This is a genomic window from Stomatobaculum longum (assembly GCA_000242235.1).
GTDB classification, from domain to species: domain Bacteria; phylum Bacillota; class Clostridia; order Lachnospirales; family Lachnospiraceae; genus Moryella; species Moryella longum.
This window is the reverse complement of record JH590861.1, coordinates 142,692-258,034: the sequence shown is the minus strand read 5'-3', so window position 1 is coordinate 258,034 and position 115,343 is coordinate 142,692. Positions and strand designations below refer to the sequence as shown.

Annotated in this window: 98 protein-coding genes, 1 tRNA gene, 1 other RNA gene and 3 pseudogenes (1 of these 103 only partly in view); 11 read left to right on the top strand and 92 right to left on the bottom strand. The window is 54.8% G+C overall.

Annotated elements, in window-relative coordinates; genetic code table 11:
* From ilvC to ruvA, 14 genes are all read right to left on the bottom strand, one after another.
* Nucleotides 1–420, bottom strand: the start of a protein-coding gene (gene ilvC / locus HMPREF9623_RS01135) for a ketol-acid reductoisomerase (RefSeq protein WP_009532052.1). 603 nt of this gene lie to the left of the window's left edge; only the first 420 of its 1,023 coding nucleotides appear in the window; its start codon is at nucleotides 418–420; its stop codon lies off the left edge, out of view.
* Nucleotides 421–522: 102 nt separating this feature from the next.
* Nucleotides 523–1,026 (bottom strand): acetolactate synthase small subunit, encoded by a 504-nt coding sequence (ilvN, locus tag HMPREF9623_RS01130; RefSeq protein ID WP_040799150.1) that lies wholly within the window; start codon nucleotides 1,024–1,026, stop codon nucleotides 523–525.
* Between the two features lie 184 nt (nucleotides 1,027–1,210).
* Nucleotides 1,211–6,196 (bottom strand): InlB B-repeat-containing protein, encoded by a 4,986-nt coding sequence (locus tag HMPREF9623_RS01125; RefSeq protein WP_009532050.1) that lies wholly within the window; start codon nucleotides 6,194–6,196, stop codon nucleotides 1,211–1,213.
* Nucleotides 6,197–6,355: 159 nt separating this feature from the next.
* Nucleotides 6,356–12,541, bottom strand: a complete 6,186-nt coding sequence (locus HMPREF9623_RS01120; RefSeq protein ID WP_009532049.1) for an InlB B-repeat-containing protein — start codon at nucleotides 12,539–12,541, stop codon at nucleotides 6,356–6,358.
* A 325-nt stretch (nucleotides 12,542–12,866) separates the two neighbouring features.
* On the bottom strand, nucleotides 12,867–14,477 hold the full coding sequence (gene pckA, locus HMPREF9623_RS01115; protein ID WP_009532048.1) for a phosphoenolpyruvate carboxykinase (ATP): 1,611 nt from the start codon (nucleotides 14,475–14,477) through the stop codon (nucleotides 12,867–12,869).
* A 96-nt stretch (nucleotides 14,478–14,573) separates the two neighbouring features.
* Complete coding sequence (gene gltA, locus HMPREF9623_RS01110; RefSeq protein WP_009532047.1) at nucleotides 14,574–15,965, bottom strand: NADPH-dependent glutamate synthase; 1,392 nt, start codon at nucleotides 15,963–15,965, stop codon at nucleotides 14,574–14,576.
* A complete protein-coding gene (locus tag HMPREF9623_RS01105) occupies nucleotides 15,965–16,858 on the bottom strand; it encodes a sulfide/dihydroorotate dehydrogenase-like FAD/NAD-binding protein (RefSeq protein ID WP_009532046.1) in 894 nt (297 codons plus the stop codon). The genes gltA and HMPREF9623_RS01105 overlap by 1 nt, the downstream gene beginning before the upstream one ends.
* 57 nt (nucleotides 16,859–16,915) lie before the next feature.
* Complete coding sequence (locus tag HMPREF9623_RS01100; RefSeq protein WP_009532045.1) at nucleotides 16,916–17,425, bottom strand: dihydrofolate reductase; 510 nt, start codon at nucleotides 17,423–17,425, stop codon at nucleotides 16,916–16,918.
* Complete coding sequence (locus HMPREF9623_RS01095; RefSeq protein ID WP_009532044.1) at nucleotides 17,422–18,045, bottom strand: hypothetical protein; 624 nt, start codon at nucleotides 18,043–18,045, stop codon at nucleotides 17,422–17,424. The genes HMPREF9623_RS01100 and HMPREF9623_RS01095 overlap by 4 nt, the downstream gene beginning before the upstream one ends.
* Nucleotides 18,046–18,084: 39 nt before the next feature.
* Entirely contained in the window at nucleotides 18,085–18,528 is a 444-nt protein-coding gene (locus HMPREF9623_RS01090; RefSeq protein ID WP_009532043.1) for an NUDIX hydrolase, read from the bottom strand.
* Nucleotides 18,529–18,623: 95 nt separating this feature from the next.
* Nucleotides 18,624–20,861, bottom strand: coding sequence for a U32 family peptidase (locus HMPREF9623_RS01085; RefSeq protein WP_009532042.1), 2,238 nt, complete (start codon nucleotides 20,859–20,861; stop codon nucleotides 18,624–18,626).
* A 19-nt stretch (nucleotides 20,862–20,880) separates the two neighbouring features.
* Nucleotides 20,881–21,423, bottom strand: coding sequence for a cell division protein ZapA (locus HMPREF9623_RS01080; protein WP_009532041.1), 543 nt, complete (start codon nucleotides 21,421–21,423; stop codon nucleotides 20,881–20,883).
* Nucleotides 21,416–22,432: a Holliday junction branch migration DNA helicase RuvB gene (gene ruvB / locus HMPREF9623_RS01075; protein ID WP_009532040.1), complete on the bottom strand. Its 1,017-nt coding sequence runs from the start codon at nucleotides 22,430–22,432 to the stop codon at nucleotides 21,416–21,418. Before ruvB ends, HMPREF9623_RS01080 begins: the two co-directional genes overlap by 8 nt.
* 15 nt (nucleotides 22,433–22,447) lie before the next feature.
* On the bottom strand, nucleotides 22,448–23,035 hold the full coding sequence (gene ruvA / locus HMPREF9623_RS01070; RefSeq protein WP_009532039.1) for a Holliday junction branch migration protein RuvA: 588 nt from the start codon (nucleotides 23,033–23,035) through the stop codon (nucleotides 22,448–22,450).
* 110 nt (nucleotides 23,036–23,145) lie between these two features.
* Between ruvA and HMPREF9623_RS10730 the strand changes: the two genes are divergently transcribed.
* Nucleotides 23,146–24,237, top strand: coding sequence for a ribonuclease H-like domain-containing protein (locus tag HMPREF9623_RS10730; protein WP_009532038.1), 1,092 nt, complete (start codon nucleotides 23,146–23,148; stop codon nucleotides 24,235–24,237).
* Between the two features lie 81 nt (nucleotides 24,238–24,318).
* Here the strand turns inward: HMPREF9623_RS10730 and HMPREF9623_RS01060 are convergent, their stop codons facing one another.
* Nucleotides 24,319–24,522 carry a cold-shock protein gene (locus tag HMPREF9623_RS01060; protein WP_009532037.1) on the bottom strand — a complete coding sequence of 68 codons (204 nt, stop codon included), beginning with the start codon at nucleotides 24,520–24,522 and terminating at the stop codon, nucleotides 24,319–24,321.
* Between the two features lie 117 nt (nucleotides 24,523–24,639).
* Here HMPREF9623_RS01060 and HMPREF9623_RS01055 point away from each other — a divergent pair, with 117 nt between their 5' ends.
* Nucleotides 24,640–25,221: a DUF5662 family protein gene (locus HMPREF9623_RS01055; RefSeq protein WP_009532036.1), complete on the top strand. Its 582-nt coding sequence runs from the start codon at nucleotides 24,640–24,642 to the stop codon at nucleotides 25,219–25,221.
* On the opposite strand, the gene hslO is transcribed toward HMPREF9623_RS01055, so the two are convergent.
* The 9 genes from hslO to HMPREF9623_RS01015 all read right to left on the bottom strand — a co-directional run bounded on the left by hslO (nucleotide 25,215) and on the right by HMPREF9623_RS01015 (nucleotide 32,848).
* The gene (hslO, locus tag HMPREF9623_RS01050) at nucleotides 25,215–26,093 is read right to left on the bottom strand and encodes an Hsp33 family molecular chaperone HslO (RefSeq protein ID WP_009532035.1); all 879 of its coding nucleotides are present in this window, start codon (nucleotides 26,091–26,093) and stop codon (nucleotides 25,215–25,217) included. The genes HMPREF9623_RS01055 and hslO overlap by 7 nt on opposite strands.
* Nucleotides 26,086–26,853, bottom strand: a complete 768-nt coding sequence (locus tag HMPREF9623_RS01045) for a class I SAM-dependent DNA methyltransferase (RefSeq protein ID WP_009532034.1) — start codon at nucleotides 26,851–26,853, stop codon at nucleotides 26,086–26,088. The genes hslO and HMPREF9623_RS01045 overlap by 8 nt, the downstream gene beginning before the upstream one ends.
* Nucleotides 26,854–26,925: 72 nt before the next feature.
* On the bottom strand, nucleotides 26,926–27,432 hold the full coding sequence (locus HMPREF9623_RS01040) for an SEC-C metal-binding domain-containing protein (RefSeq protein WP_009532033.1): 507 nt from the start codon (nucleotides 27,430–27,432) through the stop codon (nucleotides 26,926–26,928).
* A gap of 67 nt (nucleotides 27,433–27,499) precedes the next feature.
* Nucleotides 27,500–28,852, bottom strand: coding sequence for an AI-2E family transporter (locus HMPREF9623_RS01035; protein WP_009532032.1), 1,353 nt, complete (start codon nucleotides 28,850–28,852; stop codon nucleotides 27,500–27,502).
* Nucleotides 28,853–28,904: 52 nt separating this feature from the next.
* Nucleotides 28,905–29,092, bottom strand: a non-coding RNA gene (gene ssrS, locus HMPREF9623_RS11075) — 6S RNA.
* Nucleotides 29,093–29,141: 49 nt separating this feature from the next.
* Nucleotides 29,142–29,912 (bottom strand): GNAT family N-acetyltransferase, encoded by a 771-nt coding sequence (locus HMPREF9623_RS01030; RefSeq protein WP_009532031.1) that lies wholly within the window; start codon nucleotides 29,910–29,912, stop codon nucleotides 29,142–29,144.
* Nucleotides 29,913–29,944: 32 nt separating this feature from the next.
* Nucleotides 29,945–30,598 (bottom strand): HAD hydrolase-like protein, encoded by a 654-nt coding sequence (locus HMPREF9623_RS01025; protein WP_009532030.1) that lies wholly within the window; start codon nucleotides 30,596–30,598, stop codon nucleotides 29,945–29,947.
* On the bottom strand, nucleotides 30,598–32,262 hold the full coding sequence (locus HMPREF9623_RS01020) for a helicase HerA-like domain-containing protein (RefSeq protein ID WP_009532029.1): 1,665 nt from the start codon (nucleotides 32,260–32,262) through the stop codon (nucleotides 30,598–30,600). Before HMPREF9623_RS01020 ends, HMPREF9623_RS01025 begins: the two co-directional genes overlap by 1 nt.
* A gap of 121 nt (nucleotides 32,263–32,383) precedes the next feature.
* Nucleotides 32,384–32,848, bottom strand: coding sequence for a DUF6465 family protein (locus HMPREF9623_RS01015; protein WP_009532028.1), 465 nt, complete (start codon nucleotides 32,846–32,848; stop codon nucleotides 32,384–32,386).
* Nucleotides 32,849–33,041: 193 nt separating this feature from the next.
* Here HMPREF9623_RS01015 and HMPREF9623_RS01010 point away from each other — a divergent pair, with 193 nt between their 5' ends.
* Entirely contained in the window at nucleotides 33,042–33,626 is a 585-nt protein-coding gene (locus HMPREF9623_RS01010) for a xanthine phosphoribosyltransferase (RefSeq protein ID WP_040799288.1), read from the top strand.
* Here the strand turns inward: HMPREF9623_RS01010 and HMPREF9623_RS01005 are convergent.
* From HMPREF9623_RS01005 to HMPREF9623_RS00995, 3 genes are all read right to left on the bottom strand, one after another.
* Entirely contained in the window at nucleotides 33,623–33,946 is a 324-nt protein-coding gene (locus HMPREF9623_RS01005; protein ID WP_009532026.1) for a DUF4298 domain-containing protein, read from the bottom strand. The genes HMPREF9623_RS01010 and HMPREF9623_RS01005 overlap by 4 nt on opposite strands.
* 27 nt (nucleotides 33,947–33,973) lie before the next feature.
* Nucleotides 33,974–35,347, bottom strand: a complete 1,374-nt coding sequence (rlmD, locus tag HMPREF9623_RS01000) for a 23S rRNA (uracil(1939)-C(5))-methyltransferase RlmD (RefSeq protein WP_009532025.1) — start codon at nucleotides 35,345–35,347, stop codon at nucleotides 33,974–33,976.
* Between the two features lie 81 nt (nucleotides 35,348–35,428).
* Entirely contained in the window at nucleotides 35,429–35,713 is a 285-nt protein-coding gene (locus tag HMPREF9623_RS00995) for a hypothetical protein (RefSeq protein WP_009532024.1), read from the bottom strand.
* Nucleotides 35,714–35,866: 153 nt separating this feature from the next.
* Between HMPREF9623_RS00995 and HMPREF9623_RS00990 the strand changes: the two genes are divergently transcribed.
* On the top strand, nucleotides 35,867–37,237 hold the full coding sequence (locus tag HMPREF9623_RS00990) for a sodium-dependent transporter (RefSeq protein WP_009532023.1): 1,371 nt from the start codon (nucleotides 35,867–35,869) through the stop codon (nucleotides 37,235–37,237).
* On the opposite strand, the gene HMPREF9623_RS00985 is transcribed toward HMPREF9623_RS00990, so the two are convergent.
* Both HMPREF9623_RS00985 and HMPREF9623_RS00980 read right to left on the bottom strand, forming a co-directional pair.
* Nucleotides 37,227–39,464: a UvrD-helicase domain-containing protein gene (locus HMPREF9623_RS00985; protein ID WP_040799147.1), complete on the bottom strand. Its 2,238-nt coding sequence runs from the start codon at nucleotides 39,462–39,464 to the stop codon at nucleotides 37,227–37,229. The two genes, HMPREF9623_RS00990 and HMPREF9623_RS00985, sit on opposite strands and share 11 nt — an antisense overlap.
* Nucleotides 39,439–39,768, bottom strand: coding sequence for a YerC/YecD family TrpR-related protein (locus tag HMPREF9623_RS00980; protein WP_009532021.1), 330 nt, complete (start codon nucleotides 39,766–39,768; stop codon nucleotides 39,439–39,441). The genes HMPREF9623_RS00985 and HMPREF9623_RS00980 overlap by 26 nt, the downstream gene beginning before the upstream one ends.
* A 152-nt stretch (nucleotides 39,769–39,920) precedes the next feature.
* Between HMPREF9623_RS00980 and HMPREF9623_RS00975 the strand changes: the two genes are divergently transcribed.
* Nucleotides 39,921–41,315: a polysaccharide deacetylase family protein gene (locus HMPREF9623_RS00975; protein ID WP_009532020.1), complete on the top strand. Its 1,395-nt coding sequence runs from the start codon at nucleotides 39,921–39,923 to the stop codon at nucleotides 41,313–41,315.
* A gap of 78 nt (nucleotides 41,316–41,393) precedes the next feature.
* On the opposite strand, the gene HMPREF9623_RS00970 is transcribed toward HMPREF9623_RS00975, so the two are convergent.
* The 9 genes from HMPREF9623_RS00970 to HMPREF9623_RS00930 all read right to left on the bottom strand — a co-directional run bounded on the left by HMPREF9623_RS00970 (nucleotide 41,394) and on the right by HMPREF9623_RS00930 (nucleotide 48,152).
* Complete coding sequence (locus HMPREF9623_RS00970; protein WP_009532019.1) at nucleotides 41,394–42,134, bottom strand: HAD family hydrolase; 741 nt, start codon at nucleotides 42,132–42,134, stop codon at nucleotides 41,394–41,396.
* A gap of 15 nt (nucleotides 42,135–42,149) precedes the next feature.
* Nucleotides 42,150–43,112: a TIGR03943 family putative permease subunit gene (locus HMPREF9623_RS00965; RefSeq protein ID WP_009532018.1), complete on the bottom strand. Its 963-nt coding sequence runs from the start codon at nucleotides 43,110–43,112 to the stop codon at nucleotides 42,150–42,152.
* Between the two features lie 3 nt (nucleotides 43,113–43,115).
* Nucleotides 43,116–44,306, bottom strand: coding sequence for a CobW family GTP-binding protein (locus HMPREF9623_RS00960; protein WP_009532017.1), 1,191 nt, complete (start codon nucleotides 44,304–44,306; stop codon nucleotides 43,116–43,118).
* 70 nt (nucleotides 44,307–44,376) lie between these two features.
* Entirely contained in the window at nucleotides 44,377–44,895 is a 519-nt protein-coding gene (locus HMPREF9623_RS00955) for a Gx transporter family protein (RefSeq protein WP_009532016.1), read from the bottom strand.
* A gap of 19 nt (nucleotides 44,896–44,914) precedes the next feature.
* Nucleotides 44,915–45,268 (bottom strand): Asp23/Gls24 family envelope stress response protein, encoded by a 354-nt coding sequence (locus tag HMPREF9623_RS00950; RefSeq protein ID WP_009532015.1) that lies wholly within the window; start codon nucleotides 45,266–45,268, stop codon nucleotides 44,915–44,917.
* A gap of 75 nt (nucleotides 45,269–45,343) precedes the next feature.
* Nucleotides 45,344–45,823, bottom strand: coding sequence for a 23S rRNA (pseudouridine(1915)-N(3))-methyltransferase RlmH (gene rlmH / locus HMPREF9623_RS00945; RefSeq protein WP_009532014.1), 480 nt, complete (start codon nucleotides 45,821–45,823; stop codon nucleotides 45,344–45,346).
* Complete coding sequence (locus tag HMPREF9623_RS00940) at nucleotides 45,820–46,518, bottom strand: response regulator transcription factor (RefSeq protein WP_009532013.1); 699 nt, start codon at nucleotides 46,516–46,518, stop codon at nucleotides 45,820–45,822. Before HMPREF9623_RS00940 ends, rlmH begins: the two co-directional genes overlap by 4 nt.
* A gap of 11 nt (nucleotides 46,519–46,529) precedes the next feature.
* Nucleotides 46,530–47,228, bottom strand: a complete 699-nt coding sequence (locus HMPREF9623_RS10725) for a ComEA family DNA-binding protein (protein WP_009532012.1) — start codon at nucleotides 47,226–47,228, stop codon at nucleotides 46,530–46,532.
* An 81-nt stretch (nucleotides 47,229–47,309) separates the two neighbouring features.
* On the bottom strand, nucleotides 47,310–48,152 hold the full coding sequence (locus HMPREF9623_RS00930; RefSeq protein ID WP_009532011.1) for a bifunctional 5,10-methylenetetrahydrofolate dehydrogenase/5,10-methenyltetrahydrofolate cyclohydrolase: 843 nt from the start codon (nucleotides 48,150–48,152) through the stop codon (nucleotides 47,310–47,312).
* Between the two features lie 310 nt (nucleotides 48,153–48,462).
* Here HMPREF9623_RS00930 and HMPREF9623_RS00925 point away from each other — a divergent pair.
* Nucleotides 48,463–49,671, top strand: a pseudogene (locus tag HMPREF9623_RS00925) (argininosuccinate synthase); the annotation flags it as partial.
* A 403-nt stretch (nucleotides 49,672–50,074) separates the two neighbouring features.
* Here HMPREF9623_RS00925 and HMPREF9623_RS00920 read toward each other — a convergent pair.
* A complete protein-coding gene (locus HMPREF9623_RS00920; RefSeq protein WP_009532009.1) occupies nucleotides 50,075–50,488 on the bottom strand; it encodes an EamA family transporter in 414 nt (137 codons plus the stop codon).
* A gap of 121 nt (nucleotides 50,489–50,609) precedes the next feature.
* Here HMPREF9623_RS00920 and fumC point away from each other — a divergent pair, with 121 nt between their 5' ends.
* On the top strand, nucleotides 50,610–51,986 hold the full coding sequence (fumC, locus tag HMPREF9623_RS00915; RefSeq protein ID WP_009532008.1) for a class II fumarate hydratase: 1,377 nt from the start codon (nucleotides 50,610–50,612) through the stop codon (nucleotides 51,984–51,986).
* Nucleotides 51,987–52,370: 384 nt separating this feature from the next.
* On the opposite strand, the gene HMPREF9623_RS10720 is transcribed toward fumC, so the two are convergent.
* The 10 genes from HMPREF9623_RS10720 to HMPREF9623_RS00865 form a co-directional block, all read right to left on the bottom strand.
* On the bottom strand, nucleotides 52,371–53,042 hold the full coding sequence (locus HMPREF9623_RS10720; RefSeq protein WP_009532007.1) for a hypothetical protein: 672 nt from the start codon (nucleotides 53,040–53,042) through the stop codon (nucleotides 52,371–52,373).
* A 262-nt stretch (nucleotides 53,043–53,304) separates the two neighbouring features.
* Nucleotides 53,305–54,147: a nucleotidyl transferase AbiEii/AbiGii toxin family protein gene (locus HMPREF9623_RS00905; protein WP_009532006.1), complete on the bottom strand. Its 843-nt coding sequence runs from the start codon at nucleotides 54,145–54,147 to the stop codon at nucleotides 53,305–53,307.
* Nucleotides 54,144–54,737 (bottom strand): type IV toxin-antitoxin system AbiEi family antitoxin domain-containing protein, encoded by a 594-nt coding sequence (locus HMPREF9623_RS00900; protein WP_009532005.1) that lies wholly within the window; start codon nucleotides 54,735–54,737, stop codon nucleotides 54,144–54,146. Before HMPREF9623_RS00900 ends, HMPREF9623_RS00905 begins: the two co-directional genes overlap by 4 nt.
* Nucleotides 54,738–54,925: 188 nt before the next feature.
* Nucleotides 54,926–55,273 (bottom strand): VOC family protein, encoded by a 348-nt coding sequence (locus tag HMPREF9623_RS00895; protein WP_009532004.1) that lies wholly within the window; start codon nucleotides 55,271–55,273, stop codon nucleotides 54,926–54,928.
* 8 nt (nucleotides 55,274–55,281) lie between these two features.
* Nucleotides 55,282–56,559, bottom strand: coding sequence for an SLC13 family permease (locus HMPREF9623_RS00890; protein ID WP_009532003.1), 1,278 nt, complete (start codon nucleotides 56,557–56,559; stop codon nucleotides 55,282–55,284).
* Between the two features lie 225 nt (nucleotides 56,560–56,784).
* Nucleotides 56,785–57,873, bottom strand: a complete 1,089-nt coding sequence (gene pdxA / locus HMPREF9623_RS00885; protein WP_009532002.1) for a 4-hydroxythreonine-4-phosphate dehydrogenase PdxA — start codon at nucleotides 57,871–57,873, stop codon at nucleotides 56,785–56,787.
* 9 nt (nucleotides 57,874–57,882) lie between these two features.
* On the bottom strand, nucleotides 57,883–58,797 hold the full coding sequence (gene dapA, locus HMPREF9623_RS00880) for a 4-hydroxy-tetrahydrodipicolinate synthase (protein ID WP_009532001.1): 915 nt from the start codon (nucleotides 58,795–58,797) through the stop codon (nucleotides 57,883–57,885).
* A 32-nt stretch (nucleotides 58,798–58,829) separates the two neighbouring features.
* Nucleotides 58,830–59,996, bottom strand: a complete 1,167-nt coding sequence (locus HMPREF9623_RS00875; RefSeq protein ID WP_009532000.1) for an iron-containing alcohol dehydrogenase — start codon at nucleotides 59,994–59,996, stop codon at nucleotides 58,830–58,832.
* Between the two features lie 41 nt (nucleotides 59,997–60,037).
* Nucleotides 60,038–61,201, bottom strand: coding sequence for a sialidase family protein (locus tag HMPREF9623_RS00870; protein WP_009531999.1), 1,164 nt, complete (start codon nucleotides 61,199–61,201; stop codon nucleotides 60,038–60,040).
* Nucleotides 61,198–62,469 carry a four-carbon acid sugar kinase family protein gene (locus HMPREF9623_RS00865; RefSeq protein WP_009531998.1) on the bottom strand — a complete coding sequence of 424 codons (1,272 nt, stop codon included), beginning with the start codon at nucleotides 62,467–62,469 and terminating at the stop codon, nucleotides 61,198–61,200. The genes HMPREF9623_RS00870 and HMPREF9623_RS00865 overlap by 4 nt, the downstream gene beginning before the upstream one ends.
* 213 nt (nucleotides 62,470–62,682) lie before the next feature.
* Here HMPREF9623_RS00865 and HMPREF9623_RS00860 point away from each other — a divergent pair, with 213 nt between their 5' ends.
* Nucleotides 62,683–64,491, top strand: coding sequence for a sigma-54-dependent transcriptional regulator (locus HMPREF9623_RS00860; RefSeq protein ID WP_009531997.1), 1,809 nt, complete (start codon nucleotides 62,683–62,685; stop codon nucleotides 64,489–64,491).
* A 78-nt stretch (nucleotides 64,492–64,569) separates the two neighbouring features.
* Here HMPREF9623_RS00860 and HMPREF9623_RS00855 read toward each other — a convergent pair whose 3' ends face one another.
* The 29 genes from HMPREF9623_RS00855 to HMPREF9623_RS00715 all read right to left on the bottom strand — a co-directional run bounded on the left by HMPREF9623_RS00855 (nucleotide 64,570) and on the right by HMPREF9623_RS00715 (nucleotide 96,595).
* Nucleotides 64,570–67,242 (bottom strand): YfhO family protein, encoded by a 2,673-nt coding sequence (locus HMPREF9623_RS00855; RefSeq protein WP_009531996.1) that lies wholly within the window; start codon nucleotides 67,240–67,242, stop codon nucleotides 64,570–64,572.
* Nucleotides 67,243–67,269: 27 nt separating this feature from the next.
* The gene (locus HMPREF9623_RS00850) at nucleotides 67,270–68,280 is read right to left on the bottom strand and encodes an FAD:protein FMN transferase (RefSeq protein WP_009531995.1); all 1,011 of its coding nucleotides are present in this window, start codon (nucleotides 68,278–68,280) and stop codon (nucleotides 67,270–67,272) included.
* 11 nt (nucleotides 68,281–68,291) lie between these two features.
* Nucleotides 68,292–69,797 carry an IMP dehydrogenase gene (locus HMPREF9623_RS00845; RefSeq protein WP_009531994.1) on the bottom strand — a complete coding sequence of 502 codons (1,506 nt, stop codon included), beginning with the start codon at nucleotides 69,795–69,797 and terminating at the stop codon, nucleotides 68,292–68,294.
* A gap of 13 nt (nucleotides 69,798–69,810) precedes the next feature.
* Complete coding sequence (gene serS / locus HMPREF9623_RS00840) at nucleotides 69,811–71,094, bottom strand: serine--tRNA ligase (RefSeq protein ID WP_009531993.1); 1,284 nt, start codon at nucleotides 71,092–71,094, stop codon at nucleotides 69,811–69,813.
* A gap of 108 nt (nucleotides 71,095–71,202) precedes the next feature.
* On the bottom strand, nucleotides 71,203–71,703 hold the full coding sequence (locus HMPREF9623_RS00835) for a COG2426 family protein (protein WP_009531992.1): 501 nt from the start codon (nucleotides 71,701–71,703) through the stop codon (nucleotides 71,203–71,205).
* On the bottom strand, nucleotides 71,688–72,401 hold the full coding sequence (locus HMPREF9623_RS00830; protein WP_009531991.1) for a thiamine diphosphokinase: 714 nt from the start codon (nucleotides 72,399–72,401) through the stop codon (nucleotides 71,688–71,690). Before HMPREF9623_RS00830 ends, HMPREF9623_RS00835 begins: the two co-directional genes overlap by 16 nt.
* The gene (gene rpe, locus HMPREF9623_RS00825; RefSeq protein WP_009531990.1) at nucleotides 72,398–73,078 is read right to left on the bottom strand and encodes a ribulose-phosphate 3-epimerase; all 681 of its coding nucleotides are present in this window, start codon (nucleotides 73,076–73,078) and stop codon (nucleotides 72,398–72,400) included. Before rpe ends, HMPREF9623_RS00830 begins: the two co-directional genes overlap by 4 nt.
* Nucleotides 73,075–73,944 (bottom strand): ribosome small subunit-dependent GTPase A, encoded by an 870-nt coding sequence (gene rsgA, locus HMPREF9623_RS00820; RefSeq protein WP_009531989.1) that lies wholly within the window; start codon nucleotides 73,942–73,944, stop codon nucleotides 73,075–73,077. Before rsgA ends, rpe begins: the two co-directional genes overlap by 4 nt.
* Before the next feature lie 3 nt (nucleotides 73,945–73,947).
* Nucleotides 73,948–76,047, bottom strand: coding sequence for a Stk1 family PASTA domain-containing Ser/Thr kinase (gene pknB, locus HMPREF9623_RS00815; RefSeq protein ID WP_009531988.1), 2,100 nt, complete (start codon nucleotides 76,045–76,047; stop codon nucleotides 73,948–73,950).
* Nucleotides 76,044–76,790, bottom strand: coding sequence for a Stp1/IreP family PP2C-type Ser/Thr phosphatase (locus HMPREF9623_RS00810; RefSeq protein ID WP_009531987.1), 747 nt, complete (start codon nucleotides 76,788–76,790; stop codon nucleotides 76,044–76,046). The genes pknB and HMPREF9623_RS00810 overlap by 4 nt, the downstream gene beginning before the upstream one ends.
* A gap of 3 nt (nucleotides 76,791–76,793) precedes the next feature.
* Complete coding sequence (rlmN, locus tag HMPREF9623_RS00805; protein ID WP_009531986.1) at nucleotides 76,794–77,858, bottom strand: 23S rRNA (adenine(2503)-C(2))-methyltransferase RlmN; 1,065 nt, start codon at nucleotides 77,856–77,858, stop codon at nucleotides 76,794–76,796.
* Between the two features lies 1 nt (nucleotide 77,859).
* Nucleotides 77,860–79,203, bottom strand: coding sequence for a 16S rRNA (cytosine(967)-C(5))-methyltransferase RsmB (rsmB, locus tag HMPREF9623_RS00800; RefSeq protein WP_009531985.1), 1,344 nt, complete (start codon nucleotides 79,201–79,203; stop codon nucleotides 77,860–77,862).
* Complete coding sequence (locus tag HMPREF9623_RS00795) at nucleotides 79,200–79,913, bottom strand: zinc metallopeptidase (RefSeq protein ID WP_009531984.1); 714 nt, start codon at nucleotides 79,911–79,913, stop codon at nucleotides 79,200–79,202. The genes rsmB and HMPREF9623_RS00795 overlap by 4 nt, the downstream gene beginning before the upstream one ends.
* A gap of 18 nt (nucleotides 79,914–79,931) precedes the next feature.
* Entirely contained in the window at nucleotides 79,932–80,888 is a 957-nt protein-coding gene (gene fmt, locus HMPREF9623_RS00790) for a methionyl-tRNA formyltransferase (RefSeq protein WP_009531983.1), read from the bottom strand.
* Nucleotides 80,885–81,388 (bottom strand): peptide deformylase, encoded by a 504-nt coding sequence (gene def, locus HMPREF9623_RS00785; protein ID WP_040799145.1) that lies wholly within the window; start codon nucleotides 81,386–81,388, stop codon nucleotides 80,885–80,887. Before def ends, fmt begins: the two co-directional genes overlap by 4 nt.
* A gap of 15 nt (nucleotides 81,389–81,403) precedes the next feature.
* A complete protein-coding gene (gene priA / locus HMPREF9623_RS00780; RefSeq protein ID WP_009531981.1) occupies nucleotides 81,404–83,419 on the bottom strand; it encodes a replication restart helicase PriA in 2,016 nt (671 codons plus the stop codon).
* On the bottom strand, nucleotides 83,416–84,858 hold the full coding sequence (locus HMPREF9623_RS00775; protein WP_242822146.1) for a UDP-N-acetylmuramoyl-tripeptide--D-alanyl-D-alanine ligase: 1,443 nt from the start codon (nucleotides 84,856–84,858) through the stop codon (nucleotides 83,416–83,418). The genes priA and HMPREF9623_RS00775 overlap by 4 nt, the downstream gene beginning before the upstream one ends.
* Nucleotides 84,833–86,308 (bottom strand): UDP-N-acetylmuramoyl-L-alanyl-D-glutamate--2,6-diaminopimelate ligase, encoded by a 1,476-nt coding sequence (locus tag HMPREF9623_RS00770; RefSeq protein ID WP_009531979.1) that lies wholly within the window; start codon nucleotides 86,306–86,308, stop codon nucleotides 84,833–84,835. The genes HMPREF9623_RS00775 and HMPREF9623_RS00770 overlap by 26 nt, the downstream gene beginning before the upstream one ends.
* A gap of 13 nt (nucleotides 86,309–86,321) precedes the next feature.
* Complete coding sequence (locus tag HMPREF9623_RS00765) at nucleotides 86,322–89,246, bottom strand: DNA translocase FtsK (RefSeq protein ID WP_009531978.1); 2,925 nt, start codon at nucleotides 89,244–89,246, stop codon at nucleotides 86,322–86,324.
* Between the two features lie 160 nt (nucleotides 89,247–89,406).
* Complete coding sequence (gene atpC / locus HMPREF9623_RS00760) at nucleotides 89,407–89,823, bottom strand: ATP synthase F1 subunit epsilon (RefSeq protein WP_009531977.1); 417 nt, start codon at nucleotides 89,821–89,823, stop codon at nucleotides 89,407–89,409.
* A gap of 12 nt (nucleotides 89,824–89,835) precedes the next feature.
* Entirely contained in the window at nucleotides 89,836–91,245 is a 1,410-nt protein-coding gene (atpD, locus tag HMPREF9623_RS00755) for a F0F1 ATP synthase subunit beta (RefSeq protein WP_009531976.1), read from the bottom strand.
* 23 nt (nucleotides 91,246–91,268) lie between these two features.
* Complete coding sequence (gene atpG, locus HMPREF9623_RS00750; protein ID WP_009531975.1) at nucleotides 91,269–92,159, bottom strand: ATP synthase F1 subunit gamma; 891 nt, start codon at nucleotides 92,157–92,159, stop codon at nucleotides 91,269–91,271.
* 12 nt (nucleotides 92,160–92,171) lie between these two features.
* Nucleotides 92,172–93,713: a F0F1 ATP synthase subunit alpha gene (gene atpA / locus HMPREF9623_RS00745; protein WP_009531974.1), complete on the bottom strand. Its 1,542-nt coding sequence runs from the start codon at nucleotides 93,711–93,713 to the stop codon at nucleotides 92,172–92,174.
* Nucleotides 93,714–93,728: 15 nt separating this feature from the next.
* Nucleotides 93,729–94,268, bottom strand: a complete 540-nt coding sequence (gene atpH / locus HMPREF9623_RS00740) for an ATP synthase F1 subunit delta (RefSeq protein ID WP_009531973.1) — start codon at nucleotides 94,266–94,268, stop codon at nucleotides 93,729–93,731.
* Nucleotides 94,265–94,768 carry a F0F1 ATP synthase subunit B gene (gene atpF / locus HMPREF9623_RS00735; protein WP_009531972.1) on the bottom strand — a complete coding sequence of 168 codons (504 nt, stop codon included), beginning with the start codon at nucleotides 94,766–94,768 and terminating at the stop codon, nucleotides 94,265–94,267. Before atpF ends, atpH begins: the two co-directional genes overlap by 4 nt.
* A 15-nt stretch (nucleotides 94,769–94,783) precedes the next feature.
* A complete protein-coding gene (gene atpE / locus HMPREF9623_RS00730) occupies nucleotides 94,784–95,065 on the bottom strand; it encodes an ATP synthase F0 subunit C (protein ID WP_009531971.1) in 282 nt (93 codons plus the stop codon).
* Nucleotides 95,066–95,105: 40 nt separating this feature from the next.
* Nucleotides 95,106–95,867: a F0F1 ATP synthase subunit A gene (locus HMPREF9623_RS00725; protein WP_009531970.1), complete on the bottom strand. Its 762-nt coding sequence runs from the start codon at nucleotides 95,865–95,867 to the stop codon at nucleotides 95,106–95,108.
* A gap of 3 nt (nucleotides 95,868–95,870) precedes the next feature.
* Nucleotides 95,871–96,305, bottom strand: a complete 435-nt coding sequence (locus HMPREF9623_RS00720) for an ATP synthase subunit I (RefSeq protein ID WP_009531969.1) — start codon at nucleotides 96,303–96,305, stop codon at nucleotides 95,871–95,873.
* Between the two features lie 20 nt (nucleotides 96,306–96,325).
* Nucleotides 96,326–96,595, bottom strand: coding sequence for an AtpZ/AtpI family protein (locus HMPREF9623_RS00715; RefSeq protein WP_009531968.1), 270 nt, complete (start codon nucleotides 96,593–96,595; stop codon nucleotides 96,326–96,328).
* A 225-nt stretch (nucleotides 96,596–96,820) separates the two neighbouring features.
* On the opposite strand from HMPREF9623_RS00715, the gene HMPREF9623_RS00710 reads away from it, so the two are divergent.
* Nucleotides 96,821–97,324, top strand: coding sequence for an HD domain-containing protein (locus HMPREF9623_RS00710; RefSeq protein ID WP_009531967.1), 504 nt, complete (start codon nucleotides 96,821–96,823; stop codon nucleotides 97,322–97,324).
* Here HMPREF9623_RS00710 and HMPREF9623_RS00705 read toward each other — a convergent pair.
* The 7 genes and pseudogenes from HMPREF9623_RS00705 to HMPREF9623_RS00680 all read right to left on the bottom strand — a co-directional run bounded on the left by HMPREF9623_RS00705 (nucleotide 97,321) and on the right by HMPREF9623_RS00680 (nucleotide 105,085).
* Nucleotides 97,321–97,923 (bottom strand): class I SAM-dependent methyltransferase, encoded by a 603-nt coding sequence (locus HMPREF9623_RS00705; RefSeq protein ID WP_009531966.1) that lies wholly within the window; start codon nucleotides 97,921–97,923, stop codon nucleotides 97,321–97,323. The two genes, HMPREF9623_RS00710 and HMPREF9623_RS00705, sit on opposite strands and share 4 nt — an antisense overlap.
* A gap of 169 nt (nucleotides 97,924–98,092) precedes the next feature.
* The gene (locus tag HMPREF9623_RS00700; RefSeq protein WP_009531965.1) at nucleotides 98,093–99,250 is read right to left on the bottom strand and encodes an Mbeg1-like protein; all 1,158 of its coding nucleotides are present in this window, start codon (nucleotides 99,248–99,250) and stop codon (nucleotides 98,093–98,095) included.
* A gap of 385 nt (nucleotides 99,251–99,635) precedes the next feature.
* Nucleotides 99,636–100,025, bottom strand: a complete 390-nt coding sequence (locus HMPREF9623_RS11405; RefSeq protein WP_154646078.1) for a hypothetical protein — start codon at nucleotides 100,023–100,025, stop codon at nucleotides 99,636–99,638.
* A 69-nt stretch (nucleotides 100,026–100,094) separates the two neighbouring features.
* On the bottom strand, nucleotides 100,095–100,622 hold the full coding sequence (locus HMPREF9623_RS12055) for a Fic family protein (protein ID WP_009531964.1): 528 nt from the start codon (nucleotides 100,620–100,622) through the stop codon (nucleotides 100,095–100,097).
* Nucleotides 100,623–101,332: 710 nt separating this feature from the next.
* Complete coding sequence (locus tag HMPREF9623_RS00690) at nucleotides 101,333–102,391, bottom strand: hypothetical protein (RefSeq protein WP_009531963.1); 1,059 nt, start codon at nucleotides 102,389–102,391, stop codon at nucleotides 101,333–101,335.
* 68 nt (nucleotides 102,392–102,459) lie between these two features.
* A pseudogene (locus tag HMPREF9623_RS11750) lies at nucleotides 102,460–102,693 on the bottom strand (VirD4-like conjugal transfer protein, CD1115 family); the annotation flags it as partial.
* Nucleotides 102,694–102,784: 91 nt separating this feature from the next.
* Entirely contained in the window at nucleotides 102,785–105,085 is a 2,301-nt protein-coding gene (locus HMPREF9623_RS00680) for an SIR2 family protein (protein WP_009531962.1), read from the bottom strand.
* A 168-nt stretch (nucleotides 105,086–105,253) separates the two neighbouring features.
* Between HMPREF9623_RS00680 and HMPREF9623_RS00675 the strand changes: the two are divergent.
* A pseudogene (locus HMPREF9623_RS00675) lies at nucleotides 105,254–106,238 on the top strand (IS30 family transposase).
* Nucleotides 106,239–106,648: 410 nt separating this feature from the next.
* Here the strand turns inward: HMPREF9623_RS00675 and rlmD (HMPREF9623_RS00670) are convergent.
* The 6 genes from rlmD (HMPREF9623_RS00670) to mgtE form a co-directional block, all read right to left on the bottom strand.
* Nucleotides 106,649–107,842, bottom strand: a complete 1,194-nt coding sequence (gene rlmD / locus HMPREF9623_RS00670; RefSeq protein WP_009531960.1) for a 23S rRNA (uracil(1939)-C(5))-methyltransferase RlmD — start codon at nucleotides 107,840–107,842, stop codon at nucleotides 106,649–106,651.
* 31 nt (nucleotides 107,843–107,873) lie between these two features.
* Nucleotides 107,874–109,679, bottom strand: coding sequence for an aminopeptidase P family protein (locus tag HMPREF9623_RS00665; protein WP_009531959.1), 1,806 nt, complete (start codon nucleotides 109,677–109,679; stop codon nucleotides 107,874–107,876).
* 29 nt (nucleotides 109,680–109,708) lie between these two features.
* On the bottom strand, nucleotides 109,709–110,491 hold the full coding sequence (locus HMPREF9623_RS00660; protein WP_009531958.1) for a Cof-type HAD-IIB family hydrolase: 783 nt from the start codon (nucleotides 110,489–110,491) through the stop codon (nucleotides 109,709–109,711).
* Nucleotides 110,492–110,660: 169 nt separating this feature from the next.
* A tRNA-Pro gene (locus tag HMPREF9623_RS00655) sits at nucleotides 110,661–110,735 on the bottom strand.
* A 51-nt stretch (nucleotides 110,736–110,786) separates the two neighbouring features.
* Nucleotides 110,787–111,929 (bottom strand): CAP domain-containing protein, encoded by a 1,143-nt coding sequence (locus tag HMPREF9623_RS00650; protein WP_009531957.1) that lies wholly within the window; start codon nucleotides 111,927–111,929, stop codon nucleotides 110,787–110,789.
* Between the two features lie 263 nt (nucleotides 111,930–112,192).
* Nucleotides 112,193–113,587, bottom strand: a complete 1,395-nt coding sequence (gene mgtE, locus HMPREF9623_RS00645; protein ID WP_009531956.1) for a magnesium transporter — start codon at nucleotides 113,585–113,587, stop codon at nucleotides 112,193–112,195.
* Nucleotides 113,588–114,036: 449 nt separating this feature from the next.
* Here mgtE and HMPREF9623_RS00640 point away from each other — a divergent pair, with 449 nt between their 5' ends.
* A complete protein-coding gene (locus tag HMPREF9623_RS00640; RefSeq protein WP_009531955.1) occupies nucleotides 114,037–114,924 on the top strand; it encodes a YitT family protein in 888 nt (295 codons plus the stop codon).
* Nucleotides 114,925–115,084: 160 nt separating this feature from the next.
* Here HMPREF9623_RS00640 and HMPREF9623_RS00635 read toward each other — a convergent pair.
* Nucleotides 115,085–115,343: LPXTG cell wall anchor domain-containing protein (locus tag HMPREF9623_RS00635; protein ID WP_009531954.1), on the bottom strand; the 259-nt coding region annotated here is incomplete at its 5' end.

Sequence of the window (115,343 nt, the reverse complement as noted above, 5' to 3'; positions counted from 1 at the left end):
ACTGCGAACCGTGTGACCCGGTGCCTTCGGGGCGATCATCGTGACATCGACGAACTTCGGCGGTGTGATGAGACCAAAGTGAATGTTAAAGCCATGTGCGAACATGAGCATGTCGCCCTCGTTGAGGTTCGGCTCGATGTCCTTCTTGTACATATCCGCCTGCAGCTCATCGTTGATCAGAATCATGATGATATCTGCCCACTTTGCAGCCTCGGCATTGGTCTTCACCGTGAGACCCTGCTTCTCTGCCTTCTCTCTCGACTTGGAGCCCTCGTAAAGACCCACGCAAACATCAACGCCGGAATCCTTCAGGTTCAGCGCATGTGCATGACCCTGACTACCGTAACCGATAATCGCAACCTTATGTCCCTTTAAAACGGAAACATCGCAATCTTCCTGATAATAAATCTTCAGTGCCATACTATTTTCCTCCATCTTTTTCGTGTCAACAAAAGCATTATCAAAAAAGACCGAATTCTGCGACTCTCAGTCCGCGAAAGAACCCAGTTCTGATAACCGAATTTACGGCAGATATCTCACATCTTCCGCACCGCGCGAAAGTCCTGTGATACCTGTTCTCGCAAGCTCCAGAATCTCATACTCTTCCAGTAGCTTGAGCAGTGCGTCCAGCTTGCTCTGATCTCCGGTCAACAGTATCGTGAGAGAGCTCTTGCCTACATCCACAATACTCGCGCGAAAAATCTGCACAACCGCATGAACAGATTCCCGCTGTCCTGCATTCGCACGTATTTTGACCATCATGAGCTCACGGTAAACACTTCTATCTTCCGGCAACCGCTTGATATCCTTGACATCCTCGAGCTTTCGAATCTGCTTCTCAATCTGCTCCAGTACATCATCGTCGCCGTTCGAGACTACCGTCATTCTTGTGTAGCGCGGATCTGCCGTGACGCCCGCCGTAATGCTCTCGATATTATAACCCCGCCGCGTAAACAGACCCGCAATGCGGCTCAGAACGCCGGGCGTATTGTCCATCAAAAGCGAAAAAACGACTCTCATCTGCATTTCCTCCGTGTATACGCGAAATATGATAGCAACGGGGCAAAAAAAAGTCAACTTGCCCCCCTGTTATCCCGTTTACCATTCTGCCGCGTTTTGCTGTCTTTCCCGACACTTTCTCTCTCGGCTTTGTGAGGAATTCACAGCTCTTTCCCAAGCCCTGCCGAAATATGTCGATTTGTCCAAACAATCAGAACCATTCCGCCTTCTTTTTTCCAAAAACACGAATCGCGTGCAAGACATAACTCAGATTGCTTGCAAGCAAAAAAACAAACAAAGGGAAGGCCATGGGAATTCGGAACGGCATCTCTCCGGTTTTCGGCAGTCGGGCGTGCCTATGCTGCTCGAAAGATTCTGTTGCAGCCACGAGTTTTGTGCTTCTCTCCCCATGTTCCGGAGAGACACTTTCATGCAGTACCTCTGCCCGCGCATCCGCCCTCTTCTGCGGCACCGGCTCTATCCTCTCGCCGTCCTCGCTCCCTGCACTCCCTGTTTTCTGCTCCCGCGTTTCTTCGTTCACAGCTCCGTTCGGCAAAGCCTGCCTCTGCCTTCCGCCGTTGCCGCTACTGTTCCCGCCACCGATATTGTCGCTCTCCTGTTCCTTCTGATAGCGCGCCACCAGAGCGATATCGTGTGTCGTTCCCGCCGGTATTGTGTGAATAAATTTTCCGCCGACAAGCTGCCAAGTCCAAAAGCGCATGCCCTGCTTCACCGAACCATAAGGAGAAATTTCATCTTCGATGGTAAACTCGGTCGGATTTTGCGTGTTGTTCACGCCGCCCGCCGTATCGTAACGGATGCGATAGCGTATTGGTTCCCAAATCGCACGGAAGGTCAGCTCTCCAGCGCTGCTCGCTTGAATCCGATTGTCCGCGACTCCGGGGGCGCCGCTCTTCTCCCAGCGTAAGAATGTGTACCCGATGCGATACGGCGTAGGCAAGGTGATGTCGGCATCTTCCGCAGTATAGGACTGCGGCAACGCAGGAAGTCCCTCCACACGACTGTTTACCGTCTCGCCGAGCTCATAGTGAAGCGGATACCGATTCAGTGTCCAGACGGCAGTCAGCGTTCTGTCTCCCGTGCTCCCCGCCGGAATATTTGTGACGGTCTGTCCGTTCTCAACCCAAATGCCGGTATACCCCTGTCGCTGCGGCGGCACAAGAGGCACCTCCCCCTCAATCGTATACCTGTCGGGATTGACTGCCGGATTGATTGGCATATGACTGCCGCTACCGCCGTTCAGATGATACTGCAACCGATATGATTTGATCTGCCACTTCGCATAGTAAGTCTTCGGCGTTGCGTCCGTTGCCGGGAAATCTGTGACCGACCCGCCCGCAAAAGCGGCATTATCGTACCAGCCAAGGAAATCATAGCCCCTACGGAAAGCCGGACTCAGTTGAATTGCGCCTCCCTCATTGGTCTCTATGCTATAGCGCAGCAGATTACTCGCCGGGACGATTGCCGGATTCGTTGCGGAATCATTCAGCTCATACCGCACCGGATATTGCAGCGGTGCGCTCCACTTCGCGTAATAATGCTTGTTCTCTGCGTCCATGGTGCGGAGCGTTGTGACCGGCGCACCGAGCAGTGCGGCATTGTCGTACCAGCCCTCAAAAGCATAACCCGGTCTGCTTGCCGACTGCATCACAAAATCCGCATCTTCCACCGTATATCCTGTGATCCCTTCATTCGGATTCACCGCCGGAGGTCCGGACAGTGTCCCGTCATTCAAATCCCACTGTACCGTATAGCGTATCGGATTGCTCCATTTTGCATAAACCGTATGGTCCTGCGCGCTGACAGGGTGAATGGTCCGGATTGAAGTCGTAAAACCAGGGTCTCTGTACCAGCCTTCAAAGACATAACCTGTCCGAACCGGTGCCTGCAGAGAGATGTCCGGATCCGTGACCCGGAAGCCGTTCGGATTCGACGCGGAATTGCGCGCAGCATGCCCTGCCGGTGCATCATCGTTCAGACGATAGTCAATCGCATACGGGAGCGCAGCGCCCCACTTCGCATAATAGTCGGTCGGATTCGTGTCGCCCTGCGTTGTATCAATCACTGTAGGCGCCGGAACAGTCAGGGCGGCGTCGGTAAACCAGCCCTCAAAGGGATACCCCGCCCGGGTCGGCGCTGCGAGTGCGTAATTCGGCGTCTCAACCGTATACCCCGTAACCCCTGCATTCGGATTGCTCGCCGAGTGTCCGGCCGGTGTCGCATCATTTAAGTGATAGGTGAGCGCATAGCGCTTCTGTGTCCACTTGGCATAATAGTGACGATTTCCCGCCGGTGCGTGGTTCGTGATAAGCCTTGTGACCGGCGCAACGGTGAACGCCGGATCTTCATACCACCCGTCAAACGTATACCCTTGCCAGACCATGGGGGCAAGATTGATATCGGTATCCGTGACTTCATAGCTGCTCACGGTGTTTGGGTTTGTGCCGGGTGCCGTCCGGGAGACTGGATGCACATTATCTGTATACCGTATTGTATAGGTGTTTTTCGTCCAATTTGCCGTCATTGTGACAACGGCGCCGTTTTCCCGCGAGAGCAATGACGGTGTCGCCCCATCCGCATAAGTCTGACCGTCCGAACCTGTCCATCCGCTAAAGGTATACCCATTGACGGCAAAGCGGTTTTGTAAATCGGCCGATGCGTTACCGACCATATGCTGATCCGGCATAATTCCTGTGACTGTCTGACCGGCAGGCGTGTTGGCAAGAAACTTCACTGTATATTGATGCGGATTTCGTGTGACCGTACCCGGCAAGTAGGTGACGGTATATGTCCCGATTGCAGTGCTGCCTGCGCTCCCGTTGTCAAAGTCGGTCGAATTTTCCGCACTGACCGGCAAGGTCGGATGCACATCTGCGGTCGAACTGTTGTCAAAGTTCACCGTAAGCGCACGCACGCGGTCGTTGCCCAAGAGGCCGGTGACGGTAGCATCTGCCGTGCTCCAGGTAAGCGGTTCGGTCGCTGTCACGGTTCGGTCGTTCATTCGAACTGTGAGCTGTCTTGTCACGCTTCCGCTTCCCATATTGCGGAAGCCTCCGTAACTTCCCTGAATATACAGCTGACTTGCCGGATTGCTTGCATCTATGCTGCCATGATTTACCACACTGCTACCGGCGGGAACGGTCAGTGTGTGTCCGTTTAAATCCAGGCTCACATTGGCCGGGATATCGCCTGTCAGCGTTGTGTCACCAATCAGAGTAAGCGGCGCATTGCCGTTTTGTCCCGCCCAGGTCACGGCCTCATCCGCAGTCTGAAAATAATATCGCTGTCCGTTTCGCTCGGCATACACCGTCGATGCTGTATGCAACGGAACTACCTGCTCACTTGTGGAGCCCGTCCTCTTGTAACCGCTGAACTCGATATAAAAGCCTTTGACATCCAGGCCGCCTCCCGTGTATTCACTCACATTGTGGAGGTCATTCCAGTGTCCCGCATTGTGTACCTGCATGACGGACTCATAGCCCGAGACATACGGGCCGCCATGCATGCCGCCCGATGAATTCGGCTCATAGGTCATACCGCCTGTCGGCTCAAAATGAGAATAAATGCCGTAGGGCGTGTTCAGCGCATGACCGTTGCCGGTAGGCGTGGAGCCACCGTTTCCTTGCTCGTAATACTCAATGCCCGTCTCCGGTCCGTTCTGCCAGCGAAAACGCCGATGCGCCCCGCTGCCCGTAGAGCCGCTGAGACTTTGGTTGGCAAAAACAGAACCGGCTGTTCTGCCGGGAGCCAGGTTATCGGTCCAGTTCGGCACCGAATCACTGTCGTTAATGCCCTCAAAACGTGCGCCGCCGGACCAGGCCCCGATATTGGTCGCCGTGACCTGATTCAGAATATTGTCCTCTGCCGCCGAAGTGACTGTGACCAGGTAGCCCTGCATCCCGTCAAGGTAGGTCTGCTTTGCCAGATTATAGCTCTCCGCCCAACTGATTAAACGCTTCGGCTGCGGCTCTACATACATATAGTAGTGTTCCGCACTGTCGCCCGGCATGGGATTCGGAATCGTGGCTTTCGTGAGCTTGATTGTCGCATTCTGCGGAAAACGGCTCGGACCGTTCCCGAGACTGATTGTGAGCTGTTGATTGGCTCCCTGACTCGCAAGGTGAAAGTGAAGCTTGTTCTCGAGAAAGGTCTTCGCCTCTGCCGGGGTGAGAGGCGTCGGAAAGATGATCTGATAAAACAAGTGGTTCGCATTGATGTCCGTAAACAGCTTGTAGTCATGCGAGTCTGCCCCCGGCGCATAGTCCGGAATGGAATCAATATAACCGGAGTCCACTTGTATGCTCATAGAGCTGATGCCGTTACCGGCCGTATCCAAAACAGTCACATCCTTCAGACGGTAATCCAGGCGATTATCATTGTCATAATCCAGCATCTTAAATTCTACGCCGAGCGTCGGGGTAGTCGCAGGCCTGTAATTGACAACCGCAAATGGCGAGAAATGCTCCGCAGCTACCTGCAAAACGGGAAGGTTAGCATCCAGTCCCTCGCGAAGCGTGTCAACCTTGTTGTTCGTTTCATCGATATGGAGCACCGAGACCGCCGCATCCGTGTTTTGCGCTTGGTCTGCCCCCATTTCGGTCAAGTCGGCAGCGACAATGCCGACATTACGAAAGGAAACTACCAACTTTCCCCTGCTGCTATCCGGCTGCACGACTTTGCCTGCCGCATTGAATACCGTCAAATCGCAGAGAAACTGTGTCGTCACAGCCTTGCCTTCCGTATCCGCATGTACACTTATTCGGGTAAGTACTTCTCTCTCTTCCTCTTCGGTCAGCCGCCTTGCTCTAAGCATTGCCCCTTCCGGCAATACACCGGCCGGAGCACTGGCCTCAATGGCAACACCATCGAGCTCTGTGCGCAATATCTTTGTCGCACTCGACGGTGTCCCCCAACCAGCGGCACCGGCAAAAAGGGCTTGCTGCTCTTTGACAGCTGTCGCTTCGGAGGGGCTCGCATTTCTGTTCCGTGATTTCTTCTGCACTGCTGCCGGCAACACCAGATCATTGATTAGTTCCGCATTTTCCCGAAAGTCCTCAATCGCCGGAGCGGCATAGACAGGTAGTGCCGCAGAAACATTCCATACAACCATAGCCGCACTGAGCAGTGCAGTCAGTATACACAGTATACATTTGGAGCGGTGGATTCTTGTCTTCATCGCTCGTCTCCTCTCCGATCTGTTCTAAAATCAACCTTCTAAGTATACTTTGTACCTCTCTGTCTGACAAGCTACAGATATAAAAGAGGCGCTGTGCTTCCGCACAGCGCCTCCCCCTGTTCTCGCGGATACCGCTTTTCCGCGATCCGCTGTCTCGCTTTACTGCTCTTCTTTCTTTCTGACCACTGCGAAGCCTGCGAGCAGTATGCCAAGTGCCAGGCCTGCATAGTTCAGCGCGAGCGGTGCTTCACCGGTCTTCGGAAGACGACGCTTGCCGCTCTTCCGAACCGTGCCCTGATTCACCGTTCTCTTTGCGCCGTCGTTGTCCGACACATACTTGTTACCCTCTCTCTGATCCGCTCTCTTCTGCGGTGTGGGCTCTGTGCGGTCGTCGCTCGTATTGACCGTTGTGTTGTCAGCCGGATTCGTATTTGCCGTATCCTGCTTTGCATCACCGTGATTCGAAATCGGAGCGACATTATTCGGGCTGATGGTCGCGCGGTGTCCGCCGTTTTTGGTTCCGCCGCCGCCACCGGCACCGCCGCCTCCGCCGCCACCGCCGACGTTATCGGTATCCTGATCTTTCTGGTATACCGCAACGAGGGCCACATCGTGCGTGGTTCCGGCCGGAATCGTGTTCAGGAACTTGCCGCCGACCACCTGCCAGGTCCAGAAGCGGACGCCCTGCTTCACGGCACCGTAGGGATTAATCTCATCCTCAATCGTGAATGTGGTCGGATTCTGCGAGTTGTTGATGCCGCCTGCCGTATCGTAGGTGATGTGGTAGCGGATCGGCTCCCAGACTGCCTTGAAGCTCACCTCGCCGTCGCTCTCCGCCGTAATCTGGTCGTCTGCGACACCCGGTGCGGAGCTCTTCTCCCAGCGGACAAAGGTGTAACCGATGCGGCTCGGCGTCGGCAATGTGATGGTCTGATCCTCAATCGTATACGAGGTCGGGAGATTTCCGAGCCCCTGAATCGGGCTGTTTCTCGTCTCGCCGAGGTCATAGTTGATCGCATAGTGGTTCGGCGTCCAGCTTGCCGTAATCGTCTGGTTGCCCGTCGTACCGGCCGGAATGCTCGTGACGGTCTGACCGTTCGAGGTCCAGCTGCCGGTGTAACCGCGGCGCACCGGCGGAGCCAGCGGGACATCATCCTCAACCGTGAAGGTCGGAACATTGTTCGTCGGGTTGGTCGGCGTGCCGATGCCGCCGCCCGGGTTCAAGTTGTAGTTCACATTGTAGTTCGTGAGCTGCCACTTTGCGTAGTAGGTCTTCGGCGCTGCGTCCATCGTGTGCAGGGTCGTAACCGGCGAACCGCTGAACGCGGCATTGTCGTACCATCCCTGGAAGGTCGCGCCGTTACGGGTCGGAATACCGAGCGCAAAGTCTGCATCCTCGACCGTATAGGAGGTCGGCGTGACTGCGCTTGCCGGGCTCGTCGGCTTGTCATTCATCACATAGGTGATCGGATAGACAATCGCCGGGCTCCACTTCATATAGAAGTTCTTGTCCTCAAGGTCCTGGACGCGAAGTCCCGTGACCGGCTGCGTGAGCGCTGCATCGCTAAACCAGCCTTCGAAGGTGTAACCGGTTCTCGTCGCCGGGGCGAGTGTAAAGTCGGAGCTCAGGACATTATAACTCGTCACTGTGTTCGGGTTCGTTGCCGGGTGTGCAACCGTATCGTTTGCATGGTAGTAAATCTGATAGTCGTTCGGATTACTCCAGCGCGCGTAGTAATGCTTGTCGGCCGCATCCATCGTGTGGAGGTTTGTGACCGGGCTTCCCATGAAGGTCGGGTTCTCAAACCAGCCTTGGAAGGTAAATCCTGCCCGGAACGGATCGTTAATGGTAATATCCGGATCCTCAACCGTGTAGCTCGTCACCGTATTCGGATTTGTGCCGCTCGTGCCTGCCGGTGCGCCGTCGTTCATATCCCACTGCACCGTATAGCTCTTTGCCGCGCTCCACTTTGCATAATAATGCTTATCGGTCGCATCCATCGTGTGAAGGTTCGTAACCGGTGTACCCGTGAAACCGGGGTTATCGTACCAGCCGAGGAAGTCATAACCGGTTCTCGTCGCCGGGGCAATCGCTGTGTCGGGGTCCAGAACCGTGTAGCTCGCCACCGTGTTCGGGTTCGTTGCCGCATGCCCTGCCGGGGTGCCGTCATTCAGATCCCACTGCACGGTATAGGTCTTCGGCGCACTCCACTGCGCAAAGTACTGCTTCGGCGCAGCGTCGGCCGTGTGAAGCATCGTAACCGGACTACCCGCAAAGCCGCTGTTATCAAACCAGCCGAGGAAGTCATAACCGGTTCTCGTCGCCGGGGCAATCGAGACATCCGGCGTCAGAACCGTATAGCTCGAAACTGTATTCGGATTCGTCGCCGGATTTGCCGTCGTGTCATTCAGAACAAAATTGACCGGATAACTGACGGCATTACTCCACTTCGCATAATACGTCTTCGGTGCTGCATCCATCACAGAGAACTGTGTAATCGGTGCGCCGGTGAACGACGTATTGTCATACCAGCCTTCAAAGGTAAAACCGTTCCGGAGCGGGGGGACAACCTGCAGTGTAGACGGCGTTGTCTCAACCGTATAGTGCGTCGGATTGACCGCCGGATTGGTCGCCGGCGTCGACGGCATGTCATTTAACACATAATTGACCGGATAAATCTCCGCTGCGCTCCACTTCGCATAGTAATGCTTGTTCTCGGCGTCCATCGTGTGGAGCGTAGCCGGTGCCGGGGTTGTGAGCGCGGCATCCGTAAACCAGCCGAGAAAGTTGTAACCGGTGCGGGTTGCGGGCGCAATTGCGACATCCGCGTTCTCGACCGTGTAACTCGAAATCGTATTCGGGTTCACAGCCGGGTGACCTGCCGGGGTGCCGTCATTCAGCGTCCACTGCACGGTATAGGTCTTTGCGGCGCTCCACTTTGCGTAAACGGTGTGGTTCGTTGCGCTCGCCGGGTTAATGGTTCCGACCGGCGTCGTGAGTGCTGCGTCCGAATACCAGCCCTGGAAATCGTAACCCGGGCGGGATGGCTGCCGGAGCGTGATGACCGGATCCGTGACCTGGAAGCCGCCCGGATTTGCCGCGTCATTGGTCGCGGGATGGCCTGCCGGTGCCGCGTCGTTCATCACATAGGTGATTGTGTACGGCAGCGGCGCACTCCACTTTGCGTGCAGCTGCGTCGGGTTCGTATCGCCCTGCGTCGTGTCGAGGGTTGCCGGAGCCGGTGTCGTATAGCCTGCATCCGTATACCAGCCGAGGAAGGTGTAACCCGGGCGGGTCGGGGTGCCGAAGGTGTGATTCGGGGTCTCGACGGTATAGGTCGTGAAGCCGGAATTCGGGTTCGTCGCCGGATGGCCTACCGGGGTTCCGTCGTGCAGATCATAGCTAATCGAATAGGTCTTCGGCGTCCACTTCGCATAGTAGTGTCTCGGACCCGCCGGATTCGTATTGGTTACAATCTGCGTGATCTGGGAACCGCTAAAGCTGCTGTTGTCATACCAGCCGCCAAAGGTATAACCTCTCCAGGTCATCGGCTGCAGCGGAATGTTGGCATCCGTCACCTTATAGCTCGTGACTGTGTTCGGATTTGTGACCGGCGCCGTGCGGGAACTCGTATTCACATTGTCCGTGTACTGAATCGGATAACTGTTCTCCGTCCAGTTTGCGGTCATCGTAACCACACCGTTATTCTGCGTCGAGAGCAGATTCGGTGTCGCGCCGTTCGCATAAGTCTGGCCGTTCGAACCGGTCCAGCCGTTAAAGCTGTAGCCGTTCACCGCAAAGCCGTTCGTGAGGTTTGCTGCAGCATTGCCGGTGATGGTCTGATCCGGCGTCGTGCCCGTTGCGGTCTGACCCGCCGGTGCGTTTGCGACAAACTTTACCGTATAGTGGTGCGGATTTCTGGTCACAGTGCCCGGCAGATAGGTAATCGTATAGGTGCCGAGTGCCGCGCTGCCCGCAGTGCCGTTGTCCAGAGTCGTCGGATTTTCAGCCGTAACCGGCAGAGTCGGATGCACATCTGCGGTCGAGCTGTTGTCGAAATTCACGGTGAGCGCACTCACGCGGTCGTTTCCGATCAAACCACCCGTGACAGTCGCATCCGAAGGACTCCAGGTGAGCGGCTCCGTTGCGGTCACGGTGCGGTCATTCATGCGGATGGTAATGTTCCGCGTAATCTGTCCGCTGCCGCCGTTGCTGAGATTTCCGTTTGAACCCTGTACTGCCAGATTACTTGCCGGGTTCGTCGCATTGATGGTGCCGTTATTTACCACCGTGCTACCCGCCGGAACGGTGAGTGTGTGACCGTTCAAATCAATGCTCACGCCTGCCGGTACATTGGTCGTAAGCGTCGTATTGCCGGTCAGCGTAATCGGCGCATTGTTGTTCTGCTGCGACCATGCAACCGCATCGTCCGCATTGTTAAAGTAGTAAGTCTGTCCGTTCAGGGTTGCGGTTACGGTATATGTCGTATTCAGCGGAACCGGATCATCACCGGTATCACCGGTCTTATTGTAACCGCTGAACTCAATGTAGAAGCCCTTGACATCGAGACCGCCGCCGGTATAGTCACTCAGGTTATGAAGATCGTTCCAGTAGCCCGAGTTGTGCACCTGCATGACGCCCTCGTAACCGCTGACCGCGACGCCGTGTCCTACCGCAGAGTTCGGCTCACCGGTCGGACGGAAGTGCGAGTATGCCGGAGTGCCGCCGGAGTAAGGCGTCACGAGCGGCGTTCCGTTCCCTAAGGGGTTCGCACCGCCGGTGCCCTGCTCGTAATACTCAATGCCGCTCTCCGGACCGTCCTGCCAGCGGAAACGTCTTGCCGCAGTCGCCGTCGAGGTAGAAGATGCATTCACGTTCTGATTTGCAAAAACGGTGCCGGTGCGTCCCGCGACCGAGTTATCATGCCAAACCGGAACACTCGCCGCGTCGTTGATGCCCTCGAAACGCGCACCGCCGGACCACGCGCCTGTCGAAGGCGTTGTAATCTGGTCGAGAATCTTATCCTCCTGCTGGGAGGTGACGGTGACGAGGTAACCCTGCATACCGTCGAGATAGCTCTGCTTTGCCGTATTATAGCTGTCCGCCCAGCTAACCAGTCCTGCCGGCTGCGGCTCGACATACATATAGTAGTGCTCGGCGCTATCACCCGGCATCGGGTTCGGAATCGTCATCTTGGAAATCTTGATTGTCGCATTGGTCGGGAAGTTGTTCTGACCGTTGCCGAGCGTAATCTTTAACTGCTGGTTTGCACCTGCGCTCGGCAGATAGAACTTCATCTGCTGTTCGATGAAATCCTTGGCTTCCGCCGCAGTCAGTGCCGTCGGGAAGATAAACTGATAAAAGCGATGACTTCCTGTCGGGTTGACATCCGTGAAGCTCTTATAGGACTTGCTTGCGGTCACACTGCCGTTGTCCGGCATGTCGTTGATGTGACCCACATCGACCTGGAAATTCATCGAAGTGATGCCGTTCCCCACTGCGTCGAGAACCGTCACATCCTTCAGCTTATAGCTCTGGCGACTTGTATCTCCGTCGTAGTCAAGAAGCTTGAACGACGCGCCAAGCTGTGTGTTGCCGGTCTGATAGTTGACGACAGCAAACGGCGAGAAGTGCTCCGCCGCCGCCTGTAAGACCGGCAGGTTCTCGTCGAGCCCCTCGCGGAGCGTGTCGACCTTCTCGGCTGCTTCATCAATATGAAGCACGGAAACACCTGCCGACTCCGTCTGCTTCTCTTCTTCCGGCGCCGTCTTCGAGCTCTCTGCGGAGACAATACCTATATTATGGAAGGAAACCGCCAGCGTACCCTTCGCGGTATCCGGCTGAATCGGCTCTCCCGCTGCGTTTAACACTGTCAGATCGCAGAGGAACTGCGTGGTGGCCGTCTTGCCGCTCGCCGCTGCGTGCTCATTGATTTTCGCGAGCACCTCCTGCTCTTCTGCTTCGGTCAGCTTCCGCGCGCGGAGCGTCGCGCCTTCCGGCAACACGCCGGCCGGTGCACTGACTTCAATCTCAACGCCGTCGAGCTGGGTGTGTAACACACGCGCCGCATTGGAAGGTGTCCCCCAGCGCGCTGTGCCTGCGAGGATATCCTCCTCTGCCTTGTTCTGCCCGGTAGCGTCAGAAGGGCTCGCTCCCTTTGTCTGCAACTGCTGCTGCAAAGACTTCGGGAGAGCCAAGTCATTGATCAGCTCTGCGTCTTCCCGATATTCCTCTGCGGATGGCGCTGCATAAGCGGGCACTGCCGTCGAGATGTTCAGCACTGTCATGGCAGCACTCAATATCACCGCAAGCAGGCGCTTTGACCTGTTTCCTTGTTTGCTCATTCATTGTCCTCCGTTTGTATAGTTCAATCTTAAACTTCTCTTAAAATATATAGATGCGCACGCACTTTGCAATGTTTCGTATCTATGTTTTCCGTTTCTTATTTTTTTGTTAAAAGATGTAGCGCTTCGGCATCCGAATTCGTACAACGCGAAATTTTCACATTCTTACATAATAATATTATGTAAATCTTATATCGGTGCAATGACTCGGAATCGGCGTCTTGTTCCGATTGGCAGCGGCTGAACATCGGCGCCGGAGGTTCTGCCGATATCCGCAAAAAAAAGGAAACCATGCCAATACATGGTTTCCTTTTCGTCTATATCATTATGCCTCGGTCTTCGGGCCTGCCGCAACCAAAGCCTTGCCGGCTGCATTGCCCTCATACTTCGCAAAGTTCTTGATGAAACGCTCTGCGAGATCCTTTGCCTTCTTGTTCCACTCCTCGCTGTCCGCATAGGTATCACGCGGATCAAGGATGGCCAGATTCACACCCGGAAGCTCGGTCGGCACTTCAAAATCAAAGAACGGAATCTTCTTGGTCGGTGCCTTCAGCACGTCGCCGTTCAGGATGGCATCGATAATACCTCTCGTGTCCTTAATCGAAATTCTCTTGCCGCTGCCGTTCCAGCCGGTATTCACGAGGTATGCCTTTGCACCGCTCTGCTCCATACGCTTCACAAGCTCTTCCGCATACTTGGTCGGATGCAACTCGAGGAAAGCCTGACCGAAGCAAGCCGAGAAAGTCGGGGTCGGCTCGGTGATGCCGCGCTCGGTTCCCGCGAGCTTTGCCGTAAAGCCGGACAGGAAGTAATACTTGGTCTGCTCCGGCGTCAGAATGGAGACCGGCGGCAATACGCCAAACGCATCCGCCGAGAGGAAAATCACATTTTCCGCTGCCGGGCCGTGGGAAACCGGCTTCACAATCTTCTCGATGTGATCGATCGGATAGGAAACTCGGGTATTCTCCGTGACACTCTTGTCCGTAAAATCAATCTTTCCGTCGACATCGACCGTGACATTCTCGAGAAGTGCGTCGCGGCGGATTGCATTGTAAATGTCCGGCTCGGACTCCTTATCGAGGTTGATGACCTTGGCATAGCAACCGCCCTCAAAGTTGAAGACGCCGGAATCATCCCAGCCGTGCTCGTCATCGCCGATCAGAAGACGCTTCGGATCGGTCGAGAGCGTGGTCTTGCCGGTGCCCGAAAGGCCGAAGAATACCGCCGTGTTCTCCCCGTTCATATCGGTATTTGCCGAGCAGTGCATCGATGCAATGCCGCGGAGCGGAAGGTAATAGTTCATCATCGAGAACATGCCCTTCTTCATCTCACCGCCGTACCAGGTATTCAGAATGACCTGCTCCTTGGTTGTGATGTTGAAGACAACCGCGGTCTCGGAGTTGAGGCCGAGTTCCTTGTAGTTCTCAACTTTTGCCTTCGACGCATTGTAGACAATGAAGTCCGGCTCAAAGTTCTCAAGCTCTTCCGCCGTCGGACGAATGAACATATTGGTCACAAAATGTGCCTGCCATGCGACTTCGACGATGAAGCGCACTGCCATGCGGGTATCCGGGTTCGCACCGCAGAATGCGTCGACCACAAACAGGCGCTTATCGGAGAGCTCCTTTTTTGCGAGCTCTTTGACCGCGTGCCAAGCCTCTTCGGTAGCCGGATGGTTATCATTCTTGTATTCATCGGAGGTCCACCAGACCGTATCCTTGGAGTTCTCGTCCATGACGATAAACTTGTCTTTCGGAGAGCGACCCGTGTAAATGCCGGTCATCACGTTGACGGCGCCAAGCTCGGTCACCTGCCCCTTTTCGAAGCCTTCCAGACCCGCCTTGGTCTCCTCTTCAAATAACAATTCATAAGACGGATTGTGTACGATCTCTGTTGTTCCGGTAATGCCATACTTGCTCAAATCAAGCTTACTCATGTACCTTTCCTCCTCTGTCCTCCGCTCGTGCAAATGCACAAAATAATCGGGCTTATATCCCTCGATTATTATATACTATATCCGAACAGATTACAATCACGCCCGTTTCGAACGGAGATATTCGTCAATGCCGCGCGCTGCCTGCTTGCCGGCTCCCATCGCCAGAATCACGGTGGCCGCACCGATTACGGCATCTCCCCCCGCAAAGACACCTTCGCGCGTGGTCTGACCGTTTTTCTCATCGGCAATCAGACAACCTTTGCGATTTGTCTCAAGTCCCTCCGTCGTCGAGGAAAGCAAGGGATTCGGCGAAGTGCCGAGTGCCATGATAACCGTATCCGCCGGAATTTCCTCCTCGGAACCCGGAATCTCGACCGGTCTTCTTCTGCCCGACTGATCCGGCTCACCGAGCTCCATATGAATCACACGAACGCCGCGAACCCAGCCGTTTTCATCCTGCAAAATCTCGACCGGATTGGTGAGCAGATCAAAAATGACGCCCTCTTCTTTTGCGTGGTGCACTTCCTCCGCGCGCGCCGGAAGCTCCGCTTCCGAACGGCGGTATACAATATGCGTCTCCGCGCCGAGACGAAGCGCCGTCCGCGCCGCATCCATTGCGACATTTCCGCCGCCCACGACAATCGCACGCTTGCCCGCAAAAATCGGCGTGTCATAGTCTTCTCGGAAGGCCTTCATGAGGTTATTGCGCGTCAAAAACTCATTTGCCGAGAAGACGCCGCTCGCCGTCTCGCCCGGAATATGCATGAACATCGGTAGGCCTGCGCCTGAACCGATAAATACCGCATCATATCCCTCTTTGTCGAGAAGATCGTCTACCGAGACCGACTTTCCGACAATCGTGTTGGTCTCAATCTCCACGCCGAGTTTTTTGACATTTTCGACTTCATGCGCAACCACCGTGTCCTTCGGCAGTCGAAATTCCGGAATGCCGTAGACCAGCACACCGCCCGGCTCGTGAAGCGCCTCAAAAATCTTGACCTCATAGCCGAGCTTTGCGAGATCGCCCGCACAGGTGAGTCCCGCCGGCCCTGCGCCGATCACAGCGACGCGCTGTCCGTTTTTCTCGGAATGGTTCTCCGGCTCCAGTTTATGCTCACGCGCCCAGTCTGCCACATAGCGCTCCAACTTGCCGATTGCAACCGGCTCACCCTTGATGCCGCGGATGCAGACACCTTCGCACTGCGTTTCCTGCGGACACACGCGGCCGCAAACCGCAGGAAGTGCCGAACTCTCGGCGATGATACCCGCAGCCTTTGCCTCCTGTCCGGCAATGACCTGCTGTAAAAATGCCGGAATATTAATCGAAACCGGACATCCCGCAACACAGCGCGGATTCTTACAATTTAAACAGCGGGATGCCTCCGCTCTCGCCTCTTCCTCCGTATAACCGAGGCATACTTCTTTGAAATTTTTGGCGCGCTCTTCCGGTGCCTGCTCCGCAATCGGAACTCTCTTCATCATGTCCATTATTGCTGCCCTCCGCAATTTCCGCAGCCGCCGTGGTGCGTCTTGCCTTCTTTTTCTCTCAGATACTCTCTGCCCTCTTCGCTCGCGTACATTCTGGCACGCTTCATCGCCTGATCAAAGTCAATCTTGTGTGCGTCAAACTCCGGACCGTCCACACAGGCAAACTTGACTTCGTCACCGACAATCAGACGGCAGGCACCGCACATCCCCGTGCCGTCCACCATAATGGGATTCATGCTGGCAACTGTCGGGATGCCGAGCTTCTTGGTGAGCAAGGCGACAAACTTCATCATGATCATGGGACCGATTGCGACGCAGAGATCGTAGTGCTTGCCTTCCTTCTCCACCAGCTCCTCGACTTTTGCGGTCACAAGGCCGTGGAACCCGTAAGACCCGTCATCGGTGGTGATATAGAGGTGGTCTCCGCAGACCGCACGCATCTCATCCTCGAGTATCACCAAATCCTTATTCTTTGCGCCCTGCACGACATCCGCCGTGACACCCTGCTCCTTCAGCCATTTGACCTGCGGATAGACAGGCGCTGTGCCGACGCCGCCGGCCACAAAGAGAATGTTCATTTTCCGGAGTTCTTCCGGCGTCTTTTTGGTAAGCTCCGAGGGACATCCGAGCGGCCCCACGACATCCTCAAAGAAATCGCCCTCGTTCAGCTCCGCCATCCGGTAGCTACTCGCGCCGACCACCTGGAAGACGATCAGCACGGTGCCCTTCTCGCGGTCATAGTCGCAAATGGTCAGCGGAATGCGCTCACCGTAGCGATCGATTTTTACAATCAGGAACTCTCCTGGCAGACACTTCGCGGCGACGCGCGGTGCTTCGACATCCATGAGCCAAATTTGCTCTGCAAGTTTCTTTTTCTTCAGGATTTTATACATAAGGATTCTCCATTGCTGTAATACCGTGTTACCGAATCAAGTCTTGTTTTCGCGCACTTATTCTATCCGCATGCCGCCGCTCTTTCGCTCGTAGCGACAGAAAGAAAACGGCAAATCAAAATAGGTCTCCTCTTCGCTCTCCCGGGTCAGTTCCCATTCCGAATCCCGATCCAGATTCGGGAAAAAGCGATCACCGTCATAGAGGTAGTCAATCTTTGTGATTTCCGCGCTGTCCGCATACGGCAGAAAATCTCGGTAGATGCTCTCACCTCCGCACACAAAGACCTCATCCCTGGGAAGTTCCCGGACTTCCCGCAAGACCTCCCCGATGCTGTGGCAGACAGTCACACCTTTCGGTGCAAACTCCGGACTCCGGCTCAGCACAATGTTGCGCCTGCCGTAAAGCGGCTGCTGTCCCGGCAAATCTAAAAAAGTTTTCCGCCCCATGATGACAGTCTTGCCAAGTGTCTCCTCCAAAAACAGTTTCTGGTCGCGGGGAATTTTGACCAGAAGCCTACCGCCTTTTCCGATGGCCCAGGCGCTGTCCACCGCCGCGATCAAAATCATGCTTCTTCTCCGAGTATCAGTTCCTTCGCATAGGGGAGCGAAGTAATCCAATCGCAAAACGTGTGCCACTCGGCCAGCTTGTGATCGCGTCTTGAAAAATAAATATGCACCAGTGTCTCATAGTTAAAGCTGCAAGTTCGAAGCTGCTGATAGCTTTCGGGAAGCAGTTGTATCATCGAATACCAGGCGTCTTTTTCTTTGGTCTCGACAAAGCGAAGACGCAACTGCTCCAAAACTTCAATCATCCGATCCAAAGCAGCGAGCGCTTCTTCTGTCATATGGTCGTGAGAGAAATCCTCCCGTGAAAAGGGTTTGCTGTGAATCTTGTGCATGGTCGAAGTGGAGTTTGCCACCGTCGCCACTTTATAGGTGTCATATTCCTTCCACCAGTAGAGCGGCGCTGTGATATCGACCGAGACAAAAATCTGACGCATATACTTCCGATGATCGCTCCCGGCCTTTCTGAGTCGCATGGCCAGACCGAGATCGTTCTCTCCCAGAATATAATTTCCGGCTTCGTCGTAGTAGCTGTCACTTCTTGCCCAGGAATTCAGCGGATTTCTCGCGCCGCGCATCGCATTTTCCAGATTCATAACAGAGCTGCGTTCCAATTGAATCATGGCGTTACCCCTCTTTCTTCCTATTATAATAGCTGCACATCAGTCAGACTCGCTGATGCGATTTCGCTTTCGTTCCTGATAGCGCGCATAGGCCTTTTCGAGCATTGCCTTTTCATTTGCAAATTTTAGAAGATGCCATGCCTCGTGATACTTGTAATAGCCGGAATCCATAAAGAACTCTTCCCGCTGCGGTTTGGAATAATAGCTCTCCGCGCTCATCAGATACCAGTGGACACTCTTGTCGACCTGCTCTGCCTGGGCGTTAAACGTATATTCGCTCTTGCCGATGTACTCGACAATGTGAGCACTGACTCCTGTCTCCTCTTTTACCTCGCGAAGCGCAGTTGTCTCAAAGCTCTCGCCCGCCTCTACGGTGCCCTTCGGGAGTACCCAACCCTCATAGCGGTTTCTGTAATTCTTATAGAGCAGCAGGATCTTTCCGTGAAAGATCACGATGCCGCCACAGCTCGTTGCTTCGACCATTTGCAATCCCTCCTGCGCGACGCATATCCCCAAACAAATGTAAGTGTACTACTGACAGCTTTTCAGCACAAGCCCTTTCTCCCTGTCCCGTTGTCTCATTCGACCGCGCGCTTAAAGTGCCCGCGCGTAAAGTTTTCGTATGCCTCCGGGACGCTCTGCTCCCCCAGAACAAAGCTCCGGTAAATCGAGCGCACCGCCTTCTTTGTCTCTGCAGCGGTCTCATTGCTGAGTAAGAGACGCACCGCGCCTAACTTGAGCCCAGTAAGCTCCGCAGCCACACCGCTTAGACTGAGCGGCGCCGCATTGTAAATTGTATTATAGCAGAAGGTACAATGCGTCTTGACAGGCATTTCCATCATGCGGCGGTCCCTGAGTTTCATATACTCGGGTTTATGATCACAGCGCGCTGCTGTCTTTTTGAGACAGTTCGCCGACACCATCATCGGCAGCCGCCCCGTGACAACCATCTCCTGTCCCGCCGTGTCGAGAGATTTGAGCTCTCGCGCTGTTTCCTCAATCGGCAATGTGAGACGCGCGGCCCCGAACTCTCTGAGACAGAGCTGCGCTGTCCTGTTCATGCCGTAGACTTGAAAATCAAAATAGAAGGCCGGACAGCGCCTGTTCCGTTCTCCGTAGAGTGTCTCAAAAAAGCCCGGCTCTTCCAGATTCCGGATAATCAAAGCATCCAGCGGCAAATCGAGCAACCGTTCCGCCTGCTCCCGGAAAAAGCGCTCTGCTTCTGTCCGAAAAATCTGCGGCAAGAGCAGATACACGCGCTTGCCTGCATTCTGTATGCAACGGACCGCCGCCTGCCACCTCTCCGCCGGAATACTGTCTGCGCCGAAGGAAATTGCGGCGACCTCTTCCATCGCGGAAACCGTCTGTATCTGCTCCCAGCTGTCACAGCTCACATGGAGTTCCGGCGCTGTTCGTTCTGTATCTACAGAGCGGACAGTCCTGTCTTCGCTGTCTGTCTTTGCCGCGCGAACAGTCTCTGTGCCAAGCACAGAATCCCGTCGAAAGGCCGCGTCAATCTTTGCGGAAATTGCTTCGATTCCCTTTCGGCGCAACTCATTCAGTTGTTTCACCGGAAAGAAAAAGCCCTCTTCGATTGAGACATCCAGCTTTGCAAAACGAAAGCCCGTGCCCCCGGTTTTCTGAAGCCGCTCCCGCACTGCCTCCGCCGTGCTTCCTGCCGTTCTCGCCCGCTCGGCAATTTCGCCCGCGACTTCGGCACTGAGTTGCCCCGCTCCGGGAATGGAGACGCTGAGTTCCAAATACATCGGCTCGCCGTCCCGCTGCACAAACTTTCCGTAGAGCGGCAACTCCCGCTCCGTTTTTAGATACTTCTCTTCGATTTCCTCTTCATACGGAATATTCTGCTTCCGCTTCTCTTTCTTCTCCTGCAGGACTATCATTTCGCGCCCGTTGTGTTGGCGATAATACCCCTCTGTCTGACCGCCCCGGTCAAAAAGGTCCAAGAGATGCGCTCTGTCCGCCGCTTCCACTTGAAATCCCTCTGCCCCTTCACTCGCATAGAGGTCCAGGTACTTCCGCCAGATGGATACGACACCGGCCGTATAGCGCGGGCTCTTCATACGCCCCTCGATTTTTAGACTGTCTATGCCGCTCTCTGCGAGCATCGGAATCAAATCCAGGCTGCAGAGATCTTTACAGCTGAGGAGCAGTCCCTGTCCGGACGATTTCTGATTTTCGCGCTGCAGACTATAGGGCAGGCGGCAGGTCTGGGCGCAACGCCCCCGATTGCCCGAGCGCTCACCGAGAAGGCTCGACATGAAACACTGTCCGGAGTAGGCATAACAGAGTGCGCCGTGCACAAAACTCTCTACCTCCAATCCGGTCTCCCGTTTGATGCGCACCAGTTCTTCGAGACTCAATTCACGCGCCGGAATCACACGGCTCACGCCGAGACGCCGATATAGCTCTGCGGCATGCGGCCCCGTAATGGTCGTCTGGGTACTCGCGTGCAGGGAAAGAAGCGGGAAATGCTCGTGCAGCAGAGCCAGCGCTCCCAGGTCTTGCACAATTGCAGCATCCAATCCCGCTTCGTAATAGGGTGCGATATAATCCGGCAAAGTCTGAAGTTCCGCCTCTTTTAAGAGGGTGTTGACCGTCATATGGATACGAACACCAAAGCGGTGCGCATAGCGCAGCCCCCCGATGAGATCCGCTTCCTCCGGATTCTCCGCATAAGCTCTCGCGCCATACTTCGCACCGCCGACATAAATGGCATCTGCTCCTGCATTGACCGCCGCCCGCAGGCTTTCAATCGAGCCTGCGGGTGCCAAAAGTTCTGGTATCTTATTCCTCATTCTGTCCTAATCTATCCGTTTACTTGGAAAGCAGCTCATCCAGCTCTGTTTCCAGTTCCTTGCTGCGTTTCTTCTCTGCCTCCAGTTCCTCTTCGAGACGGTGTATGTTGGCAGTGAGGCGTTCCTTTTCCGCCTGCAGCGACTCCTTCTCTTTTTCAGCGGCGGCAAGCTGCTCTTCGAGCTTCTGCTTCTCTGCCGCAAGAGAGGCCTCTGCCGCCTCATCCTTGGCATCTTTCTGCAAGGTCTCCATGCGAAGACGCTGCTCGACAAGTTCTCGCTTCAGCGCATAGACTTCGGAGGCGTGCGCTGCCGCCTCTTCCTTGAGTTCCGCACTCTCCGCTCTCGCCTGCAGACAGTCATCCGCAAGATTCAGCCAGAGAATCTGTGCCCTCCGCTCACTGTTCTGGCGCGCATAGGCGCGGTTCTGCCTGAGCTCCGCAATTTTATTGTCGATATAAGCCGCAACCTGGCGAAGATACGCACTGTCGCCCCCGGCGAGCGGAATTACCTTGCCGTCAATGATGACTTCCGTACTACGCTGTCTACTCTGTTCGTCACGCATCTGCTTGCTCCTCATCTTCCTTTTTTCGATTCAAATGGCTGTATGCGTATTCTGTCGCGACTCTGCCGCGCGGTGTCCGAATCAAAAAGCCCTGCATCAGGAGATAGGGCTCATAGACTTCCTCCAGCGTGCCGGCATCTTCCCCGAGCGCCGCAGCCAGCGTATCCAGTCCCACCGGGCCGCCGTGAAACATATCAATGATGAGATTCAACATGGTTCTGTCCCCTGCGTCGAGGCCGCAGGTATCGACATCCAAAAGATTCAGCGCATCGCGCGCCACTGCTTCCGTAACGGCACCGCTGTATTTAACTTCCGCAAAATCCCGGACGCGCCGCAGTAGGCGGTTAGCCAGCCGCGGAGTTCCGCGGGAGCGCCGCGCAATTTCTGCCGAGCCCGCCGCATCAATCTCGACACCGAGTACTTTTGCCGAGCGGAGGACAATCTCCTGCAGTTCGTCCTGCTCATAAAATTCAAGGCGCTGTACCACGCCGAAGCGATCCCGGAGCGGTGCGGAGAGCAAACCCGCTCTTGTTGTCGCCCCGACTAAGGTAAAGTGCGGCAGCGCGAGGCGTATGCTCTTGGCATTGCTCTCCTTGCCGAGCACAATGTCGATTGCAAAATCTTCCATCGCGGGATAGAGCACTTCCTCCACCTGACGGTTCAAGCGGTGTATCTCATCGACAAAGAGCACATCGCCCTCCTGCAGATGATTTAAGATTGCCGCCATATCACCCGGCTTCTCGATGGCAGGCCCCGAAGTAATTTTCATGTGCACGCCCATCTCATTCGCAATGATACCGGAGAGCGTGGTCTTGCCGAGTCCCGGCGGCCCGTAAAAGAGCACGTGATCCAGAGACTCTCGCCGCTGTCTCGCCGCGTCGATATAGACCTGCAACATGGACTTTAATTTCTTCTGTCCGATATATTCCTGTAAGCGCTGCGGCCGAAGCGACTGCTCGAATCGTGTCTCCTCGGTTGCAAGTTCTGTTGTTATGATTCTACGCTCCATATTCTCCTCTCAGGCTCAGAACTGCCGGAGCGCCTCCCGTAAGAGTGTCTCGCTGTCCTTCTTTTCTGCTTCCGGAACGGCCCGTACCGCGCGCGTCGCCTCGCCTATGCCATAGCCGAGCTGTACCAGCGCATCGATTGCTTCCGCCGCAGCAGCGCCGGAAACACTTCCGCCGGACACTGTGTCCGCCGAAAGCGTCTGCACAACCTCCTGGTTTTTGAGTTCCAGAATAATCCGCTCCGCTGTCCGGACGCCGATGCCCGGGGCCTTTGCGATTGCCTTTGCGTCGCCTGTCAGCACGGCAAGCTTCAGCGCCTCAGGCTCCAGCGCCGACAACACGGCGAGCGCCCCCTTGGGCCCTATGCCGCTCACACCGAGTAGCGCACGAAAGAGGCGGAGATCCGCCTCTCTGTCAAAACCATAGAGCGAAACCGCATCCTCGCTCATCTTTAAATAGGTATGGAGTAGGAGCTCCGCGCCTTTCGTCGGCAGTCTCTCGATGACTGCGCGGGAGGTCTTTACGGCAATGCCGAAAGCGCCCGCCTCTACAATCACTTCGCTCTCACCGACCGCAGCAAGCGTTCCCTTGATATAAGAAATCATAAACCCTCCTGCTCTGTCGAAACTTTCCCTGTTGTCTAGTTTAGCACAGCCTTTTCAATCTAACAAGGAAGGCGTATACTAGAGTACCAAAATGAGAGAGGAGAAGTTGTATGGTTTCCTTTGAAACAAAGATATCGCGCGACAACTATGCGCAGATTCTTTCCACGCTGCCCGCCGGGACGGCTCCTTCCTCCCTGCTTTTCTTTGACATTGAGACCACCGGCCTATCACCGGCCTCTGCGCAGATTTATCTGATCGGAGCACTCTCTTTTTCGGACGCGGGCGATGCGGTCCTGCACCAATGGTTCGCTGATTCGCTCAGCGAAGAGTATACCTTGCTGCGCAGTTTCTTCGCCTTTGCCGCCTCCTTTGCGACACTGGTTCATTTTAACGGCACCCGCTTTGATTTGCCTTTTCTCACACAGTGCAGTGCGCAGTATCATCTGCCCTGCCCTCTCACCGAAAAACAGAGCCTGGATTTTTATGCGGCTGTCTCCCCGTACCGCGCACTCTTTGCCGGAGAGCGCCTCACCCAGCGTGCGCTTGAAGCTCGACTCGGCCTCACCCGGGAAGATCCCTTCACTGGTGCCGAGCTGATTGAAACCTATTCCCTCTGGCAACGAACGCATGATGAGACTCTGCTTCAGGCTCTGCTCGCGCATAATGCGGCCGATGTCGTCGCACTGCCTTCTCTGCTATCCCTCCTTGCGATTCCCGCTTTTTTTTGCGGAGCATTTCAAGACTTGACTCTCACGCGTGAGAAAACAGTCGCCAGACTGTCCGCGCGCAGTGAAACGGCACTTCCCTTTCCGCTCTCGCTGGAAAAGGAGACCGTCTCTCTGAACGCCGCAGGGAACGCTCTGTCCGCCACACTGCCGCTTCTCACCGACACACTCTTTCACTATTGGAAGGATTATCGGAATTATTATATTCTGAAAGAAGACGGCAGCCTGCTCCACAAAAGTCTGGCTGCTTTTGTGGACGCCGCCGCAAAGGAAAAAGCTACCCGCGATACCGCACGCCAGCCGAAATACGATGCCTTTCTGGCGCTTCCCGCGCGCATGAAACCGAAGCAGCCCTGTTTTCAGCGAACCGCCCGCAGCACACCGCTCTACCTGCCCTTCTCCGATTTTGCCGCTACCCCGGCACTCTACGGCGAATATCTGAACACCCTGCTCTCTTCTCTTTCTCTGCGGAAATAAAAAAGACCGAAGCCGCAAAATGCGAACTTCGGTTCTTTTTGTTTGATCTCATGAATAGTCGTTTCCCACGGGGGAACCGGTTTACTCAATCACCAAGACGTTGGTAGCCTGCGGTCCCTTAGCGCCATCGACAATGTCGTACTCGACCTTTGCGCCTTCCTCGAGGGTCTTGAACCCATCCATCTTCAGACCGGAGTAGTGCACGAAAACATCGTTTCCGCCCTCATCCGAAATGAATCCGTAACCCTTCTGGTTGTTAAACCACTTGACTGTGCCCTTGCTCATAACCGGTGTTCCTCCGAAAAAATAATCTGTGGCTTGCAGACTTCTGCAACCATCGCTACAATAGCATACGTTAAGGCTACTGTCAAATTATTTCGACAATTTATAGGAGTTTTTACGATGAGACCTCTTTTTTACGCCAAAAATGCGATACAGCACTTTTGCACCATCACAAAACACAAATTGACTGTCATGGATCTCTGCTTCAAAGTCGGCCTGATACGCCAGGGACTGGCACACGATCTCTCCAAATATTCCCCGACCGAATTCATGACCGGCGTCCGTTACTTCCAGGGCGTCCGCTCCCCAAACGCCGCCGAGCGCCAGGAACTCGGCTATTCCCGCTCCTGGCTGCACCACAAAGGACGCAACCGTCACCATTACGAGTACTGGGTGGATGTCGACAAAAAGCGCGGCTGGGTTAGCCTGAAAATGCCGCTCCGCTTTGTGCTCGAGATGGTCTGCGACCGCATTGCCGCCTCCAAAGTGTACAGTGGGCAGGACTACACCGATGCCGTGCCGCTCGGCTACTATCTCTCCAAACAAGAGGGGCGCCTCTTACATCCGGAGACCCGGGCACTTCTCAAAAAGCTCCTCTATATGCTCCGCGACAAGGGGGAACACTATACGCTCGGCTATATGCGTTGGCTGCGCCGTCACCCCGCACTCTATGAGCGCAGAGAACAACCCGTGTGTCAGTGAGCTTCCCGCTCCAACGCCGTGAGTTCTTCCGGCGAAAACAAATACGACTTCCCGCAGAACTGGCAATGAAGTTCTGCGGGCTTTTTTTCTTCCACCATACTCTTTAATTCCTTGCTGCCGAGACTGATCAGCGCTCTCTCGACCCGTTCTCTCGAACAGTCGCAGTGGAAGCGACACGGAAGCTTATCCGTGAGCTTGAGCTCTCTGCCCTCAAAAATCCAGGCGAGAATATCCTCCGGTGTCTTTCCCTCTTTTAAGAAGCTCGTCACCGATCCTACCGTTTTGAGGCGGTCTTCGAGCGCCGTAATCACTTCCTCGGGGCAACCCGGCATGAGCTGCACAATAAAGCCGCCGGCACAGCGGACCGTGTTATCCTGATTCATCAGCACGCCGAGCCCCACGCCGGACGGCACCTGCTCACTCGACGCATAGTAATAGGCAATGTCCTCCGCGATTTCGCCGGAGACCAATTCGACCTGCCCCACATAGGGCTCCTTTAAGCCGAGATCCGAGATGACGGTCATGGTACCTTTGCCGACCGCACCCGCGACATCCAGTTTCCCGAGCTGATTGGCCGGCAGAATTACCGCAGGCTCATAGGGATATCCCTTGACCTCGCCCGCATTGTTCGCCGTGACCAGCATTCCCCGCATGGGACCGTCGCCGTCAATCTTGATGGTCAGAAGATCCTGCTTGTCCTTCATCATTGCCCCCATCATGAGTCCGGCCGTCATGAGACGCCCAAGCGCAGCCGTGACAATGGGGCTCGTGCTGTGAATGCGTCTCGCCTCTTCCACCAGATCTCCGGTTGTCGCCGCGAAGGCGCGCACCATGCCGCCTTCCGCAAATGCTCTCACGATATAATCACTCATTATTTACTTCCTTTCCCTGTTCTCGCAACAGAATTAACATCCGCTCGCTCTCATCCGTTAGCGTCCCCTCGGTCTCCGCGTCCATTGCGGCGACAAAGACCATACCCGCCCGCTCTGCCGCTTCTCTGACTTCTGCCAGTGTATAGGCGCGCTGAACATGGGTTTCCTCCGCCCGGCGGTAATAGCCCCCTTCCTCCCGAAGATAAAAGGTCATGTCGTAGATATTCTCCGCAGTCTCACTGTCATAGTGGTTTTCCCAGATGAAACTGCCCTCTTCCCGATTTTCCGCAAATGTATTGTCCGCAAGCAGCTGCTTGTATTTGTAAACGGTATTCATATCAAAGAGGAAGATGCCGCCCGGATCCAGATAGTTGTTGACCAGCCGAAACACCTCAGAGAGTTCTTCCGTGCCGCAGAGATAATTCATCGCATCGCAGCGGCTTATGATGGCGCGGCAAGTGCCGTAGAGCTCAAATTCCCGCATATCCTGACAGAGGTAAAGCGCGTTGCTGCCGTTCGCTATCTTTTTTTGAAGCGCCTCTTCCAGCATTTCCTCGGCATTGTCAATCCCTATCATATCAAAGCCCCGCGCCGCGAGCCGCTCCGTGCAGTTTCCTGTGCCGCAACCGAGTTCCGCGACAATCCCGTCGGTAATACCGAAGGACGCGAGGAGTCGCACAGTCTGCTCGCACCAGGCGTCATAGGGAACGCCGTCCATAAAAAGATCGTAGAGTTTTGCAAAACTCTGGTAAGCCGCCATTCCGCGCGCCTCCTATCCCTTCCGAATATGAAAAATGCTCCGCTCTCCTCTGTCCGAAGAGCGGAGCCAAACTTATGCGTTTCTGCCGCAGCAGTATTTGTACTTCTTGCCGGAACCGCAGGGACAGGGATCGTTTCTGCCAACTTTGACTTCCTTGCGAATCGTACCGCTCTGCTTCTGCTCGCGGTACAGCTCTTTTCTTCTCTCCGCGCTCAGAATGTGATCCCAGGCCTCCAGACCGTAAAGCCACTCGGCCTTTGCCTCCACCATGTTGTAATAGAGCTTCTCCGGATCGATTTCCAACACAATCTCGGTATTCTCATCCATGGTCTCGGTCGGAATGTCCTGCTTCAGGCTCTCGCTGATGCCGTCGAGGAAGCCCGTCATGGTCTGAATATCCGTGCCGTACTTCTCGGCGAGTTCCTTCACCGTGCCGCGCTCCACCTTGCTCACATCGGCGAGCAGCTTCTCGTAGATGCCCTTCTCAACCAGAAAATAATCCTTCCAGAGCTTTTCCTGCTCCTCTTTGCTGAGCTGGTCACCGTATGCTTTGGTTCTCCAAACTTCTAATAATGTCATAAGTTCACCTTCACTCCCGTAATTTTAGTCGCATTATAGCCTACTTCGGTCCGAATTGCAAATAAGCTCATTTCTTTTTATCCCGCCGCCCGTAGTGCAAACTGCCGTCTTCCGTATCGATATAATCCAGCGCGTCGTAGCAGCCTTCCTCGACCGGAAGCTTCTTTTTCTTTAAGACATTCGCGAGCGCCCGCTCCGTAAATCTGGTGAGCACCGCAAAGGTCGGAATGCCGACCACCATGCCGACAATGCCCCAGATTCCGCCAAAAAACAGAATGGCGAAGAGAACCCAGAAACTCGACATGCCTGTCGTAGACCCGAGGATGCGCGGTCCCAGGATATTGCCGTCGAACTGCTGCAGCACCAGAATAAAAATCAGGAATTGCAACGTCGTAATCGGCGAAACCATGAGCAGAATAAACGCACTCGGAATCGCGCCGACAAAGGGTCCGAAAAACGGAATCACATTTGTCACGCCGACAAAGACGCTAATCAAAAGCGCATAGGGCATTTTCATGAAGCTCATGCAGATATAGCAGATGATGCCGATGATCACGGAGTCAATAATCTTGCCGACAATAAAGCTCGAGAACACCCACTTTACATAACGAAGTTCTGTAATCGTGTCATTTGCGACGCGTCGCGGCAGAAGCGCGAAGAGAAAGCGCTTACTCTGTGCCGCGAGCGCTTCCTTCATATTGAGGCCGTAGGCCATCACAATGAGTCCGATGAAAAAGTTTTTCAGAAACACAAAAAGCCGCATCACCCCGCTGGTCATCTGGGTCAGATACTTATTCAGATTCGGCATGAAGTCTGCGGAAATCCACTGCATGAGGCTGTCGGAAATCTGGCGGTAGCCCTCCAGAACCATCTGTTCCATGTCGGGATTTCTGCCGTGAAACAGCACCTGAATCCAGCCGCTGACCGAATTGGTACCCTTCGGCAAGTTGCTCGTAAGGTCCGAGACGCCGCTGATGAGCTGCGGAATCAGCATCGCAATCAGCGCGGTCAGCACCGCGAGAATAACGATGATACAGGCAAAGGTGGCCACTATCTTCCCGATGCGCTCCGCATTTTTTTCTTTCCGGAGCCGCTCCGCCTCGGTGAAGAGTTTGGCGCTGCTGCTCCCGCGGAATTTGACCAGGACGCGCTTGCCCATCTTGACCTCCGTGGGTCCCTGTAGGCCTCCGGGTCGCAGGCATTTCGTGACAAAGACAGAGAGAGCCTGATAGGTAGGCGCCATCAGAAATGCCATCACCGCGCCGTAGATGAATGGCATCAGAATTTCAACGATTTTCCCCAGAAAAAGTGCCAGAGGTCCCAGATGCTCCAATACAAACGAGAAAAAAAGGGCCGCAGCGACCACTGCAAACGCGGTGAGTCCCCAGGCGATATACTTTTGATTCCGATCGTTAATCATAACCCTTCCTTGTTCACAAAAAAAGCAGCTCACGCTGCCTCTTTCAAAAAAAACAGCCCCAAAATGCCGGTCTTACTTATTGACGCCTGGCAATGCCAGGTGGGTGACCGAACAAGGCCATTTGTCTTCCGCTATTTTCTCAACGAGTTGCGGCCTGACATCCGGCTTTGTATCTTATGTCTCCCTGTCAGAAGTTTGCAGGTTCAAAATTGGTAAGATTGTCGCACATCTCAGGAGCTGTTTGCTATAGCTGTATTATACGACGCTTTTGCCTGTGCGTAAAGTTCTTTTATTCTACCGCAATCTGATAGACCTTATACTCACGCTCCGCATGGTAACCGAGGCGCTCACCGAGGCTTGCGGAAAACAGGCTGTCCGTGTCCCAATCCGGAAGTCTCTCGCTCTCCCGGAAAGACAACAACAGAGAGGCGCCGACCGCCGAAGCGAGTCCTCTGCGGCGGAAAGCCTTCTCGGTTGCCGCCTTGACATCCATAATCTCCTCGCTGTGAACATAGGCCAGGCAGGCACTGACCGGCTCATTGTCTTTCAACACGACATAGCCGCGCCCGTAGGTTTCAAACGCCTCCTGTGAAGCAAAGCTGCTCATCAGGTTCTCGCTGAAGGAAAACTCTCTGAGACGCTCTAAGAGTCGTATCGTGAGGGGGCGCAGCTGGTAGGTTTCGTCGAGTTTCGTTCGCTGTTGCAGCGTCTCTGCCTTCATCCCTTCCGGCGCGCGGAGCAGGTAGCGGGACACCGTCCGGAAGGCGCCGGCAAAGCGCTTCTCCACCCAATTATCCCACAACTCGTCCTCGGCAAGAATACTGGTCTCGCCGCACTCCCGCGCAAGCAGATGATAGAGATCAATCGAAGCCTCGCCGCGCGGCGGCATTCCGACCAGATAAGAAAAGCCACCCGTCAGAACCAGACAAAACGAAGGACTGTCGAGCGTCGGAACAAACGCCCGCCCTCTGCCCTCTGCAGCTGCACGCACCAGTGAAATGCGGCTGTCCTTGCAAAGATCTGCAATACTCTCCCGTTTCATAGCGCCAAGCTCTATCATCTGTAGCCTCCCTTTCTGTTCGCTTTTTATTCTCACAGGCCCCTAAAGAGCAGGTCTGTCAGAGCATCGATGGAAGAAACAATATGGGTTGCTCCCGCTTTTTCCAATTCTTCCCGGCTGCCGTAGCCGTAAGTCACGCCGACACCCGCAATGCCGAGTGCGTTAGCGGCACAAATATCGTAGGCGCGGTCGCCGACCATAACCGCCGCAGCTGCCGGTATTGCCTGTGTCTGTACCAGCCGTGAGAGAATCTTTTCTTTGTTGCCGCCGTCCCTGGTATCATCGCCCCCCGCAATTCCCTTGAAATATGCCGTGAGCGAAAAAGCCGCGAGGACACGCCGCGCCTGCAGTTCCGGTTTGGAGGTCGCAAGGTAAAGTGCTGTTCCCCGCTCCCGCAATGTCCGGAGCAGATTCAGTGCGCCGGGATAGAGTTCATTTTCAAAGATTCCCTTGGTCTCATAATAGGCCCGAAAGGCGCGCACCGCCTCTTTGCACTCGTCCTCTGTGAGACCGTAGACCTCGGAAAACCCCTCTGTGAGCGGCGGTCCGATTAACTTTTGCAACTTCTCTGTTCCGCCGCTCTCTCGTCCGACTGCCGCAAGTCCGGCAATCGCGGCTTTCATAATACCTTCCCCGGACTCCGTCAAGGTGCCGTCAAGATCAAAGATAACCGCCTTCGGTTCCATCAGAACTTTAAGAGCGTCTTCAGAATGCCGCGCCCGAGGCTTGCCCCCACATTGCCGCCGAGCTGCTTGCCGAAACTGCCGCCCGCGCTCTTTCCGAGTTGCTTGCCGACTTCTCTTCCTATGGTTCCCGTGACCGAGCCGCCGATAGAGGCGAAGATGCGTTTCTGCTGCGCCGCTTTTTTCTTCTCCTCCCGCGCAGCGGCAGCGGCTTCCTTCTCCGCCTGTTTTGCCGCTGCGGCTGCTTCTTTGGCTGCCTGCTTTTCGGCTGCCGCCGCTTCCTTTGCCGCCTGCTTTTCCGCCGCGGCCGCTTCCTTGGCTGCCTGCTTCTCGGCTTCCGCTTCTTCCTTCGCCTTTGCCGCCGCGGCAGCCTGTTCATCGACCCGCTGCAACAGGAGCTCGTACGCCGACTCCCGGTCGACCTCCTCCGCGTATTTATCGCGAAGACTGCTCGCCAGAATTGCCGCCTGTCTGGTAATGGCATCCAGCGCGCCGAACTTGGACTGCGGCGGCAGAATGGACGCAATCCGCACTTCTTCCGGTGCGCCACCCTCGTCGAGGAAGGAAACCAGAGCCTCCGCTGTCTTTAATTCCTGGAGCGCCGTCGCCGTATCAAAAGCCGGATTCTTTCGGAATGACTCGGCCGCTGCCTTGACCCCCTTCTGCTCTGCCGGTGTATAAGCGCGGAGCGCATGCTGAACTTTGTTGCCGAGCTGCGCCAAAACGCCGCCCGGAATATCCGACGGATTCTGCGTGATGAAATAAACGCCGACGCCCTTCGAGCGAATCAGCTTCACGACCTGCTCGATTTTATCCAGCAGAGTCTTCGGTGCATTGTCAAACAAAAGGTGCGCCTCATCAAAGAAAAATACCATCTTCGGCTTTTCGAGATCGCCCGCCTCGGGGAGCTCGGTGAACAATTCGTTCAACATCCAGAGCATGAAGGTCGAATAAATGGTAGGATCCTGAATCAGAGAAGTCGAGTCCAGAATGTTGACATAGCCCCTGCCGTCGGCATCAACGCGCATCCAGTCCGAAATCTGCAGCGCCGGCTCGCCGAAAAACTGCGCGCCGCCCTTTCCCTCGAGGGCAACGAGAGCGCGAAGTATGGCACCGGTGCTGCTCTTGCCGATGTTGCCGTACTGCTCCCGGTAGGCATCGGCATTCTCCTCCACATAGCGCACCATGGACTTCAGATCCTTCATGTCGAGGAGCAAAAGCCCCTCTTCGTCCGCGATGCGGAAAATAATCTCAAGCAAGTCACTCTGAATCTTATTGAGATCCAGAAGACGCGCAAACAGGAGAGGTCCGAACTCCGAGACCGTCGTGCGGAGCGGGAAACCCTGCTTGCCGAAAATATCCCAGAATTCCGTTGGATAAGCACGGTAGCGGAAGCCGGCTTCCTGCAAACCGAAGCGCGCAATGCGCGCCTGCATATCCGCACTGTCCTCACCGGGCCGACACATGCCCGCGAGATCTCCCTTCACATCTGCGAGAAACACCGGCACGCCGGCATCGCTGAAGGATTCCGCCATCACTTTGAGTGTGACCGTCTTACCGGTTCCCGTGGCACCCGCAATCAGGCCGTGGCGATTTGCCTGCTTCAAGCGCAGGGTGCAATGCTCGTCACCGCTGCTGCCCACCCATACTGCCTGCTGATCGTACATAAAATACCTCTCTGAATCCAAACGCTTTTCAGCCGATTGATTGTCTAATTCCTATAGTACACAAAAAAATACCCCCGTGCAAGAAGTGAATCCTGCCGGGGGTATAGCGCTGTTTCTTCTATTACAATGCGAGCCTATAGGACGGGGATGCGTCGCCGTTTACCACATAGTACGCCGCATTCTCCTCCGGCTTTACATAGAGCTCAAGGCTCTCGATTTCCGCCGCCGGATTCTCCGCGAGATAAGCTTCCTTAGCGCGCGCCGTGAGTTCTTCGACCGCGAGCTGTCTGCCCTCAAACTCCACAAACACCTTCACGACTGTCTCTTTGCCGCTCAGTGTCGCACCGACCTTCTTGGCGCGGGACTTGACCGTCTTACTTGCCTTCTCGACGCCTTCCTTGACCTTGCTGCCCTGCTTCTTTGCCTCCTTGCCAAGTTCCTTCGCATCCTCCGCAAAGGACTTTGCCTCGCTGCCGACCGCGGACTTGACGCGCTCCGCAAATGCCTTCACAGGTTCCTTCAGATCTTCCACGGATTTCTTGAGTTCTTCCACTTTCTCTTCACGCTGTCCCTTTTTGCTTGCCATTTTCATTCCCTCCGTTTTCTGTGCCAAAGCGAACCGGTTACAAATCTATACATCTCATAGATCTTAGTCTGGATTATAAGATTCAAATCTCGCTTTGTCAAACGAATTACGCTTTCTCTTTGCCTATCCGGCAGAGCTGTGCTAAACTGATTCCAATTTATTGAACCCTGAAAGCGAGGATGGCTTCATGCAGATGAAATTATTACAGAAGCGCATTGTAAAAGACGGTCAGATTGAGGCGGGTAATATTTTAAAGGTGGATTCTTTTTTGAACCATCAGATTGATGTTTCCCTGCTGGAAGAGATTGGCAAGGAGTTTCACCGCCAGTTTGCCGGACAGACGGTCAACAAAATTCTGACCATCGAGGCCTCCGGCATTGCCATCGCCTGTATTGCGGCCCGCTATTTTCAGGTTCCCGTCGTCTTTGCGAAAAAGACACGCTCACTGAATATCGCGGGAGATGTGTATACGGCAAAGGTGGAATCTTTCACACACAAGAATACCAACGACATCATCGTCTCCAAAAAGTTTTTGTCCCCCGGAGACCGCATTCTGATTGTCGATGATTTCCTCGCGAACGGCAAAGCCATCCTGGGACTCGCAAAGCTCGTTGAACAGGCGGGTGCTACACTCGTCGGCGCCGGTGTCGTGATTGAAAAAGGCTTTCAGGACGGCGGTAAGCGCATCCGTGAGGCAGGAATCGACCTCCATTCTCTCGCGATTGTCGAAGAGATGGACACAGAACACGGCATTCGCTTTCGCGAAGAGACGCTTTAACGCTCGCGAATCAGTTTTGTCGCGAGCTCCAGCATATCGAGTGCCAGCTCGTAGCGCTCTCCCATCATGTCATAGACAGCATCTTCGGTCAGCACTTCGGCGCTCGAAAGCGCCGACAGCTCGCCCCGGTCGAAGCGCTTGTTGTCTGCCGTGAAATTGCGGCTATAGTAATATTTGACCAGTTTCCGATAGGCGCGCTGTGAATCCGCAAAGATTCGCAGCGCGTTTTGCATTGCGGCAAGTTCCTCGCGCTGAGACTGTAAAATCTCTTCCATCTCTCTGACGCGCTCTAAGGCGAGTTCCTGACTGCTCTTCTCCATTTCCCTTCCCTCCATATAAATGGCAACTCACTTCTTTTCCAGCAGCAACACCGCCTCTACCCCCGGCGTCCGCGGGAACATATCGACGCCCGCTGCCCGGGTCGTGTGATAGCCTCCCTCTCGCAGAATCTCGAGATCGGTGAGCAGGCTCGAGGGCTTACAAGAGACATAGATGATGCGCGGTACATCGTAGCGGATTAGCTTGCGCAGCGCCTTCGGATTCACGCCCTCACGCGGCGGATCTAGAATGATGATATCCGGCTTCTCTTCGATTTCATCCAGCACTTTTAATACATCGCCCGCGATAAAACGGCAATTCCGCACGCCGTTTCGCGCTGCATTTTCCCTCGCGGCAATCACGGCCTCCTCAACCAGTTCTACGCCGACGGTCCGCTCCGCGTGTTTTGCGACAAGCTGGGCAATGGTGCCTGTGCCGGAATAGAGATCAAATACCACCTTACCGCCGGTCTCGCCGACATACTGTCCCACCTTTGCGTAGAGCAATTCCGCGCCGTCCGCATTGTTCTGGAAAAATGAAAAGGGCGTAATCACGAAGCGAAGTCCCGAGAGTTCCTCCTCAAACTGCGCTGCACCGAACAGCACTTCCGTCCGCTCGTCCTTAATCGCATCAGCGACCGAATCGGTCACGGTGTGGAGCACGCCCTTCAGGGTTGCCGCAAAGGGAAGACCGACCATCCGTTGCCGCCAGGCCGTGAGCAATTCCTCTTCCTCCTCTTTCGGCAACTGGGAACTCGTGACCAGATCAAGCAGCAATTCTTTTCGATGCGTGCCGCGCCGCACAAGCAGATAGCGAAGATACCCCTCGTGGCGCATCTTATGATAGTAGGGAGTATTGTGCTCCCGGAAAAACCGTAGTGTCTCCCGAAGCGCTAGATTAAAGTCCTCGTGCACCAGCTCGCAGTGATCTGTCTCCACAATGTCGTAGTGGCTGCCCCGCTTATGCATGCCGAGACAGAGTGGGCCGTCCCGATAGGCATCTCCGAACGAATACTCCATCTTCATGCGGTAGCCCTCCGCGAGCGGGCTCGGCGTGAGTCCCTCCCAGAGAAAATCCTCCCACACTGCCTCCCCGAGAAGGCGCTCTAACAGCTCACTCTTTAGCGCCAGTTCCTCTTCATAGGGCAGCGTCTGGTAGAGGCAGCCTCCGCAACTGCCGACCGCCGGACAGCGGCTCTCCCGCGTCTCACAGACGCCCGGCTGCAGAGTCTCAAGCACTCTGCCCTCCGCACTCCCCTTTCGCGCCTTGGTCACGCGATATGCTACTTCCCGTCCCGGCACGGCGTGCTTCACCAATACCTTCCCGTCTTCCCTCACAATGTAGCCGCGATCCGGAAATCGGTACTCCGAAATGATGCCGCGCGCTTCCTCTCCCTTTTTCATGCCTTCTGTCCTCTCTCTTTCAAAAAGAGGGCGCGTCTTTTCGGCGCGCCCTCTCTAAACCATATTTTCCGCTTGTATTGCTTATTCCTTATCTTCCGCCTTGGCGTCCTTCTCGTCTTCTTCGTCCTCGTCACCGAAGGCAATCAACTCGTCGTCGTTAAAATCGTCGTCGAAATCGTCATCGAACTCATCTTCCGCCGGCGTGACAAAGCGATAAACAGCATAGGCGATACCTGCGACCGCCGCGACAACACCGAGAATTGCGAGCGCAATCACAATCGCATCACGCGTCTTGCTCTTCTCCTCTTTCTTCTTCATGGAACTCACAAGCTCATCCAGTTTCATCAATGCGCTGAAATTGTCCATACTCTCCTCCCAAGTTCTCTATGTCATTTGACACAATGCATGATTAACAGCTTCACTATAGCATAAAGCCTTTTGGTTGACAAGCAGAGCGGGCCTCTCTAAAATAAGCTTGTTGTGCATTTTTTACAGATTTCAACATCGGAGGTTTTTTGAATGTCGTCAAAAGTTGAGAGAAGCAGTTTCTCCTCCCGCCTCGGCTTCGTGCTGTCTGCGGCAGGCTCTGCCGTCGGACTGGGGAATATCTGGCGCTTCCCGTATCTCGCCGCAAAATACGGCGGCGGCATCTTTTTACTGGTTTACCTGCTCCTGGTTCTGAGCTTCGGCTATACCATGATTGTCGCCGAGAGCGCTCTCGGTCGGCGCACCAAAAAGAGCCCGGTCGGCGCTTTTACACACTACGGCAAAGACTGGATGTTCCGCTTCGGCGGCTGGATCAACGCTGTCATACCGATTCTGATTGTCCCGTATTATTCGGTCATCGGCGGCTGGGTCTCCAAGTATCTCTATGCCTACTGCCGAGGAGAGGTCACGGCACTCGCAGGCGACGATTACTTCAGCAGCTTCATCACAAGCGGCGGAAAAACCGAATTCTGGTTTCTCCTCTTCAGCGCGGCCACGATGTTCATCATCTATATGGGGGTGCAGAACGGCATTGAGCGCGTCTCGACCATTATGATGCCGATTCTGATTGTGCTCGCCGTCGCCATTGCCGTCTACGCGGTCACGCGTCCCGGCGCCCTGCAGGGCGTCTCCTATTTTCTGGTACCGAATTTCCGGAACTTCTCCTGGATGACCGTCGTCGCCGCAATGGGGCAAATGTTCTACTCGCTCTCGATTGCGATGGGCATTCTGATGACCTTCGGCTCCTATATGAAGGACGATGTCTCAATCGAAGAGGCGACGCGCCATGTGGAGCTCTTTGACACCGCGATTGCAATTCTCGCAGGCCTCATGATTATTCCGGCTGTCTTCGCCTTTTCCGGCGGCAATCCGGATGTCTTAAAGGCGGGTCCCTCACTCATGTTCATCACAATGCCGAAAATTTTCGCGAGCATGGGCTTCGGCCAGCCGGCAGGCATCATGTTCTTTCTGCTGGTGCTCTTTGCGGCTCTGACCTCGGCAATTGCGCTTGCGGAGAGCGCTGTCTCCACTTTTGAGGATGAATTGCACTGGAGTCGGAAGCGTTCCAGCCTGGTTGTCTTTGCCCTGATGCTCGTGCTCGGCAGTCTCAGCGCCCTCGGCTACGGCCCGCTCGCCATGGTGCGCATCATCGGCATGCAGTTGCTCGACTTCTTTGACTTCCTGACCAATTCCGTGATGATGCCGATTGCCGCGATGACCACCTGCCTCCTGATAGTCCGCGTGGTCGGCGTCAACACCGTCGCGGCGGAAGTGACAAAAGACGGCGCTCCGTTTAAGCGCCGCCTGATCTTCAACTTTATGATTAAGTATCTCTGCCCGTTCTTTGTCGCAATCATCCTGTTCAGCTCGATTGCAAGTCTGCTCGGCTGGATTAAGATGTAAGTTTTTCGAGCTTCGCAAAGCACGCGAGCATCTTCCGCACGCCGAGCTCATCGAAGTCGACCGTCACTTCATAATCCTTTTTGCCATCCTTGATTTCCGTAACGCTCCCCTCTCCGAATCGCGCATGCCGGACACGGTCGCCGACTTCATAGGGGAGCGTTTTCATATGCTCCACCTGAAACACCTTGCCAAAGGCCGCGGGTTTCATCTGCGTGAACAGTGTCTCCGTGCGGCGCGGCTCCTTCGCGGCACGCAGATCGTCTCGACTTTGCGCGCTCCCCTCCTCTGCGAGCACCTCCCGCGGAATTTCCGCAAGGAAGGAGGACTCCGGGTGAAAGTGAAGTTCGCCGTTCACAACGCGCGACTTTGCCGAGCTCAGGGTGAGGCGTTTCTTCGCGCGGGTAATGCCGACATAGCAGAGGCGCCGCTCCTCTTCCATTTCCTCCTCATCGCCGATACTCCGGTTGCCGGGAAACAGTCCTTCCTCCATGCCGCTGATATAGACTTCGTCAAATTCGAGTCCCTTCGCCGCATGTAGGGTCATCAGCGTCACGCGCTCGCCCTCTTCCGTGCGGTCAATGTCGGCGACCAGTGCGACTTCCTCGAGGAAACGATCAAGCGGCGGCATATCCGGCGGGAGCTCCCCGTCCGCGCGGTCGGACAGGTCGCTCGTATCGCGCGCAAAGTCCACCGCTTTGGAAATCAGCTCGTCGATATTCTCAAGGCGCGACTGCGCCTCCACTTCTCCCTCCTCTTTGAGCGCCTCCAGGTAACCTGACTTGTCCAGCACGAGGCGAATCAAATCGGCAATCGAGCAGCTTTCCGCAGCCTTCCGGAACTCCCCGATCAGATTGACGAAGCGCTGTATTTTCTCTCCGGCACGCCCCGCCACGCCGGCGGCCGGCGCCTCGCGGAGCGCCTCGAAAAAGCGCAGATCCCGCTCCGCCGCAAACGCGGAGACCGCCGCGACCGTCGCCGCGCCAATGCCGCGTTTCGGCACATTCAGGATGCGCTGCACCGCGAGATCATCGGCCGCATTGGCAACGGTCTTTAAATAGGCGAGAATGTCTTTGATCTCGCGCCGCTGATAGAAGTTGACGCCGCCGACCAGACGATACGGAATGCCCGCCGCCACAAAGCGCTCCTCCAGCACGCGGGACTGCGCATTGGTGCGGTACAGAACGGCAAAGCGCCCGTAATCGCCCCCGACAGCCCGCGCCTTGATTTCGGCCGCGATTTCCTCTGCCTCTTCCGCTGCGCTCGCATAGCGCCTGCACTGCACTTTCTCGCCACTCTCCGCCGCCGTCCAGAGCCGCTTTTCTTTCCGCCCCGCATTGTTCTGAATCACGCCGTTGGCCGCCTCCAGAATATTTCCGCTCGAGCGGTAATTCTGCTCGAGTTTCACGACCTTGGCCCCCGGGAAAGCCTTCTCAAAATTCAGTATATTGTGAATGTTCGCGCCGCGGAATTTGTAAATCGACTGGTCATCGTCGCCGACTACGCAGAGATTCCGGTATTTTTTTGCGAGCAGCTCGATGAAACGGAACTGCACGCTGTTTGTATCCTGGTACTCATCCACCATGATATAGCGAAAGCGCTCCTGATAGTAGGCGAGCACATCGGCATCCGCCTCGAAGAGCTGCACCGTTTTGAACAGGAGGTCGTCAAAATCCAGCGCGTTGTTCTTCCGAAGTAAATCCTGGTAGGCACGATAGCAGCGCGCAATGCGGGCCGTCTGGAAGTCCTTCGCCTCGCTCTCGTACCGCACGCTGTCAACCATCTCGTTTTTGGCCGCGCTGATCGCGGAGAGCACGACCCTCTCCCGCAGCTGTTTCGGATCAATCTGCAGTTGTTTTAACACTTCCCGCATTGCGGCCTTCTGGTCATCGGCGTCGTAAATCGTAAAGTGATTGTCGTAACCGATGCGATCAATGAAGCGCCGCAAAATGCACACGCAACTCGAATGGAAGGTCGCAACCCAGATTGCCTCCGCGCCGCTCTCGACCAGCGCGTCCACGCGGCTTCGCATCTCGGCAGCCGCTTTGTTCGTAAAGGTGATGGCGAGGATATTCCACGGCGATACCTTTTTCTCCCGAATCAGGTAGGCAATGCGATGGGTCAGCACGCGCGTCTTGCCTGATCCCGCTCCCGCGAGAATCAGCTCCGGGCCCTCTGTCCACTCCATCGCCTCGCGCTGTCGTTCATTCATCTGACTTGTCACTGTCACACTTCTCCTTTCCGGGCATGAGTCCCAGGCGCTGCAGACTCAAATCGCAAAAACCGGTTCCTGCATTCAACGCGCGGTTCACACGGCTTATGGTCGCCGTGGAAGCGCCCGTCTCTTCCGCAATTTCAAGATAAGTTCTGCCGCGGCGCAGCATAAAGGCCACTTCATAGCGCTGCGACAGCGAGAGCAGTTCATTCACTGTGCAGATATCCTCAAAAAACTGATAACACTCTTCGCGGTTTTGCAAAGTCAAAATGGCATCAAACAGGCGGTCCGCCGCCGACGAATGCAGCTTGTGATTCATGTTCCGTCCTCTCGTCCTGCGTTTTTTTTTCGAGTGTAGCACGACAGCGCATTGAAGTAAACCGGACGAAGCAGGCATTGCAAGCGCGTGCACTTTGTACTATAGTAGAAATGTTAATCGTTAAAAGAAGAAATGAGGAGGAAGTCTTAGCTATGCCCAATTATTCTTACGGCGGCGGCGGACGTCGGTTTCATTCGAGACGCCGCAGAAACAGAGCGCTGCCGCTTCCGCTCTTGCTCGGTGTGCTCGTACTGGCACTCCTGGCAGTTGCGCTTGCATTCTTCCTGCGTCGCCCGAAGGGAGATAAACCCTCCGCGGCACATGCGAACGCCAAGCAGTCCACCGAGGAGAGCACGACCGCGGAGGTGAAATCCGAGGACATCCTCGCGGATGCCGAAAAGAAGGCTGCCCAGTATGATTACGACGCTGCGATTGCCGCAATTCAGGCAGACGAAAAGACGGCGCAGTCCGAGGCCGGACAGGCTGCGATTGCGAAGTACAATGAAGTCAAGGGAACCCTGGTACGCCAGGATCCGCAGAAAATCACCCATGTCTTCTTCCATACGCTCATCATGGACAACAAAAAGGCCTTTGACGGCGATGACCGTCAGAACGGCTATAACGATGTCATGACGACGAAGTCCGAGTTCGAGAAGATGATGCAGGCGATGTACGACAAGGGCTATGTCTTAGTCCGGATTCACGATGTCGCACACGAGGAGGACGATCCGGCGACCGGCGGCAAGAAGATGGTCTGGGGCGACATCATGCTTCCGCCCGGCAAGACCGCCTTTGTCCTCTCTCAGGATGATGTCAACTATTACGAGTACATGAACGGAGATGGCTTTGCGAAGGATATCATAGTCGGGCCGAACGGAAAGCCCATGAACGAGATGGTCATGGACGACGGTTCCGTTTCGGTCGGCGCCTACGACCTGGTTCCGATTCTCGACGAGTTTATTGAGAAGCACCCGGACTTCTCCTACCGCGGCGCAAAGGGCATCATTGCCGTGACCGGTTACAACGGCGTCTTCGGCTACCGCACCGATCCCTCCTACGAGGGCAAGAATCCGAACATTGAAGCGGATCGACAGAAGGTGCGCGAAGTTGCCCAGTGCCTCCGGGATGACGGCTGGGAGCTCGCCTCCCACAGCTGGGGACACCGGAACTACGGAAAGATTCCGTTTGCCGAGCTCGAGACCGATAACCAGAAGTGGCAGGACTATGTGGGTAAGCTGATCGGCGGCACCGACATTCTCATCTTCCCCTTCGGCGCGGATATCGGCGACTGGCATCCCTACAAGGATGACAACGAGCGCTTCCAGTATCTCTATAAGAGCGGCTTCCGCTACTTCTGCAACGTGGACTCGAATCAGTACTATGTGCAGAAGGGCCAGGATTACCTGCGCCAGGGCAGACGAAATCTGGACGGCTATCGACTCTGGCAGGATATGACCGTCAAGAATCACACCAGTGATTTGTTCAATGCCTCGGATATCTTTGATAAGGACAGACCGACACCGGTTCCGGACTACAAGGGAGGCTGATTGATTCAAAAGAGTCGCAAAAGAGCCCGGTTTTCACTTGATAAATCAAGTGAAAACCGGGCTCTTTGTTTTTATTTGTTATGCGTCTTCGTTTCCGACAATCAGATCAAAGACTTCTTCCGCGCGATCCGCAATCCGCTTGGCGCCGAGTGCTTCCAGCGCCTCACGGCTCCGGAATCCCCAGTCCACGGAAATGCAGTCCATGCCGCTGTTCTTCGCGGTCAGCATGTCCACCTCGGTGTCACCGATATAGACAGCCTCTTCCGGTCTGACCTGCAGAGACTCGAGAACGGCAAACACCATGTCCGGCGCCGGTTTCCGGCGAATGTCCGGGCGCTCGCCCTTCGCCTCTTCAAACAACCCCTCAAAGTGCACGCGATTTAAGACCTGCACCGCCTCGTCCAGCTTATTGGAAACCACGGCAATGCGGACACCTGCCGCCTTCAGCTTTTTCAAAAGGGCAAGTATCCCGGGGTAAGGCCCCGTCGCGTCGTCGCAGTGCTCGCCGTAATAGGCGGCAAAGGCCGCGATCACAGCATTTGCCGCTTCGTCCGTGATGCCGAACGCCGCTGCGCTCTTTGTCACGCCGAGCGCGCCGACCTCCCGGAGAGAATATCCCTTCTCGACCGCGAGCGCGCGCTGCGCAGCGACTTCCGCGCCGCTTCCGAAGAAGTGACGCACATCGTCCTTTGTAAAATCCGCGCGATGTCCGGTCAGGCGGCAGGCCTCATTCAAAGAAACCGTCAGATCTGTGATGGTATCCAGAATTGTGCCGTCCATGTCGAAGACAGCCGCGCGATAGTGTTTTGTCTCACTCATCTCTCTACCTCCGCGTCAGCCGAAGGTCGCGACTTCGGCAATCGGGCCTGTCCGCGTGAGTTCCTCCGCGTACAGGACAGGACCCTCGGCGCCGTACTCGCGCGCATTCTCCTTCCGGATTTTGGCGCGGACCTTTACCCAGTCTCCTGTCTTGAAATTCTGTGCGCCCGCATAGTGGCAGAGCAGACCGCAGAAGCGGATATCCGCCTCGCAGCAGGTCATCACCCTTCTGCCCGGAATCACCACATCGGCCGGTGCCCCCTTCGGACGCATCAGTTCCGCAGTGAAGCTGACCTCCTTGCCGTCATACTTCTCCGGCCGGTCCATCGCATCGACATAGAAAATCGCAAACATATCCGGACTCAGCTCCAGATGATCTGCCTTTAAGTCATAGGGCAGCTCAATGCTGAAATCGCCGCGAATCTCGCCGTCTTTTCCCTCAAACACGATCTCGGCATCCGGCGCCATGGCTTTCAGGGAGAGGTGATAATTTCCGAGCTTCTCCTCCGAAATATCGTCCGCGCGGTTGCAGATGATAAGCTCCGTGTCGTTCAACATCGGGCCGAGAAACGCCCGCATATTCTTCAGATAGAGGTCCAGCGTGCTCGTGTCGAAAATACTGATCTGCTGGTTCAAAAACCACTCGTCCGGCAGTTCCAGACTGTCCTGCCGCCAGAGGCCGTTCCACTCAATCAGGACGCGCTCCGGGTGAAACTCTTCGCCGAGCGCGCGGAGCGCCTCTTTGGTGCACTCCTCCTGACTCTCAAAGTAAATCGCCGCCGTATTGTACTTCTTTAACAGGGCCTCCGGGTATTCCTCTTCGCCCTCCTCGCAGACCAGGAGCAAAGTCTTACCCTCTGTCTGAAAGTAGGATTGCTCCATCGTGAAGCGGAGAAACTGTGTCTTGCCCGCCTCCAGGAAACCGTTGATTACGAATACCGGTGTCTTCTCTTCTTCTCTCTCAAATTGCTCTGCCATTGCTTATGCCTTGAACTCCCTTGTGATTGCCTCTTCCTTGAGCTCACTTCCGATCACGCAGACCTTGCCGCTTGCCTCCGCAGCCCCGCGGCGAATCTCGGTCTCGCCCGGCACCAGATCAAAGTGGAACCATGCGCCGCCGTCCGCACTCGGAACCATGCCCTTTGCGCGCACCACCTTGCCGAACTCCTCGCTCTCCGCAAGTCTGAGAAGCAGTGCGTGCAGCTTATCCTCGGTAAAGGCCGGGACATTCTCAAGACCGACACTGTCGAATACCTCATCAGCATCGTGGCCGTGGTGATGGTGGTGATGGTCATGACCGCAGCAGCAGTGACCGTCCTCATCGTGGTGATGGTGATGCTCGTGCTCTTCCTCATCGTGGTGGCAGCAGTGCTCGTGTTCCTCATCATGGTGGTGATGATGCTCGTGCTCTTCCTCGTCGTGGTGGCAGCAGTGCTCGTGCTCCTCATCATGGTGGTGATGATGCTCGTGCTCTTCCTCGTCGTGATGGCAGCAGTGCTCGTGCTCCTCATCATGGTGATGATGCTCGTGCTCCTCCGCAAGCTCCTCAAAAAGCTCTGCCTTCAAATCGACCGGATGCTCGAGAATTTCAAGCAGCTTCTCACCGGTCAGGTCTGAGATCGGCGTCGTGATAATCGTCGCGTCCTTGTTGATCTCGCGAATCAGCTGAATCGCCTCGTCGATCTTCTTCTGGTCTGCGACATCCGTCCGGGAGAGCACAATGGTCTTTGCATACTGCACCTGGTTGTTAAAGAACTCGCCGAAGTTCTTGATGTAGAGCTTCGCCTTCTTCACATCGACCAGTGTGACCGCGGAATTGCCCGCGACCGGGAGCTCTTCCTCGACATCCGCGACAGCGTGCATCACGTCCGAGAGCTTGCCGACACCGGAGGGCTCAATGATTATGCGGTCCGGCGTGTATTTTGTGAGGATTTCCTTCAGCGAGCTCGCGAAATCGCCGACGAGCGAGCAGCAGATGCAGCCGGAGTTCATCTCCCGCACCTCAATGCCGGAATCTTTTAGGAAGCCGCCGTCGATGCCGATCTCGCCGAACTCGTTTTCAATCAGCACCACCTTCTCGCCGGAAAGAGCCTCCGCGAGCAGTTTCTTGATAAAGGTTGTCTTTCCCGCGCCGAGAAAGCCCGAAATAATATCTACCTTAGTCTTTGCCATCTCTGTTTCCTCCGTTCTTGTTCTACTCCTCATAGAATGAATAAAGCATAGCACAAGTGCTATGCTTTGACTAGTCTCTTGCCCCGCACAAACTGGCAGGCAAATGTTTTAAAACTTCCGCTGTGAGCATCCCGATCAGCGCGCCCATGATGACACCCGCGAGCAAAAGGAGCGGAAAATACCAGAACAGCCCCCTGTTCTGCACGACCAGACTTGCGACAATCAGCTGCCCCAGGTTGTGAAAGACAGCGCCGAGCACACTGACGCCGAGCGCGCTGAATCCGCCGCTCCGCTTCGCGAGGGCCGCCGCCGTCAGACTGAGCGCCGCACCCGAGAGGCTGTAGAGAATCGCAGCCATATTGCCGAACAAAAAGCCGGTCAGCACAATGCGCAGCACAGAGAGCAGTGCCGCGCGCCGGATGCCGAACAGATAGAGACAGACCAGACTCGCGAGATTCGCAAGCCCCAGCTTGACACCGGGGATGCCGATTGAGAGAGGAAGTAAAACTTCCACATAACTCAGCAACAGTGCAAGCGCGAGCAAAATTCCGAAGGCCGCATTGGCTGCCGCCTGTCCCCCTCTTCTCATGCTTCCGCTCCGCCTTGATTCAGGCAATGTTCACGCCGACCACCGAAACATTCACCTCGATGACCTTGAGTCCCGTCATGTTCTCGATGGCCGCGACGACCTTGTCCTGCACTTCCCTTGTCACCTTCGGGATATTATAGCCGTACTTGATGTTGATGGCGAGTTCCGCGGAGACATGCTCCTCCGTGACTTCCACCTTCACGCCGCGCGACGCATTCTTAAAATTCAGGCGGGAAGCGAGCTCCTTCGTGAGTTTTCCGCCCAGGGAATCCACGCCTTCCACTTCCGTCGCCGCCAGTCCCGCAATCACAGCGACGACCTCGTCCGCAATGCAAACTTCTCCGATGTTCTTCTCCGTGTTGTTCTCTTCCATCTGCCGTCGTCCTCCTGTCAAACGAAATTCTTCTTTGCTCTGTTTAGTATAGCAAATTTATCGTGTCGGTACATACTATTTGTGATACGGCGCGCCCGTCCGGATACGATAACTCCGATAGAGCTGTTCGAGAAACAGCACGCGCATCAACTGGTGCGGAAAGGTAAAATCCGAAAAACTGAGATGCAAGGCAGCGCGCGCACTCACCTCCGGCGAGAGCCCGAGAGAACCGCCGATCACAAAACAGAGCTCTCCGCGGCTCCGCTCTTCCAGCTTTTCCATTTCCGCCGCGAAGCCTTCCGAATCAAACTTTTTCCCCTGAATTTCCAGGGTCACGACAAGGGAACGGGCATCGATCTTTTCGAGCAGACGCTCGCCCTCTTTCTGCCGGACGCGGCGCGAAGCCGCGCTGTCGATGGCGTCCGGTGTCTTTTCATCTTTCACCTCAATCAGGCGGAACTTGCAGTAGGCGGAGAGCCGCTTTTCATATTCCGCGACAGCCTCGCGCCAGTACCGCTCCTTCAGACTGCCGACCGTAAGTAAGGTCACATTCATTCTGTCGCCCGGAAGTAGTAGCCGACCCCCCACTTGGTATGCACATAGCGCGGCGCCGAGGGTGAGGGTTCAATCTTTTCGCGGAGACGCCGCACATGGACATCGACCGTTCGCACATCGCCCGTCTCGGTGTTTCTGTTCTCCCAGATTGCCGCCAGCAGTTTTTCCCGGCTGAATACTTTGTCCGGATTCTTCATGAGCAGCACCAGAATGTCAAACTCCCTCGCGGTCAGATTGATTTCCTGCTTGCCGAGCATGACCCGCCGCGACTCGGTGTCGACCGAAAGCTCGCCCGCCGTGAGTTGCGAGCTGTTCTCGGCTTCCCGCTGGTTCTTTTGATTGCGGCGGAGAATGGCTTTGATGCGGGCCTTGACTTCGAGAATATTGAAGGGCTTGGTGAGGTAATCATCGACGCCCTTGTCGAACGCGAGAATCTTATTCATGTCCTCCAGCTTTGCCGTCAGCATGATAATCGGCACATCCGAGAACTCGCGCACGGCCTGACAGACTTCCATGCCGTCCATGCCCGGAAGCATGAGATCGAGAATCACCAGATCATAGGACTTCTCCCGGATTTTTTGCAGCGCAGACTCCCCGTCATAGGCTGCATCCACCTCCATCCCATCTGCCTGCAGACTAAAGCTGATTCCCTTCACAATCAGTTTCTCATCGTCTACAACCAAAATCTTAGTCATTCTCCCTCTCCTCACTCTGAGACCGTGATACTGTCCTTTAACTTCTCAAACGCCTTTTCTTTGATGCCCGGAATCTTCTTGATTTCCTCCGTGCTTTTGAATTTCCCGTGTGCCTTCCGGTACGCAAGAATCTGTTCCGCTTTCCGCTCGCCGACCCCCGGGAGACGCATGAGTGCTTCCTTGTCCGCGCGGTTTAAATCCACTTTGCCGCTCCCGGCACTCTCCTCCGCAAGCACTTCGGCCGTACCGCGGGCTGCCTCTTCCACGGTCGGCACGCGGACCATGCTGCCGTCCTCGACCACCGCCGCGAGATTCACGGCATCCTGCGCCGCATTCTCCGAAAAACCGCCGGCAAGCGCCAACACTTCGTGTAAGCGCGCCCCTTTCGGAACTTCGTAGACAGCCGGATGTGCGACGGCGCCGCAGAGGTAAATGCTGACCTTCTGCGCCGCACTTTCGGCACTCTGTGCGGTCTCTGCCGCACTGCTCTCCGTGACACCGCTCTTTGCTGCCGCTGTGTCCTTCTTGCCGCGCGCCGATTTTACGCCCGCTCCGCTCTCCGCCGTGACATCCGCGTATGTCTCACAGTGCAGACTGCCGTCAAGCGCAGAAGGCCTTTGCCGCAACCCGAAGAATAAGCCTAAGGCAACGACCGGCAAAAGTAGGGGTATCAGGTAGAGCAGCTTTTTCTTTTTCCATTTTCGAAACACGACAGCCTCCTCTCGGAGCTACCGAGCCTGCAATCCTATTGTACCGACTTATTGGAAGAAACTCAAGCGCCCGTGCCCGGTTTACAACAACCGTCGCGCTGCTGCCTGCACCAGATGCTTTGCGAGCACCGAAGTCGTGACCGCACCGATGCCGCGCGGCACAGGCGTGAGCGCCGCCGCAAGGTCAGAGAGCCCTTCGGGGTTCACATCGCCGCACAAATTGCCGTTCTCATCCGCGTTGATGCCTACATCGAGAATCACACAGCCCGCCGATACATAGTCGCGGTCAATGAGCTTTGCTCTGCCCGCCGCCACCGCGAGAATCTCCGCCTTTTTGCACTCTTCCTTCAGATCCTTGGTCTGGGTATGGCAGATAGTGACCGTCGCGTTGTCCCGGAGAAGGAGCATCGCGAGCGTCCGCCCCACGACGAGACTGCGCCCCACGACCACCGCGCGCTTTCCGTGCACCGGCACTTCATAGGTGCGGAGCGTCTCCATCACAGCCTCCGCCGTACAGGGCGCAAAGCCTGCCTCTTCCCCCGCAAAGACGCGGGCAATGTTGACCGGCGAAATGCCGTCCAAATCTTTCTCGGGATCAATCATCTGCTCGGCCCGCCGCACATCCAGCTGCTCCGGTAGCGGCTTTAACAACAGCACGCCGTCGATGGCCGAATCCGCATTGATCTCCCGAAAGCGCTGAAAGAAAACCTCCGGCGTCACATCCTCCGGAAACACAAAGGTCTTGACGTCCAGACCGAAATTCTGCATGCGCTTTTTCGCGCCTTTTTCATAGGAGAGCTGCGGTACATTCTCGCCGACCCGCACAATCGCAAGGGTCGGCACATAACCGCCCAGCGCCTCCAGGGTTTTTTCCGTCTCCGCCCGGATGGCATCCACCACCTGCTGTCCTGTGAGTTCTCTCATACTGCTCTCATCCTCTCTGTTTCTTTCTGCTTACGCAACAATAGTCTAGTATACCTTAAAACGCAGAAAACCGAAACAGGAACCTTTTATTTACATAATCAAATTATGTTTATATTTCGATTTCTTCCGTGCGACGATTGACACTGTTTTTCCGCTCGTCACCGCCCGATTTTGATTCTCTCCGAAAATGAATCTTTCGGACCGCCGCCCGGCATTTATTGCTTGCGTCTTTTGGGAAATCGTTGTACGGTTATAAATCATATACTTATATTATTAGCACACCAAAATACCTGTCTGAAAGGGGATTTTCATGGCGAAATTAAAGGAAAAAGTTGTTCTCGCTTATTCCGGCGGCTTGGACACCACAGCGATTATCCCGTGGCTCAGGGAGCACTTTGACTATGAGGTCATCTGCTGCTGTGTCGACTGCGGTCAGGACAACGAGCTCAGCGACCTCGAAGAGCGCGCAAAACTTGCCGGCGCTTCCAAGCTCTATCTCTTCGATGAAAACGACAGCTTCGCAGACGACTATATTTTACCCTGTCTGCAGGCCGGACTCGACACCGAACAGGCTGCCCTGCTCGGCAATGCGCTGTCCCGCCCGCTGATAGCCCAGAAACTCGTGGAACTGGCAAGAAAGGAACACGCCGTTGCGATTTGCCACGGTGCGACGGGAAAGGGCAACGACCAGGTTCGCTTTGAGCTGAGCGTGAAAGCCCTCGCCCCCGAACTCAAGGTCATCGCTCCCTGGCGCATGACGGAACTCTGGCCCTTCCGCTCCCGCGAGGACGAGCTCGCCTACTGTCGTCAGAAAGGCATTGACCTTCCCTTTGACGCGAGCCATGCCTATTCGCACGACAGAAACCTCTGGCACAGCTCGCACGAAGGTCTGGAACTCGAAGACCCCGCGCAGGAGCCCATGTTTGAGGAACTCCTCCGGCTCGGCGTCTCGCCGAAGCAGGCGCCCGACACCGAGACCTTGCTTCGCATCGGCTTTGAGGAAGGCGTGCCGGTGAGCCTTGACGGCAAGCGCATGAAGTTCTCCGATCTGCTCCGCAAGCTGAACGAAATCGGCGGCAAGAACGGCATCGGCATCTTTGACATCGTCGAAGACCGCGTCGTCGGCATGAAGGCGCGCGGCATTTACGAGATTCCCGGCATTGCAATTCTGCTCGAGGCAAAGCGGAGCTTAGAAGCCCTGGTGCTCGACGGCGATACCCTTGCCACCAGACGCCCGCTCGGCGAAAAGTATGCTTCGCTCCTCTATGCCGGCAAGTGGTTCACACCGCTCCGCGAAGCCCTGCAGGCCTTCTTTGCGAGCACACAGAGCACCGTGAGCGGCGAGGTAAGACTGCGCCTCTACAAGGGCAATCTGATTCGCGCCGGCGCAAGCTCCGTCTTCTCGCTCTACGCGGAAGATGTCGCCTCCTTCACGACTGGATCTCTGTACCGCCACCGCGACGCCGACGGCTTCATTGCCCTCTTCGGACTGCCGCTTGAGCTACGCGCGAGAATGTTGCAGCGCGCAGGCGTCGCAGAGGAGGAATCCGCCCTCATTGAGCTTCCGGCGCTGCCGCTGCCGGTTAAGACAACCGTCAGTAAGGTCAAAAAAGCCGACAAAAAGCAGGCGGTCGGCAAAGTCGCCGAGAAGAAAAAGAGCGACGAAAAGACCCCGGAAAAGAAAAAGGCCGTGAAGAAAGAGACCGCCAAAAAGACCGCAGAGAAAAAGACCGGTGCCAAAAAAGTGACGCGAAAAGTCTCGAAAAAAGCCCCCGAAAAGAAGTAAGCATTTCAGAAAATAAAACAGCAGCTGTCCGCTTCGGCAGGCCGCTGCTGTTTCTTTATTTCACATAGCTTAAACATAATTAATTTATGTAAACTTATCTGCAATTCTCTGTCTGCCGCTTCTTCGCGCCCCGGGGTCACAGCGCCATGAGCACTGCGCCGAACGCAATCAGCACACAGCCCAGCGCGCTTTTCGGCGTGAGTTCTTCCCGCAAAAAAAGAACCGCAAAGAAAATTGTGAATACAATCGAGAGCTTGTCAATCGGCGCGACCTGATTGACGCGCCCGAGTTGCAGCGCGTGGTAGTAACAGAGCCAGGAGGCTCCCGTCGCGAGCCCCGACAAAATGAGAAACAGCCAGCTCTTCTGACTGATTGCGGAAATCCCCTGTCCCGCATGCGTGAGAAATACCATGCCCCAGGCCATTGCGAGTACCACCGCTGTGCGGATTGCCGTCGCGAGTGTTCCGTTGACCCCGTCAATGCCGATTTTTGCGAGTACCGCCGTGAGCGCCGCAAACAAAGCCGAGAGTAGCGCAAAAAAAAGCCACATGCTTTGACCTCCCCCGTTTCTTTCCGCTATTCTTTCTGTCATTTTAACGCGTAAGCCTCGTCAGCGCCTCTTTTTTTTGTTACAATACGACAAAGAAGCGCAAGAAGAAGGAGGTACATCCATGGATTACCGCATCGAACATGATTCTATGGGGGAAGTCAAAGTCCCCGCAGACAAGCTCTGGGGCGCGCAGACACAGCGAAGCTTCCAGAACTTTGAGATCGGGGATGAGAAAATTCCCGCCGAAGTCATCACCGCCTTTTCCTATCTGAAGGAAGCGGCCGCTCTCGCAAACTGCCGCCTCGGCGTTTTGGACGAGAAGAAGGAAAAGCTGATCTCTACGGTCTGCGAAGAAATTCGCGCCGGTAAATTACAGGGCAACTTCCCGCTCGCGGTCTGGCAGACCGGCAGCGGCACCCAGTCCAACATGAACGTGAACGAGGTCATTGCAAACCGTGGCAACGAAATTGCGGGCGAAAAACTCCTGCACCCGAATGATGACTGCAATAAATCCCAGAGTTCGAACGACACCTTCCCGACCGCGATGCACATTGCGGCGGTCCTCACCCTGGAAGATAAGCTTCTGCCCTCGCTCGATACGCTGATTGCCTGCTTCCGGGAACTTGAGATTCGCTATAAGGGCATCGTGAAGTCCGGCAGAACCCACCTCCAGGATGCGGTTCCGATCTCCTTCTCCCAGGAAATCAGCGGTTGGAGAAGTTCTCTGGAGACCGATCTCGAGCTGATTCGGGCAAGCATTCCGCCGCTCTCCTCTCTGGCGCTCGGCGGCACCGCTGTCGGCACCGGCTTAAACGCACCGAAGGGCTTTGACACCGAGTCCGCAAAGGCTGTCTCCAAGCTCACCGGCAAGCCCTTCCGCACGGCGGAAAATAAGTATCACGCGCTGACCTCCAAGTCGGAACTGGTCTACTCCCATGGTGCACTGAAGGGACTCGCGGCGGATCTCATGAAGATTGCGAACGACATCCGCTGGCTCTCCTCCGGCCCCCGCTGCGGCCTCGGTGAAATCCACATTCCGGAGAATGAGCCCGGCTCCTCGATTATGCCCGGCAAAGTGAACCCGACCCAGTGCGAATCCGTCACAATGGTCGCGGTTCAGGTCATGGCAAACGACAGCGCGGTCAGCTTTGCGGCAAGCCAGGGCAATTTCGAGCTGAACGTGTTTATGCCGGTCATGATTTACAACTACCTGCAGTCCGCTCGTCTCCTCGCGGATTCCATGCGCTCCTTCCGCATCCACTGCTGCGAGGGCATAGAGCCGAACCGCGAAAAGATGCGCGAGAACCTGCACCGCTCCCTGATGCTTGTGACCTCGCTGAACCCGTACATCGGCTACGAGAATGCGGCAAAGACCGCAAAGCTTGCGTTCAAGGAGAACATTTCCCTGAAAGAAGCCTGCGTAAAACTCGGCTTCCTCACAGAAGAGCGTTTTGACGAAGTCTTCCAGCCGGAGAAGATGGTAAAGGAAGAGGAGTAAGTATATTTACGCAAACCGAAAAGAAGTTCTGTGCGGAAAATCCGTCAGAACTTCTTTTTGAATTTTGATGCTAGTACATTTTCTAGCCTTATGTTCGGATATAGTTGTAAATCAAACAATTCTATTGCATCAATTTATCACAAATAAAAAACTTAACTTTCTTCAGTGGAATCTATGGAGAATTCTCTTCCTTGTAAAGCCTCTAAAGATTTGGCAGCAGAACCTTTGGTTACAGCTCCGCTCTCGCTTGAACTGTTTAACTTCCGCGACCTCGCAAACCAAATATAAACACGACTGCGAGTATGACCACTGTGCCAGCCACTCCCGCAACAATTACTTTCTTACTCATCCCTAAACCTCGTATTCCCCTCATACTTATTACTGTCAGTGAATCACAGACTTGCCCAAAAGTGGGTTGTAATCATTTAACCAGTCATTACCTTGCATATTATTTCTTACTGCGTCCCAGTTAAACTCACTGCTACTATCCACTGGCGGATACTCTGGATTCCATGTATACCGCTCGTCCTGCGCGGGGTCGATGTTCGCGGGCGGGATGTCCTGTCCCCGCTTTCCGCTCTGCGCTGCGCCTATATTGCCGGTTCCGCTGTAGCTCTCCCCGATTCCGATGTTATTGTCTTCCTGTAAAGCACCCTCCGGGTGATCGGATCCGGCTGTCCAAGCTTTGATGATGCGCCCTTCAAAGCTTTCGCCGTTCCGCACCATATGACCGTAACGACCGTCGTACTGTGTGGAGAGCAGGTAGTGATAGCCATTGTCGACAATCGCGCCGGTCTGCATACTGCCGGAGGCATCCAGATAATACCAGTCTCCGTTCACATTGACCCAGCCGGTCTGCATGTAGCCGTTCTCATCCATGCGGTACCAGTTTCCGTTGTCGGAAACCCAGGCAGCCTTTGCATAGCCGCCGTCCGCATACCGATACCACCAGCCGCGGTTATCCCGCTGCCAGCCTGCATTTGCTGCAAGAACCGGCATTGCCATTATCACCGCGCCGCAAACTGCTGCCGCTGCTGTCATAAGTCTCTTCTTCATACTGTTTCTCCCTTCAATCCCTTCAAGTCAAAGTGTTATGATTTGTGTCCGGCTGCCGAGAACTTCTGTTGTCTCATAAAGCAGGCCATCGGAAACAAATGTAACATAACTCAAAAAAAAAAAGACTTACACCTACAATTATTTGCAAAAATAAAAAGAGCGCAAAAAAACAAGGTCTGCCGGGAAGGCAATCCTTGTTTTCTCAATGGTATTCTGCGTCGTAGCGTTTCTAATCGAAGCCTATTCACGTGCCTAAGACAGGTTACGCTTTTGTCCGTTTGTAAATGTCCCGAACAGACGTCATAACAACCTCCCATGTTAAATCAGCAGCATACGGAAACTTTTTCTGATAGGACTTCCACTGCTTCTCCATATCGAAATCAGCCTCTACTTCATCAAAAACCACAGGTGCATCGGGCAGGTATTTCTCAGTCCCACGTTTTTTTGCTGTTGCCATCAGCGCCATGTGAAGATTAACAGGAATCAGCTCTCGTCCATACAGTTGATGCAAAATGTGCAAATCATAAAAATCCCTCATACGGGTATTCGTCGTTGCACGGGATATTACTGTTTCCAGCTTTTCTGCCAAAACTGTTTCCAGATTATAAGCCCAAATATCGATACTACGATTTTCCAACATGAGCTTAAAGCTATACCTCACTTCGCGCGGTGTAATAACGTCACCTGTTGAAATATCAATCTTCAGCGGTGTTCTCACACCGTCGAATTCTGTTTCCATACTGACACGGACACCCGGATACTCGGCTTCATCCATGATTTTGGAAACTCGCTTAATATGAAATTCCACGCTGTCATCCACAGGTACAGCAATAATAGTTGCAATGATACGCTCCACTTCGTCGATACCGAGTGTCTCTCCCTTTATTGTTGTATCAATATCCATCGTTGATCTTGATGCAAGCCCAACCATGGCAGAAACCAGCATTCCTCCTTTCAAAATGAATTTATCTCTATACTCTGAAATAGAAATGCGTTCCAGAAAGCGTTCCATCATATAGTTCCGCAGCAGAATCTGCGCATCTGCTGCGTTCTCTTTGGAAAGATTGCGAATCCGGTCTTTGAGTTGCCTTGCAGTCTTAATCATAATAGCACCTCCAAGTACTGCCGCAGTAATTTCTCAACATGAAACATTCGTGCATAGCGCATCAGCTTCCGCAAATCTTTATGCTGACATTTTGCATACTGCTTGAGAGCGTTCTGCCATATCTGCATTTCAATTCCGCTCCGATTGCGAATTACATCACAAATGGTGCGCTCTACATCATAGACCGGAACGGAATTCCCAAACGGCGTATTCATTGAAATGACTCCCACACCATGCAATTCTTTTTTGATGGTATAAACTTTGATACCATCCTCCCGCAAACCGGTCGGGTTATATCCTGTCTTGACCGTAACAGAATACGGCTTCGGCTCCCGGTCGGTCAGGTCATGGAAAAACAAGGCACTCTCGTGAGAAAATACCGCTTGATTACAGCGGAGATGTAACAAATACATAGCATCTGTCCATGCATCGGGTGAAAGATAGACCCCTTGTGCCACCCGCTCTGTACCGTGCTTTTTTACATACGCATAAAAGGCAGATTTGGGAACGCCGCTTTCCATCGCTTTCGCCATTTTGAGAATGCCGTTGTTTTGCGCAAAGAGCGATGTGATCTTTTCATTGGTTGTCATCCGCTTTCTCCTTTCTTGCTAATATAATAATTCATATTAGCAAAAAAGTACATAGTCTTGCCGACTGTACCGCAAAGTCCTCCTGCCTGTAGTTTTCCTCGTATCGTCCGCAAATGCGCAAAAACAGCCCCCCACAAACGCTTTTCTGCGTTCACAGAGGGCTGCCCGGGGTGGGGCTTTAGAATGTTTTACTTCTGCATGATATGAATCGCGAAGCCGCCGTACTCGCCGTCGAGATATACATTTTTGATGCTGCCGTCCTCGAAATATGCGGCAGTCTCCATGCGGAAGGAAAAGCCCTTTTCCTTGAGTTCTTCCACCGCGCTCTGCAGGTTCTCGGTGCGCATCGCGACATGTCCTTTGCTGCCGAGGAAGGGCTGCTTCATGCATTCAAAGTAGGGGCCTGCAAATTCCGATTTCTGACCGTGGCGGGGTTCCAGATTAAAGAGGAGCGATAAAAGCTTTGCGAGCTGCTCCGCTTCTTCGGGGCTTGCGGTATTGATGCCGATATGTTCCAGCGCAAATTGATTTTTCATAGCCTACCTCACTTCATCGGGAAGAGGATAACGGCACCTGCGGTCAGCACAAGCAGGCGAATAAAGTACTGCGGGACCGTAAACTTCCAGAACTCACCGATTTTATATTTTCCCGCTCCCATAATCATGGCCGGCATGCCGTCAATCGGAAGGAAGTGTCCGCACCAGCCGGAAATCACGATGGCTGCCGCCGCTGCGGTCGGGTCGAGTCCAAGGTTTACACAGGTTGCGATTGCTATGGGTGCAAAGACATAGACCGTACCGATGGTGGATCCGGTCAATGTCGCAAGCACACTGGTCAGGATGCAGAAGGCGAAAATCAGGACAAAGGGGTTCACATTGCTGCCGAGCATATTTGCGACGGTCTGTCCGACCAGGTTCGTTAAGCCGGTATTGCCGAGTGCATCCGCAATGCCGATGACGCCTGCAGACATCAGGATAATCGGCGCACTGATGGCGCTTCTGATTTCATCGAAGCTCATGACCCCCGCAATCAGGAGCACGCCGACCGCGAGCGCCGTAATGGCGTAGCCTGCATCACCGATTTTACTCTGCAGTACCATACCGACCACTGCGATTACAAAGCTCACATAGGTGATGGTTTCCTTCTGCTTGCTGAGTGTCGCTTTCTTCTCCAGTCCGCTCTCATCCGCCTTTTGATCCGTAATCGGATGATCCGGCATAATGCGATACGCAAGGACGCACCATGCGAAGAAACCGAGAGACAGACAGAGATTTACCAGCGAGAATTTCACAAGATCCACATTGGCGCTGATACCGACACTCTGCAACACTGCGATCACAATGCCGTACTGAAGCGCCGTGTTGAACGGGAGCAGCGGGTGGTTTGCCGCAAAACCTGCGGGCATCAGAACGCGCGACGGCGGCAAAGCCTTCGAATCCGGAAGGTTCGAGAGCAATCCGATGACCAGTACATAGTAAGCGGTGGAACCGGTTCCGAAGAGGCTGCAACCCAGCATGACGACCAAAATCAGCAGAACGTAGGCCTTGAAACCGCCGTGAGCCGCGAGATTGAACATGGTCTCCTTAAAGCGAAGCAACAAGCTTGTTTTTTGCAGGGCGGCGATGATTGCCATGAAGGATGCGAGCATCACAATCGTGGAATTCGAGAAACCGCCGAAGGCTGTCTTGATGTCCGTGACACCGAGCACCACCATGAGGAGCAGGGCCAGCAGCGGCGGTGCGCCGAAGGGCAGTTTATCGACCATGATTAGGATAATCATAAGCACGGTTACCGCCAGCGCAAGTATCATGGGTGTTGTCATAGCGAAATCCTCCTTTTGGATTTTCCGTTCATTTGTCCCAAGTATATCGAAACGCACTTTATGCTCCCACAGCAAACTGCACAGATTTTGTTCTTTTTTGAATCATATCTTAGTAAACCAAAAACCACGTCCGCTTTTCGTTCTATTCTGAAACATATATATTCAATAAAATAGAGAAGCTGTTTCTTCCGGAAACAGCTTCTCTATCTCATACTCAAAATAACATCAACGCGCAGCTCCCTTCTTTCTCCCGATAGCCATGCGCGTCGCGTACTTCATCGCGTTAATCAGGCTCTTCTCGTTGCCGTTGCCCTTGCCTGCGTGGTAAAAATCGGTGCCGTGATCCACGCTCGCGCGGACAATGGGAAGTCCCAGCGTCACATTGACACCTTCCACAGCCTTCCAGTCCTTCTTTTCGCGGTCGTAGACAAAGCCGACCGTCTTTAGCGGAATATGGCCCTGATCGTGGTACATGCAGACTACAATGTCATACCAGCCGCCGAGCGCCTGCGAGAACACGCTGTCCGGCGGGCAGGGTCCCGTGACTCCGGTAATCCCCTCGGCCTTTGCCGCCTCGATTGCGGGGGTAATCTCCTCGATTTCCTCCCGCCCGAAAAGGCCGTTCTCACCGCAGTGCGGATTGAGCCCGGCAACCGCAATGCGCGGATTTTCGATGCCCATGTCTTTGCAGGCTTGGTTTGCAATCTCAATGACCTCGAGCACACGCGCCTTCTTCACGCGCTCGCAGGCCTCGCGGAGCGAGACGTGTGTCGAGACATGCACCACGCGAAAATCGTGGTGGGCAAGCATCATCGTGTACTTCTTTGTTCCGGTGTAGGTCGCATAAATCTCCGTGTGGCCGTCAAAATGCGTATAGCCGTCCGAGCGCGCACCCTTATCCTGCGCAAGCGCCAGATTCATGGCCTCTTTGTTCAGCGCATTTGTACAGGTCGCATCCACCTCGCCCGCCATGGCAAGTTCGATGACCTTTTTCACACACTGGAACGCGGCATTGCCACCCTCGGCGCTGACTTTGGCGAGCTCGAATGCATTTACATCCGCAATGAGCGGCAGATGCAGCACATCAACGGTTCCCGGCTGAAAGAGCGCGTCCGCAACCGTTTCGCAGCGATGAATCCGAATCTCCGGATGGCCCACAAAGCCCTTCGCCTGCTCCATGATATCGGCGTCGCCGATGATAATCGGGCGGCAGAACTCGTACTGCGCGGGATCTGCGAGCGCCTTGATGCTGATTTCCGGGCCGGTTCCGGCCGGATCTCCCATAGTGATACCGACTATCGGTCTGTTTTCCATACTGACTCCTCAGGCGAGGCCAAGCGCCTTGTTCCGATTAAGCAGTTCTTGCAAGGCTTCGATTCCCTCTTCCGGCACATAGGAGAACGGCGCACGGCATTTGCCGACCGGATAGCCGAGGAGCTCGACCGCTGTCTTGATAATCGTATTCGGGTTGCCGTAGCGGAAGATGCTCTGCAGCGCGGAAATCGCCTCCTGCGCCTGTTCCGCGCCCGCAACATCGCCCGCAATCCACTTGTCGTAGATGCTCGCAAGTGTCTTCGGCCAGATATTTGCGCGCCCCGCAATGCCGCCCGCGCCGCCTTCCTTGAGACAGGTGAGAATCGCGCCGTCATTGCCCGCGAGAATCGCAACTTCCTTGGAAAGTTCCTTGGTGAGACGGATATATGCCTTCAGGTTCTCGAGATCGCCGCTCGAATCCTTGGCACCGACAATCACATCGATATCGCGGCAGAGCGCCTGTACCGTTTCCGGCAGGAGTTTATTGCCGGTCCGCGCCGGAATGTTGTAAAGAATAATCGGGATATGCACCTCTTTTGCGACCGCCGCGTAGTGGTCGTAGAGTTCCTTCTGGGACGCGAGCGCAAAGCTCGGGGTCACAATCGAAAGCGCATCCGCACCGAGCTCTTCGGCGCGCTTGCTGAGGCGTATCGTATCCGCGGTCGTGATGCAGCCCGTGCCCGCATAGACCGGCACTCTGCCGCGCACTTCGTCGATGACGGTCGCAAAAATCTCTTCACGCTCCGCAAGCGAGAGCGCATAGGCCTCGCCGTTTGTACCTGCCGGGAAAATGCCATGCACACCGCCTGCTAAGAGACGGTTCACCTGATTTCTCAGTTCCGCATAGTTGACGCTCTGCTCTGCGTCATTGTTCATCGGGGTAATAACCGGGGGAATAATTCCTCTGATCTCACTGGTCTTCACGCTGTCTCCTCCTTCTCTCCGCTCTCGGCTTCTCACATAATTTCTAAGTAAAGCGCTCTCGCATCCGCCTCGGTGACAAGGCGTCTGTTGTTGGTGAGCAGACGCTGCACCTGCATGCCCGCCTGCACGAGGCCCTCTAAATCCTCTTCCGGAACACCGAAACTCTTTAAGCTCTTCGGAATATCGAGATGTTCTACGATTTCTTCAATGCGGCGTATCATCCACGCGCACTTCTCCTCTACGGTCTCACAGTTCTTTTCTCCGTGGCAGCAGCGGTCATAGGCAAGCGCAAGGCGCTTCTTCACTTCCGGATCTTCGCTGTTAAAGCGCATGACCGGTGCCAGCAGGATTGCATTCGACACGCCGTGCGCAATGTGGTACTTGCCGCCGAGCGGGTAACTCAGCGCGTGTACCGCCGTGGTGCCGGAAGCCGTAATCGCAAGACCGCCGTAGTAGGCCGCAATCTGCATCCGGTTCTTCTCTTCCATTGCCTCCGGGTCATCGCAGGTCTTCTCGATGTTATTGAGAATCAAATCCAGACCCTCGAGCGCATAGATATCGCTGAACGGGTTCGCCTTATTGCCGGTGAAGCACTCAATGCAGTGTGCAAGCGCATCAACGCCGGTCGCCGCCGCAATGGGACGGGGCAAATTTTTGATCATTCTGGCATCGAGTATCACATAGTCCGCAATCATATTCTCGTTGACAATGCCGACTTTGAGCTCCCGCTCCGGAACCGCGACGATGGCATTCGGCGTGACCTCCGCGCCGGTTCCCGCTGTGGTCGGAATCAGGATGATCGGAACGCACTTCTTTGCCATGCCGGGCGTGTCGAGCAATTCCTTGACGCCGTAGTCATCGGTCACAAGTACGCTCGCAAGCTTTGCGGCGTCCATCACGGAACCGCCGCCGCAGGCCACAATAAAGTCCGCGCCCGAACGCTTGAATTCATCGATCAGCTTCTGCACGGCCTCATAGCTCGGCTCCGCGGGGAGCTCGTCCAGCACATAGTAGTCGACACCGGAAGCCTTGACCGCCGCCTCCGGCAGCGCGAAGAGACCTGCCTTTTCAATTCCCTTGTCCGTGAAGATTGCAACCTTTTTGGCGCCGTTCGTCTTCAGAATGTCCGTAATCTGCTCCATCGCATCATCGCCGCCGTAGACAGCATGCGGTAATTTTAAACTGTACTGCTTTAACACAATGCTTCCTCCTTTGATTAGATGACTGCCACGTCTAAAACTCAGCGGCTCTGTGCCGCGGTCGGGTTATAAAGTCCCATGGTCTCGCGCTTTTTCCCGGCGACATCTTCCTCGCGGAAGCGAAGATACTTGATGCCCTCGCGGGTTCTCGCGGCATAGGCTAAGTGCAACATACCGTCCTTACTCTGCATAAGGTAGGGATACTCGTACTGGCGGTTATTCGTGCGGTTCTCATCGCCGATAAAGCCCTCGCCCCGCTCCATCCAGCGAATCAGCGGGAAGGTCTTGCCGCCGTCCTCGGAGAGTGCCACCGCGACCGGGCAGCGCAGTCCCGGCCAGGCCGCTTTGCCGGACTGACTCTCCGGCGCGGAAGTCGGATTATAGGCGATCGCAATGCGGCCGCTTTTCATTTTCACCGCACTGATGCCGGAATTGTTGTTCGGCAGCGGTGTGGGAACCGGCTCCGACCAGCTCTCGCCCCAGTCAAAGGATTCGCTCCGGTGAATGCGCTTTGCCTCGCGGTGCCGCATAAAAGCGACCAGATGTCCCGGCGAAAGTTCAATGACATTGGCGTGAACATGGCCGTTGCTCTTCGGCATCATCACGAGCTTCCAACTTTTTCCTTGGTCATCCGAGATTCGAAATCCCGTCGGATCGCCTGCGAGTCCGTCCGGCGAATCCGTGCAGAGCCAGTTGGAGAAAATCCAGCGACCGTTCGAGAGAATCTGTATCGGCTGGCGGCAAAAGGTTCCGGGCTCCGGAAATACGGTCTCATACTCGCCCCAGCTTCTTCCGCCGTCAAAGCTCTTCTGGCAGCGCACTTCCGCCGTAAACTGCATATTGTCCTTGCCGCTCTCTCTGTCGTCCTGCGCGGTGTACATGGCCCAGACAGCGCCGTCCGGTCCCAGAAAGAGCGAGGGATTCTGCTCGCTCTTTTTCGGGTCGCGGGAGAGGTCGGTGACAGCCGACCACTTGGTCTCACCGTTTCTGAGCGCCGAACAAACAATGTGGATGTCCGCACTGCCCTCATAGGTGCCCGCAAACCAGCAGGCGAGAAGATCGCCGTTCGGCAACTCTACCATCGCCGGTGCGTGTGCTGTCGGAAAACCGCCGGTCGGCAGCAGGGCTTCCAGTACGCCCATCTCTTCATCTTCATAAACCGTGCCGTCAAACGAAAGTCCCGGCAGTTTCGGAAATTTGCTCATCTCTTCTCTCCTTCTGTCTTCTTCTCCAAAAAGCGCGCAAGGCGCGGCAACAAATCTTCTTCCCCGAATCCGCCCGACTTGGTAATCACGGCATGCTCTTTTCCGCGATAGGAGAAGCGGCAGAGCACAATCCCGCTCTCCAACTCGCCGACCGGTTCCACCTTCCGCACCCCAAGTGCATTCATACACTGCAACAGTGTATCGCCGCCGGTCAGCAGCAAGGTGCCGAGTGCGGGCTCTTCTATGAGCTCTGCGAGCACGGTGCCGAGCGCATTTGCAATGCGAAAGCGCAGCTCATCGAGAGAAAGTCCCAGGTTCTCCGCATAATTTTTTGTCTCCGTATTGTCACCCGCATCATTGCTGTCAATGATGAAATGCGGGTGCTCTCTCAGCTGTTCCCGCAGTGCCTGAAGCGCTACATCGCCCGCCGCTGTCGCAAAAAAGTCCGGCAATACTTTCTCCTGCGGCGTGAGATGCACATGCCCAAAGCCCTCATCCGCCGCGACGGAAAGCTGACGGCGTGTAATCGGATTTACGCTCCCGCAGAGAACCAGAAGCCTCGGAGACAGTTCCGGTAAGTTGCTATCCCCGCGCGCGCCGAGTCCCAGTAATTCCGGCAAATAGGCCGCAAACCCGGCGCAACCGGCAAGCACCCGCGGTACGGTGTCCCGAAACAGTGCTCTGCCGCTTGCAAACAACTCTTCTTCGCTCCCCGCATCAAAAATCAGAATACCGCGCCTCGACGGCACGGTGCCGTTCGCCTCAAGCGGCGGAAAACTCTCTGCCGGGAGGCTGCTCTGCAGCCCGAGAAGAGTCGCAACTTCCGCCGTCCGCACCGGCTCAAACGGATCCTTGCCGAAGGGGCTCTCATTGACCGGTATTCCGTTGATATACTGGCGGCCTCCGACTGTTGTCCGTCCGAGTTCCGGAAATGCCGGGAGAAAGGGAAGCACAGACTCACCGCTCCCCGAGAGCGCGGCTTCCAGTTCCGCGCCGACATTGCCGCGGAGCGCGGAATCTGTCTTTTTATAGACGCAGGAGACACCGGCATGTATCGCACTCTCCGTCAGAGCGCGCACAATCTTGCCTGCCTCTTTCGGACTGAGATGTCTGGTTTCCGTGTCGATTACAAGCACCTCTGCGTCTTCTTCTGTAAAATGATGCGCCTTAGCGGTCAGGACCTGGGTCGGGATGCCGCGCGCGGCAAAGCGCACCCCGGTGTCCAGCGCACCGGTAAAATCATCCGCAAGAATCAGCAAGCGAAGCATGTCTCCTCCTCTTTCTCCGGTTATTGCCAAGGTATGGTTTCATTATGCGAAATTGCTGCGGAGAATGCACGCAAAAATGCGGAAAAAGTGTTTCAATTTGACACAGCGTTCCTTTTGAACTCCTCAAGATCAATTTAGGGTTCTTATTTGAAACATAATCTTCTTTTTCTTTCCGGCAAAGCTGGTATACTGAAACCTGGAGGAGGTGTTTCCATGACAGCAAACAATGAACAGCCGCATATCCGCATCCTTGCGATTGCGCCTTATGAAGGAATGAATACGGCACTGCAGCACGCCACAGAGGCCTATCCGCAGGCCGACTTCGATATTTTCACTGCCGATCTCGATGCGGCACTCGCAATCTTAGAGGCCCATGACATGAGTATCTATGACTGCATCATTTCCCGCGGCGGGACGGCGGAGCTGCTTCGAAACAAGACCTCGCTTCCGGTCGTGGAGATTCCGATTTCCATCTATGACATACTCCGCACCATCAAACTCGCGGAAAATTACACCAAGCGCTATGCGATTGTCGGCTTTCAGAGCATCACCGAACCCGCACACACGCTCTCCGCACTCCTCGGACTGGAACTTGATATCTTCACGATTGCCGGTGCCGAAGAGGTTCCTGCCGCCCTCAAAAAACTGCAGCAGGACGGCTACCACATGGTAGTCTGCGATATGATAGCGCATACGACCGCAAGACAGCTCGGTCTGGACGCTTTCCTGATTACCTCGGGAACCGAGAGCATTCATACGGCGATTGATCAGGCGCTCACCTTGAGTGCCTGGTTTGTGCGCCTCCGCAGAGAGAATACGCTTTTAAAGAGCGTGACCGAGGGCCAGGGCGCCCTTGTCGCCGTGCTCTCTGCGGATGCCTCTCTCTTCTACAGCAGCGCAACCGAATTTCCGGAGACCCTTCTGCAAAAACTGCGCGCAGTACAGCGTGAAGTACCGCGGAACGGCACGCTCCGGTTTTATCACAGCGACCGGGGAGAGTTCTTCCACATTACCGCAAAACAGGTGTTTCTGGATCGCGCGGAGCGCACTCTCTTCTACTGTATGCCCTCCCGCATTCCGTTGCACCGGCGTAATACCGGCATACGAACCTTCAGCAAGGGGGAGTGTGAATTTTTGTTCTCCAACAGTTTTTATAGTCTGAGCGGTGCCATGGGATCGCTCGGCACGGAAATCAAGGCTTTGGCACGCCTGCAACAGCCCCTGCTGATCCTCGGTGAGCGCGGCACGGGCAAAGAGCAGATTGCGCGCTATCTTTACCTGCACAGTCTGCTCGCCAACAATCCGCTCGTCGTCGTGGACTGCGCCGAAGCATCGGACAAGAGCTGGGATTTCCTCCTGGATCACTACAACTCACCGCTCTGCGACAGCGGCAACACGGTCTATTTCCAGAATCTTGAGCGGATTCCGGAAGCACGGGGGCGCGCATTGCTCTCCGCCATCAAGGACACAGGCCTTTCGCGCCGGGTGCGCCTGCTTTTTTCGGCTGCCGTCGCGGACAATGCGCCGGTCAGCGAGATGACGCGGCTCTTCAGCGAGCGCCTCGGCTGTATGAGCTTGAGACTTCCCTCGCTCCGAAATCGCGCCGATGAGATTCCCTCGCTTGCAAGTCTCTACCTGAACAACCTGAATCTGGAGCTCGGCAAACAGATTTCCGCCTTTGAGCCGCGCGCGCTGGAGCTGCTCCGCAGCTATTCCTGGCCGAATAACTACACGCAGTTCAAGAACCTGCTCCGTTCTCTCGCCGCACTCTCCGACAGCGCCTATATCCGAAGCAGCACTGTCTTGGACCTCTTGCAGCGCGAGCGCCTGCTCCGCACGGCGGACCCGGTGGTAAAGCAAGCCGAGCAACCGTCCGCGCCGAAAACACTTGACCAGCGCATTCTGGAAATTATCCGGGAAACCGTGGCCTCCCACGGCGGCAACCGCGCCGCGGCAGCCAGAGAACTTGGCATCAGCCGGACAACGCTGTGGCGGTATCTGAATCAAGGGGAACAGGAATAAAAAGCGCGCAAAAAAACAAGGTCTGCCAGAAAGGGCAAACCTTGTTTTTGATTGTGTATCGTTTTCTGACCGCAAGCCTCAGAGCTCATCAAAATTCACGAGCTGTACACCCTCCTCCGCCGCAGCTTCCGGAGAAACAGCTGTCGAAGGCTCTTCTGGCTCTATGGTCGGCTCTATAGCCTGCTCTGCGTCCGTCTGCTGCGCCGCAAGGCTCTCGGCGCGCATCCGGAGGGAAGCCTCCTGCATCTCCTGATAGAGCGCCTCATAGCGCTTTGTGACACGCCGCCGGAAGCGCTGTTCATAGTTCTTTTCAAAGCGCCGGAAGAAAGCGAGTGCCAGGAGTGACAGAAAGCTCACAAAGGCGCCGAGCTTCAGCCCCTCCGGGAAATATCGGAAATGAATGTGATGCTGTCCGCTCGGGACGCGGAACGCGAGAAAGGCATCCATGGCCTTCTCGGTCTTGACCGGCTTCCTGTCCACATAGACTGTCCAGCCCTTGTCATAGGGGATGCTCGTAAAGAGCAGGGACGGGCCTTCTGCCTCGACCTCTGCGTTGATTGTGTTGTCCGTATAGCTGTCTATCTGCATCCCGTGCTTCAGCATGGCCTGTCGGAGTTCTTTCAGTGCGTCGAAATCAAAGCGGTACACGACGACCGAGGGCTCGGGCTTATCGTCGGAAATCTCCGAAAAGTTCAGAATTTCGCCTGCCTTCCGGTAGCCGAGTTCCATCAGATAGCGGCGTTTCAAATTGTCGAAGGTCTTGTCTTTGTCATCCGACGAGAACTTGATCTTATTTGCCTTCGCATTGGTCGCAAAGGCAAAGTAAAGGCCGTCCTGCTCCACGGTCATGCTCTCCTGACTGCCGTTCGGCTTGGTGTCGTACGCAATCAGCACGGGAGGCGTATTGAACAGGTTGCAAAGATCGTTCTGCACATCGGCGGGATTTTCAAAGGTGCGGCTCCAGCTGTCCGTGAAGTCGTGCTCTGCCACAAAGCCGAGCGGTAGCGTGTCAGGATTTTTGACAAGCACGGTTGAGCCGGAGCGCCCTGCCTCTTCCTGGCTCTCATCGTACCTTTCGTCCGAGACAAAGCCGTACCCGACATCCAGCAGCGCATCGACGAGCGGTGTGGATCCGGTGATCGAATAGGCGTTGACCGAAGCCTCGCAGCCGACCGAGCGCAGGAAGTCCGTGAGCGACTTATCGGCGGTCGAGCTAAAGAGCGAGACTGAGTGGAAGTTCAAGAAAGCGCCGTCGTCCTTACTCTTCCGCTCGTACTTTTTGAAGCGCACAAACGGCGTCTCGGGAACCGATTTTTTTAGCAGCCGAATATCCGCATTGTCCGCGGTGTATTCGGTGCGGCTCGTCGTCGGTATGCTCGTATAGGCGAGATTCAGGGTCGACTCCAGCGTGACCAGGATGAGCAGCATGCAGAAATAGAGCTCTCTCGCAAACTGTCCCGTCGCATAGGAGCGGAATATAAGCCCGTAGAGCGCCGCGAGCAGAAACGCGAGATAAAAGACCCAGAAATGGAAATGCTCTTCCGTGACCAGCTTTTCGGCAAACAGAATAAAGAGCACCACTGCCGCAAAGCTCAGGAAAATTTCGCGCGGCGAAAAGCGCGGAAAGCGCTCCAGAGCCTGAAACGAGAGATAAAGCACGAGGAAACAGAAGATAAAACTCTGTCTCGCCGGGAGCGAATTCGGGTAGTGGAAGCCGTGCCAGATGTAGTTCAGCACATTGACCGAGAAACTCGCAAAGAAAAAGAGCAGAAACAGTGCATAGCCCACGCGCTGTTTGATCGGCACTTCGCGGCTCGAGAAGTACAGGAGCAAAAGCTGCAACGTGAAAATACCGCAGTAAACGTTCGGCCAGTGGTCAAGGCCGATCTCGCACTCCACGAACGGGAGCTGGCGCGCCATCATGTCGACAATCGAGAAGTAACTCTCAAAGGTCTTCGGGAAGTTCATCTCACCCGAAGCCGTTAAGCGCAGCGCGAAAATCTCCGGCAGGAGCACTACTGCCGCAAGTCCCGCCGCGATCAGTGAGGCGATTGCAAAGCGAAGCGCCGCCTTTCCGGTCTCTGCCAAACCGAGTTCCGCCGTGATTGCCTGAAAGACCGCATAAAAAACCAGGAACAGGCAGATCATGATGGAGATATAGTAGTTCGAGAGAATGCTCAGGCCGAGGCAGAGGATGTACTTCATGGAGCTCTCGCCCCGCACCATTTCCTCCGTGCCGAGCAGAATCAGCGGAAACAGCACGATGCAGTCGAGCCACATGACATTCCAGGAATAGGCTGCCATATAGGCCGAAAAGGCATAGAGAATGCCGAAAATCGGCGCAAAGAGTCCGTCCCGGCTGCTGTGACGCAGCAGATAGTAGGTCATGCTGACCGAGGAGAGCGCTGTCTTTACGACAATCAGAAGCGTCACGAACTCAATCACATAGCGCTTCGGAAACAGCACCACGAACCAGTTTAAGGGGCTCGCGAGATAGTAGGCGTAAATCGCCGTGAAGTTTACCCCGAGGCCGATGTCCCAGCTGTACAGGAGGCTGCCGCCGTGCTGTAACTTGTACTGGAATTCGGAGAAAAAGGGCGCGTACTGGTGGTAGAGGTCGGTGCGGAGAAAACTTTCCTCGCCGAACGGGAAAATGCCGCGCTGCACAAACAGGCAGAGCAGCGCAAAAAGCGGCACAAAAAAGGAAAGGAGTAAAATCCTCCTACGAGAACGTCTCTGTTTCATCGTCATCGGCCGTTTTAACTCCTTCCCAAAACGTTACGGATTCTTACCGGGCTGTGCACCCTCCGAAGTCAGCATGGTGCCGTCTTCCAGAATCATATAGCCGTAATAGCCCTCTGTGCGGTTGAGCAGCGCCATACCGGCCTCCTGCCCCAGCGAAAAAACCGTCGTCGAGAGCGCATCGCACTCCGCCGAACTCGGCCCCACTATGGTCACGGACGTGATGCCGTTCTGATAGGGGTAGCCTGTACGCGGATTCAAGATATGGTGATAGTGGACGCCGTCAATGTCGAAATAGCGCTCATAGACGCCCGAGGATACGACGGAGAGCCCGTCGATATTCAGAATTTTGACGACATCGTTCGAGTGCTCTTCCGGTTTCCGGATGGCAATCTGGAAGGGCTTTCCCTTCGCCTTTTCGCCGATGCAGAGCACATTGCCGCCGAGGTTGATGATGGCGCTCTTGACGCCCTTCTCGACTAGAAAATCCTTCAGGCGGTCGGCAATATATCCCTTTGCCGTGGAACCCGAGTCAATCTGCGTGACATCATCGCCGAAGTCGATCACATCTCCCTCGATGTGCACGCGCCGATAGTCGACTTTTGCGAGCGCCGCCTGAATCTCTGCCTCGGAAGGCAGCTTGGGCTCGCCGCCCGAAAAGTTCCAGAGCGAACTCAGCGGAAGTACCGTCACATCAAAGGCGCCGTCGGAGAGCTCACTGTAGCGGAGTCCGAGCTTTACCATGTCGAGCATCGCAGGGCTCGCCTTCCAGGTTGTGACGCCGCTGCCGCGGTGGTTCATGCGGTACAGCTCGCTGTCGGTCTTCGTCGGCGAAAACACTTCCTCGTAGTGCTCGAGCAGCTGAAAGGCCTCATCGAGCACAGTCTCGTCCTGCTTGTCGTAGAGCGAGACCGCAATCACGGTGTCAAAGAGAAAGCCGCTGCGCTCCAGCGGCTTTCGGTTCATTCGCTCTGCCTGCAGGCGCCAAAGAATTCCGATTAGCAGCACTGCGATCAGGCACAGCGCCGCGAGGGATTTCTTTTTCACGGAACCCCCTGTCAGTTCGTCTGGTTATTGTTCCTGAGAATGACATCGTGGCTGCCGCCCTCGACAATCGAGGTCGAGGAGACAACGGTCAGTCTCGCCTTCTCCTGCAGCTCTTCGATGGAAAGCGCGCCGCAGTTGCACATGGTCGAGCGCACTTTGTAGAGTGTCGTCTGCACGCCCTCCGCGAGTGTGCCCGCATAGGGGACATAGCTGTCCACGCCCTCTTCGAACGAGAGCTTCTGTGCGCCGCCGAGGTCGTAGCGCTGCCAGTTCCGCGCGCGGTTCGAACCCTCGCCCCAGTACTCCTTGACATAGTTGCCGTTGATACGGAGCTTTGCGGTCGGGCTCTCGTCAAAGCGCGCAAAATAGCGACCCAGCATCACGAAATCGGCGCCCATCGCAAGCGCCAGCGTGATGTGGTAGTCGTGGACAATGCCGCCGTCCGAGCAAATCGGCACATAGATGCCAGTCTGCTTGAAGTAGTCATCTCTCGCCTTTGCGACTTCGATGACTGCCGTCGCCTGACCTCTGCCGATGCCCTTGGTCTCGCGGGTGATGCAGATGGAGCCGCCGCCGATGCCGATCTTCACGAAATCGGCGCCTGCCTTCGCGAGGAAGAGGAAGCCCTCGCGATCCACAACATTGCCCGCGCCGACCTTGACGCGGTCGCCGTAGTTTGCGCGAATCCAGGAGATGGTTCTCTCCTGCCACTCGGAATACCCCTCGGAGGAATCGATGCAGAGCACATCGACACCCGCCTCGACCAGAGCCGGGACGCGAGTCTCATAGTCGCGCGTATTGATGCCTGCGCCGACCACATAGGACTTGTTCTCGTCGAGAAGCTCGTTCACATTCTCCTTGTGGCTGTCGTAGTCCTTGCGGAACACCATGTACTGGAGTCTGCCCTCGTCGTCGACAAGCGGCAGGGAGTTAATCTTGTTGTCCCAGATAATGTCATTGCAGTCGTGGAGATTTGTGCTCGCCGGCGCCGTGATGAGGCGCTCGAGCGGTGTCATGAACTCCTTAACGCTGAGATCCATCGGCATACGGGACAGGCGGTAGTCGCGACTCGCGACAATGCCAAGCAGCTTGCCGTGCGCCGTGCCGTCATCCGTGATGGCGACCGTCGAGTGGCCGGTCTCATTCTTCAGCTCGAGCACATCCGCCAGGGTTGCGGTCGGCGGCAGGTTCGAATCCGAAGTCACAAAGCCCTTCTTGTACTGCTTGACGCGGCGCACCATATCCGCCTCATCCTCGACACTCTGGGAGCCGTAGATGAAGGAGACGCCGCCCTGCTTTGCGAGCGCAATCGCGAGCTTATCGCCGGAGACCGACTGCATGATGGCGGAGACCATCGGGATATTCATCTCAATCGGGCACTGCTCCTCGCCCTTCCGGAAACGCACCAGCGGCGTTTTCAGACTCACAGCAGTCGGGACACACTGTGCGGAGCTGTATCCCGGAACCAGAAGGTACTCTCCGAATGTTCTCGACGGTTCCTCAAAATAGTATGCCATCTCTTTACTCCTTTCAGGCTCTCAGCTCAGACTTGCCGCCCATGTAGGGACGAAGTGCTTCGGGAATGCGGACCGATCCGTCCGCCTGCAGATTATTCTCGAGGAACGCAATCAGCATACGCGGCGGTGCGACGCAGGTGTTATTCAAAGTGTGGGCGAGGTACTTCTTGCCGTCCGCGCCCTTCACGCGGATGCGGAGACGGCGCGCCTGCGCATCGCCGAGGTTCGAGCAGCTGCCCACCTCGAAATACTTCTTCTGGCGCGGGCTCCAGGCCTCCACGTCACAGCTCTTGACCTTGAGATCCGCAAGATCGCCGGAGCAGCACTCGAGCGTTCTGACCGGAATATCGAGGCTGCGGAAGAAATCCACGGTGTTCTGCCAGAGCTTGTTATACCAGTCCATCGACTCTTCCGGCTTGCAGATGACAATCATCTCCTGCTTCTCGAACTGGTGAATGCGATACACACCGCGCTCTTCGATGCCGTGTGCGCCCTTCTCCTTGCGGAAACAGGGGGAATAGGAAGTCAGCGTGTAGGGGAGCTTTGCCTCGTCGTTCACGCTGTCAATAAAGCGGCCGATCATCGAGTGCTCGCTCGTGCCGATCAGGTAGAGATCCTCGCCCTCGATTTTATACATCATCGCGTCCATCTCGGGGAAGCTCATCACGCCGGTCACGACATCGGAGTGGATCATGTAGGGTGGAATCACATAGGTGAAGCCGCGATCGATCATAAAGTCGCGCGCGTAACTCAGCACCGCCGAGTGCAGTCTCGCAATGTCGCCGAGCAGGTAGTAGAAGCCGTTGCCCGCGACTTTGCCGGCCGCCTCTAAGTCAATGCCGTGCAGGCGCTCCATAATATCCGTGTGGTAGGGAATCTCAAAGTCCGGCACCACCGGCTCGCCGTAGCGCTGAATTTCGACATTGCAGGAATCGTCCTTGCCGATCGGAACCGACGGATCCATGATCTGCGGGATGGTCAGCATAATCTCCCGGATTCTGGCCGTGATTTCCGCCTCTCTCGGCTCGAGTGCCGCGAGGCGCTCGTTAATCTTTGCGACTTCTTCTTTCGCCTTCTCGGCCTCGTCCTTCTTGCCCTGTCCCATCAGAGCGCCGATGCTCTTTGAGATTTTATTCCGGTCGCTGCGAAGCTGATCGGCCTCCGCCTGCGTCTTGCGGCTCTCCTCATCGAGCGCAATGACTTCGTCCACCAGCGGGAGCTTCTGCTCCTGAAACTTCTTCCGAATATTCTCCTTCACCGCCTCCGGGTTTTCCCGCAGAAACCGAATATCAATCATGCCTACTCCTCCTAAGCGCTTGTCCGCCCGCAAAAAAAGATTTAACCGATTATACACCGAAAATGAAAACAAGACAAGCCGGGGCACAGCCCCGCTTGTCTCTGCCTCTCAGTGAAACAAAATACCCAACAGTCCGTAAGAGACAATTGCCATAATAAAGGTCGCAAGCAATACGCCGAGCGAAATTGCGAGCATCGCTTTTTTAAAGTCCATCTCCATTAAACTGGCGACCAGTGCGCCTGTCCAACCGCCGGTTCCGGGCAGCGGTATTCCTACAAAGAGCAAAAGCCCCCAGAACTCGCCGCGCTTTAAACCTGCCGACTTATTTTTGGCGCGCTTTTCGAGCCACTCGACAAAGGGACGCGTCACCGAAAAGCGGCGCATAAAATTCAAAATGTGACGCATAAAAAGCAGCACGAACGGAATCGGGAGTATGTTCCCGACAATGACCAGCGGTATTGCCTTTAGCAGGTTTACCTTGAGGATAGACGCCAGCAATAATCCGCCTCTGCATTCCAGTATGGGCAAAAGGGAAACGATAAAGGTGACTGCCTCCGCCGATATTCTGCTTCCTACGGTTGTCGCAAACCAGTTTACGACCTGATCCATTTTGACTCCTCTCTGTCACAACTCTCAATCAGGAGGAGTCCCGCCACCGGGTCTCCCGAAAGTTCCAGTTCCGCACTGTCGGCGCTGATTTCATTGCTCACGGTCAATGTCGGCGCTGTCTCATCGCTCAGCGAAAAGTCGGTGAGCGGATAGCGCACGCCTCTCAGACTCTTGATTTCCACGGTTCCGCCGATCGGGAAAAAGCCGAGATACTTTCCCCACTGCCTGTCCCGCCGAAGCGAAAAATGCCGCTCGGTTGCCAAAACGCAGCGGATGCGGTTCTGCTCATCCAGCAAATACAGCGACACACCTCTTTTTTTGTAAGCATAGCAGAGACGCATGTTGGCGAGGCTGTGATCTGCCCTGCCGCCGAGTGCGCCGAGCACATAAATCTCCGCACAACCTTTTTCCGCAAGCGCGCCGATTGCGAGCGCAAGATCGGAGTCGTCCTTGACCGGATTATGGCGCTGCACTTCTATGTCCGGGCAGTCGAGATAACGCGCGAGAATCTCTGCCTCAACCGTATCGAAATCCCCGACCAGAAGTGCCGGCCGTAAGCCGAGCATATCAAAGGTTCTGAGGCCGCCGTCGGCTGCCGCAAACATAATCGGATTTTCGATTTCCCGCAGCGCGCTTATGACCCGCTCCGCGAAATATTTGTCCACATGACCGCTCGCAATTAACAGCGCCCGTTTCATGCCTTTTCTTTTGCCTCCGCCTGTCGGAACGCATCCCTGAAAAAGGCGACATTTTCCGCGATATTTCCGCCGAAAACGGCCGATCCCGCGACAATGTCATCCGCTCCCGCAGCGAGCACTTCCGCAAGTGTTTTCCGGTTCACGCCGCCGTCCACCTGAATCGAGAGTTCCGGATGTTTTTGATCTGCGAGCGCCCGCAGTCTGCGAATCTTATCCGTGCAGTAGGGAATGTAACTCTGCCCGCCGAAGCCCGGATTCACCGACATAATAAGGACCATGTCAAGTTCCGGCAGAATGTCCTCGACCGCGACGAGCGATGTGGCCGGATTCAAAGCGACCGCCGCCTTCTTGCCGCAGGCCTTGATGTGCTGCACCGTGCGATCCAGATGCCGACAGGCCTCGGCGTGCACCGTAATGCCGTCCGCGCCCGCTTCGACAAAGGCGTCGATATAGCGGTCCGGTTCCGTCACCATGAGGTGCGCATCCAGATAGAGATCCGTTCTCTTTCGAATGGATTTAAGAACCGGCATGCCGAAGGAAATGCTCGGCACGAAATCGCCGTCCATAATGTCGCAGTGCAGGGCGCGAACCCCCAGAGACTTGAGAAGGTCAATCTGACTGCCGAGTTCCGTAAAATCCGCCGACAAGAGGGACGGTGCCAAACGATATGTCTTCAATATTTTCTCCTCTCTGCGCTCTCTTCCGCCATCTTCCGATAGCTCTCATAGCGGCTCGCCGCAATCTCGCCGCGGGCAACCGCTGCCTTGACGGCGCAGTCCGGTTCCGCCCCGTGGTTACAGCCGGTAAAGCGGCACTGTCCCTCCAAAGCCCGGATTTCCGGAAACGCCTGTTTGAATGCCTCCGTATCGCCCCATACCTCGACTGCCGTAAAGCCCGGCGTGTCGAGCAGATAGCTGTTCTCGCCGAGGCAAAAGAGCTCGGTGTGGCGCGTGGTCTGCTTGCCGCGCAAATTCTTGCGGCTCAGCTCTCCTGTCTCCATGTTCGCCGCGGGACAAAGTAAATTCGTGAGAGTCGACTTTCCGACCCCGGAGGGCCCGGCGAGCACCGTGGTCTTGCCAGCAAGATAGGCGCGCAGCGCTTCGAGGCCGCTGCCGTTTTCGGCGCTCACCGAAAAGACAGGATACCCCGCCGTTTCGTAGCGACTTCGGTAGTCCGCGAGTTCGCCTCTGTCCAGATCTTCTTTGGTGAACAGAATCGCCGCCGGTATTTCCTGCAGTTCCATTGTGACCAGATACTGGTCAAGCAGATAGAACTGCGGGTCGGGTGTCCGCACCGCCATCACGACCAGCGCCTGATCCACATTGCTGACAGCCGGGCGAATCAGGCGGTTTTTCCGCGGCAACAGAGTTACGATATTTGCCTCAGACTCGCTGGTCTGTGCCGCCTCGACTTCCGCGAGATCGCCGACCAGCGGCTTTTCGCCCCGTTTCCGGAAAAGGCCCCGCGCCTTGCAGGTCAAGACCTCACCGCCACAGTCCACGAGATAAAATCCGGCAATGCCTTTGATGATTTTTCCCCGCATGGCTTATTGTACCTTGAAGAACTGCACATCAAAGCTCTGCAGCACCTGGCCGTTATCCGTCCGCACAATCTCCACATAGCCCGTGTCCACGCCGTAGGCGCCCTCAATGGTACGGAAGCGGAGCGGCAGAATCGCATCGCCCCGAATGGTGCGCGGCTCCATGAGCGTCCGGTATACGGTCTGACCGTTCACATCCTGGCGAAGACGCACCATGACCGTGATGCTGGTTGCGCCGGAATCCGGTCCGATCAGATTCGAGAGCGTAAAGTTCGTGTCAATCGAGGCGACATAGCGGGACGCGGCCTCGCTCGCCTGCGTGGACTCGACCGCGGTGACTTTCGGCCCCTCGCTTAGCACAAGGTCCACACTCTTGCCTTTTTCGATTTCCGTCCCGTTGCTCACGCTCTGGCGTATCACCTGTCCCTGCGGCACGGTGTCCGAGTGCTCTTTGGTCACGGTACCGAGCGTCAGGCCGACTTCGGTGAGCGCCTGTTTTGCGCTGTCTTCCGTGTTGTAGGTAAGATCCGGCATCTTGACCTTCTCCGGTTCCTTGCCGAGGGAAAGTACCAGCGTGACGGTATCGCCCTTTTTCACTTTCTCGGGGCTCAGGCGAACCACTTTGCCCTTTTCAATCGTGTCGGAGTATTCGCTCTTTTCTTCGACGGAAAAGCCCTTCTCTGTGAGCGTCTTCTTTGCGCTCTCCTCCTCCGTGCCGACCAGATTCAGTTCCGAGAGCTCGGTTTCCGCGGTGCCGAGGCTAAGCGTCACATAGACCTTGCTGTATTTCTGTGCCACGGTGCCGGCCTTCGGCTCCTGCTCCATCACGACATCTTTTTCAAACTGATCCGAATTCTTCCGGAGCTGAATGACCAGTGTCAGGTCGTCCGCGCGGAGTTTCTCCTCGGCCTCGTCGCTACTCAGCGCAATCAGGTACGGCACATAGGTCTGCTTCTCGCTGAGCGCGGAGCTCGATTCGGTCTCGGCGCTCTCGCTCTCCGCGACTGTCGGCTCTTTCCTTAGCATGCCGGAGAGTATGAGTCCGGCTGCAATCCCGCCGCCGAGTAAGAGCACCAGAAGTACAAAGCCAACGCCCTTAATCAGCTTATTGAGGCGGCGATCGGTCGGCGATGTTTCCTCGTCCTCGGTTTCTTCCTCGCCTTCTGCAGTCTCTTCGCGCGCGCCGTCGGCCTGTGACGCGCGCTCTGTGACATCCGCCGTGTGAAACAGGATGGTGTCACCGCCCGTTCCGTGCGTCTCCTGCACGCGGGGTAATATGTCACCGCTGTTCCTGGACGCTGCCTCCAGGTCCTGAATCAGCTCGGCCGCACTCTGGTAGCGCGCTGCCGGGCGTTTCTCGAGACTCTTTAAAATAATATAGTTGAGTTCTTCCGAGATCTCCGGATTCAGCGAGCGCGGCGACACCGGCTTCTGATTGATTTGCGCGAGCAGCACGGTGACCGCCTCTTCGCCGTCAAAGGGCACACGCCCCGTGACCATCTCATAGAGGCAGATGCCGAGCGAGTAGAGGTCGCTGCGCGCATCGGTCGGCTTTCCCTGCGCGTGTTCCGGCGAAATATAGTGCACGGAACCCATGGATTCCTGCGAGAGTGTCTCGGTCGAGGCCGCGCGGGCAATGCCGAAGTCCGCGAGCTTCACCTTGCCGTCGCTCGAAATAATCATGTTCTGCGGCTTTACATCGCGGTGCACAATGCCCTGCCGGTGCACTTCGCCGAGACCGTTTGCAACCTGAATCGCAATGCCGATGGCCTCCTGCTGTTCGAGCTTGCCCTTCTGGCGAATGTACTCCTTCAGCGTGATGCCGTCCACAAATTCCATGACGATGTAGTAGACGCCGTCCGTGTGCTCGACCTCGTAGACATTGACGAGATTCGGATGATTGACCTTGGCGGCTGCCAGCGCTTCCTGCGTAAAGCGGCGAATAAAATCCTCGTTGCCGTTATATTCCTGCTTCAGGACTTTTATGGCGACTGTGCGCTGCAATTTGTGACAGAAGGCGCGGTACACTTCCGCCATGCCGCCGGTGCCGATTATGGCTTGAATCTCATAGCGATCTTGCAAATAGGAACCTAATCTCAAAATCATTGCGCACCCGCCTCCTCTCTAAGGTCAACCAGAACTACAGAGATATTGTCCCGCCCGCCTTTCATATTTGCCGCCTGAATCAGCTTTTCGGCCTTTTCTTTCAGCGTGATTGTCTCACTGAGTATTTCCCGGATTTCCGCATCCTCGAGCATATTGGTGAGTCCGTCCGTGCAGAGTAAGAGCAGGGCGAGATTCTCGACCGGAAGTTCAAACAAATCCATCTGCACCTCCGCGCTGACACCGATGGCCCGCGTGATGATATTTTTGGACTTCTTGTATGCCTCGCTGCCGCGCTGCATTTTCCCCGCGCTCACCATCTCTTCGACATAGGAGTGATCCCGTGTGACCTGGCGGAAGCTGCCGTCCGTAAAACCGGCATAGCAGCGACTGTCACCGATGTTCAGAACTGTTGCGCTCTGCTCTTCCAGAAACGCAGCGACTAGCGTGGAGCCCATGCCCTCAAGCTCCGCATGACGCTTGGCCTCCGTAAAGAGACTCTCATTCGCGAGCAAGACCGCATCCCGAAGCGCCGGGAGCGGTAACTTGCCCTCGCTCTCCCGCACGGCGGAAACCACACGCGCGGTCAGTGTCTGGGAACAATAATCGCCCGCGCGGTGCCCGCCCATTCCGTCTGCCACGATATAAAGGTTCGGCAATGCTCCCACAGGATGATTTTCCGCAAACACAGTATCCTGGTTGGAATTCCGAACCCTTCCCCTGTCTGTCAGTGCGACTGCATTCATCTGCTACTCCTCTTTGGTATCTCCCTGTTCTCTCTTATCCCGGTACCGGCGTCTCAGCTGACCGCAGGCGCCGTCGATATCTCTCCCCATTTCTTTTCGAATTGTGACATTGATGCCGTTCTTTTCGAGTGTATCGCGGAAGTAGTGTACCGCCGCGAGACTCGGTTCTTTGAGACTGCGCTCCACAACCGGATTGACCGGAATCAGATTCACATGGCCCTTCCGGTGCCGCAAAAGCGCAATCAGCTTGGCGGCCTCCGCGGGCGTATCGTTGACCCCCGCAACCAGACTGTACTCAAAACTGACGCGCCGCCCGGTCTTTTCGAAATAATATGCACAGGCATCCAGCACATCGCAAAGCGCATAGCGATTCGCAATCGGCATGAGGCGCTGTCTCGTCGCATCGTCCGCTGCGTGCAGGGACAGCGCAAGCGTCACCTGCAGCTTTTCGTCGGCAAAACGCCGTATCTCCGGCACCAGACCGCAGGTCGATACCGTGATGTTTCGCTGGGAAATGTTTAAGCCGTCCTTGTCGCTTAAGAGCCTAATAAAACGAACCACATTGTCGTAATTATCCATCGGCTCGCCGCTTCCCATCACGACAACATTCGAGACGCGCTCCCCGATTTTTCGCTCGATCGCATAGACCTGTGCCAGCATTTCCCCGGCGGTCAGATTCCGCGCGAGGCCGTCCACGGTCGATGCGCAGAAGCGGCAGCCCATGCGACAGCCCACCTGGGAGCTGATGCAGACCGAGTTGCCGTAGTTGTAGCGCATCAAAACGCTCTCAATCATATTGCCGTCCGGCAGCGAGAAGAGATACTTCTCCGTGCCGTCGCTCTTTGAGACCTGCACGACCTCCTGCACCAACCCGGGCAGTCTCGCATGTTCTTTTAAGGTTTCGCGAAGACTTTTCGGGAGATTGCTCATCTCCTCAAACTGCTGTGCTTTTTTCTGATGCAGCCAGGAAAAAAGCTGCTTTGCGCGAAAGCCCGGCTCTCCGAGCTCTTTGAGATACGCGCCGAGTTCGCTTTGACTCAGCGAACAGAGATCCAGTTCCGTTGCCATCTCATTCCGCCTTTCGAAATACGGAGATAAAAAAGCCGTCGGCGGGCAGACGGGACGGCAAAATCTTGACCGCACCCGCAGGGCAGAGAAGTGCCTCCGAGCCATTGAGCGACAGCGCCGCAGCGACATCAACCGGCGTGAAGTCGTGAAACTTTGCCGCAATCCACGCCGCATTCGCCTCATCTTCCTCTTCTGTCAGTGTGCAGGTCGAGTAGAGCAGCCGCCCGCCCGGACGGACATAGCGGACTGCGTTCTCTAAAAAGCGCCGCTGTAAGTCACGGAGCGAAATAATATCCTCTTCGCAGAGCCTCAGCTTGATGTCCGGCTTTCTCGACAGGACGCCGAGTCCCGAGCAGGGCAGGTCCGCAATGACAAGGTCAAAGGCTTCCTCCCAGTCCGGACGGAACACGCCCGCATCCGACTGTAGCGGCCGCACACAGCCGGAAAAACCTGTGCGCGCCACATTCTCTCTCATGCGCTCCACCTTTTGCGGGGAGAGGTCCGCACTGACTATGCTGCCCTCGCCCCGCATGCAATCCGCTGCCGCGAGGCTCTTGCCGCCCGGCGCGGCGCAGAGATCTAGCACTCTCTCACCGGGCTTCGGCTGCGCCGCCTGTACCGCGAGCGAAGAGCTCAAATCCTGCACAAAAAACATCCCCTCCGCGAGCTGCTGCCGGATGGGCTCTGTGAGTCCCTCTTCCGCGATAAAACTATCCGGCGCGTACGGAGACTGCGTGAGCCCTTCCGTCGCGGCGGCAGGTTCTCCCGCCGCGATGAACCCGGTTCGGTTCAGGCGCAGTGTGAGCGGTGCCGGTTCCAGAAAGCGCGCCGCGATTTTTTCACTCTCTTCTCTGCCGAACTGCGCTGTGAAGCGCTCTGCAAGCCACGGCGGCAAGGCATAGCGGAGGGCAAAGTCCTGACTCCCGTCGAGTTCCGCCCTGATTTCATCCCGCTCGCGCACAAAGCGCCGCACCATCGCGTTGACAAAGCCTTTCAGGCCGAAAAGCCCCCGGCGCTCTGTCAGCTTCACAGCCTCATTGACCACGGCGTGCGCCGGAATCCGGCTGAGATATAAAAGCTGGTAGAGCGACAGGCGCAGAATGCAGCGGATCACCGGCTTCAGTTTCCGGAACGGCGTCTTAGAGCGCGCCGCAATCAGCCGGTCGAGCTGCGGCAGGTATTCGACGCTGCCGTGCACGAGGCGCTCGGTGAGAGCTCTCTCTTCCTCCGGCATCCAGGCGAATTTATCCCGCGCGGCCGCAAGCACAACATGCGAGAACTGCCCCTCCTCTGTGATGAGGAGCAGGCAGTCCAAGGCAATACTTCTCGCGTTCGGCGCAGTCATTTGCGCCTTCTTCCGCCGAACAGAATCCAGAGCCGGAGAAGCTGTAAGAGCGAGGACGCAGCGCCCGCCACATAGGTCAGCGCAGCGGCAAACAGGACAGATCTCGCCTGCTCCTCCTCCTTGGGCGGCAGAATATGTAATTCACGGAGCTGAATCAACGCTCTGTGGCTCGCATTAAACTCCACCGGCAGTGTGACCAGCTGAAACAGCACGGCAAGGCAGAACGCAAGCAAGCCGAGATTCAAAAGCTGCGGTCCCAGAAAATTTCTGCCGTTGCTGAGCATAAGGCCGATGATGATAATCGGCATGGCAAGCTGAGAACCGAGGTTTGCGAGCGGCACCAGGGCGTGCCGGAAGCGGAGCGGGAAATAGCTCTTGTCATCCTGAATCGCATGGCCGCACTCGTGTGCCGCGACGCCGAGCGCGGCAATGCTCCGGGAGTCGTAGATGACTTCCGAGAGATTCACGGTCTTTTTTGCCGGGTCATAGTGGTCGGTCAGCTGTCCGCCGATTGCCTGCACCGTGACATCGTAGATGCCGTTCGCCCGGAGAATCTGCTCCGCGACTTCCCGCCCCGTGAGTCCGGTGCTGCTCTGCACTTTTGCATAGCGGGCAAAGGTGCTCTTTAAAAAGGCCTGGGCTCCGAGCGTCAGTCCCACACCTAAGAGTACCAGAAGGTAAGTCCAATCCAATCCGTAGTAGCCGTACATGATACCCTCCTCTCTGTCTTATCCCTTGTTCTCTGCGTTCCGACTGCGCTGTAAGCGGTCTCCCGGCTGCACCTTGGCGCCGCGGAGCCAGTCGGCCGCCGCCATTGCTTTTTTGCCCTCCGGCTGCAGCACGGTGATGCAGAGCGCGCCTGCGCCGGTCTGCACAAAAATACCGCGCGAATCCGCCGCAAGTATTTCGCCCGGCACCTTACCGGAAGCCTCTCCGCCCTCCGTTGCCTGTTTGATTTTCAGGAGCTTTCCGTGCAGATAGGTAAAAGTACCGGGCCACGGGTCGAGTCCGCGAATCAGGCGAAGCAGACTCGCAGCATCCCGGGTAAAGTCGAGATTTCCCATCTCTTTCCGCAGCATTTTGGCATACGCGGTTGTCGTCTCACCCTGCTTTTCGGGGACGATGCTGCCCGCCTCGAGGCCCCTGACGGTGTCGAGAATTGCCTCCGCGCCGAGTTTCTCAAGCTTCGCAAACAAGCTCCCACCGGTCTCGTCCGGACCGATAGGCAGCGGATACCGGCGAAGAATGTCGCCGGTATCCAGTCCTTCGTCCATTTGCATGGTCGTAATGCCGCTCTCCTTCTGTCCGTCGATAACGGCCCACTGAATCGGCGCCGCTCCCCGGTAAGCGGGAAGCAGAGACGCGTGAATGTTCACGCAGCCGTAGCGCGGCAGTTCGAGAATTTCTTTCGGCAAAATCTGACCGAATGCGGTCACGACAAAGAGCTCCGCCTTCTGCGCACGGAGCAACCCGATAAAATCCGCATTTCGCGCTCTCTCCGGCTGCGCGACCGGTATTCCGAGGCGAAGCGCGGCTTCCTTGACCGGCGGAAACTGTAATGCGTGTCCTCTGCCCCGTGGCTTGTCCGGCTGGGTCACAACGAGCACAATCTCGTGTCCCGCCTCATGCAGCGCGACAAGCGGTGCGACCGCAAAATCCGGCGTTCCGAAATAGACAATTCTCATTCCCGCTCCTCTGCCGCCTCTTCTTCCTGCATCGCCTCGAGTTCCTCATTCGTATAGAGCTCTTCGGCGACTTCCGTATAGAGATGTCCGTCCAGATGATCGATCTCATGGCAGAGTGCCCGCGCGAGTAACTCTTCACCCTCGACGGTGACAGGCTGCATCTCCTCATTCAGTGCTTTGACAATGACGTGCATCGGCCGCGTCACAATGCCTGTCTTGCCCGGAACGCTGAGGCAGCCTTCATAGCCGGTCTGCTCACCGTCCCGCTCCGTTATCTCGGGATTAATCAGCACATGGAGTTCGCCCTCCTCGCACTCAATGACGACGAGCCGCTTCAGGATGCCGACCTGCGGCGCCGCAAGCCCCACGCCGTTTGCCGCCCGCATGGTTTCCACCATGTCGGCAATCAGCGTCTTTAGATGCGGGGTCATGCTCTGAATCTCCTTGGCCCGCTGATTTAAAATAGGATCACCGATCTCTCTGATTGTACGAAGTGCCACTTGTTCTCCTCTCCGTCAGACAAACTCGTAGAGAAGCGAAATACCTCCCGGAATCTGTGCCCGGAACGCCTCCTCTGCCGCTGTCTTGATTTGTATCAGTATATCATAGCACGCATGCTTCATGTAAATCATCTTCCGGAAATAGTCCTGCACGCGGTACACGCCCGCGTTGACCGGTCCGATGCACTGCGGTGCCTCCGCAGCAAGCGCGGTCGCTATTTTGAGACAGTCCGCAAAGAGCGCCGCCGCCCGTGTGAGCGCAGTCTCGTCTTTTGCGGCGAGCTGTATGGTCAGCATGTGTAAAACCGGCGGATACCCGGCTGCGCGCCGGTAGGCGAGCTCCGCCGCCGCAAAGCGCTCGTAGTCCTGCGCCGCCGCACTCTGAATCGCATAGTGTTCCGGGCGATAGGTCTGAATGACAAACTCTCCCCGTTTGTTTGCGCGCCCCGCGCGCCCCGCAGCCTGTGTCAAGAGCTGGAAGCAGCGCTCCGCGCTCGTATAGCGATTTGCGTAGAGCTCGGTATCCGCCGCCATTACACCGACCAGCGTCACATTCGGGAAATCGTGCCCTTTCACAATCATCTGGGTGCCGATCAGGATGTCGGCTTTGCCCGCCCGGAATTTTTCCAGGATGCTCTGTCCGCCGTCTTTGCCCCGCACCGCATCCGCATCCAGCCGCAAGATGCGCGCCGCCGGGAACATGCGTCCGGTCTGCTCGACCAGCTGCTGCGTGCCCATGCCGAAGCCGGCGAGATACGGAGAGCCGCAGCTCGGGCAGCGCTCCGGTTTCACGGTCCGGTATCCGCAATAGTGACAGCGGAGGCTGCCGTCTTCGTGAAGGGTCAATGTCACATCGCAGTGCGGGCAGCGGAGCGCCTCGCCGCAGCTCCGACAGGACAAAAAGCGCGCATAACCGCGTCGGTTCATAAAAAGCATAACCTGCTCGCCGCGCGAAAGCCGCACCATGATTTTTTCGCTGAGCGCCCGGCTAAAAACCGAGCGGTTGCCCTCCCGCAGCTCGTCGCGAAGATCCACCACGGTCGCCTCCGCCGGGACAGCGCCGGAAACCGCGCGCTTTGTGAGGCGAAGCAACCGATACTCGCCCTGCGTCGCGCGCTGCCAGCTCTCGACCGAAGGTGTTGCGGAGCCGAGAATCAGCTGCGCCCCCGCGAGTTCGGCCCGCTTTGCCGCGACCTCCCGCGCGTCATAGCGCGGCACGGCATCGTTCCGATAGGCGCCGTCGTGCTCTTCGTCGATGATGATGAGTCCGAGATTCGGAAACGGCGCAAAGAGCGCCGAACGCGGTCCCACCATGACAGTGGCTTCACCGCGCGCCGCGCGGTGAAACTGGCGATAGCGCTCGCCCTTCGAGAGCTTGGAGTGGATGATTGCGACTTCCTCGCCGAAACGCTCTTCCAGATAGCGCACGGTCTGGAAGGTCAGGTTGATCTCCGGCAGCAGTAAAATGGCCTGTTTTCCCAGACGGCGCTGTTCTTCGATACAGCGCATGTATACTTCCGTTTTCCCGCTGCCGGTCACGCCGAAGAGCAGGTAGCTGCCGCCCGCTTTCTCTGTCTCCGCGCGCCGGAGTTCCGAGAGAACAGCCTGCTGTTCAGCCGTGAGTTCGCGCGACAGCAAAGCGTCTTTTGCCTCGCCGCGCCCCGTCGCTCCGGTCTTCCGCGGCCGCGCCTTCACGGCCTCCTTGACCGGCAGCACGGTTTTCAGCGCCTGGTTTAACATACAGCCGTAGTGCTCGTGCATCCAGACCGCAAGGGTCAGAAGTCTCTCTTCCACGCCGACCTTTTTTTCGGCAATCCCAAGAATTTCGCGGAGTTGAAATCCGGTCGGCGCTTCTTTCCGAAGCGCGAGCACATAGCCGAGTTTTGCTTCCTTCGCATTGCCGAAGGGCACTTGCACCGCAGTCCCCGGTGTGAGTTTTCCGCACAAATCCTCGGGAATCATATACGTAAACGGGCGGTCCACGCTCTCATGGCTGATGTTCAGAATAACATCCGCATAGCGCTCGCTCAATGCGCTTCCTGCCCTCCCTGTCCCGAAAAATAATCCGCGAGTTCCGAAAACCGCATGCTGTTCGAGGCCTTGAATAAAAGGGCATCCCCCGGCTTCACTGTCTCTTTCAGTGCCGCAAAGAGCGACTCCCGATCCGAAAAGCAGCGAAGTTCGGGGCGATAGTCCGCGCCGCAGCGTTCCCGGCACGCTGCGGCAAGTTCCGCCGCGAGGTCACCGAGTGTATACAGGCATTCCGCTCCTTTCGCGGCTGCGAGCTCCGCGCCGATTTCCCGGTGTAGCTCTTTCTCCGCTTCGCCGAGCTCCTTCATATCGCCGAGCACCGCAATGCGACGGCGATTCTTCATCTCGTGGAGAATCGAGAGCGCCGCCCGCATCGAAGCCGGGCTGGCGTTATAGCTGTCATCGATCACCAGCACGCCGTCGCGCTCAAAAATCTGCTGACGGTGACGATATCCCTTGAATTTCTCGAGTTCCGCGGCCGCTCCCGCAAGCGGCACGCCGTACGCTTCCGCGACACCGAGCGCCGCGAGAGCGTTCAACACCTGATGCTCGCCCGGCACACCGAGTTTCACGGCGACGCGCTTACCGCGTATGTTAGCCGTAAATTCGGCACAGCCGTTGACCAAGCCGACATTCTCCGCGCGACAGTCCGCGCCTTCCGCGAGGCCGTAGGTGCGCGCCGTAATTCCGTCCCGGACCTGACCCGAGAGCAGCATCGCATCGTCCGCATTCCGAAACAGCAGTGCATCTTTTTGCATGCCGTCCTGTATTTTTAATTTCTCATCCCGTATATTTTCCCGGCTCCCGAGTTCCATGAGGTGCGCCGTGCCGATGTTGGTGACGACGGCCGCCGCCGGACGCACGAGTTCGCTGATGATGTGCATCTCGCCCGGGCGGCTGATGCCCATCTCAATCACACCGATTTCTTCGTCTTCGATGTCGAGCAGCGTGAGCGGTACGCCGATCTGCGAATTGTGATTCGCCTTGGTCTTAAACACCCGGTACTTTGCCGAGAGCGCGGCCGCAATCATCTCGCGGGTTGTGGTCTTGCCCACACTGCCGGTCACGCCGATCAATGGCAGCGAGAGGCGGCTTCTCAGCCAGCCCGCAAGCGCCTGCAGAGCGATCAGCGTATCGGCCACGCGGATCACCGCAGTCCCTGCCTCCGCCGCAGCCTCGTGCTGTGCCTCTGTCAAAGCCTCTGCGGTGAAGACCGCCTTTGCACCTGCCGCAATCACCGGCTCCAGAAAGCGGTGTGCATCCACCTTCTCGCCGACGAGCGGCACGAAGAGCGTGCCTTCCTTCACATCCCGCGAATCAATGCTGATGTAAGAAATCTTTTCTTCTTCCCGGCCGCACAGCAACTCGCCGCCGGTCGCCTCTCTGATTTCATCTATACGCAGCGCGCGCATCTCACTCTCCCATCTCGCGGAGCGCATCTTCCGCCACTTCCCGGTCCAGGAAGTGCGTGCGCACACCGCAAATCTCTTGGTAGTCCTCGTGTCCCTTGCCGATAATCGCAATCATATCGCCGGGTTCCGCCTTCTGCACCGCATAGTAGATGGCTTCCCGTCTGTCCGGAATCTCAATGAATGCGCCGCCGGTCTTCTCGATGCTCTCGCGAATGTCGGCGAGAATATCCTCGACTTTTTCATAGCGGGAGTTGTCCGCCGTGATAATCGAGAGATCTGCCTTTTTGCCGCCGATCTCTCCCATCGAAGTCCGGCGCTCCTTGGCGCGGTTGCCGCCGCAGCCGAACACGACGACAAGGCGCTTCGGATGGTACTCGCGCAGGGCGTCGAGCAGAGCCTCCATGCTGACCGCATTGTGCGCATAGTCCACCAGAACCGTGTAGGGATGCAGTTTGACAATCTCCATGCGGCCGTTCACGCGTATGTTTTTTAATCCGGTCCGGAGCACTTGATCCTTCACCCCCGAAAGTACCGCGACCGAGAGCGCCGCGAGTGCGTTTTCCGCGTTGAAACGCCCCGGCATACCGACCTTGACATCCGCGACTACTCGTCCCGCCCCCGCAAAATCGAAGCTCATACCGACAAAATCGGGGTCTGCCGTATGGGAGAGGCTTCGAAGCGTAAAGTCCGCCGGATTCTTTTCGCCGAAACGATACAGCTTCTCACAAGTCGCCATCTTCTCAATGTAGAGCGAGTGCACATCGTCCGCATTGATCAGTCCCGTCTTGCACTGCAAAAAGAGTTGTGACTTCCAGAACAGGTATTCCTCAAAGCTCTTGTGCTCGTTCGGACCGATGTGATCCGGCGCAATATTCATAAAAACACCGTAGTCGAACAGAATGCTGCCTGTGCGATGCAACATAAGCCCCTGACTCGAGACCTCCATGACCACAGCTTTGCAGCCCGCATCCGCCATTTTCCGGAAGCTCTCCTGAATCTCATAGGACTCCGGTGTCGTGTTCTTGGTCGCGATATGTTCTTTGCCGACGGTGATGCCGTTGGTGCCGATGAGTCCGGTCGGAATGCCGCCCGCCTCGAGGAGCGCGCGTATCATATGGGTGGTCGTCGTCTTGCCCTTGGTGCCGGTCACGCCGATCGTAAGGAGTTTCCGCGCCGGGAAACCGAAGTAGGCCGCCGAGAGCGCCGCCAGGGACGCCCGCGCATTGTCCGCGCGGTACACGGTAAGCCCCTCCGGCAGCGTTTCGACTTCGCGGTCAATGACTACCGCCGCAACGCCCTTGCCCGGAAGCGCGGGGAGCAGCTCGTGAGAGTCAAAATTGGCGCCCTTCATGCAGACAAACAGGCAGCCCGGACTGATTTTCCGCGAATCATACACCAGTGCCCCGAGTTCCACGCCCATATCACCCTGCAGGAGCTCTCCCTTGAGCTCCGACATCGCAAGTTTCAGTAATTTCATATATCTTTTCCTCTCATTGCTCCATTGCTTCAAACTCTTCCATGCTCATCAGCAACTCACGAGGCTTGGTGCCCTGCTCTTCGCCGACCACACCCGCCGCCGCGAGCTGATCCATGATGCGCGCCGCGCGGTTAAAACCGATTTTAAACATACGCTGCAGATTTCCGATCGAAGCCTTGTTCTTCTCAATCACAAAACGCCCCGCCTGGAAAAAGAGCGGATCTCGTCCGCTGTCGGCAGCCTGGACCGCCGGACTGTCACCCGAGCGCAAAATCTTATCCTCAATCTCTTCCGAATACGAGAGCGGAATTTCCTCTTCCCGGATGAATTCGACCGCCTTCTGCACTTCCTGATCCGAGACAAAGGCGCCCTGCACGCGCACCGGCTTCGGGATTCCCTGCGGGAAAAAGAGCATATCACCCTTTCCGAGCAGTTTTTCCGCGCCGACGCCGTCCAGAATGGTCCGCGAGTCGATACCCGAGGAGACCGCGAACGCGATGCGGGACGGAATATTTGCCTTGATGAGGCCGGTGATGACATTGACACTCGGCCGCTGGGTTGCGATTACGAGATGCATGCCGGCCGCACGAGCGAGCTGCGCGATGCGGCAGATAGCCTCTTCCACTTCATTTTTGGAGACCATCATGAGGTCGGCAAGCTCATCGATGATGATGACGAGCTGGGGTAACGGCGTCGGCAAATCCTCCTGATTCACGGTTCCGCTCGCCGCGGCTGCCCGGATTCTCTCGTTATAGCCCCGCAGGTCGCGAACGCCGGTCTCCGCAAATTTCCGATAGCGATCCGTCATCTCGGCAACTGCCCAGTTGAGCGCGCCCGCTGCCTTCTTCGGGTCCGTGACGACCGGAATCAGGAGATGCGGGATGCCGTTGTAGACCGAGAGTTCCACGACCTTCGGATCTATCATGATGAGCTTCACTTCCTCCGGCCGATAACGGTAGAGGATGCTCATAATCAACGTGTTGATACAGACCGACTTACCGGAGCCGGTCGCACCGGCAATCAGGAGATGCGGCATCTTTGCAATGTCTGTGACCACAGTCTGTCCCGCAATGTCCTTGCCGACCGCGAAACTGATCTTGCCGTTCGCCTTTTTAAAGCGCTCGCTCTCCAGGAGATCCCGGAGATAGACCGTATTGTTCTCCTTGTTCGGCACTTCGATGCCGACTGCGGACTTGCCGGGAATCGGCGCCTCGATGCGAATATCCGCCGCCGCGAGACTGAGCTTAATGTCATCGGCGAGCGCCACAATACGCCCGACCTTGACGCCCTGCGCGGGCAGAAGCTCATAGCGCGTCACGGCCGGACCGCAACTGAAGTTCGTGACTTTGACATCGACGCCGAAATTGTGGAGGGTCTCCTCGAGTTTCAGCGCCGTTGTCCTGTACTCGAGGTCGCTCTCCTGCCGCTTTTCCTTGCCTTTTTCGAGAAGGTCAAGCGGCGGCGTCTTGTACTTTTTCGGCGGCGCCGGTCTCTTCGGTGCGCTGACTTGTCTGTCCGCGCTCTGCTGCCGCACGGCTGTCTCCTGCCGCGGCATCGCTGTCCTAGCCGACGCTATGCCTGTCGCGACACTGCTTTCTTCCGTTCGGAACGAAAGGGGACGCAGCGGCTCGGCCTCGGCAATTTCGATGGAGCGCGGTATCTCCTCCTCGTCCCGGTTCCACTCGGCAGCCTCACTCTTTTCAATCTGCGCGAGTTTCTCTGCCTTTTCGGCTTCGCTCAGCTCTGTCTCCGGCGCCTCGTATACCTCACCGAAAGAGACCGCTTCGTCATATGTCGGTTCGTCATACATCTCTTCTTTCCGTGAAACCGCTGTCTCTTCGGAAGGGCTGTCATCCCGTCTTAAAATTTCATCCGCACGGCGCAGTGCCTCGAGAAGGGCGGGGTCGCCGTCCGCGTACAGGTCCGGCGTCGGCGGTGCGGCAGGCGCCTCCTCTGTCACGGGCTCTTCCGGTGAATATACGTCCCGCGAAAAATGCAACACTTCCGGCTCGTCTTCTTCGCGGAATTCCCGCCTTGCACTCCGACGCTCCTCCCAGTCATCCGTGATCTCCGTCCGTATGACCTCGCGCGGCAGCGTATCCGCCTCTTCTTCCGTTGTCTGCTTGTCCGGCTGTATGGCGTCAATCATTTTTCTCCAGGACGTTCTGGGTGCGGGAGCTGTCTCTGTCTTCGCCGCCTCGCTGTTCTCAGTGACCGGATTTCCGGCCTCCAAAGCCGCCTTCTCGGCTTCGAGCTCTTCGAGCCGCGCCGCAACTTCCGCCGAGAGCGCAGCCTCTCGCTGATCTCTCTCTGCGCGGCGTCTCGCAAGCTCTTCGCGGGTGCGCACATAGGCCTTGCCGCTATAGCGCTGTACGAGCGCGACAAACGATTTTTCCGTGATATACGAGAGGCAGAGAATCAGGAGCACCAATACAATCAGCACAGCGCCGACCTGCCCCAGGACCGTGCGGAGTGCTCCGGCGAGCAGCCCGCCGACGGCGCCGCCGCCCCGCTTGCCGGCATAGAGATAGGCGAGATCGCCGCCCTCTGTCCCCTGCAGCAGATGTACCAATACAATCAGAAATACATATGAGAGAAGAAGTGCCGTGTTTTTCTGGAGCGCCCGCTCCTTGTCGCCCGAGAGCGGGCTGTAAATCACGATCCCGCAGAGCAACAGCGGAAACAAGAGCCCCGGACTGCCAAAGAGCCCCAGCTGCACATCGCGAAGCACGGCACCGAGCGCGCCGCAGAGTCCGAAATTGCTGAGCAGCAAAAGGACCGCCAGAAGACCGAACAAAAGAGGCAGGGCTTCCTCCCGCAAAAATAAAGGTTGCTCCGCTGCCGACTGCCGCTTTTTCCGCACAGTCGCGCTGCTCCGTTTTCTGTTTTTTGCCGTTGTCGCGGTACGCCGCCTGCTTCCGCCCTTTTTCTGCGCCAAAATCGCCCCTCCTCTCCGTGAACCTGCGTTCGATTTAATAGGAATCCTGAACTTACAGTATAACACAAGCAGGGGAATCTGTCACAGAACGCCTTTGCTCTCTGCGACAGACTCCCCTGTCAAATTCATTTTTCCAATTGCCTTTTCCAATCACCGCCGCTCACAATTTGAGCTTCGGCTGTCCCGCTGTCTGAATGCGGATCAGCGCGCGATATAACCTGGCACGCGCCTGTATCCGCGCTTCCTCCGAGAGCTTCTCCTTGAGAAGCTCTTCCGCACGCCGCTTCGCCTCCTCCGCGCGCACCAGATCAATTTCATCGCTCCACTCAAAGGTTGTAGGCAGGAGCCGGCAAATGCCATCCATCACAGAGAGCATACCGCCGACGCAAGCCGCCTCCCGAACGGTGCCGTCCGGAAAATGCACTTTAGCAGTCCCCATTCCGACCGCTGTGCAGTAGTTCGTGTGATGCGCGAGGATTGCAATGTCACCCGTAATGCTGCGAAGCATGAGCTGCTCCACCTCACCCGCGTATTTTTGCCCGTCCAGCGTGACAATTTCCAAATGGAAGTTCGCCATGCGCTCTCCTCCTTACTGCGCGTTCTTTAACGCCTTTGCCTTCTCGAAAGCCTCATCAATGCCGCCGATCAGCAGGAAAGCGCTCTCGGGGAGCTCATCGCACTCGCCGTTCAGGATCATGCGGAAACCGCGAAGCGTCTCCCTTAAAGGAACGTACTTGCCCTTCAACCCCGTGAACTGCTCTGCGACCGAGAAGCTCTGCGAGAGAAAGTTCTGAATCTTACGGGCGCGGAATACTGTGACCTTATCCGCCTCCGAAAGCTCATCCATGCCCATGATTGCAATGATATCCTGCAGTTCCTTGTAGCGCTGCAGAACTTCCTGCACGTCCCTCGCAATCTTATAGTGCTCTTCCCCAACGACTTCTGGTGTCAAAATGCGGCTTGTCGAATCAAGCGGATCCACGGCCGGATAAATGCCCTTGCTCGCGATATCGCGCGAGAGCACTGTTGTTGCATCCAGATGTGTGAACGTGGTCGCCGGTGCCGGATCCGTCAGGTCATCAGCCGGGACATAAACTGCCTGCACCGAAGTGATGGATCCCTTTCTGGTCGAAGTGATGCGCTCCTGCAGCGCGCCCATATCCGTCGCGAGCGTCGGCTGATACCCGACGGCAGATGGCATGCGTCCGAGCAGCGCCGACACCTCGGAACCCGCCTGGGTAAAGCGGAAAATGTTGTCGATGAAGAGAAGCACATCCTGATTTCTCTCATCGCGGAAATACTCCGCCATCGTGAGGCCTGAGAGACCCACGCGCATTCTTGCACCCGGCGGTTCATTCATCTGTCCGTAGACCAGGGCGGTCTTTTCGAGAACGCCGCTCTCCTTCATTTCGCCGTAGAGATCATTTCCCTCTCTCGTTCGCTCGCCGACGCCTGTAAAGACCGAAATGCCGCCGTGTGCCGTCGCGACATTGTGAATCAATTCCATAATGAGGACAGTTTTGCCAACGCCCGCGCCGCCAAACAGACCGATCTTGCCGCCCTTTGCATAGGGGCAGATCAGGTCAACAACCTTGATACCGGTCTCCAGAATTTCCGTTGCCGGTGTCTGCTCTTCAAACGAAGGTGCCGGGCGGTGAATGCTGCGGCGCTCTGTCGTCTCCACGGCCGGTCCGTTGTCAACTGTCTCGCCGAGCAGGTTAAAAACACGGCCAAGACACGCATCGCCGACCGGCACTGTGATGGGACCGTTTAAGTCGCGAGCGGCGGCGCCGCGCACCAGACCGTCGGTCGAACTCATCGCAACGCAGCGGACGGTGTCATCGCCGATCTGCTGTGCCACCTCCGCAATGAGTTTTTTGTCCTCCGGCATATCTACTTCAATCGCATGGAGGAGCGCCGGAAGTTCTCCCTCCGCAAAGCGGACATCTAGCACAGCGCCCGTCACCTGTACGACTTTACCTACATGCTGCTCACTCATCAAAGCTTCTCCTTCATAAGCGCTTATCCATTGCTGCCCTCTGCGCCGCTGACAATTTCTGTGATCTCCTGTGTGATGCTCGCCTGGCGCGCGCGGTTATAGTAGAGGCTCAGTTTATCAATCATTTCTCCGGCATTGTCCGTCGCCGCCTCCATGGCTGTGCGGCGCGCCGCATATTCACTCGCGAGCGAACTCGCAACGGCACTGTAGAGCAATCCCGCGAGATACTCCGGCACAATGGCGTCATAGACTTCCTCTGCACTCGGCTCATAGAGAATCAAATTCTGCGCTCTCTTTTTCTCTTCTCCTTCTTTGCCGCAGATTGCACAGTCTTCATTTTTGAAATCAACAAGCGGCAGCAGACTGGAAGAACCTGGCTCCTGCTTCATCAGAGAGACAAAATCGGTATAAAAAAGCGAAATATGTCCAAACTCTCCTGTGCGAAACAACGCGCAGAGCCGTCTTGCGACTGCATAGCAGTCCGAGACGCGGATGGAAGCGACCATCATCTTCTCGCTTTCCAGGCATTCGAGCCTCTTCTGCGCGACATAATCCCGCGCCTTTCTGCCAAGCGGAAGCACTGCGAATTCCTTTTCTCTGCTCTCCGTCTCAAAAGCGCGAAACAGATTGGCATTGTAGCCGCCCGCCATGCCGCGATCACCTGCAATTAGCACATAGCAATGCCTATGGCTTTGATTTTTCCGCGCATAAACGCTGGTATAATCCGTATTTTCCGCGGCAATATTGATCAGGGTCTGCCGAAGCGCTGAAAAATATGGCGCGCTGGCCTCCGCCTTTTCCTTGGCTCTCCGCAGTTTCGAAGATGCGACCAGTTCCATCGCCTTCGTGATCTGCATGGTATTCTGTATGCTTTTAATCCGGAGTTTGACGGACTTCATATTTGCTGCAGCCATCGTCTCCTCCTGTTAAGCCTGCGCTTTGCTCGTCTGCTCACTCTGCAGGAACTCCTCGACGCAGCGCTGAAGCGCCTGCTTCAATCGCTCTTCTCCCTCCGCGCTATAGGCTCCATTTTGCCGGATTTCCTCCATAACAGCGACACCGTCCGGATCTCTGTCGAGGAAGCGGTACAATACCGCTTCAAATTCCCTGATTTTTTCGACTGGAACCGGCGTCAAAATGTGATTGACAACTGCATAGAGAATCGCGACCTGTTTTTCAACCGGAATCGGCGTTGACTTTCCCTGCTTCAGGACTTCCACAATGCGCTCTCCCTGTGCGAGACGCGCCTTGGTGTCTGCATCCAGATCCGAACCGAACTGGGCAAAGCTCTGCAATTCACGAAACTGCGAGTAAATGAGCTTCAAGGTTCCGGCGACCTTTTTCATTGCCTTGACCTGCGCGTTGCCGCCGACGCGCGACACCGAGATACCTGGATTCACAGCCGGCATAACGCCGCTGTGGAAGAGCTCTGTCTCGAGGAAAATCTGACCGTCGGTAATCGAAATCACGTTGGTCGGAATGTAGGCCGAGACATCGCCCGCCTGCGTCTCGATAATCGGCAGCGCCGTCATCGAACCCGCGCCCTTGTCCGCCGAGAGCTTTGCCGCGCGCTCTAACAGACGCGAGTGCAGGTAGAAGACATCGCCCGGGTATGCCTCACGGCCCGGCGGGCGGCGAATCAGCAGCGAAATTGCGCGGTATGCAACCGCGTGCTTCGAGAGGTCATCGTAGACAATCAGCACATGCTGACCGCGGTTCATAAAATACTCGCCCATCGCGCAGCCCGCATACGGCGCAATGTACTGCAGGGGGCTCGGCTCCGAAGCCGTTGCCGCGACGACAATCGTGTAGTCCATCGCGCCCGCCTCTTTGAGCGTATTCACCAGTGCTGTGACGGTGGAACGCTTCTGTCCGATTGCGACATAAATGCAGATGACATCCTTGCCCTTCTGATTCAGAATTGTATCCAATGCAATGGTCGTCTTTCCGGTCTGGCGGTCGCCAATGATCAATTCACGCTGACCGCGACCAATCGGAATCATCGAATCAATGGCTTTGATGCCTGTCTGCATTGGCTCTTTGACCGGCTGACGGTCAATGATGCCGGGCGCCGGGCTCTCGACCGCGCGATATTCTTTGCTATCAATCGGGCCTGCGCCGTCAATCGGCTGGCCGATTGCATTGACCACGCGACCAAGGAGCGCCTCTCCGACCGGGACTGAGACCACACGACCCGTGCGTTTTACAGCCTGCCCCTCCTGAACGCCGACGTCCGAGCCGAACAAAACCGCCGAGACGCTGTTTTCCTCCAGATTCTGTGCCATACCGAAGCTACCATCCTGAAATTCGAGGAGTTCACCGGACATGCAGTTATAAAGTCCGGAAACTCTCGCAATACCGTCTCCGACCGTGAGCACTGTCCCGGTCTCGTTCTGAATGATGGCATTCTCGTAGTATTTAATCTGGCTTCGAATGACCTCAGAGATCTTTTCTGACTTTAATTCCATTCTATGCCCACCTTTTTACAGTACTATTTCTTCCACTTTTTTGCGAATCTCGAGGAGACGACCCGCGACGCTGCCGTCCAGAGTCTTTCCGTCGATCTCAACCACAATGCCGCCGAGCAGACTTGCATCGAGCATCTCCCGCAGCACCACTTGTTTTCCACTCCGCTTCCCCAGCGCTTCTTTCAGCCTATCGCGCTCTTCCTGGTCAAGCGGCACAGCTGTGCGCACAGTCGCTGCGACAATATTGTGCGCTGCGTTGAAACGGCGCTCATAGGCGCGGCACATGCCCCCATACTGAGACAACAGCTCCCTCTCGGTAATGAGCTTTAAGAAATTCAGAAGATAGGGTCTGATTTCACCGCGGAACGCCTGATCGAGGAGCTCTAAGCGCTTCTCCTTCGGGATGCTCGGCTCGGAGAGCAGTGCGGCATACTTCGGATTTTCGTGAAACAGAGCCTGCACGCCCTTCATCTCAGCCAAAATCTCCTGTTCCTGCTGCTCCTCTGCCGCAAGATCATAGAGGCTCCCGCCATAGAGCTCTGCAACGCGCATCATGACGCATCCTCAACCTTCTGCAGAAAATCATCAATCAGTGCGCGGTGATCCGCCTCATGAACCTCCCGCTCTATCACCTGCCCTGCAATGTCCATCGCAAGGCCGCCAATTTCATCCTTCGCCTCATTGAGAACGCGCTTTTTCTCCTGGCGGATATCATTTTCCGCCTTCGTTTTCAGCGACTGCGCCTCGGTTCTCGCACTTGCAAGCAGAGCATCTGCCTGCTGCGAAGCATCCTGCTTTGCGCGCTCCAGTATGCCGGCCGCCTCTTCGCGCGCCTGCGCCATATTCTTTGTATACTCTGCCTTGACAGCCTCTGCCTCGGCCTTTTCCTGTTCCGCTGCCCGTATGTTCTGATCCGCCCGCTTCTGGCGCTCTTCGAGGACGCGCCGAATGGGTTTGAACAGGAACTTCTTCATCAGAAACATCTGAATGAAGAGATTCAGGATGGTCAGAATAAAGGTCGAAGGCACGATGGTTACCAGTGCCTGTGTATCCATTCCGCTCCTCCCGATTTACTTCAGGAAATTCATGAACATGCCCGGTGCCACGAAGATCAGAAGCAGGCCCGTGACGAAACCGTAAATACCCGTGGTCTCTGCGATAGCGCAGCCGAGAAGCATGGTGCTCGTCACATCGCCCTTGCACTCCGGCTGACGGCCGATGGCCTCCAGTGCCTTTGCGACAGCGTTGCCCTCACCGATACCGGGTCCGATACCGGCGATCAGTGCGCAACCCGCACCGATGCCGCAACCCATGAGCGCGATACCTCTTGCAAGAAACTGAAAATCTGTCATGACTCTATCCTCCTAAATGTTGGTGATTGCAAATGCCGCCTTACCCTTCGGACGCATTCGCAATGTACATAATGGTTAGCATGGTAAAAATAAATGCCTGCATGATACCGGAAAACCAGTCAAAGTAGAACGACATGATGGCCGGAAGTCCGACTGCGAGAATCGGGATGTGCGAGAGGAAGTCTCCGACCGCTCCCGGAATTAATCCGAAGAGTGCCGCAGAGGCAACGCCGAGCGCCGCATAAATCAGTCCGTTGATGACCACGCCCGAGAGCACATTGCCGAAGTGACGGCACGCCATACTGATCGGCGTTGCAATCTCGGAGAGAATGTTAAACGGTGTCATCACCGGAATCGGCGTCGTGAAGCCCTTCAGATAGCCGAGCAAACCGCCCGCCTTGATTTTATTCAGTGTAATCATCGTGAATACCGTCACGGCCCAGGCTGCTTCAACCGACAAATCGGCCGTCGGACTTCTGAGTCCGACGAGACTGATCAGGTTCGAAATCACACTCGTGGAAAACAACGCGCCGACAAACGGAATCAGATAGTCGAACTTGTTTCCGCCCGTGTTGTTCCGCACCAGATTTTCCGCACTCTCCACAATGAGCTCTGCGAGTGCCTGCCGTTTTCCGATGTGCTCCACCTTTAAATCGCGGGTCAGAAAAATACAGAGTCCCGTGATAATCAGCATCACCAGCCAGGAGACAACCACCGTCTCCGAGACAACAATGTCACCGATGAGCGGCAGATGTGTCGGAATGCGGAAGAAAATCTTTGCGCCGGAAATATCAAAATTCATAGCTTAGATCTCACCCCCTTGTTTGGTTTTCTGCTCTTCCTTCGGCGGGAAGATGCCTTGCAGCCGCACGGAAAACCCCGGGAAAAACAGCGGCAGAATACCCGCGACCGGATGAATGACAGGCACTGCCACCGCCAATATCATCCACACAATCTGCAAGGTATTGCGATTCACATAGGATTTCTGCATGAACCGCTTTGCCTCCTTGGGATCTTCGAGACCTGCGACGTGTTGCACCGTGAGTCCCATCAGAAAGAAGTTTAATATCCCCACCGCTGCGCCCAGCAAGGCAGAGAAAACTGTGCCGTAAGAAAAGCCGATTTTCTTCGGAAATGCCAGGTGTAGCGCAAAAAAAACGGCCAGCATGACAAGAGTCATGAACACTACATGGAGTGCCACTCTCCCCGTCTCACGCCGGACAGCTTCCTGTACCTTCATAGTTCTGCTCCTTTTCCCGGTCAGCGATGGTCATTGCTCGCAATACGCGTTTCCTTTTCCTTCTCTTCCTGTTCTGTCCGCTCACATTCCCGCCGATACAGTTTCCATGCCGTCGTGAAGGAGCCGCCGAGCCCAAAGAAAAAGCCCGGAATATACACCCACGCGCCGACCTGCCAGCGTGCAACCAGATAGTGACAGAAAAAAAGGCATAAAAGAAGCGGCGCCGCGAGAGAAAGACCGAACTGGCTCAGCAGCAAAAGGTTTTGCATAATCTCAGAACGATGCCTCATTTCCTGCCTCTCTTCACAACACCGGAACAATAAAATACGCGCTCACTTTATCACCGATTGGCACATTTGTCAAGGTAATGTTGACTAATTGACACTGTCATCCTTCCCCACTTTTTCGGCAGAGTGTTAAAAACAACCATTTGACAGTGCTTTCTGCGGAAGCACTGGACTTTTTTCGTGCTTTGTTCCAAAATGCATACAAGAACAATGCGGAGGTACTCACGGATGAAAACAGTCAAAGAAATCGCACGGGATATGGCCTACTACTCAAAGGGAAATTTGCATGACATCGACCATTTTCTCCGCGTCTGGGGCTATGCGCGGGACATTGCCGACGGCGAATGCCTCTCAAAGCGCGAGCGCTATGTACTGGAGGTCGCGGCCATCACACATGACATTGCCTGCCCGCTCTGCCGCGAAAAATACGGCAATACCGACGGCAAGAACCAGGAGCGCGAAGGCGCTGTTCTGGTGCGCGCTTTTTTACGGGACGCCGGGATCCCGGGCGAATTGTTAGAGCGCATCGTTTTTCTGGTCGGACATCACCACAGTTACGATGCGGTCAACGGCACAGACTATCAGATACTCCTCGAGGCCGACTATATTGCAAACGCGCTCGAAAATCACACGCCGCCCTCTGCCGTGAGACAGGCTCTTAAGTCTGTCTTCCGCACTAAGAGCGGCATCGAAGAGGCAAAGACTATGCTACACCTCTCCTCCCATTCTTAACTTCTCCCACATTCTACATAGAGAAAGGGCATTCTCGCCTGCGTTTCCTTATAAAACAGCAGCTCCCAACCATTATCTCTGAAAAAAGCAAGATATTCCCCCGCCGTCCACTGATGCTCGAACCGCACACCGACTAGCCCCAGAACAGCTTCCCAGCAACGACCGACAAAGTGCTCTCGTTTCTTCACAAAATTCGGGGCAATCAAAATACCGTCCGGGCGCAACACGCGGGCTATTTCCCGCAGGGCGAACTCCGGCTCCGGCAAAAGATGCAGGGCATTCACAATGATCACAGCATCGAAGCTCGCGTCCGCATAGGGCAGGGATAGGGCATCCGCCACCTCAAAGCGCAAGTTTTTCGGGCAGATGCCTTTTTTTGCTTCCGCAATCATGCCCTCCGAATAATCCGTCGCGAGCATGCGCTTGGTAACCGGCGCTATGCGCTTCGCGAGCACACCGGGCCCGGTGGCAAGCTCCAGCACTTCCTTTGCGCGAACCAGCTTCGCAATGCGGCGATACAGAAACGCATAGCTTCTCTCCTCCGCCCGCATGGCCCGGCTGTAGATAGGTGCATACAGATCCCAGATTTTCCCTTTCATCCGCCCCTCCTTTCCGAACGCGAAAACAAGGTTATCTGTAACTACTATAGACACGAATCCACTGAAAGCGCAAGATTTACGCAAAGTTTGTTCTTATCTCGGCACACACTCTCCGATACGGATTATCGTGCTGAGCACAAACTAAGCCGCGTGAACGCCATCATATAAATCAATTTTCTCCACTTCGCTCTTCTGCTTCCGAACGAGACTTTGCTTCCACGCCGGGCAAGGTGATTTTGGGTATCTTGTCGAGCACGGTTGCTCTGCCCGCCTCGGCGAGGCCCCCGAGCGCCGCGGTCAGTTCACTCCGCTTCTCTTTCGGAAGCTTCCCAAACCCCTTTATGATGAGCCCGGTATTCTTGAATAGATTCTCTCCGAATTCCACGAAGGTCTCTGCCTCCGTCATCTCAATCATGGAGAAGACCGTCTCAACCAGAGATTTCCGCGCCTCGTCGTCCATGGTTTCGAGCCAGGTTCCGAGTGATTTCTCGACAAAATCACTGAAGGCATCCGGTTCCGCGCGGACAAATTTGTCCTTGGTCACTTCCCATGTCGTCACATCGTGCTGAAAGATACCTGCGGCAGTACTCTTTACGACGGTATGCGCCGCCTCGTTCGAAAGCAAGCGGCCTATGATAGAGGTCTGCGGGACTATGTTGGTAATCTTCGGCAACAGCTCTCGGTACGCTGCCGAGCGCACAATCTCTTCCCGAAAGCCGGGGCCGTCGTTGTTATAGACTTTCAGTATCCGCTCTTTGACCGCATCATCGCAGAAAGCAGCCGCGAACATCGCAAAGTTGCCGCCCTTTGAGTGTCCTCCGAGGATTAAGTCACCCTCAACACAGGCTGCCACTTCGTTCAGATAGGAAACCGCCTCCTTGGCGCCCTCGGTCTCCGCGGTAAAGCTCATCAAAAAGTCCTCTTTCCAACCGGTGATACTTAAATCCGTGCCGCGAAACGAGACATACCTGGTCCCGTCCGGAAGCAAAAAGACGAGCGCCGCGAACTGCTGCACCTTTTCCTTGTCAAAGACCTCTCTGAAGTGCACGACTTTGGTTCCCCGGAAGCGTGCCCCGCGTACCATGTCTTCGAGTAACAGCGGCGCTCTCTCGATAAAGAGCTTACTCTTCCGCACTTCTGCCAAGTCGTGTTTTTTGCAAAAGCGTTTCAAACAGGTTTCGATGCTCACACGCCGCTTCTCTTCCTGCAAGAGCTCGCCGAAGTCCGCATAGGCGAGATAAGACAAAAGCACATTGTCGATTTCATTAAACGGCGCTGCACTAAAACTTACGTCATTTCTCCATTTTAAATAATCCATGAGTTCCATATGATTTCACCTCTATTCTCATTCATTATACGAAAGAGCCGTCGGAATTTCATCCACTGCTCATTTAGTTTCTTTGGGAAAGGGCCCCGCCGATCAGCCCTCTTTCGGCTTACAGGCGCAAAGCTTATCCGGACTTCTACGTTTCTCGCCATAAAAAGACCTCCCGCCATTCTCTCTTTTAAGAGACGGCGGGAGGCTATTCTGCTTCAGCAGTTCTTTATTCTTATGACTTCTTTTCTAGCAATGCCAAGCACTCCAAGTGTCGTAGGACAACGCCGTTGATGTCAGAGGTTTTCAATATTTTTGTGTTTAGAAACCATCCACGGAAATCGCTTTGAGGGAAGTTGTCCACAGGTGACTTTCAGCTCGATAAACTGGAAGTTGTTTATAACCCTAAAATGTAGAATCCGTTATATCTTCTTGACTTAATCAGCCATTCTATCAATACTTCATAATCTACCGGTTTTTCTCTACGAAGTCTTTCTATAATAGAATCTATTAAAGCTGGTGCATAGTAGTTGATTCCGTATACATCTACCGTTCCGCACTTCAAATTGTTATATATACCACAATCAAAAACACTACTGTATTCTTTGTAAAATACATTTTCGTCATCTATATACAAAGAATCATCTTGCCAGTTATTTATACTATCAACTGCAACTAATCTATCTGTGGCAGTTCCACTTGGTAACTTACAAAATTGTATTTCAACGAATGCAGAACCACCATAGTTCCTTCGTTCCTCCTGAGAATTAAAAATGTGAAATAACACCGTATCACCTCTACAACTTCAAAGTTATCAGAGCCCGATAACCTCTTGACCGCCTCTTATATTTCTATTTCAGATGGCAGCATCCGATCGGACATAGTGCGTTTTTCTTCCTGCTCCCAATCGAGTCAGGGTTCCATCCTCGACCAGTTTTTTTAGGGCTGATTCCACGGAGGAGCTTCCGAGACTCGGACAGGCCATCATTGCTTCCTGCTTCGTAAATGTACCGATTTTATTCAGCACAAATTCCTTTACGATATCATAAGATGTGCTTCTACCCCCGCTTTTTTCCGCAATAGTCACTCGCGCCTCAAATTCCCTGTAGCAGGCAAGTATAACACCCAGCATATATTTTATAAAAGGCTTCGGATCATTCTTTTCTTCATGCCACAGTTTGTCGGCATCCGCCAAGGCCTTGTAATACGACCCTTTTGTATCCGCAATGGCCTTTTCGATACTGATATACTGTCCGACCATATATCCGCTGCGATAAAGCAGGAGCAGCGTAAGAAGTCTGCTCATTCTTCCGTTTCCGTCATTAAATGGATGAATGCAGAGAAAATCCAGTATAAAACACGGAACCAGTATCTTTCTTTCCATTGCCAAGAACCCTGTCTATTTCATTTGGCGCAGTTTTAAAGCTCCCGCCATATGATAGATTTGTAAACCGCAGCAAATCCCTATGCATCTGCAGGATGTAGTTAGGTCTTACCGGTATGGCATTATAATCTTCATGCACCAAAGCTAAAACATTCCGATAGCCGAGAATTTCCTCTTCATCACGATTTCTTGGCGTGGTCTTATCGTCCGTAAGCTGTTTTAACCTTGGATTGGTTGTTACAATCCCTTCAATACGGTTAGAGCTTTCCGTACTCTGTATTCCGGCTATCTCAATAAGGCGTTTAAGCTCCCTCGGCTTCTGCTTTGTAAATATTTCTGCTTGCCTTTATATTCCTGTGTCTGTGAGACATATGACAGTATTCCATTATCCCATGTTCTATCTTTTAATATGGAGTAATCAAATTTTCTCATTGTCTTTTGTCTTTTTCTTTCTACCAATCGCTTTTATTTGCTCCCAATTATATCAACGTTTTGGGAGAAAACCAATTACTTTGGGAGACTTTTTACCCGACAAACGAAAAAAGACACACGATCATCGCCGAGTGCCAGATAGTGTCAATACACAGGAAATCCTATTTACAGAGATTTCTTTACACACTCCCCTTCGGGGCAAAAAAGATCCCGAACCTTTTCTGGTGCGAGATCTCAGTAAAAGCATATTCAGTTTTCTTCCGACAAACTGGTATTTTTTATTCTCCCGTCGCTTCACGGTATTCATCTGTACCTACATCACTCCAGGCATGTCTGCCTGCCATGATGACTTTGCCACTGGCGTATTCATATGCGTACATCTCCATGATCTGCGGATCTGAATCTCCCTCCTTATCCGTTGCTGACTGATAGAGTACATACAGTGCACATTTCCCATTCATGGATTCGCGATCATACAGGATATAGGTATACGCCTCCGAATCTGATGAAATCACGAACTCCGGCGTCCCTTTCGCGGTATATGTGACATTCGCCTCATCTACATCTGCATCACCAACTGTACGTGCTACAGCCAGCAGGCCGTTAATAATCCGCAGCTCTCCTTCATCAGGATATTCATCTGCCTGTTCAGCATCAGCTGTTCCAGATTCTGTTTCCTCATTTCCAGAGGTTTTTTCCTGCTCATACAGCCAGTCAGGCCTGCCATCCGGATAATAGCTATATGAAGCCAGCACTTTACCGTCATCTGCCATATCCAATTTCACACTCTCCCACAGGTCATCATAATTCTGATCGACAGACAACGTTACCACATCTCCTACCCAGGAGATCTCATATGCACCCCTTGCAATAGCAGCAAAGCCGTCATCCGGGAATAGGGTGGCATCCAGCTCCCTGATGAATATCGGTGAAGTCCGTTCATAAAGTCGGATATTGCCGAGGAGCAGAAATGTAGACTCTCCCGCGACCAGCGAATACTGCTGATCCGGTGAATCGAATTCGTGCCAGGTCGTAACTGCATGACGTCCCAACCAGATCAGACTCCCCAACAGCAGGCCGGAGATAACCCCGATCCAGCCGCAGACCAGCAATGCTTTTACCGACTTCCGTACCGTTTTGCACCATGTACGAATCAAAAAGGAAACTGCACCGGCACAGAGAAGACACAGCAGGATGAACAGAAAATCATCCAGTTTCAGTCTGACTGACCTTATCAGAACGACCTGCCCGGTCACCCGCTCTGCAATGAACAGGCATAAACAGAAGACACCCCACTCGGTCAGCAGATATCCAAAAATTCTCCTTCTTACATTCATGATTGCTCTTAATATAAATTCTGATTTGATGATTTCTGTTTTGATCTTATCATGTAGACACATGGATGTCAGCCGACATTTACAACTTCATATTGATCGTCGGGATGTAGCTTCAGCCCATGCTTCAGGAGCTTCTCGATATCACACATCTGTTTCTTGTCATAGTCCCCGGTCAGCTGATAATTGGGATGTTTCGTCAGATCATATTTATCCGACATGAAAGGGCGCACACCGCGCAGCTGCAGAATACATTTATTACCATCGAGTACCTGCAGTTCATCGACGGAGAGCAGATCTTTGCCACAATGTCAAGTGATGAATTCAAAAATAAAAACTGCCCACCCATTTTAACAATGAGTGGGCAGTAAAACATCGTAGTTAATATAAACTTCATTATATTCTTGATAATTCCCTACGTACCTGTCTTAAAAGGTTCTTCGTAGATGAACTGGTAGATTCCTGTGTCCCTATGAGTTGTACTAACCATTTTTCTGCTTCTTCTAAGTAAGAACTATCCCTCCAGTTTTTAGCTAAATATACAGCAAATTCAGCAAATTTTTGTGCGTGATAGACCTTTCTTTTATCACTACTAAAGCATTTTCTTAAAGTATTCATTGCTTCCACAATACTTTCCTCAGAAATAGAAGTTCTCTTGTTTTTATTTGCCTCAAACAATATGATTGCATGTGAATTCTTCATGCTAAAGTTAGAACCATTTATACTTATAGCTTTATCGATATCTTCAAAAGCTCCATTAAAGTCATGACGATGAGATTTATACAACGCCATCTGTTGCAATGTATATGCACCACTATCAAATTGAAAAATGCGTTCATATAAACTATAGGCATCGTCACCAAACAAGTCTGAAAATAATTTCCCATCAAATGCACTACGTCTAAACACATGATACCGATAAATCTTGTATGGTGACACACTCAAAATTAATTTGCGAACTACAGCACTAAATTCTTCTTTAAAATGTGACTTTAATACTTTATACGCTAATCTCGCAAACAAATTAGATCTCAATTCATAATAGTCTTGATTATCAATATCTTGTGATAATGGAACATTAATTTCACTAAGGTATCCTTGCGTAGCATCAATATACTCTCTGAGAATTCTATAATTTGTAGTATTCTCAAATGCACAAAGCACATCCATGTTAAGACAAGATTTATTGCAAGTAAGATAGGTACTTAATGCAATAATATCAAAAGTTTTTTCTGAGGCTTCGTTAACCCTTTCCAATAAGTCTTTTACACGATTCGATGTAAGTATATTTTTTATATTTTGAGAAGCAAATTCCAGAATAGAGAATTTTTCATCTTCTGAATCTTTATATGATAAATCTTCTTGTTTCCTAAAATTTACAGGGATCTTATTAAAAATTCCCTGTGCTTCTTCCCTTGTTAATTCCCCTATATCTTTTCGCTTCACTGATACACCTTCAAGAAGATGTTTCGTAGACTCAAAAGCATAATCATCAGCAAAGCCTAATACCCCAAAGTTGCTTTGTTGCATAAGCAATTTTACAACCGTTATATCATCACAACAATTATCTACAAAAACCAATGCCTTGGATCCACCTAATAGGTTAATAATTCGCTGTGCTTCTTCTACAGAAATATTTGATAAAATTATCTTGTATTCTGCCTGCGCTTTAGCAGCTATTTGCATCATAAGCGTAGTCTTACCGGAGAATGGAATTCCAACTGCTATTATATTTTTATTTTTAAGAACAGCTTCATATAACGCATTTACATTTTTTGTTTGATATGCGTAATCTGACAATATACAATACCAATGTGTATAGCCTTTAGTATAGTAATCTTCTCTTTGTACGACTTCCAATTGATTAATAGTTGGGATGGCATAAGGACGAAGAGAATCTATATTTATATTGTTCGAGATTTTTTCCTGGTTGGGGATATTTAAATCAATCCATTTCAATAGTTCTTCTGTCGTCCCCACAATAACATGGCATCCCATATCACGAAAATAATCAATATTATCACTACTTGGCATACATTGAACCCAAACATCCTGATTGCCTTCCTGTAATAATTTTGAAATCGTTCTTTCTACAGCATTATCGTGAAATCCATAACCTATAAACAATGTCGGAGCCTCAAGCAACTTGGCATGCATCAAATCAAATAAATCTTTATTATCTGAATCTACATTTGCAAGTTCATTTTTCCCAAAGTAAAGATGGGAATTTAAATATTTCACATTTCCATGCAAAGGAATGAATGGAAGAGATGATGCATTGCGCTTTGCACCATACTCAGAAATATTAAACAGACTATATCTTTTACTTGAATCCATTACACACTGAATAATATTATCAATGTTTGTTGTAATGTAGGAATGCAAATAAATTCTATCCAATATATCATATTGATGATTATAAGAAGAAACCGTAAATTTTTCACGCAAATATTTTTGAAAAGCGTCTTTGTGATGTATATTTACAATATTAGAAAGTCTTTCTAAATCATCTTTGTATCTCGCATCTATACCAAAACGTTCGCATATTTGGGGACATAATTCATTTGCATCTGGGAGCAAATTCCCTTCCGCATCTGGAAGTTTAGAAAAACCAGCTCCAGTAAACAAATTAATCCCCGATTGCAATGCCTCTTTGAATATTTCTACACAATCAATCGAATCATCATGAATTGCCATATCTATCTTCCTCCATAAAAGTTTTAAATATCAAATACAAACCAATTCTTAAACAAGAATTATACGGCCGATTGTAAAATCAGGTTGAACAGGTATACTGAAAAGTCCATAAAGTTTCTCTTTGGTAGAATGTATGTGCTCAATCATCATTTACAAGGAGAAGACCCTATAAACCAAGTACATTCTACAACTGAACACAGGAAAGGTAAACATCTTTCATTTGAAGAACGTGTTGTCATTCAAATTCGTCTCAAAGATGGATGGACACCCAACAGGATTGCCGGAGAGTTAGGTTGCGCGCCCAACACCGTTCGTAACGAGATCAAACGCGGTACCGTCACTCTTTATAGGGGCAACATCTTCCGTTACAAGGCAAAAGTCGGGCAGGCCGCCTACGAGAAGAATCGTGAAGCTTGTTGCCGTCACTATGATCTTCTTAAAAAGAGCGCTTTCATCTCTTATGTATCTTATGTAGAAGAGCACTTCTTTGAAGACGAATGGTCGCTGGATGTCTGTGTCCACCGCGCTCTGAAGGATGGAACATTCACCAGAGAAGCAGATCGTCTGCACGAAAACGCTTTACGGCTACGCAGATCTTGGGCTTCTGAACATCAGAAACATTGATCTTCCGGAAAAGCTGCATTGCTTACCCAAAACAGCACGAGTTCGCAAAAACAAGCGAGTTCTGGGCAGAAGCATCGAGGAACGGCCAGCCAGCATCGAAAATTGTACGGAGTTCGGACACTGGGAGGTGGACCTGGTCATCGGGTCAAAAAGCGGTAACGATGACGCACTACTTACTATGAGCGAACGGAAGACCCGCGAATACCGGATGATCCGCATACCGGGCCGCGATCCGAACGGAGTCATGGAAGCGCTTCGGGAGGTCAGATCCCAGTACGAAGAACACTGGGATGATGTCTTCAAGACGATCACCACGGACAACGGCTCCGAGTTCTCGCTATTGTCTGGACTGGAGGACCTGATCCGCAGATTCATCCCCAAGGGTTGCAGGATCGAAAGCTTCACGAACGAGCAGATCTGCCAGATCGAAGTCTGGTGCAATAGCCTTCCGAGGAAGATACTCGGTTACAGTACCCCGGATGAGCTCTTTGAGGACGAACCGGACAGGATATACACCGTGGTCGCGTAGCGTTCGGTAGCACAGGCTGACTGTCTGCTCGCTCTGTGCTTATGAACAACATAAGAGGAATGTAACCATTCCTCCAGGATAACCATCCTGTGTGCTTAGGACTTATTCAACTGTCAATGTTCAACTTGTTATTGCAATTTGCGATCTGATTTCACTTCTATTCTCATCCATTATACGAAAGAGCCGTTGGAATTTCATCCACTGCTCATTTTGTTTCTTTGAGACAGTACCCCGTCGATCAGCCCACTTTCAACTTACAGGCGCGCAGCTTGACCGGACTTTTACGTTTCACGCCATAAAAAGACCTCCCGCCATTCTCTCTTTTAAGAGACGGCGGGAGGCTATTCTGCTTCAGCTCTTCTGCTTCAGCTATTCTGCTTCAGCTATTCTGCTTCAGCTGTTCTTTATTTTTATGACTTCTTTTCCAGCAGCGCCACGCACTCTAAGTGCTCCGTCAACGGAAAATTGTCAATCGGTACAATGCGCTCACAGTGGTAGTTCCAACGCTTTAAGAGTTGCAAATCCCGCGCGAGGGTCTCTGGATTACAGGAGACATAGACTATGCGCTTCGGCTTCACCTTGCAGGCGCTCTGCAGAAAGCGCTCGGTGCTGCCGCTTCGCGGCGGGTCCATAATCACTACATCGAGCTTCTCGCCGCTCTCCGCGACGCGCAGCAAAAAATCACTCGCATCGTCCGCAAAGAAACGTATATTCTCGATGCCGTTCCGCTTCGCGTTTGCAATCGCATCCCGCACGGCAGCCTTGTTGAGCTCAACGCCGATCACCTGTCCCGCGCTGCGGGAAGCCGCCATGCCTATGGTTCCTACACCGCAGTAGGCATCCAGCACCGTGTCGTTCGGCGTGAGCTGCGCAAACGAGAGCGCAATCTCGTAGAGCTTCTCGGTCATCTTCGCATTCACCTGATAGAAGGAGGCCGGCGAGAGGCGGAATGTAAGCCCCAGAAGTTCATCTTCGATGTAACCCTTGCCGTAGAGTACCTTATCGCGCTCGCCGAGTATCATGCTGGTCTTCTGCGGGTTGATGTTCTGGATGACGGTCGTAATCTCCGGACACTGCTTTCTGAGGGCCGTGACGAAGTTCTTGCTGCCCGGGAATATGGGCGTGCCGGTCACAATCACCACCATGATTTGACCGGTCGCCTCGGAAGTGCGAACCAGAACATGGCGGAGCGTCCCGATTCTAAGATCCTCGTCATAGGCCTTCAGGCGGAAGGAAACCGCCAAATCGCGGATGATGTGAATGATGCGATCCGCCGTTCGGTTCTGGATGCGGCAGTGGTCAATCGGAACAACCCTGTGGCTGTCCCGCTCGTACACGCCGACCACGAGCTTCTTATTCTGAAAACCGAAGCTCGCCGTCACCTTGTTCCGGTAGTGCAGCGGCTCGGGTGCCGCCACAATGGGCTCGACCTTACAGAACTTGCCGAGCAGTTTCTCTGCTTCTCTCTGCTTTTTTCGAAGCTGTTCCGCATAGGGCAGGGCGCTGTAAGAACAGCCGCCGCAGCGCTTCTCATGGGGACAGCGCGCCGTCTCGGAGACAGCGCGAAGCGGCGCAGCTGGTTTCGCTGCGCCGCTTTTTTTCAAAAGCGCCTTCTTTTCGGGATTACTGTGCCGCTCAGTGCTTTTTCTCGCGGCGGATTTTTCTTGTCTCATGAATGAGCCATTCTCTCTCTTCTTCCGGAAGCAGCGGCGCAATGGTCTTGCGGACGCGCTTCTGATACTTGTTAAAGCGGCGGATATCGTCCTTCGACATGACACTGAGATCCAGAGCGTCCGGATCGAGCGGTGCCCAGGTCAGGTTCTCGAAGCAGTTGAAGCCCTCGTGCTCCGTATCCTTCACGCAGATCAGCATGTTCTCGATGCGGATGCCGTAAGCGCCGTCAATGTAAACGCCCGGCTCGTCACTCGTCACCATACCCGGCTCAAAAGCGACCTCTCTTCTGTAGTCCGGATGTACCCACGGGCGCACCGAGACCGGAAGCTCGTGGACATTGTTCACGAAGCCGACGCCGTGACCTGTGCCGTGGCCAAAGTCTCTGCCGTATCTCCACATGGTCTGACGCGCATAGGTGTCGAGATTCGGTGCGGTCGCGTAGTACGGGAATACCGCAAACATGAGGTTCAGCATGCCGATGACCGCAAGCGTATAGTCGCGGCTCTGCTCCGGCGTGATATCGCCGAGCGCAATGGTTCTCGTGACATCCGTCGTGCCGTCCAGATAGTGTGCGCCGGAGTCCACGAGGAACAGACCTTCGGGCTTCACAACCGAACTCTGCTCCTTGGAGGGCATATAGTGTGCCATTGCCGCATTGGCCTGATAAGCCGGAATGGTCGGGAAGCTGAGCTCAATGTACTTCGGATCCGCTGCGCGGAACGAATTCAGCTTCTCGCCGAGATCGTATTCCGTATAGTTGTCCGCCTTGCCCTCTTTGATGGTCTTCTTCAGCCAATAGAGGAACTTGGTGAGATGCACACCGTCGCGGACGTGGCAGTCGCGGAAGCCCTGCAGCTCGGTCTCGTTCTTGACAATCTTCATCAGAGAAATCGGGCTCAGCGCATCGACAATCGTATTCTTGTCGGCAACCGCATTGTAGACCGCATAGTTCAAATCGCGAAGATCGGTCAGGACGCGCTCGTCCTTCAGCTTGCCGACCTCAGCGAGGAAATCGTCATAGGAACCGGTCTTGATACCCTGGTCCGCGAGATACTTCTTCGCCTCCTCCGTGAGTGCGTTCTCCTGGCAGAAGAGCTTTGCGGAGCGCGGCTTCACCATCAGGTAGGACAGGAAGACCGGGTTGCAGGCAATGTCGGAGCCGTGCAGATTCGTGACCCAGGAAATCTCATCCAGTCTGCCGGTCAGGAAGACTGTGCTGTCGAGCTTCTTCATAGCCTCCTGCACGCGGTCGATCTTGCTCTTCGCCTCTTCGCCGGTGTACTTCAGCTCATGCACCCAGATCGGCTCATGGCTTCTCTCCGGGCGATCCTTCCAGATATCGTCGACGAGGTCAAGATCGGTGATCAGCTTGCCTTTCTTCTTCTCAACGAGTTCCTTCAACTCCTTGCCGGTCTTGGTGCCGAGCAGCGGCGCATAAAAAGCGAGCGTGCCGCCCTCCGGGAACTTCTCCTCGAGATAAGCGGTAATCGACGGGGTTCCCGGAACGCCCGCTTTCATGAGGCCGACGCCGCTGTCTTTTAATTCTATTTCCGCCTGCACAAAGAATCTGCTGTCGGTCCAGATGTATGCTTCTTTCTCCAGAACAACCAAAGTGCAGGAATCTCCGGTAAAACCGCTGATTTCACGCACGCTCTGATCGCGGGCACTGATGTCCTCACTGCCGTGTGCATCGGAATACGGCTGATAATAGACCGTGACTCCACGCTTCTTCATCGCCTCGCGAAACTGTTTCAGTTCTTCTCTCATATCGGCCTCCTTGTTTTTTCCCCGGGCACTCACACCAGCTGAAAGTGCTTACAGGCATTCCAAATACCGTCTTCGTCAATCGGGCTTGTGACATAGTCCGCAATGGCCTTCAGCTCCTCCTTCGCATTGCCCATCGCAATGCCGACACCGGCCTCTTCGAGCATCTCGCTGTCGTTAAAGGAATCGCCGAACGCATAGACATCGCGCATTTCCAAGCCGTAATACGCGCAGAGTTTCTTTAATCCCTCTGCCTTGCTGATGCCTTTTTCAATGATGTCCGCGCCGTAGTTCACGGAGAACATGCGAAGCTGTAAAGTCGGGAATGCCCGCTCCATGGCTCTTGCCTCTTCTTCCGTGCCGATAAAGTTGACCGTGCGTATCTTTTTGTCGAGGAGCGCCCACGCGTCCTTGAACTGCCGACCGCACTGCCCCCAGCGCTGCATCTCCGCCTCGCGGATGCGCTCGGGGTTTATGTAGTAGTCCTCATCTTCTATGGTGACACCGAAACCGATGCCGGTCTCCTCTGCGTAGTCCAGCATGCGCCGAAGAAGCGCGCGGTCAATGAAGTGCTCAAAGAGCACTTTGCCGTCGGCAACCACCTTGGCGCCGTTCTGCTCCACGCGGGCGTCCGCATTGACCAGATCCAGAAACGGGCGGGAGTAATGCGTTGACATGTCTCTTCCTGTCGCAAGCACTACGAGCTGTCCCCGCTCCCGCAGTTCCCGCAGCGCTCTCCTTGCACTGGCGGGAATCTCAAGCGCCTTGTGGTCATAGAGTGTCTTGTCAAAATCAAAGGCTACCATCTTTTTCATAGAAAAAAATCCTTTATCGCGCTGACACATGTGCAATTATACCATGTGTTCCCGCAAAAATACAGAGATGCGCCCGCGAACTTAGCTATCGCAAATAAAAATAACCGCGCGGACATTGCGACTTGTAACAAAAAAACAGGAGATTCGGGAATCTCCTGTTTGATTCAACTCGGGGCGACAGGATTTGAACCTGCGACCTCACGGCCCCCAGCCGTGCGCTCTAGCCAAACTGAGCCACGCCCCGCAACACGCATTTTATTATAGCAGAGCGGGCTCAGAAAGCAAGTTGTTTTTGTTACGGGCGAAGCACCTGATAATCCGGAACATCGTAGTACCCGGCCGGATCCGCGTCTTTGCCAAACCACACAAAGGCATAACTGCCGTCGATGCCGACGCCCATGGTCTTTAAGTCGGACCAAGCGCCTTGGGTTGTCATGACGGCGTTGTGGCCTTCCGAGTGCTGCCAGAGATCCAAAGCCACCTCGGGGGTAAGAAGTCCGCTGGACCACGCTGAATTCTCATAGCCGTTGCCCTGATAGGAAGTCAGCTCCCTCGGCTTACTCCACATGGCGGACGCATACAGGTGGTCGCCGGTGTAAACCACAGGTGTCCAGTTGCCGTGCGAAGACCAGCTGTGCAGATTGCCCTGCACGCCTCTCGCATCGACCTGATCTTTCGGGTTGTAAGCATTGGCATCCACCACATGCGTTCTCGCAACCGTGGTCAGCGATTTCGAGAACGATAATTTCTGCAGGCCGAGGCTCTCGCGGTAGGCATTGATATCATAGTAGAGCTTCGCCTCTTTCTCGGTAAGTCCCTGCGCCTGGAGAGCTGCAATGACTCTCGTCTCTTCGCTTTCGGTCTGTGCCGCCGCTGTAGCTGTATTTGCGGCATTCTGAGCGCCTGTGTTTGCATTCACCATCGTATTCGAAGAATTGCCGCTTTCCTGTCCCTGCGTCGATGCCGTCACAGTCGTGCCCGCCGTACTTCCGCCGCCGGAACCGCCGCGTCTTCTGCCGCCGCTTCTGCTTCCGCCGCCACCGCCGCTTCTGCCGGTGCTTCGGTTACCCCCGCTGCCGACCCGCCGGACAGGCTCTGCCTCTACAACCGGTTGGCGAAGACCCTCGACCCATTTGCCGCTCGCATCCACATAGTAGCCGTCCGGCGTCCAGGTACCTGCAAGCATTGCGCCGTCGGCGCCGACATAGTAGTTGCCGATCCAGCGGCTTTCTGCCATATAGCCGATGGCATCAAAATAGTACCACTTACCGTTGATGAGACGCCACGCATCGGTCGGATAGGCACCGTTTGCCTCCTCATACCACCAGCCGCGGTCGTTTCGCTTCCACTGCGCGCCGTCGGCGAGCGCCGGGACAGCCAGCGCCGCGGAAACCGCGGCCACGGACAGCGCACACACAAATCTCCTCCACACTTTCATAAGCACCTCCCAAGAAATCCTGATACGGTTTGTAATAACTACAGTTTAGCATGTATCTTCTGATAAGTCTAAGAACTTACGGCTGTTTTCACATTTTCTCAACATACTGTTATCGTTTGAAAAGGCGGCTAAGCGGACAAAGGAATTGGTACAGCAATCATCGTGTAGGTATTGCAGAGTCACCGGAAGATGTCAACAGAGCAAAGAAAAGAGCCGCTCTCCCGGTCAGGGAAAGCAGCTCTTTGGTGTTTATTCTCTTTTGTTTACAGATGCATAAACTCCAGCAGGAGGAGCCACGCAAGACCGTAGTAGGTCACGACACCGACCAAGTCGGTGATGGTCGTAATCAACGGACCGGAAGCCGCTGCCGGATCTACATGAATGTGCTTGAAGAAAATCGGGACGGCCGTGCCGACCAGACTCGAAATCAACATTGCGACAACGAGGGAGATGCCGATACAGCCGGAAATTGCAAAGCCGTAGTGAATCGGCATGCCTTTGAAGAACGCGATGTAGACACCGACGCCGACAAAGGCGAGCACGCCGAGGACCGCACCGTTCAGTGTTCCGACATTGACCTCTTTGAGAATCAGCTTCAACTTTTGTTTCGGCGTGAGCTGATCGTCCATCAGAGCGCGAATCGTGACAGCGAGCGACTGGGTACCGACATTTCCGGCCATGTCCAGAATCAGGGACTGGAAGGCCATGACAATCGTGAGGCGCGCCACCACGCCTTCGAAGAGGCCCACTACGGTCGAGACGACCATGCCGAGGCCAAGGAGCAAAATAAGCCAAGGTAGACGCTTCTTGACGCTCTGCTGCAGCGGCTCGTTCAGATCTTCCTCCGCGGAGAGACCTGCCAACTTTGCGTAGTCCTCTCCCATCTCATCGCCGACTACCTCTGCGATTTCCTGCGAGGTGATTGCGCCGAGGATGTGGTTGTCGGAAGAAAGGACCGGAATACTCTCCTCGGAATAATCCCGGATAATCCAGATGCAGTCCTCAATTCGCTCATCGGCGTAGACATACGGGAACTGTGTCATGATGATGTCCGAAAGTTCGGTGTCCCTGCGGGCAATGATTAAATCCTTTAAGTTGATTGCACCGTAAAAGACGCCCTGCGGGTCCAGCACATAGAGCACCGAAATGTTGTCGTGCTCCTCCGCCTGCTCGACAAGAGACTTCATGCCCTCCCGCACGGTCATATTGCTGTACAGCCAGACGAAGTTCGTCGTCATGCGGCTCGCGATTAAATCTTCATCGAAGGATGCGAGACTCTGCAGTCTGCTTCTCGACTCGGCATCCATGAGCTCGAGCCATTCTTTTTTCTTGACGGAGTCGGTCTCTTTCATGAGGTCAACCGCGACGTCCGGCTCCATCTTTGCGAGCACGCTGGCCGCGCGGTGCAGACTCATCTCTTCCAGGTACTTATCCGCCTCGTCGCAGTGCTCCAGCACTTCCGCGAGATCTTCATCGCTCTCCAGGCGATAAAAGCGCTCTCTCTCTTCAATCGTAATCTGATCCAGCGCTGCCGCGAGATCGCCCGCATGATATTCGTCGAGCTCATCGCGCATAATCTTCGGTGATTTGCGCCCGCGGAGAATTTCCAGAATTTCCTGCTGGATTTCTTCACGGGTCTTCATGCCCTTATCTCCCATACTCTCTCCTCTCTGTTCTTCTAAGCTGCTCAGGCAGCTCGTTGACTGGTTGCGCACTGACAGTCAAACCGGAGGCGCGGCGAACAGGAGAGAGCGGCAAAAGCCTTCCTCTACTTCTGAAAATGCAAAAGGTTCCCGGAATATCGCGCGAGGCACATTCCGGCGAACATCCTGTCCGCTGCGATCTTACTTCGACCTCCACCATCACTGTCACTCATCCCGGTCACCTCCTTCTCTTCTATAGTTCGTTATAACTGTTACTCTTATTAAGACATACACTGAAACTATAACATTCTATCTTTTTCATTTCAAGAAAAAAGCTGCTTTGCCCTTTGGAAAAAACAATCTTCGAACCACCGCTTTTGCAAGAGAAAAAGCCGCTTCCGCTGTATCTTTACAGGAACTCTTATGATATGATACTTCCACGAACAAAAAGGGGGAAGCAACTCATGGAACTCGATAAAAAACGCGCGGAACAAAAGGCGTTGCTCTCGCAGCTGCTCGGCGCAACCGTAGGCGCTCTGATTTATGCCGCAGCGACAAACTGGTTTATTGTCCCGGCAAAACTGTACTCCGGCGGCCTCTTCGGTATGTGCCAGTTAATCCGCACCGGTCTGGTCTCTCTTCTGCACCTGAACACCGGTAAATTTGATATCGCCGGTATCATCTACTACTGCGTCAACTTCCCGGTCATCTTGATTTCGATGCGCGCCATCGGCAAAAAGTTTTTCTGGAAGACCTTATTTACGACCAGCCTGATTTCCTTCTTCCTCTCCGTGATTCCGGTTGTCCATGTCATGGATGACATGCTCTCGACCTGTATTGTGGGCGGTCTGGTCTCCGGTTTCGGCCTCGGTGTTATGCTCCGTAACGGCGCTTCCGCCGGCGGCATGGATGTCATTGCGCTTCTGCTCATCAAGTGGAAAAAGGACTTCAGCGTCGCCAAGGTCGGTATCGGCGTCAATATCGTGCTGTACGGCATCTGCCTCTTCCTCTTCAACGCCCAGATTGTCATCTATTCTCTGATCTGCACAGCAGTCTGCACGGTCGCCGAGGACAGAATGCACACCCAGAACATCAATGTTCTGGTCACGATTATCACGAAGAGCAAGGACGCTTCGCTCGAAGAAGCGATTCTGAAGCAGCTCGGACGCGGTGTCACCACCTGGGGCGCGCACGGCGCTTACACGCATGAAGAAACCCGTGTTCTCTTCTGCGCCGTCTCGAAGTACGAAGTGCGCCAGCTGAAGACTGTGATTTACAGCATCGATCCGCAGGCTTTTGTCGTCATCAATGAGAAGGTCAGCATCGAGGGCCACTTTATCAAGCGACTGTAAGAACCAATGTTTCAGGGGTCGTGCGCACGCGCGGCCTCTTTTATTTGTCCTTTCACGCTCTTCCGTCATCCGCACGCAAAAAGGCGTTGTGCTTTCGCACAGCGCCTTTCTTCTTACCTGTTTCTGCCTGCAGGTGCCGGTTTTTTGGGCTCTCGGGCTTTTACCGCTCTTCTTTCTTCTTCGCGACCGCGAAGCCTGCGAGCAGCATGCCGAGCGCAAGACCTGCGTAGTTCAGCGCGAGCGGCGCCTCACCGGTCTTCGGGAGACGGCGCTTTCTGCCCTGCAGTACATTGCCCTGCGCTGCGGACGGCTTCTTGCCGCCGTTCTTATCCGCGAGCTTACTGTCGCCCTGCCGGTCCGCGTTCTTCTGCGGGGTCGGCTCGGACATGGCAGGCTTGTTGTCGGAAGTCGGCTCGGAC

Excerpts from the sequence above, each read along its gene's own strand:
- ilvN (WP_040799150.1), bottom strand. The coding sequence starts at position 1,026 with ATGCAGATGAGAGTCGTTTTTTCGCTTTTGATGGACAATACGCCCGGC.
- HMPREF9623_RS01125 (WP_009532050.1), bottom strand. The coding sequence starts at position 6,196 with ATGAAGACAAGAATCCACCGCTCCAAATGTATACTGTGTATACTGACT.
- HMPREF9623_RS01120 (WP_009532049.1), bottom strand. The coding sequence starts at position 12,541 with ATGAGCAAACAAGGAAACAGGTCAAAGCGCCTGCTTGCGGTGATATTG.
- pckA (WP_009532048.1), bottom strand. The coding sequence starts at position 14,477 with ATGAGTAAGCTTGATTTGAGCAAGTATGGCATTACCGGAACAACAGAG.
- gltA (WP_009532047.1), bottom strand. The coding sequence starts at position 15,965 with ATGGACATGATGAAGAGAGTTCCGATTGCGGAGCAGGCACCGGAAGAG.
- HMPREF9623_RS01105 (WP_009532046.1), bottom strand. The coding sequence starts at position 16,858 with ATGTATAAAATCCTGAAGAAAAAGAAACTTGCAGAGCAAATTTGGCTC.
- HMPREF9623_RS01100 (WP_009532045.1), bottom strand. The coding sequence starts at position 17,425 with ATGATTTTGATCGCGGCGGTGGACAGCGCCTGGGCCATCGGAAAAGGC.
- HMPREF9623_RS01095 (WP_009532044.1), bottom strand. The coding sequence starts at position 18,045 with ATGATTCAATTGGAACGCAGCTCTGTTATGAATCTGGAAAATGCGATG.
- HMPREF9623_RS01090 (WP_009532043.1), bottom strand. The coding sequence starts at position 18,528 with ATGGTCGAAGCAACGAGCTGTGGCGGCATCGTGATCTTTCACGGAAAG.
- HMPREF9623_RS01085 (WP_009532042.1), bottom strand. The coding sequence starts at position 20,861 with ATGAGGAATAAGATACCAGAACTTTTGGCACCCGCAGGCTCGATTGAA.
- HMPREF9623_RS01080 (WP_009532041.1), bottom strand. The coding sequence starts at position 21,423 with ATGCGTGACGAACAGAGTAGACAGCGTAGTACGGAAGTCATCATTGAC.
- ruvB (WP_009532040.1), bottom strand. The coding sequence starts at position 22,432 with ATGGAGCGTAGAATCATAACAACAGAACTTGCAACCGAGGAGACACGA.
- ruvA (WP_009532039.1), bottom strand. The coding sequence starts at position 23,035 with ATGATTTCTTATATCAAGGGAACGCTTGCTGCGGTCGGTGAGAGCGAA.
- HMPREF9623_RS10730 (WP_009532038.1), top strand. The coding sequence starts at position 23,146 with ATGGTTTCCTTTGAAACAAAGATATCGCGCGACAACTATGCGCAGATT.
- HMPREF9623_RS01060 (WP_009532037.1), bottom strand. The coding sequence starts at position 24,522 with ATGAGCAAGGGCACAGTCAAGTGGTTTAACAACCAGAAGGGTTACGGA.
- HMPREF9623_RS01055 (WP_009532036.1), top strand. The coding sequence starts at position 24,640 with ATGAGACCTCTTTTTTACGCCAAAAATGCGATACAGCACTTTTGCACC.
- hslO (WP_009532035.1), bottom strand. The coding sequence starts at position 26,093 with ATGAGTGATTATATCGTGAGAGCATTTGCGGAAGGCGGCATGGTGCGC.
- HMPREF9623_RS01045 (WP_009532034.1), bottom strand. The coding sequence starts at position 26,853 with ATGGCGGCTTACCAGAGTTTTGCAAAACTCTACGATCTTTTTATGGAC.
- HMPREF9623_RS01040 (WP_009532033.1), bottom strand. The coding sequence starts at position 27,432 with ATGACATTATTAGAAGTTTGGAGAACCAAAGCATACGGTGACCAGCTC.
- HMPREF9623_RS01035 (WP_009532032.1), bottom strand. The coding sequence starts at position 28,852 with ATGATTAACGATCGGAATCAAAAGTATATCGCCTGGGGACTCACCGCG.
- HMPREF9623_RS01030 (WP_009532031.1), bottom strand. The coding sequence starts at position 29,912 with ATGATAGAGCTTGGCGCTATGAAACGGGAGAGTATTGCAGATCTTTGC.
- HMPREF9623_RS01025 (WP_009532030.1), bottom strand. The coding sequence starts at position 30,598 with ATGGAACCGAAGGCGGTTATCTTTGATCTTGACGGCACCTTGACGGAG.
- HMPREF9623_RS01020 (WP_009532029.1), bottom strand. The coding sequence starts at position 32,262 with ATGTACGATCAGCAGGCAGTATGGGTGGGCAGCAGCGGTGACGAGCAT.
- HMPREF9623_RS01015 (WP_009532028.1), bottom strand. The coding sequence starts at position 32,848 with ATGGCAAGCAAAAAGGGACAGCGTGAAGAGAAAGTGGAAGAACTCAAG.
- HMPREF9623_RS01010 (WP_040799288.1), top strand. The coding sequence starts at position 33,042 with ATGAAATTATTACAGAAGCGCATTGTAAAAGACGGTCAGATTGAGGCG.
- HMPREF9623_RS01005 (WP_009532026.1), bottom strand. The coding sequence starts at position 33,946 with ATGGAGAAGAGCAGTCAGGAACTCGCCTTAGAGCGCGTCAGAGAGATG.
- rlmD (WP_009532025.1), bottom strand. The coding sequence starts at position 35,347 with ATGAAAAAGGGAGAGGAAGCGCGCGGCATCATTTCGGAGTACCGATTT.
- HMPREF9623_RS00995 (WP_009532024.1), bottom strand. The coding sequence starts at position 35,713 with ATGGACAATTTCAGCGCATTGATGAAACTGGATGAGCTTGTGAGTTCC.
- HMPREF9623_RS00990 (WP_009532023.1), top strand. The coding sequence starts at position 35,867 with ATGTCGTCAAAAGTTGAGAGAAGCAGTTTCTCCTCCCGCCTCGGCTTC.
- HMPREF9623_RS00980 (WP_009532021.1), bottom strand. The coding sequence starts at position 39,768 with ATGAATCACAAGCTGCATTCGTCGGCGGCGGACCGCCTGTTTGATGCC.
- HMPREF9623_RS00975 (WP_009532020.1), top strand. The coding sequence starts at position 39,921 with ATGCCCAATTATTCTTACGGCGGCGGCGGACGTCGGTTTCATTCGAGA.
- HMPREF9623_RS00970 (WP_009532019.1), bottom strand. The coding sequence starts at position 42,134 with ATGAGTGAGACAAAACACTATCGCGCGGCTGTCTTCGACATGGACGGC.
- HMPREF9623_RS00965 (WP_009532018.1), bottom strand. The coding sequence starts at position 43,112 with ATGGCAGAGCAATTTGAGAGAGAAGAAGAGAAGACACCGGTATTCGTA.
- HMPREF9623_RS00960 (WP_009532017.1), bottom strand. The coding sequence starts at position 44,306 with ATGGCAAAGACTAAGGTAGATATTATTTCGGGCTTTCTCGGCGCGGGA.
- HMPREF9623_RS00955 (WP_009532016.1), bottom strand. The coding sequence starts at position 44,895 with ATGAGAAGAGGGGGACAGGCGGCAGCCAATGCGGCCTTCGGAATTTTG.
- HMPREF9623_RS00950 (WP_009532015.1), bottom strand. The coding sequence starts at position 45,268 with ATGGAAGAGAACAACACGGAGAAGAACATCGGAGAAGTTTGCATTGCG.
- rlmH (WP_009532014.1), bottom strand. The coding sequence starts at position 45,823 with ATGAATGTGACCTTACTTACGGTCGGCAGTCTGAAGGAGCGGTACTGG.
- HMPREF9623_RS00940 (WP_009532013.1), bottom strand. The coding sequence starts at position 46,518 with ATGACTAAGATTTTGGTTGTAGACGATGAGAAACTGATTGTGAAGGGA.
- HMPREF9623_RS00930 (WP_009532011.1), bottom strand. The coding sequence starts at position 48,152 with ATGAGAGAACTCACAGGACAGCAGGTGGTGGATGCCATCCGGGCGGAG.
- HMPREF9623_RS00920 (WP_009532009.1), bottom strand. The coding sequence starts at position 50,488 with ATGTGGCTTTTTTTTGCGCTACTCTCGGCTTTGTTTGCGGCGCTCACG.
- fumC (WP_009532008.1), top strand. The coding sequence starts at position 50,610 with ATGGATTACCGCATCGAACATGATTCTATGGGGGAAGTCAAAGTCCCC.
- HMPREF9623_RS10720 (WP_009532007.1), bottom strand. The coding sequence starts at position 53,042 with ATGAAGAAGAGACTTATGACAGCAGCGGCAGCAGTTTGCGGCGCGGTG.
- HMPREF9623_RS00905 (WP_009532006.1), bottom strand. The coding sequence starts at position 54,147 with ATGATTAAGACTGCAAGGCAACTCAAAGACCGGATTCGCAATCTTTCC.
- HMPREF9623_RS00900 (WP_009532005.1), bottom strand. The coding sequence starts at position 54,737 with ATGACAACCAATGAAAAGATCACATCGCTCTTTGCGCAAAACAACGGC.
- HMPREF9623_RS00895 (WP_009532004.1), bottom strand. The coding sequence starts at position 55,273 with ATGAAAAATCAATTTGCGCTGGAACATATCGGCATCAATACCGCAAGC.
- HMPREF9623_RS00890 (WP_009532003.1), bottom strand. The coding sequence starts at position 56,559 with ATGACAACACCCATGATACTTGCGCTGGCGGTAACCGTGCTTATGATT.
- pdxA (WP_009532002.1), bottom strand. The coding sequence starts at position 57,873 with ATGGAAAACAGACCGATAGTCGGTATCACTATGGGAGATCCGGCCGGA.
- HMPREF9623_RS00870 (WP_009531999.1), bottom strand. The coding sequence starts at position 61,201 with ATGAGCAAATTTCCGAAACTGCCGGGACTTTCGTTTGACGGCACGGTT.
- HMPREF9623_RS00865 (WP_009531998.1), bottom strand. The coding sequence starts at position 62,469 with ATGCTTCGCTTGCTGATTCTTGCGGATGATTTTACCGGTGCGCTGGAC.
- HMPREF9623_RS00860 (WP_009531997.1), top strand. The coding sequence starts at position 62,683 with ATGACAGCAAACAATGAACAGCCGCATATCCGCATCCTTGCGATTGCG.
- HMPREF9623_RS00855 (WP_009531996.1), bottom strand. The coding sequence starts at position 67,242 with ATGACGATGAAACAGAGACGTTCTCGTAGGAGGATTTTACTCCTTTCC.
- HMPREF9623_RS00845 (WP_009531994.1), bottom strand. The coding sequence starts at position 69,797 with ATGGCATACTATTTTGAGGAACCGTCGAGAACATTCGGAGAGTACCTT.
- serS (WP_009531993.1), bottom strand. The coding sequence starts at position 71,094 with ATGATTGATATTCGGTTTCTGCGGGAAAACCCGGAGGCGGTGAAGGAG.
- HMPREF9623_RS00835 (WP_009531992.1), bottom strand. The coding sequence starts at position 71,703 with ATGGATCAGGTCGTAAACTGGTTTGCGACAACCGTAGGAAGCAGAATA.
- HMPREF9623_RS00830 (WP_009531991.1), bottom strand. The coding sequence starts at position 72,401 with ATGAAACGGGCGCTGTTAATTGCGAGCGGTCATGTGGACAAATATTTC.
- rsgA (WP_009531989.1), bottom strand. The coding sequence starts at position 73,944 with ATGCGGGGAAAAATCATCAAAGGCATTGCCGGATTTTATCTCGTGGAC.
- pknB (WP_009531988.1), bottom strand. The coding sequence starts at position 76,047 with ATGATTTTGAGATTAGGTTCCTATTTGCAAGATCGCTATGAGATTCAA.
- HMPREF9623_RS00810 (WP_009531987.1), bottom strand. The coding sequence starts at position 76,790 with ATGAATGCAGTCGCACTGACAGACAGGGGAAGGGTTCGGAATTCCAAC.
- rlmN (WP_009531986.1), bottom strand. The coding sequence starts at position 77,858 with ATGGCAACGGAACTGGATCTCTGTTCGCTGAGTCAAAGCGAACTCGGC.
- rsmB (WP_009531985.1), bottom strand. The coding sequence starts at position 79,203 with ATGACTGCGCCGAACGCGAGAAGTATTGCCTTGGACTGCCTGCTCCTC.
- HMPREF9623_RS00795 (WP_009531984.1), bottom strand. The coding sequence starts at position 79,913 with ATGTACGGCTACTACGGATTGGATTGGACTTACCTTCTGGTACTCTTA.
- fmt (WP_009531983.1), bottom strand. The coding sequence starts at position 80,888 with ATGAGAATTGTCTATTTCGGAACGCCGGATTTTGCGGTCGCACCGCTT.
- HMPREF9623_RS00775 (WP_242822146.1), bottom strand. The coding sequence starts at position 84,858 with ATGCGCTCCGCGAGATGGGAGAGTGAGATGCGCGCGCTGCGTATAGAT.
- HMPREF9623_RS00770 (WP_009531979.1), bottom strand. The coding sequence starts at position 86,308 with ATGAAATTACTGAAACTTGCGATGTCGGAGCTCAAGGGAGAGCTCCTG.
- atpC (WP_009531977.1), bottom strand. The coding sequence starts at position 89,823 with ATGGCGAACTTCCATTTGGAAATTGTCACGCTGGACGGGCAAAAATAC.
- atpD (WP_009531976.1), bottom strand. The coding sequence starts at position 91,245 with ATGAGTGAGCAGCATGTAGGTAAAGTCGTACAGGTGACGGGCGCTGTG.
- atpG (WP_009531975.1), bottom strand. The coding sequence starts at position 92,159 with ATGGCTGCAGCAAATATGAAGTCCGTCAAACTCCGGATTAAAAGCATA.
- atpA (WP_009531974.1), bottom strand. The coding sequence starts at position 93,713 with ATGGAATTAAAGTCAGAAAAGATCTCTGAGGTCATTCGAAGCCAGATT.
- atpH (WP_009531973.1), bottom strand. The coding sequence starts at position 94,268 with ATGATGCGCGTTGCAGAGCTCTATGGCGGGAGCCTCTATGATCTTGCG.
- atpF (WP_009531972.1), bottom strand. The coding sequence starts at position 94,768 with ATGGATACACAGGCACTGGTAACCATCGTGCCTTCGACCTTTATTCTG.
- atpE (WP_009531971.1), bottom strand. The coding sequence starts at position 95,065 with ATGACAGATTTTCAGTTTCTTGCAAGAGGTATCGCGCTCATGGGTTGC.
- HMPREF9623_RS00725 (WP_009531970.1), bottom strand. The coding sequence starts at position 95,867 with ATGAATTTTGATATTTCCGGCGCAAAGATTTTCTTCCGCATTCCGACA.
- HMPREF9623_RS00720 (WP_009531969.1), bottom strand. The coding sequence starts at position 96,305 with ATGAAGGTACAGGAAGCTGTCCGGCGTGAGACGGGGAGAGTGGCACTC.
- HMPREF9623_RS00715 (WP_009531968.1), bottom strand. The coding sequence starts at position 96,595 with ATGAGGCATCGTTCTGAGATTATGCAAAACCTTTTGCTGCTGAGCCAG.
- HMPREF9623_RS00710 (WP_009531967.1), top strand. The coding sequence starts at position 96,821 with ATGAAAACAGTCAAAGAAATCGCACGGGATATGGCCTACTACTCAAAG.
- HMPREF9623_RS00705 (WP_009531966.1), bottom strand. The coding sequence starts at position 97,923 with ATGAAAGGGAAAATCTGGGATCTGTATGCACCTATCTACAGCCGGGCC.
- HMPREF9623_RS00700 (WP_009531965.1), bottom strand. The coding sequence starts at position 99,250 with ATGGAACTCATGGATTATTTAAAATGGAGAAATGACGTAAGTTTTAGT.
- HMPREF9623_RS12055 (WP_009531964.1), bottom strand. The coding sequence starts at position 100,622 with ATGGAAAGAAAGATACTGGTTCCGTGTTTTATACTGGATTTTCTCTGC.
- HMPREF9623_RS00690 (WP_009531963.1), bottom strand. The coding sequence starts at position 102,391 with ATGAATGTAAGAAGGAGAATTTTTGGATATCTGCTGACCGAGTGGGGT.
- HMPREF9623_RS00680 (WP_009531962.1), bottom strand. The coding sequence starts at position 105,085 with ATGGCAATTCATGATGATTCGATTGATTGTGTAGAAATATTCAAAGAG.
- HMPREF9623_RS00665 (WP_009531959.1), bottom strand. The coding sequence starts at position 109,679 with ATGAGAGAAGAACTGAAACAGTTTCGCGAGGCGATGAAGAAGCGTGGA.
- HMPREF9623_RS00660 (WP_009531958.1), bottom strand. The coding sequence starts at position 110,491 with ATGAAAAAGATGGTAGCCTTTGATTTTGACAAGACACTCTATGACCAC.
- HMPREF9623_RS00650 (WP_009531957.1), bottom strand. The coding sequence starts at position 111,929 with ATGAAAGTGTGGAGGAGATTTGTGTGTGCGCTGTCCGTGGCCGCGGTT.
- mgtE (WP_009531956.1), bottom strand. The coding sequence starts at position 113,587 with ATGGGAGATAAGGGCATGAAGACCCGTGAAGAAATCCAGCAGGAAATT.
- HMPREF9623_RS00640 (WP_009531955.1), top strand. The coding sequence starts at position 114,037 with ATGGAACTCGATAAAAAACGCGCGGAACAAAAGGCGTTGCTCTCGCAG.